The 115,343-nt window shown below is 65.9% G+C and carries 102 protein-coding genes and 1 pseudogene (1 of these 103 running past the window's edge); 28 read left to right on the top strand and 75 right to left on the bottom strand.

What is annotated here, in order from left to right:
• Nucleotides 1-419 carry the 3' portion of an alpha-ketoglutarate-dependent dioxygenase AlkB gene (locus AB0L63_RS15895; protein WP_364500526.1) on the top strand. Its footprint begins 208 nt before the window's first position, so the window shows 419 of its 627 coding nt (coding positions 209-627); the start codon falls outside the window, past its left edge; its stop codon occupies nt 417-419.
• Nucleotides 420-491: 72 nt separating this feature from the next.
• Complete coding sequence (locus tag AB0L63_RS15890) at nt 492-938, top strand: SgcJ/EcaC family oxidoreductase (protein WP_364500524.1); 447 nt, start codon at nt 492-494, stop codon at nt 936-938.
• A 7-nt stretch (nt 939-945) separates the two neighbouring features.
• Here the strand turns inward: AB0L63_RS15890 and AB0L63_RS15885 are convergent, their stop codons facing one another.
• Nucleotides 946-1,167 carry a hypothetical protein gene (locus AB0L63_RS15885; RefSeq protein WP_364500521.1) on the bottom strand — a complete coding sequence of 74 codons (222 nt, stop codon included), beginning with the start codon at nt 1,165-1,167 and terminating at the stop codon, nt 946-948.
• A gap of 218 nt (nt 1,168-1,385) precedes the next feature.
• On the opposite strand from AB0L63_RS15885, the gene AB0L63_RS15880 reads away from it, so the two are divergent.
• A complete protein-coding gene (locus AB0L63_RS15880; RefSeq protein ID WP_364500519.1) occupies nt 1,386-2,114 on the top strand; it encodes an HD domain-containing protein in 729 nt (242 codons plus the stop codon).
• A gap of 49 nt (nt 2,115-2,163) precedes the next feature.
• Here AB0L63_RS15880 and AB0L63_RS15875 read toward each other — a convergent pair whose 3' ends face one another.
• Nucleotides 2,164-2,745: a helix-turn-helix domain-containing protein gene (locus AB0L63_RS15875; RefSeq protein ID WP_364500516.1), complete on the bottom strand. Its 582-nt coding sequence runs from the start codon at nt 2,743-2,745 to the stop codon at nt 2,164-2,166.
• Between the two features lie 85 nt (nt 2,746-2,830).
• Between AB0L63_RS15875 and AB0L63_RS15870 the strand changes: the two genes are divergently transcribed.
• Nucleotides 2,831-3,799 (top strand): zinc-binding dehydrogenase, encoded by a 969-nt coding sequence (locus tag AB0L63_RS15870; RefSeq protein WP_364500513.1) that lies wholly within the window; start codon nt 2,831-2,833, stop codon nt 3,797-3,799.
• A 247-nt stretch (nt 3,800-4,046) separates the two neighbouring features.
• On the opposite strand, the gene AB0L63_RS15865 is transcribed toward AB0L63_RS15870, so the two are convergent.
• The gene (locus AB0L63_RS15865; protein ID WP_364500510.1) at nt 4,047-5,276 is read right to left on the bottom strand and encodes an FAD-dependent oxidoreductase; all 1,230 of its coding nucleotides are present in this window, start codon (nt 5,274-5,276) and stop codon (nt 4,047-4,049) included.
• 164 nt (nt 5,277-5,440) lie between these two features.
• The gene (locus AB0L63_RS15860) at nt 5,441-11,146 is read right to left on the bottom strand and encodes a TIR domain-containing protein (protein WP_364500507.1); all 5,706 of its coding nucleotides are present in this window, start codon (nt 11,144-11,146) and stop codon (nt 5,441-5,443) included.
• Between the two features lie 101 nt (nt 11,147-11,247).
• Between AB0L63_RS15860 and AB0L63_RS15855 the strand changes: the two genes are divergently transcribed.
• A complete protein-coding gene (locus tag AB0L63_RS15855) occupies nt 11,248-12,507 on the top strand; it encodes an SLC13 family permease (RefSeq protein ID WP_364500505.1) in 1,260 nt (419 codons plus the stop codon).
• Nucleotides 12,508-12,528: 21 nt separating this feature from the next.
• Here the strand turns inward: AB0L63_RS15855 and AB0L63_RS15850 are convergent, their stop codons facing one another.
• From AB0L63_RS15850 to AB0L63_RS15820, 7 genes are all read right to left on the bottom strand, one after another.
• Nucleotides 12,529-13,455 carry an inositol monophosphatase gene (locus tag AB0L63_RS15850; RefSeq protein WP_364500502.1) on the bottom strand — a complete coding sequence of 309 codons (927 nt, stop codon included), beginning with the start codon at nt 13,453-13,455 and terminating at the stop codon, nt 12,529-12,531.
• Nucleotides 13,437-14,156 carry a hypothetical protein gene (locus AB0L63_RS15845; RefSeq protein WP_364500499.1) on the bottom strand — a complete coding sequence of 240 codons (720 nt, stop codon included), beginning with the start codon at nt 14,154-14,156 and terminating at the stop codon, nt 13,437-13,439. The genes AB0L63_RS15850 and AB0L63_RS15845 overlap by 19 nt, the downstream gene beginning before the upstream one ends.
• Entirely contained in the window at nt 14,157-15,053 is an 897-nt protein-coding gene (locus tag AB0L63_RS15840) for a hypothetical protein (RefSeq protein ID WP_364500496.1), read from the bottom strand.
• A gap of 633 nt (nt 15,054-15,686) precedes the next feature.
• Nucleotides 15,687-15,953, bottom strand: a complete 267-nt coding sequence (locus AB0L63_RS15835; RefSeq protein WP_364500493.1) for a YciI family protein — start codon at nt 15,951-15,953, stop codon at nt 15,687-15,689.
• Nucleotides 15,950-16,459 carry a transcription antitermination factor NusB gene (nusB, locus tag AB0L63_RS15830; RefSeq protein ID WP_364500491.1) on the bottom strand — a complete coding sequence of 170 codons (510 nt, stop codon included), beginning with the start codon at nt 16,457-16,459 and terminating at the stop codon, nt 15,950-15,952. Before nusB ends, AB0L63_RS15835 begins: the two co-directional genes overlap by 4 nt.
• 110 nt (nt 16,460-16,569) lie before the next feature.
• Complete coding sequence (gene efp / locus AB0L63_RS15825) at nt 16,570-17,133, bottom strand: elongation factor P (RefSeq protein WP_364500488.1); 564 nt, start codon at nt 17,131-17,133, stop codon at nt 16,570-16,572.
• Between the two features lie 43 nt (nt 17,134-17,176).
• A complete protein-coding gene (locus AB0L63_RS15820) occupies nt 17,177-18,304 on the bottom strand; it encodes a Xaa-Pro peptidase family protein (protein ID WP_364500484.1) in 1,128 nt (375 codons plus the stop codon).
• A gap of 153 nt (nt 18,305-18,457) precedes the next feature.
• On the opposite strand from AB0L63_RS15820, the gene AB0L63_RS15815 reads away from it, so the two are divergent.
• The 4 genes and pseudogenes from AB0L63_RS15815 to aroB all read left to right on the top strand — a co-directional run bounded on the left by AB0L63_RS15815 (nt 18,458) and on the right by aroB (nt 22,290).
• A complete protein-coding gene (locus tag AB0L63_RS15815; protein ID WP_364500482.1) occupies nt 18,458-18,913 on the top strand; it encodes an A24 family peptidase in 456 nt (151 codons plus the stop codon).
• A gap of 83 nt (nt 18,914-18,996) precedes the next feature.
• On the top strand, nt 18,997-20,190 hold the full coding sequence (aroC, locus tag AB0L63_RS15810; RefSeq protein WP_364501060.1) for a chorismate synthase: 1,194 nt from the start codon (nt 18,997-18,999) through the stop codon (nt 20,188-20,190).
• Nucleotides 20,187-20,705: pseudogene (locus AB0L63_RS15805) on the top strand (shikimate kinase); the annotation flags it as partial. The gene aroC and the pseudogene AB0L63_RS15805, both read left to right, overlap by 4 nt.
• Before the next feature lie 463 nt (nt 20,706-21,168).
• The gene (gene aroB / locus AB0L63_RS15800; RefSeq protein ID WP_364501057.1) at nt 21,169-22,290 is read left to right on the top strand and encodes a 3-dehydroquinate synthase; all 1,122 of its coding nucleotides are present in this window, start codon (nt 21,169-21,171) and stop codon (nt 22,288-22,290) included.
• 86 nt (nt 22,291-22,376) lie between these two features.
• On the opposite strand, the gene AB0L63_RS15795 is transcribed toward aroB, so the two are convergent.
• The 6 genes from AB0L63_RS15795 to AB0L63_RS15770 form a co-directional block, all read right to left on the bottom strand.
• The gene (locus AB0L63_RS15795; protein ID WP_364501054.1) at nt 22,377-22,859 is read right to left on the bottom strand and encodes a B-4DMT family transporter; all 483 of its coding nucleotides are present in this window, start codon (nt 22,857-22,859) and stop codon (nt 22,377-22,379) included.
• A gap of 46 nt (nt 22,860-22,905) precedes the next feature.
• A complete protein-coding gene (locus AB0L63_RS15790) occupies nt 22,906-23,727 on the bottom strand; it encodes a shikimate dehydrogenase (protein WP_364500479.1) in 822 nt (273 codons plus the stop codon).
• Between the two features lie 4 nt (nt 23,728-23,731).
• A complete protein-coding gene (locus tag AB0L63_RS15785; RefSeq protein ID WP_364500477.1) occupies nt 23,732-25,306 on the bottom strand; it encodes an endolytic transglycosylase MltG in 1,575 nt (524 codons plus the stop codon).
• Complete coding sequence (ruvX, locus tag AB0L63_RS15780; protein WP_364500474.1) at nt 25,303-25,830, bottom strand: Holliday junction resolvase RuvX; 528 nt, start codon at nt 25,828-25,830, stop codon at nt 25,303-25,305. The genes AB0L63_RS15785 and ruvX overlap by 4 nt, the downstream gene beginning before the upstream one ends.
• On the bottom strand, nt 25,830-28,496 hold the full coding sequence (gene alaS / locus AB0L63_RS15775) for an alanine--tRNA ligase (protein ID WP_364500472.1): 2,667 nt from the start codon (nt 28,494-28,496) through the stop codon (nt 25,830-25,832). Before alaS ends, ruvX begins: the two co-directional genes overlap by 1 nt.
• A 545-nt stretch (nt 28,497-29,041) precedes the next feature.
• Nucleotides 29,042-30,418: a replication-associated recombination protein A gene (locus AB0L63_RS15770; protein WP_364501051.1), complete on the bottom strand. Its 1,377-nt coding sequence runs from the start codon at nt 30,416-30,418 to the stop codon at nt 29,042-29,044.
• Nucleotides 30,419-30,567: 149 nt separating this feature from the next.
• Here AB0L63_RS15770 and AB0L63_RS15765 point away from each other — a divergent pair, with 149 nt between their 5' ends.
• Nucleotides 30,568-30,915 (top strand): YciI family protein, encoded by a 348-nt coding sequence (locus tag AB0L63_RS15765; RefSeq protein ID WP_364500469.1) that lies wholly within the window; start codon nt 30,568-30,570, stop codon nt 30,913-30,915.
• Between the two features lie 4 nt (nt 30,916-30,919).
• Nucleotides 30,920-32,173, top strand: a complete 1,254-nt coding sequence (locus AB0L63_RS15760) for a sigma-70 family RNA polymerase sigma factor (RefSeq protein WP_364500466.1) — start codon at nt 30,920-30,922, stop codon at nt 32,171-32,173.
• A gap of 53 nt (nt 32,174-32,226) precedes the next feature.
• Here the strand turns inward: AB0L63_RS15760 and AB0L63_RS15755 are convergent, their stop codons facing one another.
• On the bottom strand, nt 32,227-33,396 hold the full coding sequence (locus AB0L63_RS15755) for a kinase (protein ID WP_364500463.1): 1,170 nt from the start codon (nt 33,394-33,396) through the stop codon (nt 32,227-32,229).
• A gap of 193 nt (nt 33,397-33,589) precedes the next feature.
• Between AB0L63_RS15755 and AB0L63_RS15750 the strand changes: the two genes are divergently transcribed.
• Nucleotides 33,590-34,825: a hypothetical protein gene (locus AB0L63_RS15750; RefSeq protein WP_364500461.1), complete on the top strand. Its 1,236-nt coding sequence runs from the start codon at nt 33,590-33,592 to the stop codon at nt 34,823-34,825.
• A 27-nt stretch (nt 34,826-34,852) separates the two neighbouring features.
• Here AB0L63_RS15750 and AB0L63_RS15745 read toward each other — a convergent pair whose 3' ends face one another.
• Complete coding sequence (locus AB0L63_RS15745; RefSeq protein ID WP_364500459.1) at nt 34,853-35,821, bottom strand: DUF389 domain-containing protein; 969 nt, start codon at nt 35,819-35,821, stop codon at nt 34,853-34,855.
• Nucleotides 35,822-35,886: 65 nt separating this feature from the next.
• Nucleotides 35,887-37,686: an aspartate--tRNA ligase gene (gene aspS, locus AB0L63_RS15740; RefSeq protein ID WP_364501048.1), complete on the bottom strand. Its 1,800-nt coding sequence runs from the start codon at nt 37,684-37,686 to the stop codon at nt 35,887-35,889.
• A gap of 161 nt (nt 37,687-37,847) precedes the next feature.
• Here aspS and AB0L63_RS15735 point away from each other — a divergent pair, with 161 nt between their 5' ends.
• Nucleotides 37,848-38,771, top strand: coding sequence for a neutral zinc metallopeptidase (locus AB0L63_RS15735; protein ID WP_364500456.1), 924 nt, complete (start codon nt 37,848-37,850; stop codon nt 38,769-38,771).
• 146 nt (nt 38,772-38,917) lie between these two features.
• The gene (locus tag AB0L63_RS15730) at nt 38,918-39,439 is read left to right on the top strand and encodes a hypothetical protein (RefSeq protein ID WP_364500453.1); all 522 of its coding nucleotides are present in this window, start codon (nt 38,918-38,920) and stop codon (nt 39,437-39,439) included.
• A 186-nt stretch (nt 39,440-39,625) separates the two neighbouring features.
• Here the strand turns inward: AB0L63_RS15730 and AB0L63_RS15725 are convergent, their stop codons facing one another.
• A complete protein-coding gene (locus tag AB0L63_RS15725; RefSeq protein ID WP_364500450.1) occupies nt 39,626-41,245 on the bottom strand; it encodes a hypothetical protein in 1,620 nt (539 codons plus the stop codon).
• Complete coding sequence (locus tag AB0L63_RS15720) at nt 41,242-41,571, bottom strand: type VII secretion target (protein ID WP_364500448.1); 330 nt, start codon at nt 41,569-41,571, stop codon at nt 41,242-41,244. The genes AB0L63_RS15725 and AB0L63_RS15720 overlap by 4 nt, the downstream gene beginning before the upstream one ends.
• A gap of 247 nt (nt 41,572-41,818) precedes the next feature.
• Here AB0L63_RS15720 and AB0L63_RS15715 point away from each other — a divergent pair, with 247 nt between their 5' ends.
• The 4 genes from AB0L63_RS15715 to AB0L63_RS15700 all read left to right on the top strand — a co-directional run bounded on the left by AB0L63_RS15715 (nt 41,819) and on the right by AB0L63_RS15700 (nt 46,959).
• A complete protein-coding gene (locus AB0L63_RS15715; RefSeq protein WP_364500445.1) occupies nt 41,819-42,823 on the top strand; it encodes an NAD-dependent epimerase/dehydratase family protein in 1,005 nt (334 codons plus the stop codon).
• 31 nt (nt 42,824-42,854) lie between these two features.
• Nucleotides 42,855-43,871 carry an Rv2578c family radical SAM protein gene (locus AB0L63_RS15710; RefSeq protein ID WP_364500442.1) on the top strand — a complete coding sequence of 339 codons (1,017 nt, stop codon included), beginning with the start codon at nt 42,855-42,857 and terminating at the stop codon, nt 43,869-43,871.
• An 83-nt stretch (nt 43,872-43,954) separates the two neighbouring features.
• On the top strand, nt 43,955-45,880 hold the full coding sequence (locus AB0L63_RS15705) for a 2-oxoacid:acceptor oxidoreductase subunit alpha (RefSeq protein WP_364500440.1): 1,926 nt from the start codon (nt 43,955-43,957) through the stop codon (nt 45,878-45,880).
• Complete coding sequence (locus AB0L63_RS15700) at nt 45,880-46,959, top strand: 2-oxoacid:ferredoxin oxidoreductase subunit beta (RefSeq protein ID WP_364500438.1); 1,080 nt, start codon at nt 45,880-45,882, stop codon at nt 46,957-46,959. The genes AB0L63_RS15705 and AB0L63_RS15700 overlap by 1 nt, the downstream gene beginning before the upstream one ends.
• Here the strand turns inward: AB0L63_RS15700 and AB0L63_RS15695 are convergent.
• The 4 genes from AB0L63_RS15695 to hisS form a co-directional block, all read right to left on the bottom strand.
• Nucleotides 46,956-47,354 (bottom strand): MarR family transcriptional regulator, encoded by a 399-nt coding sequence (locus tag AB0L63_RS15695; protein ID WP_364500436.1) that lies wholly within the window; start codon nt 47,352-47,354, stop codon nt 46,956-46,958. The genes AB0L63_RS15700 and AB0L63_RS15695 overlap by 4 nt on opposite strands.
• A gap of 71 nt (nt 47,355-47,425) precedes the next feature.
• A complete protein-coding gene (locus AB0L63_RS15690) occupies nt 47,426-48,433 on the bottom strand; it encodes a malate dehydrogenase (protein ID WP_364500433.1) in 1,008 nt (335 codons plus the stop codon).
• 283 nt (nt 48,434-48,716) lie between these two features.
• On the bottom strand, nt 48,717-49,373 hold the full coding sequence (locus AB0L63_RS15685) for a hypothetical protein (RefSeq protein WP_364500431.1): 657 nt from the start codon (nt 49,371-49,373) through the stop codon (nt 48,717-48,719).
• A 42-nt stretch (nt 49,374-49,415) separates the two neighbouring features.
• Entirely contained in the window at nt 49,416-50,693 is a 1,278-nt protein-coding gene (hisS, locus tag AB0L63_RS15680; protein WP_364500429.1) for a histidine--tRNA ligase, read from the bottom strand.
• 159 nt (nt 50,694-50,852) lie between these two features.
• On the opposite strand from hisS, the gene AB0L63_RS15675 reads away from it, so the two are divergent.
• Together AB0L63_RS15675 and AB0L63_RS15670 are read left to right on the top strand one after the other, a co-directional pair.
• A complete protein-coding gene (locus AB0L63_RS15675; RefSeq protein WP_364500426.1) occupies nt 50,853-51,668 on the top strand; it encodes a peptidylprolyl isomerase in 816 nt (271 codons plus the stop codon).
• A 459-nt stretch (nt 51,669-52,127) separates the two neighbouring features.
• Complete coding sequence (locus AB0L63_RS15670; protein ID WP_364500423.1) at nt 52,128-52,682, top strand: hypothetical protein; 555 nt, start codon at nt 52,128-52,130, stop codon at nt 52,680-52,682.
• Nucleotides 52,683-52,749: 67 nt separating this feature from the next.
• On the opposite strand, the gene AB0L63_RS15665 is transcribed toward AB0L63_RS15670, so the two are convergent.
• From AB0L63_RS15665 to AB0L63_RS15580, 18 genes are all read right to left on the bottom strand, one after another.
• Complete coding sequence (locus tag AB0L63_RS15665; RefSeq protein WP_364500420.1) at nt 52,750-53,136, bottom strand: DUF4913 domain-containing protein; 387 nt, start codon at nt 53,134-53,136, stop codon at nt 52,750-52,752.
• Nucleotides 53,133-54,956 carry a TraM recognition domain-containing protein gene (locus tag AB0L63_RS15660; RefSeq protein ID WP_364500417.1) on the bottom strand — a complete coding sequence of 608 codons (1,824 nt, stop codon included), beginning with the start codon at nt 54,954-54,956 and terminating at the stop codon, nt 53,133-53,135. The genes AB0L63_RS15665 and AB0L63_RS15660 overlap by 4 nt, the downstream gene beginning before the upstream one ends.
• A 46-nt stretch (nt 54,957-55,002) precedes the next feature.
• Complete coding sequence (locus tag AB0L63_RS15655; RefSeq protein WP_364500414.1) at nt 55,003-55,647, bottom strand: hypothetical protein; 645 nt, start codon at nt 55,645-55,647, stop codon at nt 55,003-55,005.
• Nucleotides 55,644-57,326, bottom strand: a complete 1,683-nt coding sequence (locus AB0L63_RS15650) for a peptidoglycan DD-metalloendopeptidase family protein (RefSeq protein ID WP_364500411.1) — start codon at nt 57,324-57,326, stop codon at nt 55,644-55,646. The genes AB0L63_RS15655 and AB0L63_RS15650 overlap by 4 nt, the downstream gene beginning before the upstream one ends.
• 126 nt (nt 57,327-57,452) lie before the next feature.
• A complete protein-coding gene (locus AB0L63_RS15645) occupies nt 57,453-57,761 on the bottom strand; it encodes a transposase (RefSeq protein WP_364500408.1) in 309 nt (102 codons plus the stop codon).
• Between the two features lie 55 nt (nt 57,762-57,816).
• Complete coding sequence (locus AB0L63_RS15640; RefSeq protein WP_364500405.1) at nt 57,817-60,123, bottom strand: hypothetical protein; 2,307 nt, start codon at nt 60,121-60,123, stop codon at nt 57,817-57,819.
• Between the two features lie 7 nt (nt 60,124-60,130).
• Nucleotides 60,131-61,627, bottom strand: a complete 1,497-nt coding sequence (locus AB0L63_RS15635; protein WP_364500402.1) for an SCO6880 family protein — start codon at nt 61,625-61,627, stop codon at nt 60,131-60,133.
• Entirely contained in the window at nt 61,624-63,105 is a 1,482-nt protein-coding gene (locus AB0L63_RS15630; protein WP_364500399.1) for a hypothetical protein, read from the bottom strand. Before AB0L63_RS15630 ends, AB0L63_RS15635 begins: the two co-directional genes overlap by 4 nt.
• Nucleotides 63,099-63,944: a hypothetical protein gene (locus AB0L63_RS15625; protein WP_364500396.1), complete on the bottom strand. Its 846-nt coding sequence runs from the start codon at nt 63,942-63,944 to the stop codon at nt 63,099-63,101. The genes AB0L63_RS15630 and AB0L63_RS15625 overlap by 7 nt, the downstream gene beginning before the upstream one ends.
• On the bottom strand, nt 63,941-64,756 hold the full coding sequence (locus tag AB0L63_RS15620; RefSeq protein WP_364500394.1) for a hypothetical protein: 816 nt from the start codon (nt 64,754-64,756) through the stop codon (nt 63,941-63,943). Before AB0L63_RS15620 ends, AB0L63_RS15625 begins: the two co-directional genes overlap by 4 nt.
• Nucleotides 64,753-65,442: a hypothetical protein gene (locus tag AB0L63_RS15615; protein WP_364500392.1), complete on the bottom strand. Its 690-nt coding sequence runs from the start codon at nt 65,440-65,442 to the stop codon at nt 64,753-64,755. Before AB0L63_RS15615 ends, AB0L63_RS15620 begins: the two co-directional genes overlap by 4 nt.
• A 23-nt stretch (nt 65,443-65,465) precedes the next feature.
• A complete protein-coding gene (locus AB0L63_RS15610; protein ID WP_364501046.1) occupies nt 65,466-65,726 on the bottom strand; it encodes a hypothetical protein in 261 nt (86 codons plus the stop codon).
• A gap of 23 nt (nt 65,727-65,749) precedes the next feature.
• Nucleotides 65,750-66,046 (bottom strand): hypothetical protein, encoded by a 297-nt coding sequence (locus AB0L63_RS15605; protein ID WP_063043704.1) that lies wholly within the window; start codon nt 66,044-66,046, stop codon nt 65,750-65,752.
• Nucleotides 66,047-66,071: 25 nt separating this feature from the next.
• Nucleotides 66,072-66,713, bottom strand: a complete 642-nt coding sequence (locus AB0L63_RS15600; RefSeq protein WP_364500387.1) for a DUF6668 family protein — start codon at nt 66,711-66,713, stop codon at nt 66,072-66,074.
• On the bottom strand, nt 66,710-67,585 hold the full coding sequence (locus tag AB0L63_RS15595; RefSeq protein ID WP_364500384.1) for a hypothetical protein: 876 nt from the start codon (nt 67,583-67,585) through the stop codon (nt 66,710-66,712). The genes AB0L63_RS15600 and AB0L63_RS15595 overlap by 4 nt, the downstream gene beginning before the upstream one ends.
• 20 nt (nt 67,586-67,605) lie before the next feature.
• Nucleotides 67,606-68,538, bottom strand: a complete 933-nt coding sequence (locus tag AB0L63_RS15590) for a hypothetical protein (RefSeq protein ID WP_364500381.1) — start codon at nt 68,536-68,538, stop codon at nt 67,606-67,608.
• 51 nt (nt 68,539-68,589) lie between these two features.
• Nucleotides 68,590-70,188 carry a cutinase family protein gene (locus tag AB0L63_RS15585; RefSeq protein ID WP_364500379.1) on the bottom strand — a complete coding sequence of 533 codons (1,599 nt, stop codon included), beginning with the start codon at nt 70,186-70,188 and terminating at the stop codon, nt 68,590-68,592.
• Between the two features lie 378 nt (nt 70,189-70,566).
• On the bottom strand, nt 70,567-72,972 hold the full coding sequence (locus tag AB0L63_RS15580) for a RelA/SpoT family protein (protein ID WP_364500377.1): 2,406 nt from the start codon (nt 72,970-72,972) through the stop codon (nt 70,567-70,569).
• 225 nt (nt 72,973-73,197) lie between these two features.
• Here AB0L63_RS15580 and AB0L63_RS15575 point away from each other — a divergent pair, with 225 nt between their 5' ends.
• Nucleotides 73,198-73,530, top strand: coding sequence for a YnfA family protein (locus tag AB0L63_RS15575; RefSeq protein ID WP_364500375.1), 333 nt, complete (start codon nt 73,198-73,200; stop codon nt 73,528-73,530).
• Nucleotides 73,531-73,563: 33 nt separating this feature from the next.
• On the opposite strand, the gene AB0L63_RS15570 is transcribed toward AB0L63_RS15575, so the two are convergent.
• The 4 genes from AB0L63_RS15570 to AB0L63_RS15555 all read right to left on the bottom strand — a co-directional run bounded on the left by AB0L63_RS15570 (nt 73,564) and on the right by AB0L63_RS15555 (nt 76,900).
• A complete protein-coding gene (locus tag AB0L63_RS15570) occupies nt 73,564-74,184 on the bottom strand; it encodes an NUDIX hydrolase (protein WP_364501043.1) in 621 nt (206 codons plus the stop codon).
• A 411-nt stretch (nt 74,185-74,595) separates the two neighbouring features.
• Entirely contained in the window at nt 74,596-74,955 is a 360-nt protein-coding gene (locus AB0L63_RS15565) for a DUF4345 domain-containing protein (RefSeq protein WP_364501041.1), read from the bottom strand.
• 110 nt (nt 74,956-75,065) lie between these two features.
• The gene (locus AB0L63_RS15560) at nt 75,066-76,367 is read right to left on the bottom strand and encodes a hypothetical protein (protein ID WP_364500373.1); all 1,302 of its coding nucleotides are present in this window, start codon (nt 76,365-76,367) and stop codon (nt 75,066-75,068) included.
• A gap of 32 nt (nt 76,368-76,399) precedes the next feature.
• On the bottom strand, nt 76,400-76,900 hold the full coding sequence (locus AB0L63_RS15555; RefSeq protein WP_364500370.1) for a helix-turn-helix domain-containing protein: 501 nt from the start codon (nt 76,898-76,900) through the stop codon (nt 76,400-76,402).
• 87 nt (nt 76,901-76,987) lie between these two features.
• Between AB0L63_RS15555 and AB0L63_RS15550 the strand changes: the two genes are divergently transcribed.
• On the top strand, nt 76,988-77,419 hold the full coding sequence (locus tag AB0L63_RS15550) for a nuclear transport factor 2 family protein (RefSeq protein WP_364500367.1): 432 nt from the start codon (nt 76,988-76,990) through the stop codon (nt 77,417-77,419).
• On the opposite strand, the gene AB0L63_RS15545 is transcribed toward AB0L63_RS15550, so the two are convergent.
• The 7 genes from AB0L63_RS15545 to AB0L63_RS15515 form a co-directional block, all read right to left on the bottom strand.
• Entirely contained in the window at nt 77,390-78,970 is a 1,581-nt protein-coding gene (locus AB0L63_RS15545) for an ATP-binding cassette domain-containing protein (protein WP_364500364.1), read from the bottom strand. The two genes, AB0L63_RS15550 and AB0L63_RS15545, sit on opposite strands and share 30 nt — an antisense overlap.
• Before the next feature lie 428 nt (nt 78,971-79,398).
• Nucleotides 79,399-79,971 (bottom strand): adenine phosphoribosyltransferase, encoded by a 573-nt coding sequence (locus AB0L63_RS15540; RefSeq protein WP_364501039.1) that lies wholly within the window; start codon nt 79,969-79,971, stop codon nt 79,399-79,401.
• A gap of 37 nt (nt 79,972-80,008) precedes the next feature.
• Nucleotides 80,009-81,715: an ABC transporter substrate-binding protein gene (locus AB0L63_RS15535; protein WP_364500361.1), complete on the bottom strand. Its 1,707-nt coding sequence runs from the start codon at nt 81,713-81,715 to the stop codon at nt 80,009-80,011.
• A gap of 25 nt (nt 81,716-81,740) precedes the next feature.
• Nucleotides 81,741-82,955, bottom strand: a complete 1,215-nt coding sequence (gene secF / locus AB0L63_RS15530) for a protein translocase subunit SecF (RefSeq protein WP_364500358.1) — start codon at nt 82,953-82,955, stop codon at nt 81,741-81,743.
• On the bottom strand, nt 82,952-84,676 hold the full coding sequence (gene secD, locus AB0L63_RS15525; protein WP_364500356.1) for a protein translocase subunit SecD: 1,725 nt from the start codon (nt 84,674-84,676) through the stop codon (nt 82,952-82,954). The genes secF and secD overlap by 4 nt, the downstream gene beginning before the upstream one ends.
• 146 nt (nt 84,677-84,822) lie before the next feature.
• The gene (gene yajC, locus AB0L63_RS15520; RefSeq protein WP_364500354.1) at nt 84,823-85,170 is read right to left on the bottom strand and encodes a preprotein translocase subunit YajC; all 348 of its coding nucleotides are present in this window, start codon (nt 85,168-85,170) and stop codon (nt 84,823-84,825) included.
• Between the two features lie 180 nt (nt 85,171-85,350).
• Complete coding sequence (locus AB0L63_RS15515; protein WP_364500351.1) at nt 85,351-86,841, bottom strand: NAD(P)/FAD-dependent oxidoreductase; 1,491 nt, start codon at nt 86,839-86,841, stop codon at nt 85,351-85,353.
• Nucleotides 86,842-86,938: 97 nt separating this feature from the next.
• Between AB0L63_RS15515 and AB0L63_RS15510 the strand changes: the two genes are divergently transcribed.
• Nucleotides 86,939-87,589, top strand: coding sequence for a TetR/AcrR family transcriptional regulator (locus tag AB0L63_RS15510; protein WP_364500348.1), 651 nt, complete (start codon nt 86,939-86,941; stop codon nt 87,587-87,589).
• 148 nt (nt 87,590-87,737) lie between these two features.
• On the top strand, nt 87,738-88,313 hold the full coding sequence (locus AB0L63_RS15505; protein WP_364500345.1) for a DivIVA domain-containing protein: 576 nt from the start codon (nt 87,738-87,740) through the stop codon (nt 88,311-88,313).
• A gap of 67 nt (nt 88,314-88,380) precedes the next feature.
• Here AB0L63_RS15505 and ruvB read toward each other — a convergent pair whose 3' ends face one another.
• The 4 genes from ruvB to AB0L63_RS15485 all read right to left on the bottom strand — a co-directional run bounded on the left by ruvB (nt 88,381) and on the right by AB0L63_RS15485 (nt 91,193).
• The gene (gene ruvB, locus AB0L63_RS15500; RefSeq protein WP_364500343.1) at nt 88,381-89,466 is read right to left on the bottom strand and encodes a Holliday junction branch migration DNA helicase RuvB; all 1,086 of its coding nucleotides are present in this window, start codon (nt 89,464-89,466) and stop codon (nt 88,381-88,383) included.
• A 6-nt stretch (nt 89,467-89,472) separates the two neighbouring features.
• Nucleotides 89,473-90,078 carry a Holliday junction branch migration protein RuvA gene (ruvA, locus tag AB0L63_RS15495; RefSeq protein ID WP_364500340.1) on the bottom strand — a complete coding sequence of 202 codons (606 nt, stop codon included), beginning with the start codon at nt 90,076-90,078 and terminating at the stop codon, nt 89,473-89,475.
• Nucleotides 90,056-90,643, bottom strand: a complete 588-nt coding sequence (gene ruvC, locus AB0L63_RS15490) for a crossover junction endodeoxyribonuclease RuvC (protein WP_364500338.1) — start codon at nt 90,641-90,643, stop codon at nt 90,056-90,058. The genes ruvA and ruvC overlap by 23 nt, the downstream gene beginning before the upstream one ends.
• A 268-nt stretch (nt 90,644-90,911) precedes the next feature.
• On the bottom strand, nt 90,912-91,193 hold the full coding sequence (locus AB0L63_RS15485; RefSeq protein ID WP_364500335.1) for a hypothetical protein: 282 nt from the start codon (nt 91,191-91,193) through the stop codon (nt 90,912-90,914).
• A 2-nt stretch (nt 91,194-91,195) separates the two neighbouring features.
• Here AB0L63_RS15485 and AB0L63_RS15480 point away from each other — a divergent pair, with 2 nt between their 5' ends.
• On the top strand, nt 91,196-92,665 hold the full coding sequence (locus AB0L63_RS15480) for an alpha/beta hydrolase-fold protein (RefSeq protein ID WP_364500332.1): 1,470 nt from the start codon (nt 91,196-91,198) through the stop codon (nt 92,663-92,665).
• A gap of 34 nt (nt 92,666-92,699) precedes the next feature.
• On the opposite strand, the gene AB0L63_RS15475 is transcribed toward AB0L63_RS15480, so the two are convergent.
• A complete protein-coding gene (locus tag AB0L63_RS15475; protein WP_364500330.1) occupies nt 92,700-93,695 on the bottom strand; it encodes a helix-turn-helix domain-containing protein in 996 nt (331 codons plus the stop codon).
• A gap of 156 nt (nt 93,696-93,851) precedes the next feature.
• On the opposite strand from AB0L63_RS15475, the gene AB0L63_RS15470 reads away from it, so the two are divergent.
• Complete coding sequence (locus AB0L63_RS15470; protein WP_364500327.1) at nt 93,852-94,058, top strand: DUF5988 family protein; 207 nt, start codon at nt 93,852-93,854, stop codon at nt 94,056-94,058.
• Nucleotides 94,059-94,343: 285 nt separating this feature from the next.
• On the opposite strand, the gene AB0L63_RS15465 is transcribed toward AB0L63_RS15470, so the two are convergent.
• On the bottom strand, nt 94,344-95,099 hold the full coding sequence (locus AB0L63_RS15465; RefSeq protein WP_364500325.1) for a YebC/PmpR family DNA-binding transcriptional regulator: 756 nt from the start codon (nt 95,097-95,099) through the stop codon (nt 94,344-94,346).
• Between the two features lie 113 nt (nt 95,100-95,212).
• Nucleotides 95,213-95,863: a pyridoxal 5'-phosphate synthase glutaminase subunit PdxT gene (pdxT, locus tag AB0L63_RS15460; RefSeq protein ID WP_364500323.1), complete on the bottom strand. Its 651-nt coding sequence runs from the start codon at nt 95,861-95,863 to the stop codon at nt 95,213-95,215.
• Nucleotides 95,864-96,084: 221 nt separating this feature from the next.
• Here pdxT and AB0L63_RS15455 point away from each other — a divergent pair, with 221 nt between their 5' ends.
• Nucleotides 96,085-97,776: an APC family permease gene (locus AB0L63_RS15455; RefSeq protein WP_364501036.1), complete on the top strand. Its 1,692-nt coding sequence runs from the start codon at nt 96,085-96,087 to the stop codon at nt 97,774-97,776.
• Nucleotides 97,777-97,992: 216 nt separating this feature from the next.
• Here AB0L63_RS15455 and AB0L63_RS15450 read toward each other — a convergent pair whose 3' ends face one another.
• Nucleotides 97,993-98,814: an acyl-CoA thioesterase II gene (locus tag AB0L63_RS15450; RefSeq protein ID WP_364500321.1), complete on the bottom strand. Its 822-nt coding sequence runs from the start codon at nt 98,812-98,814 to the stop codon at nt 97,993-97,995.
• Between the two features lie 110 nt (nt 98,815-98,924).
• Between AB0L63_RS15450 and AB0L63_RS15445 the strand changes: the two genes are divergently transcribed.
• Entirely contained in the window at nt 98,925-99,551 is a 627-nt protein-coding gene (locus AB0L63_RS15445) for a hypothetical protein (RefSeq protein ID WP_364500318.1), read from the top strand.
• 267 nt (nt 99,552-99,818) lie between these two features.
• Here AB0L63_RS15445 and AB0L63_RS15440 read toward each other — a convergent pair whose 3' ends face one another.
• The 12 genes from AB0L63_RS15440 to AB0L63_RS15385 all read right to left on the bottom strand — a co-directional run bounded on the left by AB0L63_RS15440 (nt 99,819) and on the right by AB0L63_RS15385 (nt 114,886).
• Nucleotides 99,819-100,313 carry a hypothetical protein gene (locus tag AB0L63_RS15440; protein ID WP_364500316.1) on the bottom strand — a complete coding sequence of 165 codons (495 nt, stop codon included), beginning with the start codon at nt 100,311-100,313 and terminating at the stop codon, nt 99,819-99,821.
• 246 nt (nt 100,314-100,559) lie between these two features.
• Nucleotides 100,560-101,462 (bottom strand): pyridoxal 5'-phosphate synthase lyase subunit PdxS, encoded by a 903-nt coding sequence (gene pdxS, locus AB0L63_RS15435; protein WP_364500313.1) that lies wholly within the window; start codon nt 101,460-101,462, stop codon nt 100,560-100,562.
• 558 nt (nt 101,463-102,020) lie between these two features.
• Nucleotides 102,021-103,064, bottom strand: a complete 1,044-nt coding sequence (locus AB0L63_RS15430; RefSeq protein ID WP_364501033.1) for an NUDIX domain-containing protein — start codon at nt 103,062-103,064, stop codon at nt 102,021-102,023.
• A 67-nt stretch (nt 103,065-103,131) separates the two neighbouring features.
• Nucleotides 103,132-104,256: a glycosyltransferase family 4 protein gene (locus AB0L63_RS15425; RefSeq protein ID WP_364500310.1), complete on the bottom strand. Its 1,125-nt coding sequence runs from the start codon at nt 104,254-104,256 to the stop codon at nt 103,132-103,134.
• Nucleotides 104,253-105,251 carry a phosphatidylinositol mannoside acyltransferase gene (locus tag AB0L63_RS15420; RefSeq protein WP_364500307.1) on the bottom strand — a complete coding sequence of 333 codons (999 nt, stop codon included), beginning with the start codon at nt 105,249-105,251 and terminating at the stop codon, nt 104,253-104,255. The genes AB0L63_RS15425 and AB0L63_RS15420 overlap by 4 nt, the downstream gene beginning before the upstream one ends.
• The gene (pgsA, locus tag AB0L63_RS15415; RefSeq protein WP_364500305.1) at nt 105,248-105,931 is read right to left on the bottom strand and encodes a phosphatidylinositol phosphate synthase; all 684 of its coding nucleotides are present in this window, start codon (nt 105,929-105,931) and stop codon (nt 105,248-105,250) included. The genes AB0L63_RS15420 and pgsA overlap by 4 nt, the downstream gene beginning before the upstream one ends.
• A 1-nt stretch (nt 105,932) precedes the next feature.
• The gene (locus AB0L63_RS15410; protein WP_364500303.1) at nt 105,933-106,523 is read right to left on the bottom strand and encodes an HIT domain-containing protein; all 591 of its coding nucleotides are present in this window, start codon (nt 106,521-106,523) and stop codon (nt 105,933-105,935) included.
• 71 nt (nt 106,524-106,594) lie between these two features.
• Nucleotides 106,595-108,646: a threonine--tRNA ligase gene (gene thrS, locus AB0L63_RS15405; RefSeq protein ID WP_364500300.1), complete on the bottom strand. Its 2,052-nt coding sequence runs from the start codon at nt 108,644-108,646 to the stop codon at nt 106,595-106,597.
• 314 nt (nt 108,647-108,960) lie between these two features.
• Nucleotides 108,961-109,641, bottom strand: coding sequence for a (2Fe-2S)-binding protein (locus AB0L63_RS15400; RefSeq protein ID WP_364500298.1), 681 nt, complete (start codon nt 109,639-109,641; stop codon nt 108,961-108,963).
• Nucleotides 109,608-110,039, bottom strand: coding sequence for a TIGR02611 family protein (locus tag AB0L63_RS15395; RefSeq protein WP_364500295.1), 432 nt, complete (start codon nt 110,037-110,039; stop codon nt 109,608-109,610). The genes AB0L63_RS15400 and AB0L63_RS15395 overlap by 34 nt, the downstream gene beginning before the upstream one ends.
• Nucleotides 110,040-110,115: 76 nt before the next feature.
• Complete coding sequence (locus AB0L63_RS15390; protein ID WP_364500293.1) at nt 110,116-112,371, bottom strand: bifunctional SulP family inorganic anion transporter/carbonic anhydrase; 2,256 nt, start codon at nt 112,369-112,371, stop codon at nt 110,116-110,118.
• A 280-nt stretch (nt 112,372-112,651) separates the two neighbouring features.
• A complete protein-coding gene (locus AB0L63_RS15385) occupies nt 112,652-114,886 on the bottom strand; it encodes a bifunctional SulP family inorganic anion transporter/carbonic anhydrase (protein WP_364500290.1) in 2,235 nt (744 codons plus the stop codon).
• Nucleotides 114,887-115,343 lie beyond the last annotated feature (457 nt).

Below are 115,343 nucleotides of genomic sequence, written 5' to 3'. Positions count from 1 at the left end.
TTGACGTGCCGCGGCTGCTGTGTTTCTACGAGGAGGGCGCGCAGTTGCCGGACCCGGCGCTGGGCGAGGCACGGGAGGCACTGACCGCGCACTATCGCGCGGAACTCGGCGAACCGTTCCGCACGGCCGGGTTGTGCTTCTACCGCGACGGACGCGACAGCGTGGCCTGGCACGGCGATACCTTCGGGCGCGGGGCGACCGATGACACCATGGTCGCCATCATTTCGATCGGTGCGCCGCGCGCACTCCTGCTGCGACCGCGCGGCGGGGGCGCGAGTCTCCGATTTCAGGTCGGACATGGCGATCTGCTGGTCATGGGCGGCTCATGCCAGCGCACCTGGGAACACGCCGTACCGAAGACGCGCAGGCCGACCGGGCCGCGAATCAGCATTCAATTTCGACCGCGGGGCGTGCGCTGATCTCGCGAACGGTTGTGACGGAGCCGACAGCCTGTTGACCTGAACTAAAGTTGAGATAAGAGGCTGATGGCCATGAGCGCAACAACAATTCAGCCCGTGGTCGCCGACACCACTGTCGACCACACCGCGGACATTGCGGCAATCGAGCAGATCATCGCCACTGTCGAAACCGCGTACAACACCAACGACGCCGAACTCATGACCGCCGATTTCACGGCCAACGCGGCGGTGGTCAATGCGGTCGGTGCGCTCATGGTCGGGAAAGACGCACTGCTGGCGGCCAATCGACGGGGCCTGGCGGGATTCTTGAAGGATCAGTATGTCCGCTACGAGGTCGCCGACATCGTATTCCTGCGGCCAGATATCGCGATCGCGCACAAACTCGCCCGGGCGACGACGGCCGAGGGCGAGTTGATCGATATCGATCACGCGATGATCGCGCTGTACGTTCTGGTCAAAGAGAACGGTCGGTGGTGGACTGCGGCGCGGCAGAACACACTGATCCCGCAGGCGAAGTAGCTGCAGTTCAGGGCGTGGCGAGCCGTTCCTCGTGCGTCGGGGAGCGACGACGGCGAACGGTCGCGCCATGCGACCAGATGGCCCACTGAACCTCCTCCGTCGAGGCCTGCCCATCGAATCGGACGAGCACTTCGGCGCGGGCCTGGCGAGCGATGTTCACCTTCCGCCGGTACTGACGGAAGATCTGCACCTCGCCTTTGTGGTCGTCGTCCAGGTACTCGTAGTCCATGCCGTAGTGGGCGTAGTTCCCGAGTGTCGCGAGCGAGGTTCCCCAGGATCGCAGCTAATCGCGCGCACCGAAAATCGTGACCATGCCGCCGATGCGGTCGATCCGTTCCCAACCGGTGGATACCATCGCCGCCGTCGCGCGGCAACGGATTTATTGTCGCGAAGTTGAACAATGGTCCATCTACAGCGGTGCGCGGCGGCCCCCGATAGATTGGCCATATGAGCAACCCTGGGGCGGGGGTTTTGGCCGTGATGCCGCTGCATACGATCAGCGAGGTCTACGGCGAGAGCGGACTGCGCGAACGACTACTGCTGGAAATCGCCGAACTGTCCGACACCGAACGGCTCACCGAGGCATTGGACCTGGCTACCGAACTGCACCGCGACGATCGTTACGGCCGCGAACCGTATCTGAGTCATCTACTGCGCGTTGCGATTCGGATCGTCAGCCACTACGAAGTGCGGGATCCGGATGTCGTCGCGGCCGGGCTGCTGCACGATTCCGTCGAGGACCACCCGGTCGAACTGGCCGGCGCGCGTCCCGGTTCGCCGAACGATGCCGCACTCGCGGAAATCGCGGCACGGTTCGGCGCCAGGGTCGCCGAACTCGTCGCCGCCGTCACCAATCCGGAACCCGATCCGGAGATCGATCGGCACGCACAATATCGCGAACACGTCGCGGCCAATCTCGATCGCGCGCCGTGGGCTCGGATCGTCAAATTCTCCGACTTCACCGATAACGGCGTCGGGATCCTCTACGCCGACGGTCCGGCGATGCGTAAACTCGCCACCAAGTACCGCCCGCTCACCGACATCTACCGCGACCTCGTCACCCGCGCCGACACTCCGCTTGCCGAGCACGTCAAGCGGCGCATCCTGCACCAACTCGACAGCGCCGACCAACGCTTCGACGCCATTCTCGCCAGAGATCAGGCGTCCTTCGAGTGATCTGCTTCAGAGCACGCTGGCACACCACCAGCCAGTACCGCTCAGGTCACTACGGCACGGGCGTGCGCAGCACCGATTGGACGAGTTGCCGGACCGCCGCGAGCAGCCGTTCGATCTCCCCCGCACGCGCGAGTCGCGACACCTGTTCGCCACCCAATGTGCCCAGCAGCAGCCTGCCGACGACCTCGGCATCCAGGTCCGGACGGGCCTCCCGCAGCAGCGCGGTGATGTGCGCGTCCCAGAATTCGTGGATCTCGGCGGCGCGCGGGTGCGGCGGGCCCTGCATGTAGGCGACAGTCACCTCGATGTTGTCTGTCATCATTCGCAGGAAGGCGTCGAAGAAGGCCAGCAATCGCTCCCCCGCCGGCGCCCCAGGGCCCAGCGGCGGCGGACCACTGCGGACCGCATCCATCAATGCGAAGGTGCTCTCGGCGATCATCTCGTGCAGTAGTCCGGCGCGATTGCCGAAGCGATGGAAGATCGTGCCCTTGCCGACACCGGCGGCCGCCGCGACCCGATCCATGGTTAACGCGTCGGCACCGTGTTCGGCAAGCAATGCGGCGGTCGCGGCCAGGATCGCCTCCCGATTACGCGCGGCATCCGCCCGTTCCCTCGGGCGTTCGTCGGTCATTCCACCACCTTTATTGACAACTTGACCGCCGGTCCATATTGTTCGAACAAACATCTGGACCAGCAGTCAAGTTATGGAGCTGACAATGCAAGCAATCGTAATGACGGGTATCGGCGGACCCGAGGTCCTGGTCGCACAGGATGTCGCCGCACCACATCCGGGCCCCGGCGAGCTGGTGATCCGCGCCGAGGCGATTCCGGTGCTGTTCCCGGAAACCAAACTGCGCTCGGGTGAGTTTCCGATGGCTACCGAACCACCGATGGTCTTCGGTTTCCAGGCCGCCGGAGTGGTCGTCGAGATCGGGGACGGGGTCGACACGGTTTTGCTGGGCCGACGAGTCGCGGTGGCCACCATGGGCTTCGGTTCCTACGCCGAATTCGTCTGCGCGCCAGCAGCTTCCGTGACCACGATCCCGGACGCCCTCTCGTCCGTCGACGCGGCCGCTGTCCTGATGGACGGATCGGTGGCACTGCCCCTGCTCGCGACCGCCGCACTCACCGGCTCCGAAACAGTTCTGATCGAAGCCGCCGCGACCGGAGTCGGCAGCGCACTCACCCAACTCGCCAAGGAATTCGGTGCCGCGCGCGTCATCGCGACCGCTGGCGGTTCCGAAAAGTCCTCGCGGGCAAAGGCATTGGGCGCCGATGAGGTGATCGACCACAACGCACCGGACTGGCCCACCCGACTGCGCGAAACCCTCGACGGCACCACGCTCGACGTCGTCTTCGATTCCATCGGCGGCACCACCGCCCGAGACCTGCTGGCAGCCATGACCCCGGTACGCGGCCGGATCCTCAGCTACGGCTGGCTCTCCGGAGCCCCAGCCCAGATCTCCACGACGGACCTGCTCCCCCACGGCCTCACCCTCACCGCCTGCGCCGGACCGGCCTGGCTCGCCGAAGTATCCCGCTCCGGCGCCGCCGCGCTCGACCGAGCCGCCACCGGAACCCTCACTCCCCAAGTCGATTCCGTCCTCCCCCTCGACGCGGCCGCCGAGGCCCACCGGCTTATCGAGCAGCGCTCTCCTATCGGCAAGATCGTGTTGCGCCCCTGACGCCGAGTATCAGCTCAGACCTCGACCGCCCTTCGCTGTTCTGAGCTGCCACCGCCTCGCAGTCAACGCAGGCCGGGTCGTCGTCACCCTCCCCACCGCAGTAGCGCGAAGAGCCGTACACCGTTGCGGGACTCACACCGCTCGGGCATTCGTATCACCGGAACCCCTTGCCGAGTGATGAAACACCATGTGGCCGTCGATGTTTCCCATGGATCATCACGTGCGCTGACTGCATCTAGCGGGCGCGTCAGGAACGGCGGGCGAAAGCTGGGGCGTGTTCGGGGAGTATTCCTCGGGCGATCAGGAATGGCGGCACGGTGCGCACGACAGGGATTCGGCGCAGGATGCGTAGCAGCAAAGGAGTCGTTGCGGCGTTGGCGATATCGATTCGGCCGGATAGGGCGGGGCGGATTACCGTGGCGTGGAGGACGCGTTGCAGGTCCTGGGTGACAACGGTTGGGAGGGTGCGGCGACGCTGCACCCTGGCCAGGTCGCGGGTGGTCAGGGTGCCCGAAGTCAGTAGTGGGGCAAGGATTCTCGCGGTGGCGACGGCGTCCTGGACGGCGAGGTTGATGCCGACGCCGCCGGCGGGGGACATCGCGTGGGCGGCGTCGCCGATACAGAGCAGACCGTCGGTGTACCACTTTGTCAGGCGGTCCAATTTCACATCGAGCAGTTTCACCTCATCCCAGTCCCGGAGCGCACCCTCCCGGTCACGCAGCCACGGTGCGGAATCGGCCATGCTGCGCACGATTTCGGTGACCGGACCGCGGCGGGCCGCTGCATCGCTGCCCTTGGCGATGAGGGTCGCCACCTGCCAGTAGTCACCGCGATCGAACATGACCGCGACGCGGTTGGCGCTGAGCAGTGCGAGCAAACCCGCGGGGTCGACATCGGTGCGCGGCAGCCGGAACCACCACACATCCATCGGTGTCGGCCAACTGCGTGAGCCGAGTCCGACCTCGGCCCGCAGCACCGAGTCACGGCCATCGCAGGCCACCGTCAGGTCGGCGCGGATCTCGCCCGTTTCGCCGTCGCTGGTCCGGTAGGCGACACCGGCGACCCGGCGGTCCTCCCAAATCACCGCTGTCGCTTCGGTGTTCATGCGCAGCCGGAAGCTCGGCTCTCGATCGGCCACCCCGGCCAAGAGGTCCAGCAGATCCCACTGGGGCACCATCGCGATGTATTTATGCGTACCGGGCAGATGTTCCAGGGTGAACACCGTCTGCACCGCCCCCCGGATCGGCAGCAGGACCTGCTGCAGTTTGCGCGAGGGCAGTTTCGCGAATTCCTCACCGAGACCCAGTTCGTCGAGCAGGTCCAGGGTCGTGGGATGCACTGTGTCGCCCCGGAAGTCGCGCAGGAAGTCCTGATGTTTCTCCAAAACGGTGACATCGATGCCGGCGCGGGCCAGCAGCAGCCCCAGCACCATGCCGGCCGGTCCACCACCGACCACCAGACACGTCGTGCTTTCCATTGCCCCGACCTCCCTCCGTGCGCACGCGCCGGACGGACATTCCGCGGGCGCGGATGTAACGCTTCTCTGGGCCGACTTCAATGGTATGCCGCGCAGCCGAGCACCAGGCCCGCAACGTTGCGATGCGATCAGATCAGCGACGCTGAACAAAGAAGGCGCGCAGCTCAGAACGGTGCATCCGCCGCCAACTGACCCACTTCGAGCAGGTAGGGATCGAGTTCGCCGGATTCGAACCGCGAAATGCCGATGACATGCCAGAACTGCCCGGCGATATTGCCCTCGAATTTGTACCGACCATCGGGCGCGAGAGCCGCCCACCCTTCGGGCAGACCGAGCAGGATCGCACGGATCGACGGCGCGTCATCCTCCGGCCGCGACCACAACAGGATGTTGCCGTCATCACCGCCGCTGGCCAGCAGCTTGCCGGATGGGTCGAAGCTCAGCGACCATACCCGGCGCTTGTGCCCCTCGAGCGTATGCAGATGACGCCCCGAGGCCATATCCCACAACCGAACGACCAGATCATCGCCCCCGGTCGCCAAGGTGCCGGTGCACGGGTCGACCGCGGCCGTCCACAGCCTGCCGGTATGCCTGGTCAGCGTATGCAGTGCATCCCCGGATTCGATATCCCAGATGTGGGCAGTGGTATCCCAGGACACGCTGGCTAGGCGGCCCTCGTGAAAGGCGACCGCGTACACCCGGTCGCGATGTCCGTGCAGTGCCCGCAGGAACCGTCCGGAGCGCACATCCCACAACCGCACAATGGAATCGTCGCAGCCGGTGGCCATCAGCGCACCGTCGGCGCTGAATGCGATGGAGCGCACCCGGCCGCGGTGTTCGGCGCAGACGGCATGTAGTGCGCCGGTCGTGCGCACCCAGATGATCACCGTGTCGTCGTCATTGGCAGTGGCCACATAGTCGCCGGTCGGGTCGAAGGCGGCCGCCCAGATCGGTGCGGATTCGATAGTGATGTGGCGTTCGTACAGGTCGGCGTCGAGGTTGAACAGGCTGAGCCGCCCGTCATTGACGACGAGACCGAGCTGATGGCGGCCCAGCATGCTGAATATCGCCGATTCGAAGGTGAGCAGACGGTCTTCGCTGCCGACCAGTCGGCGCACCATCCGTCCGGTCACCGGATCCCACAGTCGAACCACCCCGTCGTTACCCACGGCGGAAAGCAGGGTGCCGTCCGCGTTGAAGCTGACCGTGCGGACCTGGCGGCCGTGGCCGGTGAGCGTGTGTTTGCAGGTGCCGGTTACCGGATCCCAGAGCCGGGTGGTGAATTGGTCGTCGGTGACGGCCAATTGGGTTCCGTCCGGGCGAAAGGCGAACGGCCAGATCGAGCCGGTATGCGCGGTGAGCCGGTGCCGCAACTCCCCGGTCTCGCTATCGCGCAGACAGACCAGTCCGGCGCTATCGCCCGAGGCGAGCAGTTCACCTGACGGATCGAAGGTGAGCCAGTAGATGGCCGCGGCATGTTCGGTGAGCGACTGCCGTTGCGCACCGGTGTCCGCATCCCACAGTCGCAATCCGCCATCGGTGTCCCCGCTCGCCACGATCGGGAGGCTGGGATGGAAGGCCACGGAATAGACCCGCCCGGTGTGTCCAGGCAGATCGCGAACCTTGCGGCAGCTCAACGGATCCCACAGCGCCAGCGTGCCGTCCACGCCACCGACCGCGAGTAGTTCACCGGTCGGATTGAACGCCACCCGGAACACCGATCCCGACGCACCACTGAATTCGCCACTCTCCCTGCCATTTTCGATATCCCACAGCCGTACAGTGCCGTCCCGATACGAGGCTGCGACAAGCCGCCCGCGAATATCCAAGCTGTAGATGAGTTCCCGGCCACCACCACCCGCGGGACGGCATTCGTGCCATAATTCGCCGCTCGGCAATGTCCACAGCCGCAGCACACCGTCGGCATCACCGGTCGCCAGCAGATCACCGGCGGGACTCAGCACCACCGGCCACGGCCAGTTCTTGTGCCCCAACAGGATTCGGCGCAGTTCACCGGTGGCGGCTTCCCAGATGGCCACGGTGCCGTCGCCGGATCCGGTCACCAACACCGTATCGGTGAACGCCACCGCGAAGGCACGGGCACGGTGGGTCTGCAAGGTGCGCAGTGGCCTTCCGGTTTCGGCGTCGCAGATGAGCACACCACCGTCATCACTGCCGATGGCGAGCGTGCCGCCGTCCGGGTTGTAGGCGACCGGCTGCGGCAGCCGGCCGTGTCTGGCGTGGAAGCCGTGCCGGACGCCGATTGCGGCAGGTGCGAATTCGGTCTGCGCCGCGCCCCCGGGCACCAACGCCGCACCGTGCAGATCGGTACCGGTGGGGATGCCGGTGACCTCGATGAGTGCCGCGCGGGACCAGCGGCTGCCGCTCGCCCGCGATCCGGTCAGATCGGTGTGCACCAGTCGGGCGCGAGTCAGATCGGCCTCGCCGAGATCAGCTCCGACCAGACTGGCCTCGTCGAGTCGGGTGCCGACCAACCGCGCACCGTACAGCACGGCACGATCGAGGTTCGTGCCGACCAATCGGGCGCCGCTGAGGTCGGCTCCGGTGAGATCGACATCGCGCAGATCCCGATACGACAGATCCTCCCCCGCCAGGCTCGCACCGCGCAGATCCGCGGTCGGTGCGGTGCGCAGCCGCGTCGCCACCCGAATCGCATTGGTGCGCGACACTTCCTCGGCCGCCTGGTCGGCGAGCACTCCGTCGGCCCAGCTGCGCAGCGCCCGGTTGTCGGCAAGATCGCAAAGGAAGTCGATCGAAAGTTGAGATAGCGGCGATTGGTTCAGTTGGGCGGGTGCGATCGTGCCGACCTCGAACTGTTCGGCAATATGGTTGGCCACCAGCCATTCCATTACCGACGAATGAATGAAGCCGAATAGGTTGTCCTCGGTGCGCACCAGGAGGCTGCCGGAGCCGATGGCATGCGCCGACTGCTGCACCGACATCCGGCTCGATCCGGTCAGCTCGGCCAAACCCGCTGCCACCTCGGTCAATTCGGACAGGCGCAGATATGGCTCGCCGGTTCCCCAGACACGTAGCGCGAATGCCGTGACCCCGAGCCACAATTCGTGCAGGCGCAACCCAGGCAGCGCGCCGGCGACGCCCGCGGTCCGGTCGGCCTCGTAGGTCAGCCAGGACTCCAGGATCTCCCGGTACAGCCCCGCCGGCCCCACCGCCTGTTTGGCGCCCGCCGCGGCCCGTAGCCGCCGCTCGTCCAGATCGGCGATAAAGCCGAGCATCCTGGGATTCTGTGCCAGTCCGAGCAAATCCTCGATACCGGTGATCAAGCCCATTCTGGCGTCCGCGCGGCGGATATCGCCGCCGTAGCGGTTGGTCAGGAAGGCGTGGATCTGCGCCGGCGCGAAATCCTCGATGCCCACGATGCGCCTATCCTGCAGCAGACCGACGCGTTCGCCGAGGGCGGTGAGCACTTGGGCGCGGGATGCGAAGTGCTGGGTGCGGCTGGCCACGATGATCTTGGCCTTGCCGACGGCGGCCTGCAGCAGGGTTTCCAGATGGTCGGCGGCGAACTCGTAGCTGATCCGGGTGACGAGTTCGTCGAAGCCGTCGAACAGCAATACCACCCGGCCCTCGCGCAACATGTAGTGCAGCGCCTTCAGGTCGATCCGATCCTCGCCGTGATTCGCGAGATGCGCGGCGACCAGACCGTCCACCGAATGGGTTTTGTCCAAGGCCCGTAAGTCGATCAGGATCGGAATCAGCGCGGGCATGGTTTCGGTGATGCGGCGAGCCAATTCGCGCAGCGCGAAAGTTTTCCCGCGTCCGAAATCACCGAGTATCAGGATGAATCGGCCGTGGTCGGCCGCGATCACCTTCATCAGTTCGCCTACGAGATCGTCGCGGATCTGCTGGTCGCCGTGTTCGAGGATCCGGAAGCGCTGCGGCACATACAGATCCGGCGGATAGGTGCGATCCGCGCGCAACCGTGCCGCCTGGTGCGCGAGATAGTCGTCCAGATCGAGCAGGCCCTGGAATTCGGTGAAGCTGCGCACCCGCAGACCGTGGCTGGCCGCCTCCTCACGCAGCGAACGTGGCGGCGGCGCACCGCGATACACGAGTTCGGAACCGTACTCCGGATCGTGGCCGAGGAAGTCCTCGACGACCTGCCGGGTCATATCACCGACGTGCACACCGACGCGCCACTGGGCGATGACCTCGTCGTCCTCCCTGGTGATCAGCAAATGTGGCGGCTCAACCTCGACGTGCCGGATCTTCGCACCGGGATAACGGGTTTCGCACACCTCGGCGACACGCTCGAGCAGCCGCCCGTGCGGATCGACCGCCGGAGTTTCGGCGGGCGGTTCCGGGAGCTCTGGCTCGTCCGGTCCGAGTAGTTCGGGCTGTTTGGCCGTCGGCAGCGCCGCGGACACCTTCAGCCAGTCGAATTCGAGTTGCCTGGTGGACTCGCCGCCTCCAGCGAACCGGGCCAGACCTGCGGCAGTGAGCTGGATGATCTCATCGCGCCCCGGTCCGGCCGCAGGCAGCACGGGCAACGTGTCGTCGAGCCGATCCAGATGCGGCCCACCGGGTCCCGGACCGTGCAGCAACAGATTCAACCGGCCGCCGAGCAGCCGGGACAGCGTATCCGCGTCGCGCAGCAGGTCCGGATCATGGGCGGGAGTACCCGCGCCGGGCAGCGGATCATGCCGGACGACACCGAGGCGCAACCAGCCGTTCTCCTCGAACGGGCGCAGCCGCTCGGCGAACCAGGACGCCTGCGGTTCGCCGATCCGGCCGTAATCGTCCTCGGGCAGATGGGTCGCGGCCATGGTCGAATTCAGTCCGGCTACCACCACCCGCAATTCGGGAATCGGGAACAGTGTCCACGGCTGACCGATATCGAAGACGAGGTGATCCAGCCCCTGATACAGCGCACCGAACAGCCGCGCGTACTGCTCGAGCTTCGGGAAGTACGGCGGCTGCGGTTTGCGATCGCGCGCCTCGCAGCTCAGGAAGTACGCGTGACAGGCCGGTTTGGAGACATCGTGATTGCCCGGCACCACAATCAGCCGTTCTGGACCGAAGCCGAGTAGCGTGCGCAATCCACTCAGGAAGGTCAGCGCCTCCTCGACCTCGCGCGGGCGGCCGGACTCGGTCATGTCCCCGGACACCACGATCAAATCCGGTTTGGCCGCACCCTGATTCACCAGATGGGTGACATTGGCGTGGATGCGCGCCTGTAATTCGGCCGCGGTGCTCGGCTCGTCCGGCGCGAGGAGCCCGCGACCGAAGCGCGGACCCGCGACATGCAGTACAGAGACACTGGTACGTGGCTCGTCACGATCGGTGGCCCCCGGAAAGGCAGGGGCCGCAAAAGGTGTGCGGCGCGGCAGCACGAATTCTGGTGTGTCCGAGATGGTTTCGGCGGCGAACCGCTCGAGACCCGCCTGCGGAAAGCCCGGTTCCGACTGCGGCTTCGCCCGCCCCGCGACCAGATGTCCAACCCGCTCCAGCAGGATTCGGCGCGCCTCCTCGGCAGTGGATACCCGCACCAGGTCGAGATAGGTGATGGTGGCGAGTAGCCCCTCGAGCGTGCATTCGGCGATGCGCACTGGCATCAGCTTGCCGGGATCTGTGCGGTAGGCCGCCTGCCATTCCATGGTTCCGTAGTAGGAACCGAGATAATTCTCCGAGAGCACCACCAGCACTACCGCCGAATCGCGCACACCGCGGTCCATGAAATCGATGAAGTTGGTACCGGGCACGAAATCCCAGGCCTGGATGAGGGTGCGGTAACCCACGGTCTCCAACTGCCAGGCCAGCCAGGTCGCCCACCGCTCGTCGGCCGGTGAATAACTGATAAAGAAGTCCCGCCGCCCGCCCGAAGTCACAGCATCAGTATGCCCCGAGGGGGCGCCACGCCAAACGGAGAAAGATCATTATGCGGACCGAATGCGGAAGTGGCCCAGCAGATATGCTGCATGATAGGCATGTGCCCGAGCGACAGGTCGATTCCGCTGCGGAGAACCCGCCGTCGAGTGCCCTGGTGTCCGCGCCGCCGAGATGGGCGCTGAGCATACTGGATTGGGTCCGGCTCGGACTCTTCGCGGCCGGACTGCTGTGTGTGGCGACCGGATTGCTGCCGCGTGCCGAGGCCGCCGACAATATGCGCCGGATCGGTCCGTTGCTGCTGTTCCTGTGCAGTGTGATCATTCTCGCGGAGCTGACGCGGCAGGCGAAGGTGTTCGATGTGATCGCACACCGGCTGGCCATTCTCGGGCGCGGCTACTATCCGGCGTTGTTCCTGCTCTGCGTGCTTTTCGCGGCGGCGACAACGATTCTGCTCAATCTCGATACCACCGCCGTATTGCTCACCCCGGTCATGCTCGCGCTGGCGGTGCCGGCCCGCATTCCGCCACTGCCATTGGCGATGACCACGCTCTGGCTGGCCAATACGGCGAGTCTGCTGCTGCCGGTCTCGAATCTCACCAATCTTCTGGCCGCCGACCGGGTTGCGCTGCGTGCCACGGATTTCGCGGCGCGGATGTGGGCGCCGCAGCTGGTGTCGATCGCGGCGACCATGGTGTGCCTATGGGTCTGGTACTGGCGGCGCGGCCGCCGTGACACCGACCGGTATATACCGCCGGAACCGATTCGCCCGAAGAACGCCAGGGAACGCACGCTGCTCTACACGACGGCCGGCGCGTGTCTGCTGTTCATCGTGGCGATTCCGATCGTGGGTGACCGGATCGGCATTGCCGCAACCCTCGCCGCCGCCATTGCGGTGGCGGCCTTCGCGATCGTCGACCGTTCGTCGCTACGACTTTCTCTGATCCCGTGGCAATTGCTGGTTTTCGTGGTCGGATTGTTCCTGGTGGTACCGACATTGAGCAGGTTCGGACTCCGTGATGTCATGCAAGCGCTGATCGGGCACGAATCCGGCGTTGTCGGTGCGTACCGGGCCGCGGGCGCGGGTGCTGGACTGTCCAATCTGGCCAACAATCTTCCGGCTTACACCGCCGGTGAGGCGGTAGCGCCCGAGGAGAATCGAAATCAGTTGCTGGCCTTGCTCATCGGCACCAACGTAGGGCCGATCGTGACGCCATGGGCATCGCTGGCAACGCTGCTGTGCCTGGAGTTCTGCCGCACCCATAGTGTTCGGGTGCCGATGCCGCGGTTCGTGCTCACCGGACTCGGGCTCGCGGTCGTCGCCACGACCGGTGCCGTAGCTGCGCTGTTGGCGACGGGATAGAACGATCGGCTCAATCGCCCCTCAGCCCGGCAGCCCCGTCACGGTAACCTCGGCGGCGGCCTTCACCAGCAAGGCCAACTCGGGCAGCATTTCGGTGCTGGCGGCAATAAAGTTCACCTCGCCGCCAGGAAGATCGAGGTGGTCGTCGAGCGGTGCACCGTCGAAATCGGTGATATGGATCCCGGATTCGCGGGCCAGCAGGGCGCCCGCGGGCAGGTCGACCAAACCCGCTCGATAACCGACGAATCCGTCGATATCGCCGCGGCTCAGCATGACCCAGCACAGCAGCGGAGACCACAGTCGAATCAGCCGACGGGAACCGGATTCCAGGACTAGGCGCAGGGCGCGGGCCGTGGTGTCGGAGCGGGTCACCGGATAGCCCTGCAGCCAGGCCAGGGTCGGTGCGGATTCGACGCGACGGTGCGGCGGTCGCCAGAGCGGGCCGTCCGGACCCGTTGCGCCGGATCCACGCACGGCGGACCAGGTGCGGTCGGCCAATGGTTCGTGGACCAGGCCGATTATCGGAACTCCGTTGTGGCACAGGGCGATACCAATCGCACACACGGGCAGGCCGATGGCGATGTTATTGGTGCCGTCCAGCGGATCGACGACCCAGCACCAGGAATCGTCGACGCCCTGCAGCCCGGATTCCTCGGCGAGGATGCGATGGCGCGGGAAGGCGCGACGGATATGGCCGACGATGATATGTTCGGCGCGCAGGTCCAGGTCGGTGACCAGATCACCGCTGGCGTCCTTCGTGCGGACGGTGAATGATCCGGCCAGCCCCTCCCGAATCGCCCGCCCCGCCTCGATCGCCGCTTCCCTGGCGACCTCGGCGGCGGTCATCAGCCGGGTGTCCAGCCGGTCGAAGGGGTTGATCGGAGCCGGATCGGCGAGCGCCCGACCATCCGGTGACAGCGCCAGGTTCGCTATGTCGCCTGCTCGCATCGGTCCTCCAGTTGTTCCAGCAGGTTCGGTTCCCGCTGGGGGATGCCAGCCGGCGGGGTGGGTAAACACAGGTGGTCCAGCACGGTCTGTGCGGCACGGCGGGTTTCGGTCGGGGTGCAACCGGTTCGGTGCACCCGGTGGTCGGTCGTGGCGAGCGTGCCGAGGGATCGGTCCGGTCGGCCGCGCCGCACCTCGCCGAGCACCACGGTCGCCGCCTCATCCCGCACATCGGAGAGGTGAAATACCCCGTGCGGCAGGGTATACACCTCACCGGCACGGAAATGCCGAGTGGATCGAGTGCGATAGCGGACCAATCGCTCGGTCGCACGCACCACATCGCCGTCGACGCCACTGTGGATTTCGAAGATGCGATGGGTCGGCCGGTCGCTAGTGCTCTCCACTTCGAGTATCTCGTTGCCGACCTCGCCGTACAACACCACGCTGAGCAGATCCCAGCTGTGCGCGTGCATCGCCGAGGTCGTCGGATACGACCGCAGCCCGTCGGTCCAGACATGCACGCAGACGCCGAGTCCGCCGTCACGCCATGCGGGAAAACACAAGAACCCCAACGGATGCCGGACCGCGCCGACATCGACGCGACCGGCCAGCACCCCGGTCATGAGATCTCGAGTCCAACGTCGCACCGCAGGACCTGCCGCATCGGAGCCGATCAGCTTTCGTAGTCGGGCATAGTCGTTCATTCAGTACGGATTCCTCGGCTGTAGCGCGCGGCGCACGATATCGGCGACGTCGCGATCGGTATAGGAGGCCGGTAGCGCGAGACCGAGCGCATCGAACAGTCCGCGGGTCTGATCAACCGACGGCTCGTCGGCCAGCGGCAACTCCTCGCTTCGGCTGAGCGGCACCTGCCTGGCCTGCTTGAAACTGGCCACCAGCTCCCGGTTGAAGTCCCGGTAGTAGGGCTTGTCCCGCTCGAACATCAGGGCCGGAGTATTCGGATTGTCCTGGGTGACAATGACGCAACTCGACGACAAGTCCCAGCGGAAGGTCGTCATCACCGTCGACAGACCGACATCGATGGTCAGGAAGGTGAAGCGCTGCCGGAACCAGCACGCGGCCAGCACCGTCGCGAAGGACTCCTTGCGAGTGCGTTCGGTGGTCCACATTTCGCCGGTGCGGTCGGCCTCCGGCACCAGCGACGAGCGGAATTGCGCATAGGTCTTGCACAGCTGTTCATTGGTCGGGTCGAGGACCTCGACCTGGACGCGCAGCGGACGCTGGTCGCGGCGGGCGTTTTCGACGCATTCGCGCAGTGTGACGGCCCGCAGATAGGTTCCGGTTCCCCCCTTGAACAGCCACTGTTCGGTGCCGCGCCGCGCGAGCGTATGCGCGTGCCCGATCTCCGGACCGTAGAGCAGCTGCACCGAATTCGAATCCCGAATGGCCTTGGCCGACAGGTGCCGATCACGCAGCAGCGTGGTGGCCAGCAGACCGAGCACCAGCAGGATGACCGCGTTGATCAGATCCGCATCGAAGAAGCCGATATCGATCAACGAGATCACACCGAAGATGGCCGCGAGAACCAAGGCGACGAGACCGTCGATATTGTTCCGCAGCCAGACCAGCACCCGTGCCATATGTTTCGGCCTCCCCTAGGGTTTCTACCCAGGATAGGTGCACTGATGTGGACGCAACGAGCGAACCGTCAAGTCCCACTGGCGGGCCGGTGTGTGGACACGGCGACCAGTCGCGCGGCGAGGATGCGGCGGGCTCGTTCGTCGGGCGTCGATTCGCCCGAACAGCAGCGCGTCCTGAGCCGCGGTGCGTGCTATGGCATCGAGTTCGAAGGCGAGGTCGGCGGGCTCGCTATCGGGAGCGACCTTGCCGAGGTCGATGGCCTAGGCGAGGGTGATTTCGTAGAGCCGCAACCAGTCTCGGCGCGATGTTGCGACAGTGTCGTGCACACGCCTAGCTCACCGCGAGTGACCCAGATCATGCGCCGAACCCTTGACCTCGAGTGCGGTTGAGGAACCAGGATCTAGCCGTGCCCAGGTTCACCGAATGCGGCGCCCACCATCCGTCGGTGCGCACCGCAGGGCCCGGCACACTCGATTCCGCGAGCCGGTCACTGTCGGCAGCTCGCGGTTCGCTCCCGCTGGGCAAGTACACCCACCAGCGGGAGCACGGGTGCCCCTGCTGCCGATCGCGATATGTCCTGAAACGACAACAGCCGCACACCATTTCGCTGTGCGGCTGCTTTCGGTTGTCGGTCAGGCGAAGACCGCGATCTCCCACTCGTACACGATCAGTTCCGAGGAACCGGTGGTATGCACCGGATCGGTGAACACGATTTCCCTTGCGGCTTCGAGACTTTCGGCGTGAATCACATATGCACCGCCGGTGCCGTCGGTGAACCGTCCGCTCTCCACCAACTGCCCGCGCTCGAGCAACTCGTTCAGGAACTGGCGGTGCGGTTCGATCACTGCCGGGTCGAAAGACGGCTTGCGCAACGCCATGACCAGGTACTTGTTGCTCACGCCTGCGACTCAGGACGCGGTGCGCGGGTCGCCGCGGCGGCCGCGCGCACCTGCGGGGCAACCAGCACGACCTGACCGAGCACACCGTTGACGAAGCCGGGCGAATCGTCGGTGGACAGCTCCTTGGCCAACTCCACCGCCTCGTCCACCGCGACGACCGGCGGAACATCGTTGGCGTGGAACAGCTCCCACACCGCGATCCGCAGGATGGCCCGGTCGACGGCGGGCAGCCGGGACAGCTCCCAATCCTTGAGGTAGGACTCGATGGTGCCGTCCACCCGATCCAGATCGTCGGCAACGCCCTCGACCAGAGTGCGGGTGTAGGCGTGCAGCGGGGCGACCGCCTGATCCTGGGTGGCCAGCTCGGCCCGCTCGGTGAGCAGGTCGGCGGCGTCCACGTCGCGGGCCTCGGCCTCGAAGAGCAGATCGACCGCCCGGCGGCGGGCCTTGTGGCGCGCGCCGAGTTTCTTGAACGTGGACTTCTTGTCTACGGGCTGTTCCGCCACAGCAGTCATTATCCCTGTCACTTGTTTGATGGCGGCAGTAGCGGGTCCCACCGTGGTTACGCTCCGCTACCTCCGCCGGGCCCGTCGCTACAGCCGCGAAGGACGGGCGATCAGGCGTTCACGCGGCCTAGGTAGCTGCCGTCGCGCGAATCGATGCGCAGCTTGTCACCGGTGTTGATGAACAGCGGGACCTGCACCTCCGCGCCGGTCTCCAGGGTGGCGGGCTTGGTGCCGCCGGTGGAGCGGTCGCCCTGCAGACCGATATCGGTGTGCTGCACCTCGAGCTCGACAGTGACCGGCAGCTCGACGTAGAGCGGCGCGCCCTCATGCGTGGCGACCTGCACGACCATGTTCTCCAGCAGGAAGCGGGCGCCGGGGCCGATGGTGTCCTCGCCGATGGAGATCTGGTCGAAGGTCTCGCCGTCCATGAAGACGTAATCCGAGCCGTCGTGGTACAGGTAGGTCATATCGCGACGGTCGACCGTGGCGGTCTCCACTTTGACGCCGGCGTTGAAGGTCTTGTCGACGACCTTGCCGGACAGCACGTTCTTCAGCTTGGTCCGCACGAACGCAGGGCCCTTACCCGGCTTGACATGCTGGAATTCGACGATCTGCTGGAGCTGACCGTCGATCTTCAGCACGAGGCCGTTCTTGAAGTCGCTGGTGTCCGCCACTGTTCTCGGATCTCCTAGTTCATGAATGTTCGGCCAACCGGCGTCAGCCGACGACGGTCAGGTCTTTGCTGGTGTTGGTGAGCAGATCCGGGCCCCCCTCGCGCACCACGAGCGTGTCCTCGATCCGGACACCGCCGCGGCCGGGGAAGTACACACCTGGTTCGATGGTCACCGCCACGCCAGACAGAAGTGTACCGGTTCCGGTTTTGGCGATTCCCGGCGCTTCGTGGATCTGCAGTCCGACACCGTGCCCGAGACCGTGCACGAACAGCTTCCCGTGCCCTGCTTCCTCGATCACCGCGCGCGCCGCCGCATCCACGTCCCTGACCTGCGCGCCGGGCTGCAGCGCCGCCCGTCCGGCCCGCTGCGCCGCCTCGACCAGCGCGTACACCTCCCGATGCCAGTCGGATGCGGTACCGAGCACGAAGGTGCGGGTCATATCGGAGTGGTAGCCGCCGACAATGGCGCCGAAGTCGATCTTGACGAAATCGCCGGCGGCCAGGACGGCTTCAGTGGGCCGGTGATGCGGGATGGCGGAGTTCGCACCTGTCGCCACGATGGTCTCGAAGGCGACCGCATCGGCACCGTGTTCGAACATCGCCCACTCGAGATCCCTGGCCACCTGGCGTTCCGTGCGGCCAGGGCGGAGACCGCCGCGTTTCAGCAGGGTCGCCAGCCCGGCGTCCCCCACGGCGCAGGCGGCGCGCAACTGTTCGATCTCGTAAGCGTCCTTGACCATCCGCAGCTGTTCGACCAGCCCCGGAGTGGCGACGAACTCCAAACCGGTCTTCTGCTCGATGAATCCGCGATGCTGGTCGACCGTGACGATGTGGCTCTCGTAGCCGATCCTGCCGAGCTGCCACTCCCCCGCGAGCTCCACGATTCTGCGTGCGGTGGCCCTGGCGATTTCGGCACGCAGATCCGGCACCTGCTCGGCGACCTGGCTCAGATAGCGTCCGTCGGTGCCGATCACGGTGCGCTCCTCGGAATTACGCATATCCCAGGAGTTCACCAGCAGTGCGGCATTGGACCCGGTGAAGCCGGTCAGGTACCTGATGTTCACCAGATCGGTGATCAACAGCACGTCGACCTCGTTCTCCACCAGCAGACTGCGCAGTGCGCCACGGCGTGCCGCGTAGTCGGGCCAAGGGCCCGCGTGATCAGCAGACATGTGTCAAAACTACCGCCGACACCCGTAGATCCCGCATAAAACACCGGTATCGCGGTATTCGAGCGAGGCGATCGATGTTCACATACCGATCGGTTATCCCCAATCCGGAAATAGGGGCTGCTTCCACGACCGGGGCGGACGAGGCTGAAAGCCATGTCCCCCATCGCTTTTGCCCTGCTGGCGCTCTGGTGCTTGGTGCTCACCGCCTGCGATCTCCGGCAGCGCCGACTGCCCAATGCGCTCACCGCCTCCGGCGCGGTGGTCATCTTCGGATATGCGCTGTTCACAACACAATTCACCGCCGCGGTGGTCGGTTCGGTGTGGTTGGCGATGCCATATTTATTGGTGCACTTGATCGCACCCGCCACACTCGGGGCGGGTGATGTGAAGCTGGCCGTCGGACTCGGCGCGGTCACCGCACTGGGCGGTGCGCAGGTCTGGGTAAGAGCGGCGCTCGTCGCACCGATTCTCACCGCGACGTTCGGACTCGCTGTGTTGGCCCACTGGCGGATTCGATCCGGTGCTGATCGTGCCGGACCGCATCCGCTACCCCATGGGCCCGCCATGTGCCTCGCGACGGTGCTGAGCCTGGCGGCGGCGTATGGCTAGCCGATACCGTGGGCGCGGCCGTGCAGATGATCACGGCGGGCCGCGTGCCGGAGCACCCGCGCCGACATGGGAAGATGGACGGCGTGTTGCGCTGGATAACTGCCGGAGAATCCCATGGTCCCGCTCTCGTCACCATCCTCGAGGGGATGGTGGCCGGTGTCGAGGTGACGTCCGACGAGATCTCCGCACAGTTGGCGCGCCGTCGGCTCGGGTACGGGCGCGGCGCCCGGATGAAGTTCGAGGCCGACAAGGTCACCATCATCGGCGGGGTGCGGCACGGGCGCACCATGGGCGGACCGGTCGCCATCGAGATCGCGAACTCCGAATGGTCGAAGTGGACGACGGTCATGGCCGCGGACCCGGTGGACGAGAGCGAACTCGCCGATCTGGCCCGCAACGCACCGCTGACCCGGCCGCGGCCCGGCCATGCCGACTACTCGGGCATGCTCAAGTACAACTTCAACGACGCCCGCAACGTATTGGAGCGGGCCAGCGCCCGCGAGACTGCCGCGCGTGTCGCGGCTGGCACGGTCGCCAGGAACTTCCTGCGGCAGGCATTCGGCGTCGAGGTCGTCTCGCATGTCGTTTCGATCGGCACCGCCGCCAACACCACCGGCATCGTGCCGACCGCCGCCGACCTGGCCGCTATCGATGAGAGCCCGGTGCGTGCCTTCGACAAGGACGCCGAGACCGCGATGATCGCCGAGATCGAGGCCGCCAAGAAGGACGGCGACACCCTCGGCGGTGTGGTCGAGGTGGTCGTGGCGGGGCTACCCGTCGGATTGGGTTCGTTCATCAGTGGCGCAGATCGGCTGGATTCGCGACTCGCAGGCGCGCTCATGGGAATTCAGGCGATCAAGGGCGTCGAGGTCGGCGACGGTTTCGAAACCGCGCGCCGCCGCGGCAGCCAGGCACATGACGAGATGAAGCCGGGACCGGACGGCGTGCTGCGCTCGACCAACCGTGCGGGTGGTCTCGAGGGCGGTATGACCAATGGCGAGCCGCTGCGCGTGCGCGCCGCGATGAAGCCGATCTCGACGGTGCCGCGTGCGCTGGCCACGGTAGATATGACCACCGGCGAGGAGGCCGTCGCCATCCACCAGCGCTCGGATGTCTGTGCCGTACCCGCCGCGGGTGTGGTCGCCGAGACCATGGTCGCGCTGGTCGTCGCGCAGGCCGCGCTGGAGAAGTTCGGCGGCGATTCGCTGGTCGAGACCGTCGACAACATCACGAGCTACGTCAAGCGCGTCGGCACCCGACCACACGTGCCGCAATGATCGTGCAGTCCGATCCGCGCGCACCGCGCGTGGTGCTGGTCGGACCGCCGGGGGCGGGGAAATCGACGATCGGCCGCAAGCTCGCCAAGGAACTCGGGGTCGAGCTCTACGACACCGATGCCGGAATCGAGCGCGAGACCGGGCGCACCATCCCGGAGATCTTCAGCGAGGATGGCGAACCGGAGTTCCGCCGAATCGAGGAGCAGGTGGTGCGCCGCGCCATCCTCGCCGAACGCGGTGTGGTGTCGCTCGGTGGCGGAGCCGTGCTGTCCGAGGACACCAGGGCCCTGCTGCGCAATCGCACCGTGGTGTATCTGGAAATCAGTGTGGCCGAAGGGCTTCGGCGCACCGGCGCGAGTACGCAGCGACCGCTGCTCAACGGTACCGACCCGGGTGCGAAGTATCGCGAGCTCATGCGCAAGCGTCGACCGCTCTACCGAGAGGTCGCCACGGTGCGGGTGCGCACCGACGGCCGCAGTCCGGGCCGCGTCGTACGGATGATCATGGCGAAGCTGGGCATGGAATCGGTGCTGCCGCAAGAAGCGGAGCCCGATTCCAGCGGTGCGCCGGAAGTCGTAGCGTCGAAACCGCAGGGCAGCAGTAGATCCCGAGCCCGGCGCGCTGCCAGGGCCCGTGCGGCGGCCCGGCGCAGGGCCGCCGCCGCGCAGGCGGATAGCGCCGAATCAGCGGCGACCGACCGGATCGAGCCCGCCGGCAAGATCACCGCGGCCAACCGGAGCACGACCGATACCGCGACGGTCGACCGCTCCAAGTCCACCGGCAAAATCGGCAATGGCCCCGCTGGTTCCGAAGTATCCGGTGAGGGGGCAACACCCGGAAGCCGGTCCCGGCGCACCCGGGCCCGTCGCGCCCGCGCGCGAACGCTCAAACAAACAGCACGCACAGAATCGGAGCCGAGTACCCATGAGTGAGCGAAGCGAGCGCCCTATCAGCCCAGCCGACCAGCACCCGACCGGCCTGACCGAGCCGAGTCGCATCGAGGTGCGTACCGCCGATCCGTATCCGGTGATCATCGGCCGCGGCCTGCTCGGTGAGCTCGTCGAGTCGGTCGCCGGCGCCACCACCGGTGTGCGCACTGTCGCGATCTTCCATCAGCCGCCGCTGGCCGAAACCGCCGAGGTGGTGCGCAAGGCGTTGGCCGACAACGGCATCGACGCACACCGCGTCGAAATCCCGGATGCCGAGGCGGGTAAGGATCTGGCCGTGGCCGGCTTCTGTTGGGAGGTGCTCGGCCGCATCGGTCTGACCCGCAATGATGTCGTGGTATCCCTCGGCGGCGGCGCGGCGACCGATCTGGCCGGATTCGTCGCCGCCACGTGGATGCGCGGGGTGCGCATCGTGCATGTGCCAACCACGCTGCTGGCCATGGTCGACGCGGCCGTCGGTGGTAAGACCGGTATCAATACCGAAGCGGGTAAGAATCTCGTCGGCAGCTTCCACGAACCGGCTGCGGTGCTCGTGGATCTGGCAACCCTGGAAACGGTGCCGCGCAACGAGATCGTCGCGGGTATGGCCGAGATCATCAAGGCCGGTTTCATCGCCGACCCGGTGATCCTGGAGTTGGTGGAGCGCGATCCGAAGGCCGCACTCGACCCGACCGGCGATGTTCTGCCCGAACTGATCCGCCGCGCCATCCAGGTCAAGGCCGATGTCGTCGCCGCCGATCTCAAGGAAGCCAGCCTGCGCGAGATCCTCAACTACGGCCACACTCTCGGCCACGCCATCGAGCGGCGCGAGCGCTACCGGTGGCGACACGGTGCGGCCGTCTCGGTCGGTCTGGTCTTCGCCGCCGAACTCGGCCGCCTCGCCGGTCGCCTCGACGACGCCACCGCCGACCGCCATCGCACCGTCCTGACCAGCGTCGGCCTGCCGACCAGCTACGACGCCGACGCCCTCCCCCAACTCCTCGACGCCATGCAGACCGATAAGAAGACCCGCTCCGGCCTGCTGCGCTTCGTGGTCCTCGACGGCCTCGCCAAACCCGGCCGCCTCGAAGGCCCGGACCCCACCCTGTTGGCCGCCGCCTACTCGGCCATCGCCCGCGAGGACAGTCCGAACACCGGCGCGATCCTCCTATAGTCGCGAACAGGACTGCGACCTGTCCGGAAAAGTGCAGGCGACCCTCCAGTCGATGAAGGGTCGCCTGCGGTCGAATTCGTGAGCGGCTACGCGGGAGTCGCAGCGGACCCTGGTGCCTGGGGTGCGGGCCGGTTCGCGGACTTGTTGATCCGGCGGTCGGCGATGATGCGGCCGATGCCGATACCGATCAGGCCCGGAATGAAGACCAGCAGGACGATGAAGGACGCGCCCGCGGTCAGTTCGAAGAGCAAAGCGTTATCGCCGAGATCGAACCGGGGCAGCCAGTCGAGCAGCCACGAGACCGCGCCACTACCCAGGCCCGCGGCAGCTGCGGTCTTCAGCCACAGGATGGTGAGGTCCGAACCGTGCTCCGGATCCGGATGGACCGCACGGTCCTTGCGGCCATCGAGCACGCCCCAGTACACGACGGCCGCGAGCAGCACCACCAGACACAGCGGTCGCATCCAACTGCCCTGGGTCGGCCAGTACACCATCGCGAATCCCAGCGCGGCACGCAGGAAAACGACCAGCGCGCCGAGCACTGTGGCCCGCAACACCCAACCATTCATGGTCAACACGATAGCCTCGAGTCGACCGGATCCAAATGAGAACCGGTTACAGATTTATCGCCGCGGCCATCTCCGCATGCGGCGCCGCGCGGCCGGTGAACTGTTCGACCTGCCCGTAGGCCTGATTCAGTAGCATCTCCAGCCCGCTCACCACGGTGTGCCCCGCCCGCACGACCGCAATGGCCAGCGGCGTCGGCCAGGGATTGTATATCGCGTCGAGTACCACCGGGGCCGTCGCCACTGCCTCGGCGACAACGGCGCCGGCCTCGGCCGGGATCGTGCTGACCACGGCACCGGCATCCGTGCACACCGCGCGCAATACGTCCTTGTCGAAGGCGATCACGGCGGCGGTCATACCGAGCCGCTCCGCGAGATCGACCGCGCCACGCGCCCTTCCGGCATCGCGGGCGACAACGGTTACCGTCTTCGCGCCGAGTTCGGATAACGCGAGCAACGCCGGACGTGCGGTCCCGCCCGCACCGAGTACGACGGCCTTGGTCAGCTCGCCGACACCACCACCGCGCAACGCGCCGAGCACACCGTCGACATCGGTGCAATCGGCACGCCAGCCGCCGACCGTTTCCGAACCGATCCGAACCAGAGTGTTCGCCGAGCCCACCAGCACCGCACGCTCCGTCCGTTCGCTCGCGTATGCCAGCGCGGCCTCTTTACCCGGCATCGTCACCGAAAGCCCGACCCATTCCGGACCGAGCCCATCGACCAGACCGGGCAACTGTTCGGCCGAACATTCGATCCGCTCATAGGTCCAATCGAGGCCGAGCGCACGGTAGGCCGCCAAATGCAGCTGCGGCGAACGCGAATGCGCGATCGGCTTACCGAGCACGGCCGCCTTGCGCGTTTCCGGCATCGCCTCACCGCCCACTGTCGAGAATTCCGCTCTGCCTGGCCTTTTCGATATTGCGCAGATGTTCGTTGTAGCTCTCGGTGAACAAGGTGGTCCCCTGTTTATCGATGGTCACGAAGTACAACCAGGTCCCCGGCTCCGGATTCTCCATCGCGCGCAACGCATTCAATGACGGCGCGGAGATCGGGGTCGCGGGCAGTCCCGGCATGGCGTAGGTATTCCACGGCGTGCGCTTGGTGCGGTCGGTGTCGGTGGTCGCGACCTCGGTGCGGTCCAATGCATAGTTCACCGTCGAGTCGAACTGCAGCGGCAGGCTGTCCGCGAGCCGGTTCACGATCACCCGCGCCACCTTGCCCATATCCTGCGGCAGCGCTTCGCGTTCCACCAGCGAGGCGGCGATCAGAGTCTGGTACGGATTCAGCTTCGTCTCGGCGCCCGACTGCAGCAGACCGGTCGACTCGTAGCCCTGCGCACTCGCGCTGACCAGCTGCTTCAGGATCTGCTCCGGCGTACCACTCGGATCGAAATCCCAAGTGCCCGCGGCGATCAGACCCTCCAGCTGCCGGTTGCGGTCCGGCACGTCACGCACCCGCTGCTCGGCCCAGCTCGGCACGCCGAGGGCGGCCAGATCCGCACCCGCCCCGGCGGCGTCGAGCTGGTCGTAGGTGATGCACTTCTGATTCGTGCCGGTGCCGACGCAGCTGGCGTCGGCGATCTTGCGGTAGATGCCGTCCTTACGCGAGCCGGTATTCACGTCGTGCTGGTCGTGTAGCTGCCGTCCCTCCGAGACGACCAGATTGCCGACCCGCGAACTCTTGCCGAGCAGCGCCGTCACCGCCTGCGTGGACGGGCTGTGGCTCGGGATCGCGTAGTAGCCAGGCTGCACCGAACTCATATTCGAATTGCGCACGGCCGCTTGAAAGAAGGCCTGACTGCTCGCGACGACGCCCTTCTTCTGCATCTCCTCCGCGATCTGGTTCGACGTGTCGCCCGGATGCACCTGCACCACCACCAGCGGTCCGACTGGGCCCGCGAAATCCTCGGGCGCGCCGAACATCTTGACGACTTTCAACCCAGCGAACACCGCGGCGCCGGCGAACAGCGCCACGAACAGCGCACCCATGAGCCACAGATTCCGGCGGCGCTTCTTCCGCTCGGCAGCCTTGCGGGAGGCCGCCCGGGATCGTCGACCGCGACCGGGCGCACTGCGCTGACGCTCCGAGCGGGACTCCGCACGCTCCTCGGTCCGACTTTCGCCGCGCTCGGACCGGCCGCGACCGGACCGCGCGGCCGCGGCATCGGAGCGTCCGTCATCCAGCCCGTCATCGCGGGACCCCCGCCGCTGCGCATCCTCGGCCCGCTGAGGACGCCCGCGTCGCGGTTCCCCACGCTCGGCACGCTGCGGAGCAGCACGCCGCGAACGCCCGGCATCGACCGGCTCATCGTAATCTTCGTCGGTATAGCGCGGGATAACCGTCGTGTCGTCCTCGTATTCCTCCCATGCCTGGTCGTTTCGCCGGTAACGCCGCTCAGCCTCGCGCTGACGGAAACGCTCCTCGGCTTGCGCCCATCGATCCGTCATGCACCGTCTCCGGACTCAGACGCTGCTTCGGCCGACTTCAACACTGCACTCCGTTCGTCCAACCATCCCTGCAGGATCGCTACAGCCGCCGCCTGATCGATCACGTGCCGCTGGCCACGCGCGCGAACTCCACTGTCCCGCAATGCACGTGCAGCTGACACCGTAGTCAAACGTTCGTCGGAAAGTCGGATAGGCACAGGTGCTATGACTGCGCGCAAATGCTCCGCGAACGCCATCGCCGCAGCAGCGGCGGTCCCCTTTTCCCCGCGCAATGTCCGTGGCAGACCGACGATGACCTCGACAGCTTCGTACTCCCGCACAATTTCGGCAATCCTGGCGATATCGCTGGCCGACGCGCGCTGATTCGGCTTCGCGCGCGCCACCGTTTCCACAGGCGTGGCGAGCATGCCGTCCGGGTCGCTGGAGGCGACCCCGATTCGGACGCTGCCGACGTCGATGCCGATCCGCCTGCCGCGGCCGGGATCGGTGACGGGCGAAGGACGATGACTCTCCGGGTCGCCCATCACCCGGCGAGTTCGGCCACCCGGGCACGGACCGCGGCCAGACCGACATCGATACCCGAGGGGTCCGAACCCGCGCCCTGCGCCATCTCCGGCTTGCCGCCGCCGCGACCGGAAATGCTCGGGCCGAAGCTGGCGACCAGATCTCCGGCCTTGAAGCCGAGATCCTGCGCGCTCTTATTGACCGTCACGACGAACGGCACCTTGCCATCGGCATTGCCGAGCAGCACGACGATGGCCGGTTCGGTGCCGAACCGGCCACGGATATCGGTGGCGAGGGTGCGCAGGTCACCCGCGGCGATACCTTCGGGCGCGGCGGCGGCCACCAGCAGCACACTGCCGACCCGCTCAGCCTCGTCGACGAATTTGGCCGCCGAAGCGAGTACCGTGGCGATCTTGGTGCGCTCGAGCTCCTTCTCGGCCACCTTCAGCCGCTCCACGAGCTGCTCGACGCGTGCGGGCACCTCCTCCGAAGGCACCTTCAGCGCGGACGCGACACCGGCAAGCAGCGCACGCTCCTTCGCCAGATACTTATAGGAGTCCAGGCCGACGAAGGCCTCCACGCGCCGCTTACCGGAACCGATCGCCGATTCGCCAAGCACGGTGATCGGGCCGATCTGCGAGGAATGCTGTACGTGCGTACCACCGCACAGCTCCATCGAGAACGGTCCGCCGATCTCCACCACCCGTACCTCGTCGCCGTAGTTCTCGCCGAACAGTGCGAGCGCGCCCATCTGCTTGGCCTTGGGCAGATCGGTGACAAAGGTATTCACCGGGAAGTCCGCGCCGACAGCGTCATTGGAGACGGCCTCGATATCGGCCTTTTGCTGCTCGGTGAGCTGGCCCTGCCAGTTGAAGTCGAAGCGCAGATAGCCGGGCTTGTTCAGTGAACCGGCCTGCACGGCATTCGGGCCGAGTACCTGGCGCAGCGCAGCATGCACCATATGCGTGCCGGAGTGGCCCTGGGTGGCACCGTGGCGCCAGGCCGGATCGGCTTGGGCGAGAACGACATCGCCCTCGGTGATCTGGCCCTGTTCGACCGTGGTCTTGTGCACCCACAGCTTCTTGGCGATCTTCTGCACATCGTTGACCCGCAGCTTGAGGCCCTGCGCCGTAATGGTGCCGCGATCAGCGATCTGACCGCCGGACTCCGCGTACAGCGGACTGCGGTCCAGGATGACCTCGACGTCCTGACCGGCGGCCGCGGCCGGCACCCGGACGCCATCGGCGATCAGCGCGAGGACGTGCGCCTCGGAGGTCAGCTCGTCGAAACCGGTGAATTCCGTTGCACCACGATCGACCAACTCCTTGTAGATGGACAGGTCGGCATGTCCGTGCTTGCGCGCCTGCGCATCCTCCTTGGCCATCTTGCGCTGCTCGGCCATGAGCGAGCGGAAGCCCTCCTCGTCGACCGACAGTCCGGCCTCGGCCGCCATCTCCAGGGTCAGCTCGATCGGGAAGCCATAGGTGTCGTGCAATTTGAAGGCATCCGAACCCGGAATTGTCTTGCCGCCCTTGGCCGCAACCTCGTCGACGGCGTCGGCGAACAACCGGGAGCCGGTATTCAAGGTCTTGAGGAACGCGGTCTCCTCACCCACCGCAACATTCTCGATCCGCGCGAAGTCGGTGGCCAGTTCCGGATACGACGGCGACATCAGCTCGCTGACGACCTTCATGAATTCGCCGATCACCGGCTTATCCGCGCCGAGCAGCCGGGCCGAGCGCACGATCCGGCGCAGCAGGCGGCGCAGCACATAGCCACGGCCCTCATTACCCGGGTTGACGCCGTCGGCGATCAGCATGGCCGAGGTGCGGGCATGGTCGGCGATGACGCGGAAGCGGCGGTCGTCCTCGTGTTCGACACCGTAGGACCGGCCGGTCAACTCCTCGGCCTTATCGATGATCGGGCGGAGCAGGTCGGTCTCGTAGACGTTGTCGACGCCCTGCAGCAGCAGCGCGATGCGCTCGACGCCCATACCGGTATCGATATTCTTCTTGGGCAGCGACCCGATCGGCGGGTAGCCGAGCTTGGGGCTCTGCTCACCGCGGATGTCCTGCATGAAGACCAGATTCCAGATCTCCAGGTAGCGGTCCTCGTCGGCGACCGGACCACCGTCCTTGCCGTATTCGGCGCCGCGGTCGTAGTAGATCTCCGAACACGGGCCGCCCGGGCCGGGCACACCCATATCCCAGTAGTTGTCCTTGCCGTCGCGGAACTGGATCCGCTCCTTCGGAATGCCCGCGACCCGGTGCCAGATCTCGGCGGCCTCTGGATCCGATTCGTAGGCCGTCACCCAGATCCGCTCGGGATCGAAGCCGTAGCCGCCGTCCTCCTGTGATGTGGTGATCAACTCCCAGGCGAGGGTGATGGCATCCTCCTTGAAGTAGTCACCGAAGGAGAAGTTGCCCGCCATCTGGAAGAAGGTGTTGTGCCGGGTGGTGACACCGACCTCTTCGATATCGCCGGTGCGGACGCATTTCTGCACACTGGTCGCGCGTGGGAACGGCGGCGCCTCCTGGCCCAAGAAATACGGCTTGAACTGAACCATGCCCGCGTTGACGAACAGCAGGGTCGGGTCGGCCAGGATCAGCGAGGCACTGGGCACCTCGGTGTGTCCGGCACGGACGAAATGGTCCAGGAATCGCCGTCGGATCTCGTGGGTCTGCACAAATATCCAGCCTACCGGTGTCCCGCATCCCCTTTTTCAGCGACCAGGGTTGTGTCGAACACGCATGAGGCCGTCACCGGACCCAGGGCTCGAGGGCCTCGGCATCCACCGTGAGCCGACTGGGTCCGGCAGCACGACCGTCTTGCCGAATCGGTGCCGGATGGTGCTGGCGGAGACACCATCGTCGGGACGACTGAACACGATGGATTCCCCGCTGTCGCGGTCGATCAGCAGGTAGACCGGGATACCGGCTTCGCGTATGCGCACGGCTTCTCGACACGGTCACGCCGGTCGGTCCCGGAGTCATCGGATGTCACCTCGACGACCATCAGCGCCGGATCTGGATCGACCCAGCATCCCCATCCGCTACCGCTTTCCCCCAGCTTCGCGTACAGAGACTCCAGCGTCGCCGTCTCCCGGAATGCCTGGCGAGTTCTTCGAACTCCGTAAGCAGCATTGGGGTCGATCCGCCATGGCCGTCACCAGGTCCTCCCGTTCTGTTCGGCCGGACGGTCGATACACCGATACCGTCACGATACGTCGAGTTATCGTCCTCGCACGATTCGGCGCAACTTCTCGACACGGCGTTGGATATCGCGTTCGCCGCCGTGGTCGGTCGGCGTGTAGTAGTCGCGGCCGACGATTTCGTCGGGTGGATACTGTTGGGTCAGTACGCCATCCGGGTCGTCGTGCGGGTATTTGTACCCCTTGGCGTTACCGAGCGCGGCGGCTCCCGCATAGTGGCCGTCGCGTAGATGCGCCGGAACCGCACCCGCCTTGCCCGCCGAAATATCGGCGAGCGCGGCGCCGAGTGCAGCCGGTACGGCACCGGATTTGGGGGCCGTGGCCAGGTGAATTGTCGCGTGGGTCAGGGTGAGCTGAGCCTCGGGCATGCCGATCAGCTGCACGACGTGCGCCGCCGCGACCGCGGTCTGCAGCGCCATCGGATCAGCCATGCCGATGTCCTCGCTCGCCGAGATCACCAGGCGGCGGGCAATGAAGCGGGGATCCTCGCCCGCGCTGAGCATGCGGGCCAGATAGTGCAGGGCCGCATCGACATCCGAGCCGCGGATGGATTTGATGAAGGCGCTCACCACGTCGTAGTGCTGGTCACCGGCACGATCGTAGCGGACGGCGGCCTTGTCCACACTGGCTTCGACCAGATCCACATCGACGGTGCCGTCCAACGAGGATTCCGCCGACGCCTCCAGCGCGGTGAGCGCCCGGCGGGCGTCACCACCCGCGATCCGCACGATGTGCTCCAGCGCGGCCTCGGTCACCGTGTACGCGCCGTCGTAACCACGCGGGTCGGTGAGCGCACGATCGAGCACCAGCCGGATATCGGCCGAGGTGAGCGACTGCAATTGCAGCACCAACGAGCGCGACAGCAGCGGCGAGACCACCGAGAACGACGGATTCTCGGTCGTCGCGCCGACCAGCAGCACGATCCGGTTCTCCACTGCGGCCAGCAACGCGTCCTGCTGAGTTTTGGAGAAGCGGTGCACCTCGTCGATGAACAGCACGGTCTGCTCGCCCCCGGTGAGACGGCGGCGGGCCACATCGATGACCGCGCGCACTTCCTTCACACCCGCCGACAAGGCCGACAGCGCCTCGAAGCGACGACCGGTGGCCTGCGAAATCAGCGAGGCCAGCGTGGTCTTACCGGTTCCCGGCGGCCCGTACAACAGCACCGACGCCGCACCCGAACCCTCGATCAGCCGCCGCAACGGCGAGCCGGGGCCGAGCAGATGCTGTTGGCCCACCACCTCGTCCAATGTCGCGGGCCGCAGCCGCACCGCCAGCGGCGCACCGGCATCGCGGCGCACCACACTGTCGATGGAGTGTCCGGTCGGCGCGTTGTCGCCGGGCACGTCGAATAGGCCTTCGCTCACACCGAGCACGTTACCGAGCGGGACCGACAGCTCCGGGATGTGTGTCGACTCGCGAGACTCCACGCGATTCAAGGAGCAGAATTTTCTCGCGACATATTGTCGATTTCCGTCGAGCTCGCTCGTCGGAACGAATACGACGGCCCGATCGGCGGGCCGGCGCAACCCGAAGGAGCGAGAACATGAGCCAGTATCTGGTGCTGATCTACGAGGACGAGAACGCGTACACAACCGCATCGGAGCAGGTCATGGGCGAGGTCTACCAAGCGCACGTGGCTTTCCAGGAGATCGCGGGCGATGCGGTGCTCGGTGGTAGCGCACTCCAGCCGACTTCCACCGCCACCTCCATCCGGCAGACCGACAACGGCGATTTCACCGTGACCGATGCCCCGTTCGCCGAGGCCAAGGAGGCGCTCGGCGGCTACTACCTCATCGAGGCCGCGGATCTGGACGCCGCAATCGCCGTGGCCAAGCAGGTGCCCGCCCGGTTCGGCGGCGTCGAGGTGCGCCCGATCATGACCTTCGACTAGCCCTGTGCCGATCGACACCGAAGCGGCCGCGGCCGTCGACCAGGCGCACCGTCGCGAATGGGCCTTCGTGCTCGCCGCGACGGTGCGGCTCGTCCGCGACTTCGACCTCGCCGAGGAATGCGTCCAGGACGCCTACGCGCGCGCACTCACCGAATGGGCCGCGCACGGCGTTCCCGCCAAACCCGGCGCCTGGCTGACCACCGTCGCCCGACGCCGCGGCCTCGACCTGCTGCGCCGCGACTCCACCATGCAGCGCGCGCTGCCCATGCTGATTACCGATCAAGCCGAGGACACCGCCGATCTCGCACTCGCGGAACTGGATTCGGCCGCCGCCATCCCCGATGACCGGTTGCGCCTGATCAGCACCTGCTGCCATCCGGCCCTGGCGCGCGAGGCTCAGGTCGCGCTGACCCTGCGTCTGGTCTGTGGTGTCACCACCGCCGAGGTCGCCCGCGCCTTCCTCATCAGCGAATCGACCATGGCGGCCCGAATCACGCGCGCCAAGAAGAAGATCGCGGTGGCGCGCATTCCGTATCGGGTGCCGTCGGTGCGCGAACTCCCGCACCGGCTCGATGCCATCTGCGCGGTCATCCATCTGCAGTTCACCACGGGTCACACGGCGCCGTCGGGTGACGCGCTGGTGCGTGCCGATCTGGTCGACCGGGCGCTGCAACTTGCGCGAATGATGCATGCGCTCGTCCCGGGCGACCCTGCTGTCACGGGCCTGTTGGCCCTGATTCTGCTCACCGACGCGCGCCGCGCCGCCCGCGTGGATGCCGAAGGCCGCCTGTGCACCCTCGAACACCAAGACCGCTCCCGCTGGGATCGCGCGGCCATCAGCGAGGGCATCGCCCTGGTGAAAACCGCTCTGCCACATACGGATCGATACACCCTGCAAGCCGCCATCGCCGCCGTCCACGACGAGGCACCGTCCTGGGCGGAAACCGACTGGCGGGAGATCACCGGCCTCTACGTACTGCTACTCCGAATCTGGCCGTCACCGGTCGTGCGCCTCAATCACGCGGTGGCAGTTGGCCTTTCCGGCAACCCGACGCGAGCCCTCGCTCTCCTCGACACCCTCGCCGGCGAACCCTCCCTCGCCACCTACGGCTACTTCGAAGCCGCCCGCGCCGCCTTCCTCACCCAGTTGGGACGCACTACCGAAGCCGCCCGAGCCTACGAATCCGCCCTACTCCTGACCGAAAACGCCATCGAACGAGCCCACCTCGAAGCCCGCCGGTCCGACCTCACGCCCTGACCCCGCCGACAAGCAGTGCGAGGTCTCCTGGCGCGACAGCGAGGAACCGAAACCTATTCCGCCCAGCGCTCTTCGAGCATCGCCGACACATCCTCGGCGAAATCACCGACCGCGTCGTCGCCAGTGCAGCGCGCATCTTCGGCCAGGGCGGCCCAACGGTTGATGAGGGCTTCCGAACGCGGAACGGAGAGGCCGTGTTCGCGGGCGGAGGCGATGCGGGTGTGGTCGGCGGGCAGGAACCAGTAAGTGGTGAGCCAGACCCAAATGAGGCGGGCTTCCAGGATGCGTTCGGCGAGTACGGCGTCGTCGGCCATGGCGGGCCAGACACCGACGACCTCGGCGCGCCATGCCTCGACCATTTGCTGGGCGCGCTCGCGGGACAGTTCGAAGTCGCAGAGGCAGCCCGGGAAGGACACCAGTGCGTAGGCGATGTCGAGGGTGGCGTCGCGGTAGCCGCCCCATTCGTAGTCGAGGAAGCGGGCGCCCTCGTCATTGAGGATCACATTGTCGGGGCACAGGTCCGAGGGACTGAATGCCCGGAAGCGACCCGCGGAGAACAGGCGATTACCTCGCACGATCCGCTCGGCGATCTCACCGGGCACCTCGATGCCGAGTTCACGCTGCAGCATGCCAGGCACTTCGGAGATGGCCGCCTCGGCCTGTTGCGCGATGCCGTCGACCCGGTGCACCACATCCACCCGGCGCAGCAGCGCGACGAAATCCGCCTCGCGCCCGACGGTTGCCGCATGCATCCGGCCGAGCCCCTGGGCGAAGGCCATGAGCGCGTTGCGTGTCGTCGGCTCCGCACGGGATTGCAGCACCTGCGTCAGCCGGGCGTTCTCCCCGAGATCACTCAGGACGAGCAACCGGTCCGGGAGGCTGTGCGCAATCAGATAGGCGCCGGGGCGCTGTTCGCGGCTGAGCGCCGTGGTGAACTGATACGACACGGCCTCGCGCAGAAACGCGGAGTCGATGCTGGCGACGCCGGGCGCCAGACCACCCGTCCTGCGGTCCGCCGCGGATCCGCGAACCTGCTTGACGATGAGCGTCCGTGGCAGGGAGTAGGCGTTTTCTGAAACACGCACGCGTAGGACTGTCGTCCTACCACTACCGCTGAGTTCCATCGGATCGCTCAGCTTTACCGGAGCACCCATTCGCTTTGTGAGCAACTGCTGTGCTGCGGACACGACTTCGGCGGCGCGTTCGGCCAATAGTGCGGTCATCGCTAATCAAGCTACTCGCACCGGGTCACTTCTAGCGAGCGGTTACACAACCTTTCCGTGTCGTTCGGCGTGTCTGCGTCAAGGTCGCGGGACGGGCGCTGCGTGCTTGACACCATTGCGGCTGTCCGGTTGTCTCATCGTCAACTGCCGTGCGCCACACCGCAAACCAGTTGCGTCGAAAGGTCTGCAGACAATGACCGACTCACCGTCGCTCACGCCGAACGAGCCGACCGGCTCGCCCGAACCGAGCGGCGGCGCGCCCGAAGAAGGTGGTGGCGAACAGCTCGCCGCGCGTCCAGGGCAACACGAAAGTGCCGATCCGCAACCGACGGAAGCTGGCACCGGACCCGCGAGGCACGAGATGGCCGGGCCTGCGGGCTACCCGCAGTTCGAGGGTCCCGGCGCGGCGCAATACGGCAGTGAACCGCTGGAGCCGCCGCCACCGGTCGGAGCGCCCGGCCAACCGGGGCAGCCGAGCTACGGTCCATCGGGAACCGGTCCCAGCTCGGTTCAGCCCGTGACGACGCTCCCTGGCGCAATGCCTCCAGCAGCTGCCGCGACGCCTGCCGGTGCGGTCCCGCCGGGCGCAATGCAGCCCGGCTTCGAACCTGCTGACGCAGCAGCACCCGGTCTGGCGAAACCTGGCACCATGCCGCCCGGTGCCGTACCTCTCGGCGCGATGCCGCCTGGCGCTACCCAGCCCGGCACCATGCCGCCTCCCGGCACGATACCGCCCCCCGGCGCCATGCCCCCAGGCTCCCGGCCCGACGCACCGACCTATGGCTACCAATCCGCCCCCGGAACACCGACCACCCTCGATGTCGGCAACGCCCTGAGCTACGGCTGGGAGAAGTTCCGCGCGAATTTCGGCCCCTGGCTGGCGGTTGCCGCGCTCGGCGTGATCATCTATCTCGCCTTCGTGCTCATCGTCCAAGTCGTGCAACCGAATTCGCTGTTCAATCTGTTGCTGATCTTCCTGGCAGTCATGGTCGCGATCTGGCTGCTGCAGGCCGCGATGATCCGCGGCGCCCTCTACGAAACCGACGGCAACAAACCGACTTTCGCTTCCTACTTCAATTTCGTGAATGCGGGCAATGCCCTCTTGACGGCCCTGCTCGCTTTCGTGCTCACCTGGATCGGCGCGGCGCTGTGCTTCGTACCCGGTCTGATCGCCGGATTCCTGTGCATGTTCTCGCTGCATTTCGTTGTCGATCAGGAACAGGGTCCGTTCGCCGCGATCAAATCCAGCGCGACGCTGGTCATCACCAATATCGGGCAGGTGCTGCTACTCGCCCTCGCGGTGCTGGTCATCACCTTTGTCGCCACCCTGCTGTGCGGCTTCGGACTGCTCGTCGCCGGACCGGTGTGCACGATCGCGGTGACCTACGCCTACCGGGCACTCACCGGCGGCACCGTGTCCGTTTCCTAGCATCCGGCCTCACAACAGAATTGGTGGTCACTTCGAGGCCAGTGACCGCATCCACCACCACTGCCTGAAACGTGCGATGGGTCCGCCCTCACTGCCCGCGGGCGGGCGCAGCGCCAGCACGAGTACCCCGGCCGTGACGATGCCCGCGAGGTTCACTGCAAGCTGCCCCACCGACATGAACGCGATATGCCACTGGCCCAAAGTTGCCGCGATCACCGCGAATCCGGCCGCGGGCACAGTCGTCACCGAAATGAACACCCCGACCAGCGCCGCCGATTTCGCGGTCACCAGCGCGAGCATGCCCGCTGCACCCGCCAGCAGTGCGACTACCAGTGAAAACGGCCCGACCTCATAGATGAAGTCGACGTTCTGGACGGCTTCCACACCGGTCAGGGTGATCCAGCCGAACTGCTCCCACAGCAAGGTCGCCAACAGTGTGATGACCATCGCCACCGGAAATGCCACCAGCAGCACGACCGCCGACTTGCGGGCGAGTCGGAAATCGCGTCGCCACAGCCCCGCCGAAAAGGCTGCCAGCGGCCCGAATTCCGGCCCGACCACCATGGCGCCGACAATCGTCACCGATGAGTCGGTGGCCACGCCGACGGCCGCGAGCAGGCAGGCGATGGTGAGGAAGGCGACGAAGCTCAGGGTGAGCTCGGACTCCTCATGCGTCTGCGCGAGCAGTTCCTCCCACACGACCGCGTCGGTCGGATCGCCGGGCGCCTCCTCGATCGCCCGCTCGCCCGCATCGGAGATAACCGTCTCGACAGGTACGAGCGTGATACCGCCGGTGTGTTTGATGCCGAGCGAGGTCAGATCGGCGAGCACATCGTTGGCGGCTTCACGCGCGATATCGGCCTGGATCAGATCACCGACGGGTTCGACGGCAACACCCCGCGCCAATGTCACATGCGTGACGCCCGGGTCGGCACTCAGCACCGCCATCACCTTCTCGGTGACTTCGGGCGGGCTGATCATGCGTAAGTGCAGCACTGGAACCTCTCGTGGTCAGCATCGACGAAACTGACCAGAAAGTACCGTTCCAGCGCCGGCCCGCGCTATTCCGAAGGGCGACCCGCGCCGCCCTCGTCCTTCTTCTTCTCGGGCTTGAAGTCCAGCCCGGCTTCCTTGCGTTGCTGCGCGGTGATCGGCGCTGGCGCATCGGTCAGCGGATCCACACCGCCACCCGTCTTCGGGAAGGCGATGACCTCACGGATTGAATCCATTCCGGCCAGCAGCGCGGTGATCCGGTCCCAGCCGAAGGCGATACCGCCATGCGGCGGGGCGCCGTAGGAGAACGCGTCGAGCAGGAAGCCGAACTTCTCCTGTGCCTCGTCGTGCCCGATGCCCATCACATTGAAGACGCGCTCCTGCACATCGCGGCGATGGATACGAATACTGCCGCCGCCGATCTCATTTCCGTTGCAGACGATGTCGTACGCGTAGGCCAGGGCCGAGCCCGGGTCGGTGTCGAAGGTGTCCAGCGACTCCGGCTTGGGCGAGGTGAACGCATGGTGCACTGCGGTCCATGCCGAATGACCAAGTGCCACCTCGCCACTCGCGGTGGCCTCGGCGGCGGGTTCGAACATCGGTGCATCCACGATCCACACGAACGCCCACGTGTTCTCGTCGATCAGACCGCATTTGCGTGCGATCTCGCCACGCGCCGCACCGAGCAGCGCGCGCTGCGCCTTGGCCGGGCCCGCGGCGAAGAACACGCAGTCACCCGGCACCGCACCGACGTGCTTTGCCAGGCCCTCGCGCTCGGATTCGCTGAGGTTTTTGGCGACCGGACCGCCGAGCGTGCCGTCCTCCTGCACCAGCACGTACGCCAGCCCCTTGGCACCGCGCTGTTTGGCCCACTCCTGCCAGGCGTCGAGCTGACGCCGCGGCTGGCTCGCACCGCCCGGCATCACAACCGCACCCACGTACTCCGCCTGGAACACCCGGAACGGGGTCTCCGTGAAATACTCGGTGCATTCGGTGATTTCTACGCCGAACCGCAGGTCCGGCTTGTCGCTACCGTAGCGGCGCATCGCCTCGGCATAGGTCATGTGCGGAATCGGGAACGGGATCTCATAGCCGACCAACTTCCACAGCGCATCCAGGATCTCCTCGGCGACCAGGATCACGTCCTCCTGGCGCACGAAGCTCATCTCGAGGTCGAGCTGGGTGAACTCTGGCTGGCGGTCGGCGCGGAAGTCCTCGTCGCGGTAGCAGCGCGCGATCTGGTAGTACCGCTCGATACCGGCGACCATCAGCAGCTGCTTGAACAGCTGCGGACTCTGCGGCAATGCGTAGAAGCTGCCCGGCTGCAGGCGCGCGGGCACCAAGAAGTCGCGGGCGCCCTCGGGCGTCGAGCGGGTCATCGTCGGGGTCTCGACCTCGACGAATTCATGACCGGCCAGCACCGCGCGGGCGGCGGCGTTGACCTTCGAGCGCAGCCGGATGGCCTTACCCGGCGCCTCGCGGCGCAGGTCGAGGTAGCGGTACTTGAGACGGGCCTCGTCACCGGGCTGATCGTCGAGCTGGAACGGCAGCGGCGCACTCTCGTTGAGCACCTCGAGTTCGGTGACGTTGACCTCGATCGAACCGGTCGGCAGCTCCGGGTTCTCGTTGCCATCGGGCCGCCGCTCGACCAGCCCGGTGACCTGCACACAGAATTCGGCGCGCAACTTGTGCGCCTGCGCCGCGGGCTCGCCCTCGCGGAACACCGCCTGCGCCACACCCGACGCATCGCGCAGATCGATGAAGATCACGCCACCGTGGTCACGACGCCGGGCCACCCAGCCGGTGAGGGTGACAGTCTGACCGGCGTGCTCGCTTCGCAGCGAACCAGCCAAGTGGGTGCGCAGCACGGGATTCCTTTCGACGAATGTGACACCGGCAGGGCGATCCGGTGCGGTTGCCATCGTAGTGAGGCACATATCCCGAGAGGAAACCGATATCGCCGCCCCGCATGCGAAGCTGTATCGGCAGGGTATGACCGAGGTATTCGGCACACGAGAAAGCGAAGCAGATGACCTTCAACGAAGGCCTCCAGATCGACCCGGATCGGGCTTCTTCGGGCGGTGGACCCGGGTTCGGCGGCAAACTCGCCCTTGGCGGTGGTGCCGGCGGTCTCATCCTGCTGGTACTCGGCCTGTTGCTCGGTGGGGATCCCGGGTCGTTGCTCGGACAGTTGAACGGCAGCGAGAACAGCGCTGCGCAGCCCGGCACCGCGGGCACGCCCACGCACTGCAAGACCGGTGCGGACGCCAATAAGTACGTCGATTGCCGGGTCGTGCTCACCGCACAGAGCCTCGACGCGGTGTGGGCGGCGCAACTGCCCCAGCAGACCGGCAAGAAGTACTCGAAGCCGAAGCTGGTGCTGTTCTCCGGCGCCGTCTCGACCGGATGCGGCAATGCGACCAGCGCGGTCGGCCCGTTCTACTGCCCCACCGACCGGACCGCCTACTTCGACACCGCCTTCTTCCAGGAACTGGTCGACCGCTTCGGTTCCAGTGGCGGCCCGCTCGCCCAGGAGTATGTGGTGGCACACGAGGTCGGTCACCACATCCAGAATCTGCTCGGCGATATCGGCCGGGCGCAACGGGATCCGCGAGGACCTGAATCCGGTGCGGTGCGCACCGAACTCCAGGCCGACTGCTACGCGGGCATCTGGGCCCATTTCGCCGACAAGCAGCCCGCCCCCGGCACCGACCAGCCTTTTCTGAAATCTCTGTCCGACAACGATATTCGCGATGCCCTCTCCGCCGCCTCCGCTGTCGGCGACGACCGAATCCAGCGTGCCGCCCAGGGTCGCGTCAACCCGGAGGCCTGGACCCACGGCTCCTCGAACCAACGCCAGAAATGGTTCCTCACCGGCTACAGGACCGGCCAGGTCCAAGCATGCGACACGTACTCGGCCGCCGACCTGAACAACCCATCGGCCTTGCGCTGATCACCAACGGATGATCAACAGCTCGGCGTCAGGAATTCGAGCGACACGACGGCGCGCGGTACGGGTACGGACCCGCGCGCTGGGATGATCGATGGCCTCGGTCATCGAGACCAATTGGACTGTGGCACAGCGTAGATAGGGATTTCATGCGGATAACAAAGTCGGTACTGCTGGTTCTCGTCGTCGCACTCGCGGGTGGCTGGGGTGTCGCCTCGGCCCAACCGGCCGCCGACACACCACAACCGCCCGCCACCGCGCTGCTCACACTCACCACCATCCCGAGCGGCTGGTCCGAGCGAGTGGACCTGCGTCCGCTCCTGCAGATCTACGCCGACGGCCGCGCGGTCCAACAACCCGACGCCGCATCCACCACCCGCGCCGCCGAAGTCCCACCGCAGCGACTCACCGGCACCATCCCCATCGACGTTCTGAATGCTGCACTGGCGGAAACCAAAGCACTCGCCGCCCTCGACCTCGGCATGCCCAGCGCCACCGACCAGGGCACCCAGATCATCGATCTCATGCCCACCCCGCCCGACCAAGACGTCCATCTGCTCATGTACGCACCCGACGCGACCGAGAACCTCACCCCTGATCAACAATCGAACCGAAAACGCTTCACCGACCTCTACCGCAAACTCATCGACGCCTTCACCAAAGACCACTGAGCCGATCCCGCAGCCAACGCCCTCCCATTCGCGTGGGGCGCGGCATTGCAGCAGCCCGACAAACTGCTGCGCCACAGGAATTCGGCGATCGCAACACATAGGTCACGCAGCCGTCCACCACAACCCGAGATCGCCAGTGCCCCCGCAAGAAAAACCGAGCGGGGGCACTGGCGAACTGCTTTCGGACTAGAACTGGTCCTGTTCGTAGTCCGAACTGACCAATTCATCAGGATGGGTCGCGCCGATGACGTCCGGAGTGGATTCACCGAGGGGGCCGGTGAGGTCATCGTTGCCGGTACGGCTCTGGTACGGCTCCACATTGCGCGAGTGCTCGTCGTCATTGGCGCCGCGTTGGCCGGTGGCACCGGGGCTGCCGCCCATGAAGGAGTTCCCCGAGCTCGCCGCGCTGGTCGACGTGCCCGTGCCCAAGGATGTGCCGGACAGGCCCGAGACCCGGCTGATGGGCGGCGCGACCGTGCTGCTGCCCGGCGTGCCGGTCATCTTCTGTGTCGACGGCGAGCCCGATGTGCTCGGCGAACCGGCATGGCTTCCGATGCCGGTGATGCCCGGGGTGCCCGTTGTGGTGTGGCCCGTATTGATCGATGCCGCCGACGTGGACGTGCTCGGCGAGCCGGAGGAGGTACTGGATCCGTCCAACAGGCCGGCGGCATTGGTCGACGCATTCTGCGCGACCTCCTGCGCCTGCGACATGATCGGCTCACCGAGATTCTGCATGGCCGCCTGCGCGACCTCCTGCGGCGAGGGAAGACCACTGGTCCCGAGCAGCTGGTTCACCATACCGGTCAGCTCGGCCGTCTTCCCGGCCAGATCACCGCGGGTCGTATTGGCTACCGAGACCGCCGACCCGAGATGTTCGGTCGCCGTCGCGATGAGCGCGACCTGACCGGGCGGCGTCAGCGCCACCGGCACGAGTGCGGTTGCCTGCGTGGCGAATTCGCTCGCGATCCCGAGCAACTGCGCATTGCCCTGCTGCACCACAGCCGCGGCCCGCTGAGTGAGTTCGGAGATATCGATACCGCGCTGACTGGTGTCCTGCCCCTGGATCTGCGCGGTCTGGCTCGCGGCCTGCGCCTCGCGAGACGACTGGCCCTGCCAGACCTGCTCAACGGTCTGCAGACCGCCCTTACCGACCGATACCGCGGCCTCGATGATCTTGGAGGACTGGCTGAGAATCGCGGTTGGATCGAAGGCGCCGATGACACCGGTGCCGAAGCTGTTGAGCAGCTCGAGGATCGGCTGGAACAGCGTATCGATGCCGGGAATCCCGGGAATCGACAGCCCCTGCATCAGCGCCGCGACCGGATCAGACGGAATATTCGTCACGGCCGCGGCCGCGCCCTGGTTGCTCGCTCCGCCTAGCGCACCGCTCACCGCACTGTGTGCCTGCTGCGCCACGCCCTGCGCCGCCTGAACGACCGGCGCCGCCGCATGGCTGATCGCGGTCTGCGCATCGGTGAGTGCCTGCGACACATCGGGCGAGACCGCGCCGGAGAGAATCGCGCTCGCGTCCGGGGTCGAATTGCCGTTGAGCCCCGACAGCCCTCCAGGCATGGTTCCCAGCTGCGGCGATTCCTCGGTGATCTTGCGCGCGAGCACGAATTCGGGCGCCTCGATCGGCGGCAGATCCGCGGGCAACTGCGGCAGCGACAGATCGCTCAATCCCTGCGACACGTTCTGCAGTGCATCAACCGCGGTGTTCTGCGTCGCGGTCATGGCCAATTCCATGGCAACGCTCTGCTGGTCGGGTGCGATCACGCCGGTCGAGGCCGAATCCATCGGCTTCATGCCCCACCTCCGACCTCGGTGGCGATAGCGCTCAGCGCGCTCGCGTTGCCGGAGTCGGTGGTGTCGAACGCGGCGGCCGCGGTGAATGCGGACTTCGACAGCTTGTCATACTTGGCCGATAGCTCATTGATGTCCTTGGCCTGCAACACCTGCGCCGCGGCGAACGCCAACAGATAGTCGCCGCCGATCAAGCCGAAAACCGGCGTGAGCGCGGCAACGTTCTGTACGGCATCGAAATTCGCCGCGCCCGCGATCTCGCTGGCGACCCCGGCATTGGTCGTCGCGAACACTCGGACCGCATCGGTCTCCACCGAGAGATCAGCCATCGAGTTGCACCCCCCAAATCGTCGTGAACTGCAGTTCAGTGTTCATAGCGTCGATCAACATCTACTCCCTGCCCGCCCCGGCAGCTCGGCTGCGGTCGGGCCCCTGCGCAGTCGCGAATCGGTTCCGGCGCCACTGCGGTTGCGCCCAATATAGCGGACCCCACCGGCAAGTTTCGAGCCAAGCAGTGCCACCGGAAAGGAACTGGAACATGTTGCAAATTAGAACAAGTTCTATATTCTCGATCGCATGAAGGTCGCAGTGACCGGCGCAGCCGGCTACCTTGGCACAAATCTGCTCAGCCTGCTGGTCGAACAAGGACACGAGGTCACCGCAATCGATCGCGTGATTCCGGAGCAGCGAGCGGACCCGAACGTCAGCTGGGTCTCCGGCAACGTGCTCGACCCCGAATCCATGCGCACCGCGCTTGCCGGCGCGGAGATCATCTATCACCTGGTTGCCGTGATCACCCTGGCCGAGCAGCACGACCTCGCATGGCGAGTCAACACCGAGGGCGTGCGGGTCGTCGCCGAGGCGGCGCTGGCCCTCGGCGTGCGCCGCATGGTGCACGCCAGCTCTATCCACGCCTTCAACCAGTACACCTGCGGCGGCCGCATCGATGAGACCTCGGTGCGCTCGACCGATCCCAGCCTGCCCGTCTACGACCGCTCCAAATGGGCGGGCGAGGTCGAACTGCGCAAGGTGATCGAACAGGGCCTGGACGCGGTGATCTGCAATCCCACCGGCGTCTTCGGCCCGCTCGACTACAGCACCCCACTGTCCAGGATCAATCGCACCCTCAAGGACGCGGCCCGCGGCCGGGTGCCCGCGATGATCGGCGGCGGCTTCGATCTGGTCGACGTGCGCGACGTCGCGAAGGGCCTGATCCTGGCCGGGGAGCGCGGCCGGACCGGCGAGAACTATTTGCTCGGCGGTTCGATGATCTCGATGCTCGACCTGTGTCGCACCGCGGCCGAATGCGGCGGCAAGAAGGGGCCGAAGTTCTCGATCTCCCCCAAGGTCGTCAACGGTCTGATTCCGGTGCTCGAACCGATCGGCAAAATGTTCAAGACCGATATCGTGTCGAAGGCCGCACTCGGCGCGCTGGTCTCGGCTCCGATCGTCGATCACGGCAAGGCGGAGCGCGAAATCGGGTATCAGCCACGGCCCATCGAGACGACAGTGCGCGATCTGGTCACCTTCTTCACCGATCCGAAGCAGCTCAACTCACCCGACACTCGACAGATTGCTTGACACCTCTTAGAACACATGTTCGACTGAAGGGGTGCGGTGGCAAACCCAAACCCTGGATGCCGACGACGGCGCCCTGCCCGGTCTCGACCGGGCAGGCTTCATACGCACTGTGCAGACCCCCGAATTCGAGGGCATCACATTCCACGAGGTGCTGTGCAAGAGCGCGCTGAACAAGATGCCGGAGGCGTCGAACCTGCCGTTCCATTGGACGATCAATCCGATGCGCGGCTGTTCACACGCCTGCCGCTACTGTTTCGCGCGACCCACCCACGAGTATCTGGATCTGGATGCGGGCCGGGATTTCGATTCGCAGATCGTGGTGAAGACCAATATCGCCGCGGTGCTGCGCAAACAACTCAGCCGGCGGTCCTGGCATCACGAACCCGTCGCGCTGGGCACCAATACCGATCCGTATCAACGGGCCGAGGGGCGATATCGGTTGATGCCCGGCATCATTCGCGCGCTGACCGATTCCGGCACGCCGTTCTCCATTCTCACCAAGGGCACCCTGCTGCGGCGGGATCTGCCGCTGCTCACCGCCGCGGCCAACCAGGTCCGGGTCAGCATCGCCGTCTCCATCGCGATCCTGGATATGGATCTGCACCGCAGCCTGGAAACGGGTACTCCGTCACCCAAGGCGCGGTTGGAGCTGGTGCGGGCGCTGACCGACGCCGGATTCGAGGTGAACGTCATGGTCGCGCCGGTGATTCCGTATCTCACCGACAGCCGCGCCCATCTCGACGCACTCTTCACCGTGATCGCCGAGGCCGGGGCGATATCGGTGGTCGCCTTCCCGATGCATCTGCGCGGCGCCACCCGTGGCTGGTTCCTGAGTTGGCTGGCCGAGGCGCATCCCGCACTGGTGCGCCGCTACCGCCAGCTCTATGGCCGCGGCGCCTATGTGACACCGGAATATGCGTCCTGGCTACGCGAGCGAGTGCAGCCACTGCTCCAGCGGCACGGCCTCACCCGCGAGCACACCCCGGAGCCCGAGCCCCGACTCTCCACACCGCAGCCGAACGACACGCAGCTGGCGCTGTTCGGGTAGAGCATTTCACAAGCAATTCCCGCACGCGGCGGAGTAGGTTGGCCAATGGCACCTCCCATCGGACGAGGAAGTGAAGCAGGCATATGGTTTCCGACCAAAGTGATGTCGGCGCAGCGAAATTGGAAAAGGTCGTAATTCGGTTCGCCGGTGACTCCGGTGACGGAATGCAGCTCACCGGTGATCGCTTCACGCACGAAGCGGCCGCATTCGGCAACGACCTCGCCACCCAGCCCAACTTCCCGGCCGAGATCCGGGCGCCGCAGGGGACACTTCCCGGCGTCTCGTCCTTCCAGATCCAGATCGCCGACTACGACATCTTGACCGCGGGCGACCAACCGGACGTGCTGGTCGCGATGAACCCGGCCGCGCTCAAGTCCAACCTGGAGGATCTGCCGCGCGGCGCCACCCTCATCGTGAACACCGACGAGTTCACCAAACGCAATCTGAGCAAGGTCGGCTACACCACCGATCCGCTCGACGACGACACGCTGAGCGATTTCGTGGTCCACCGCGTGCCGATGACCTCACTCACCCTCGGCGCGACCGAACCCACCGGCGTCGGCAAGAAAGACGGTCAGCGCGCGAAGAATATGTTCGCGCTCGGGCTGCTGTCCTGGATGTACGGACGTCCGATCGGCGGCACCGAACACTTCCTACGCGAGAAGTTCGCCGCGAAACCCGATATCGCCGAGGCGAATCTGCTCGCCTTCCGCGCGGGCTGGAACTACGGCGAGACCACCGAGAGCTTCGCAACCACCTTCGAGGTGGCCCCGGCCAAGCTGCCCCCGGGCACCTACCGCCAGATCACCGGTAATACCGCGCTCGCCTACGGCCTCGTCACCGCGGGGCAATTGTCCGGATTGCCGGTATTCCTCGGCACGTACCCGATCACACCCGCCTCCGACATCCTGCACGAACTCAGCAAGCACAAGAACTTCGGCGTCACCACCTTCCAGGCCGAGGACGAGATCGCGGGCATCGGCGCCGCCCTCGGCGCTTCGCTCGGCGGCGCGCTCGGCGTCACCAGTACATCCGGCCCCGGACTGGCGCTCAAGAGCGAAACCATCGGGCTCGCGGTGATGACGGAACTGCCGTTGGTGATCGTCGACGTGCAACGCGGCGGTCCGTCGACCGGACTGCCGACCAAGACCGAACAGGCCGACCTGCTACAAGCGCTCTACGGCCGCAATGGGGAATCGCCGGTCGCCGTACTCGCGCCGCGCTCCCCCGCCGACTGCTTCGCCACCGCGGTGGAAGCGGCCCGCATCGCGCTCACCTACCGCACGCCGGTGCTGTTGCTCTCCGACGGCTCGATCGCCAATGGCTCTGAGCCATGGTCGATTCCGCGTGTCGCCGACTTGGAGCCGATCGATCCGCGCTTCGAACCCGAGGCCGAGGAAGGCACGCCGTTCCAGCCCTACTCGCGTGATCCCGACACACTCGCCAGACCGCTCGCGGTGCCCGGCACCGCCGGTCGCGCGCATCGGATCGGCGGACTGGAGAAGGCCGACGGTAGCGGCAATATCTCCTATGAGCCAGGCAATCACGAACTGATGGTGCGGCTGCGGCAGGCCAAGATCGATGGCATCACCGTCCCCGACCTCGAGATCGACGACCCGGAGGGGCGGGCCGAACTGCTGCTGATCGGCTGGGGCAGTTCCTTCGGGCCGATCGGCGAGGCCTGCCGCCGCGCCCGCCGTCGCGGTGTCCCGGTCGCGCAGGCGCATCTGCGCCATCTGAATCCCTTGCCCGCCAACATCGGTGCCGTGCTGCGTAGCTATCGGACGGTGGTCGCGCCGGAAATGAACGGCGGCCAGCTGGCCATGCTGCTGCGCGCGAAGTATCTGGTGGATGTGCAACCGTGGACGAAGATCGCGGGCACGGCATTCTCCGCACAGGAACTCGTCGGCGTGATCGATGCGGCACTCGACGGGTCGATCGAGGATATGGAACACGATAAGGCCTTCGCGGCACGGGCGCGGGCCACGTACTCGGCTGGGGGTAACTGATGACCATGGTCGAAACCTCGCTCGTCGGAACCGATCTGGGTCTCACCGGCCTTTCCGGAGTGCCGTCCGCAGACGGACCGCAGAAGGTCAAGGACTTCACCTCCGATCAGGAGGTGCGCTGGTGCCCCGGCTGCGGTGACTACGTGATCCTGGCGACCGTACGCGGCTTCCTCGCCGAACTCGGATTGCGCAGGGAGAACCTGATGTTCGTCTCCGGGATCGGCTGCTCGAGCCGGTTCCCGTACTACCTCGAGGCCTACGGCATCCACTCCATCCACGGCCGCGCGCCCGCCATCGCGACCGGGCTCGCGGTGACCCGGCCGGATCTGTCGGTGTGGGTGGTGACCGGTGACGGTGACGCGCTGTCGATCGGCGGCAACCACCTGATCCATGCCCTGCGCCGCAATGTGAATATGACGATCCTGCTGTTCAACAATCGGATCTACGGACTCACCAAGGGGCAATACTCCCCCACCTCGGAAGAGGGCAAGATCACCAAGTCGACGCCGATGGGCTCGGTCGACCACCCGTTCAATACACTCTCGGTCGCGCTCGGCGCCGAAGCCAGCTTCGCGGCGCGCGCATTGGATTCCGATCGTGCTGGGCTCACCGAGGTGCTGCGTGCCGCCGCCGAACACCGCGGGACCTCGTTCGTGGAGATCCTGCAGGACTGCCCGATCTTCAATGACGGCTCCTTCGACGTGCTGCGCAAGGGCGATGTCGAATCCCGCCTCATTCCGCTGCATCACGGTCAACCGATCCGTTTCGGCGCCGATGGCGAATTCGCCGTGGTGCGTTCCGGTTTCGGGCTCGCGGTGGTACGCACCGACGACGTCGAAGAGTCCGAGATCATCGTGCACGACGCCTACACCGACAATCCGGAGTACGCCTACGCGCTCTCGCGCCTGTCCGACCAGGACCTCGGCCACGTGGTCACCGGTATCTTCCGCGATGTCACCAGGCCCACCTATGACGATGCGGTCCGCACCCAAACCGCCATGGCGCGCGAACGCAAACCGGTACACGAGGATTCGCTGCAATCCCTGCTCAACGGTTCAGAAACCTGGACCATCATCTAGACAGACCCATCCGATCGGCGAGCGGGCCGAGAATGCGATGTCGGTCGGCGCGCCCGGTCCGCGGTGGTCTCGGCGTCGACCGCATCGGCGACGTCGAGGCATTTGCGCAGTAGTACGCGGCCGTGCGAGTTCAGGTTCTGACGGTGGCGATCCTCCGGCGCCCGCAGCCGTTCGATGGCGCCGAGGGATTCCAGGTGGTCAGCCAGCGCGACGACCAGGCTCGGCGCTACTCGCAGTATCTGCGCCATCTCCGCCTGCGATGGCGGGCCGTTGGCCGCCAACACATTCAACATCCCGGCATGTTTCGGCTCGAGCCCTGACCCGACACATCGGCACTTAAGCGGTCGGTCAGGAACGCACCCAGCAATCCGAGCCAGGAGGAATTCGCTCGCCACCGCGGTCAGCCGGCCCTCGGTAGCAGCGAATCCGCGACGACCGCCGCCTGAGCTGCGACTTCGGACAGGTATCAGATGTTCTTGGCGAATCCGAGGTCGATGACGGTGTCGCGTTCCTGTTCGAGTTCCGCCACGCTGGCGTCGATGCGAGCGCGGGAGAATTCGTCGATTTCCAGGCCCTGGACGATCGAGTATTCGTCACCTGCGCAGGTGACGGGGAACGAGGCGATAAGGCCTTCAGGAATGCCGTACGAGCCGTCGGAGGGGACCGCCATGGAGGTCCAGTCGTCGGCGCGGGTGCCGAGTGACCAGTCGTGGATGTGGTCGATGGCGGCGCTGGCCGCGCTGGCGGCCGAGGATGCGCCGCGGGCCTGGATGATGGCGGTGCCGCGCTGTTGGACGGTGGGGATGAACTCTTCCCGTACCCAGTCCTGGTCCACGAGGTCGAGGGCGGGGCGGCCCGCGATGGTGGCGTGGGTGATGTCCGGATACTGGGTCGCGGAGTGATTGCCCCAGATGGCGACGCGGGCGATATCGGCGGCGGGCGCACCGGTCTTCTTGGCCAGTTGCGCGATGGCGCGGTTGTGGTCGAGGCGGGTCATCGCGGTGAAGCGCGCGGCCGGGACGTCCGGGGCATTGCTCATGGCGATGAAGGCGTTGGTGTTGGCCGGATTGCCGACCACGAGCACCTTGACGTCGTCGGCGGCGCTGGCGTTGATCGCTTGGCCCTGTTCGGTGAAGATCGGGCCGTTGGCGGCCAGCAGGTCCGAGCGCTCCATCCCCGCGGTGCGCGGCCGGGCACCGACCAGCAACGCGACATTCGCGCCCGCGAACCCGACCCATGGATCGTCGCTGATATCGATCGACTCGAGCAGCGGGAACGCACCATCCTCGAGTTCCATCGCCACCCCCTCCAGCGACGCTACCGCCGCCGGGATTTCCAGCAACCGCAGCCGTACCGGCGTCTCGGACCCGAGCAGCGCCCCGGATGCGATCCGGAACAGCAGACCGTAGGCGATCTGCCCCGCGCCGCCGGTCACGGCGACGGTCACGGGCGCGGTCCGAGCAGCGGTGCTCACGAGAAACTCCTTGCGATAGGCGGACACTCGATCCCACCCTAACGACTCTCACGGGCCCGGAACCGCAGTGGTGAGCTACGCGACAATCCCCACGCCGCACCCATCCAACCGGTCCAGCTAACGACAAGCGCCCCCGCACCCCTTCTCGACGCTCTATAGCGGCACCCATAACGGGTGCGAATCCTGACAGGAAGTGCGTCTGTTCAGCGCGGCACGCAACCATGCGTCGAATGCAATCGCGCAAGGCACGCCGATTCGCGTGTCGCGCAACTCGACTCGTGTATCAGCACAGCCCCGCGACCTCTTGATCGGTCAGGACGATCGGCGAAACGTAATCCTTCGCCCTCGCCAGCCGAACAGCACGGTACAGCGGCCGTTCTTCCAGCCCGGCATCCCGTGCCTCGGCCCGCAGCTGATGGACAAGCATGGTCGAAACCGCAACGGCCGCAGCGAGTTCGCTCGCGGCCAGTGCGTCGGCCAGCTTGCGGAGGCCGAGCAGGTGGAGTTCGCGGCCGCTGCCGGCATCGGTGTACATCGCGAGCGGGACGACCTGGGAATCGGCGCCTGCGGTCACCCGCAGGACGATCCGGCTCAAACGGGCCGGAAAAATGAGGATTTCGACGCCGTTGGCGGCGGCGATATCGACCTGACGCTCACCGATCACCCGCCGCGCGTGAATCGTGGTACCGGCCAACCACATCCGCCGTCGGCGCAACGCGATGGCGTAGGCGACGGTGGGTGCACCGACGACGAGACCGATCGAGATCGCGACCGACCACGGCACCAGCAGCGCCGCGAGCAATGCCGCGCCGATGCCCACCCCTACCGCGGCGAGAGCGAGTCGCCGCAGCATGGGTGCGTAGGTTTCGGGCGCGACGAGATCGAGCCCGACCGTCGGAACCGGATGGGCTGCGCCGGGATTCGTGGGTTCTACAGGCACGGCTGCTCATTCGTCGCGATGCGGGTGTACCCCGGCACCGTACTACCCGCCCGGACGCAACGCGGCGACGACGGCGGCCACCGTCTCGTCCAGTGGGATCTGCCGCTGTTCACCGGTGGCCATATCCTTCAGGCCGATGGTGTTCTCGGCCAAGTCACGGTCACCGAGGACCAGGGTGAATTTCGCACCGGACTTATCCGCGGCCTTCAGCGACCCTTTGACGCCGCGGCCACCGTAGGCCAGATCGACCCGGATACCCGCCGCCCGCAACTGCGCCGCGAGCACGACCAACCGCTGCTTGGCGGCATCACCGAGTGACACACCGTAGACCTCACACCGCGCCGGATCGCCCGCCGACTTGCCCTCGGCCTCCAGCGCCAGAATGGTGCGGTCCACACCGAGCCCGAATCCGATGCCGGACAACGGTTGTCCGCCCAATTCGGCCATCAGCCCGTCGTAACGTCCGCCGCCGCCGATACCCGACTGCGCCCCGAGCCCATCGTGTACGAATTCGAAGGTCGTCTTCGTGTAGTAGTCCAGGCCACGCACCATCCGCGGGTTCACGACGTAGGGCACGCCGAGCGCGTCGAGATACCCGAGCACCTGCTCGAAGTGCGTCTTCGCCGACTCCGACAGGTGATCGATCATCAACGGTGCGTTCGCGGTCATCTCGCGCACCTCGGGCCGCTTGTCGTCGAGCACCCGCAGCGGATTCAGCTGCGCGCGCCGCTTGGTCTCCTCGTCCAGCGGCAGCCCGAACAGGAACTCCTGCAGCAATTCGCGATATTGCGGACGACAGGTCTCGTCACCGAGGGAGGTGATCTCCAGCCGGAAACCATCGAGCCCGAGTCCGCGATATCCGGCGTCGGCGATCGCGATCACCTCGGCATCCAGTGCCGGATCATCGATACCGATCGCCTCGACACCAACCTGCTGCAGCTGCCGGTACCGACCGGCCTGCGGACGCTCATAACGGAAGAACGGCCCCGAGTACAGCAGCTTCACCGGCAACTGCCCCCGGTCGAGCCCGTGTTCGATGACCGCACGCATAACGCCCGCGGTACCCTCCGGCCGCAGCGTGACACTGCGCTCGCCGCGGTCGGCGAAGGTGTACATCTCCTTGGTCACCACATCGGTGGACTCACCGACGCCTCGCGCGAACAAGGCGGTGTCCTCGAAGATCGGCAGCTCCACATGCCCATACCCGGCGAATCGGGCGGCGCGGATCAAGCCGTCACGTACCGCGACGAACTCGGCCGAACCGGGTGGCACGTAATCCGGAACCCCCTTCGGGGCGGAGAAGCTGCTGGTCTTGGTCACGATGGTCCAGTTTCCACCACTACGGCCCGTCAAGTCCAACCGGTTTGCCGCCAGCCGCCTGTACAGCGTCACGACTGGTCGAAATGGCCTGCTGAGCAGTCTCAGGAATAGATGGCACAATCCTGTGCCGTACGTAACGGATACGGGAGGAACGTGGTAGTGCCGAGCAACGAACAGCGACGGGCCGCGGCGAAACGCAAGCTGGAACGCCAGCTGGCCAACCGGGCCGACCGAGCCCGCAAGCGGAAGCGACTCACGATCGCCGGATCGGCGCTCGGCGTGGTGATCGTGGCGGCGGCCGCCGTCGGCGTCTACTTCCTGACCAAGAGTGACGAGAAGCCGGCAGCCATCAGCTGCGACTACCGCGACAGTCAGAAGCCCGCCGATAAGCAGGTGAAGAAGCCGCGCACCAGCGGCATCGAGAACACCGGCGACAATGCGAGTCTCAGCGTCAGCATGGAGACCACCCAGGGCCCCATCGGCCTGACCCTGGACAACGCCAAGGCGCCGTGCACCGTGAACAGCTTCGCCAGCCTCGCCGGTCAGGGCTACTTCGACAACACCACCTGCCACCGCATGACCGCGGACGAGGGCCTGAAGGTTTTGCAGTGTGGTGACCCGACCGGCACCGGCACCGGTGGCCCCGGCTATCAGTTCGACAACGAGTACCCGACCAACCGCTACAACCCCGCCGACCCCGCATTGCAGAAGCCAATGGACTACAAGCGCGGCACGCTCGCCATGGCCAACGCGGGACCGGATCCCATCGACGGTGGTGGCACCAACGGCAGTCAGTTCTTCATCGTCTACGGCGATTCGCAACTGCCGCCGAACTACACCATCTTCGGCACCGTCGATCCGGACAGCATGGGCACGCTGGACAAGATCGCCGCGGGCGGTCAGGACAACTCCAACGGCCAGGGCGACGGCAAGCCCAATCTCCCGGTGACCATCCAGTCGGTCCGCATCGACTGAGCCGACCCTTTCGAGCGACCTGCAGGCAATCGCTACGACACGCCCGATCCGGATGCTCGGTTCGTTCGGGCCCGCCGCACACGGTGGGCAGCGCGCCCGAACTGCATCCGCGAACAAGCCAGGGTAGGCGACCCTCATCATTCGGTAAGGGTGCGCTATGACCGGAGATCCTCCGAAGCATTCCCCTACCCGCCGGAATTGTGCGTTATATGCTCTCGAGCGGCACGCCCGTACGGTTGTTGCCGAGCTTTCTCAGGTAATCTCGAATGAAGGAGAACGCGTAGCGTAGTCATCCCCTGGCTGGACGATCCCCCAACAGGGAATGCGACGCGACGAGTCCTCTGGGTGTCCACGTTTGCAGGCGGGGCACCGGCGCGGCGGACTACAGTTCGACGTGGCGGCGTCCGTGACGAAGCACCACAACATCCATAGTGATCACTGCAGCATCGGGGAGCAGCCATGTCCGAGGAATTGGACGACATCGGCCGGGAAACCGCGGCCATGATGAAGACTATGTTGCAAATTGCGACCCTGGTCGCACTGCGGACCCGGGAGCGTGGTCAGAAAGAAGCCGAAGCCCGCGTCAAGGTCACCGAGGCCCGCATCAAAGAGGCCCGGGAACTTCAGATCCGTGAGGCCCGTGACGCCAAGGCGAAGGACCCACGCAATCTCGAACTTGCCCGGATGGTCGAGAAATCGGTTCCGGCCAATGGGATTTCACTGGAGAAGGATCGATTCTCCGCGCAGGCCGAGGCCAGCCGAATGGCAGCGACGACCTCCGCCCAGTCCAAACCGCTCATCCGCTACGACTCCCAGGAGCGTAGGCATGCGATCGCGACACATCTCGCCCGGATCGGCATCGCACCGGAGCTGGCGGCGGTGCGGATGCTCATCGAAGTAGGCCAGGGGCAACCGCCGGAAGAAGCGGTACGCATTCGCGACGAAGCCGCCCGCGCGGCCTCCGCACGAGGTCGGGAACAGGAAGCACGCGGTTTGGAACGCGTTCGACAGTAGCTGGATCCCGAGCAGTAAACCGAAAACGCCCGCTGAAGCAGCGGGCGTTTCGACGTTTTCGGGCTCCTCAGATGCGGAAGTCACCGATGGTCGGATCGCCGAAGAGCCCCTGGGTGGGGGACTTCAGCGGCAGCGGGCTCAGCATGTCCTTGTGTCCGTTGCGGACACTGCAGTACTTGAACGGTCCGCGTGGATCGAAGAGTTTGGTCATATGCGGATCCGCGTGGTCGAGGAACCAGACGCTCAATCCGGTGCTCGGCTCGAGTCGGTAGTGCTCCCATGCGCGCCATAGCGCATCTAGTCGTGCCACCGCCTCGGCATGTTTCCACCACTCCGGGCACCATACCGTTTCACTGATATCGGTGACCTGACGCCGGTACACCACACTGAGGTAGTTCTCGACGAACTCCACCACATTGGTGTAGATCAGTGGCTCTTGCTGCTGTTCGGTCACAGCGGCCGGACCTCCTCGATTTGACCGTCTTCGGGTGGCGGAGCAGGCTTGGTCAGGTTGGGCGAGCCGAACAGGTCGGCAATCTCGGTCTTACGCCCCGGAAGATGGTGCGAGATCGACTTCTTCACGTCGTCAGCGTAGTCGCCCTCCCACCAGGGCACGGTACGCACGAGCACCGCGGGCTGGCCGGAGGTGAAGACGATCGCGCGGCCCTGTGGCAGTGTCGCCAGCGCATTCACGGTGAACGTTTTGGACGAGCCGAGCGAGCGCGAATAACTCTTGCCGCCTTTGGATTCCGAGACCGACGACGAAATCGAGTCGTATTCGCCGATCGCCTCGGAGCGGTCGCGCAGGAAGTTCATATCGTCGACGCCCGGACCGAGCACCTTGATATTGGCCGCCGACCACAGCGCCAGCATGCCGTCATCACCCCAGCAGCGTGCACCCTGGGCCCAGGACTGCAGCACCGTCATCACCACGATGCCGCGCGAACCGAAGTGACTGTACTGCTTGGGCAAATCCTTCCAGCGCACCACATTCGCCGCCTCGTCCAGGACCGCGAGCATCGGGATCGGCAGCCGTCCGCCCGGCGAATGCGTGGCCTTGCGCATGGCCACATCGACCACAGCCTCGGTGAGGGCACTGACCAGCGGCGCCGCCGAACCACGGCCCTCCAGCGAGAGGCTGTAGAGAGTGCCGTTGTTCTCGATGAATTCGAGTTCGTCGAACTGCATGCGGTTCTCGCCCGGCAGGATCCACGGGTGCACATTCGACAACTGCAGGCAGCGGATCATTTTCTTCGCAGTGCCGAAAATGCCGCTCTTGGTGCGCGGATCGGCGTTGTACTGCATCGCGAGGCCCGAGGCGGTGTAGTGCTTGCTCGCATTGCGCAACAGCTCGATGGGCTCGGAGTCATTGGGGTTGGTCACCCAGTCCCAGACCTGGACGATCGGGCGACCACCGAGGGCCGCGGCGAGGAACAGCCCGGCGAGGAGGTCCTCGGCTTCGGGATCGAAGAACATATCGCTCTTGGCATCGGAACCGTTGTCGGCGTCGGCGAAGTGTCCAGCCAGCCGTGCGGCCCGCATCTCCGCACCGTCGTGGTGGGCGTCCACCCAAGCCAGTGGATCCCAAAACCAGGTGGGCTCCTCCCCTGCGACACCCTGCGGATCGAAGACGAAGGTGCGACTTCCTTTGGCCTCGCGCACATCTCGGGTCGCATCGACCACATCACGCTTATTCGAGGTGGACAGCACCGGGCCGATCGCGGTCAGGATGGCCGGGATCACTCGGGAGGTCGATTTGCCCTGTCGTGGACCCCAGATGTCCAGGTGCAGATCCTCATACGAGCCGTAAAGCATCACTCCGTCGGCGACGCCGATGCCGATCGGCACACCCGGACTGTCGTTGTAGCCGAGCCGGACGCCGAGCATTTCGGCCTTCGACCGCACCCCGGCCTCGGTCAGCGATTTGATGGCGCCGCCGCTACCCATCACATCGGCCTTGTCGTCCACGGCGAGCCGCCCGACGGACCGAAGTGTGGCGAGCCGCTTGCGCACCACCACATAGGCCACAATCGCCGCGATCACGAGCAACACGATCACCGTGGAAGCGCGCGGCCAGTGCAATTTGCCCTTGACCAGATCGGCGACGATCGCGATCGGATTGATCGGAACGTCCTGCGGGGTGACAGCCATCGCGTTGCCGATATGCAGGGCGATCCACAGGGTTCCGAGAGTCGCGAAACCGGCATAGATCATATAGAGGGTGATATCGGGTCCGACCACGGCCGGATCCTGCACCTTCTTCTTTTTCGCCATGTCTGCCTCCTGTTAGGACCTAGCTATGCGGTTGTCGCTGGTGGGTTCAGCGGAACGCATCGAGCCGCCAACCTTCCGATGTGCGCACCACAGTCGCGATGACCGTCGCGGGCGGCAGGGATTCCTTGCGCCCGTTCGGGTAGACGACCGTTTGCTCGATCCCGATCTTGAACTGTTGGATATTCGGATCGGCGCTCGCGGGCGGGCGCTCCCCCGAAGCGAAGACGAAAGCCTCGATATGTGCCTGCGCCTTGGCCCAGTCCGCCCACTGCAGTGTCGCTTTCGGTGTCTCGATCCCGGTCGGCGTGCTGTCCAGCATGCGGATCAGGCTGGGGCCCAACCATTTCCGCGCACGCGACAGCGAGGCACCTGGAACCTCGGTGGCGGGCTGCCAGGAGTAGATCTCCTTCAGCGCGGCCACCGCGACGCCGTCGGGCGTCACCGGATCGGGTGCGGGCACACCCTCCAGCAATCGGGTCGTGGACGTGGACGGCTGCGGCGCACCGGAACCCGACTCCCGATTCGAGCTGGCGCACCCCGCACCCAACATCGCAACGCTCACCATCAGCATCACCACCAGGTTCGCGCGTGCATTGTTACTCAAGGCTAGCTGCCGGGACCGGTACTTGTGTGGTCCAATCGCCGCACCTGCTCTGGCGTATTCGCCCGCCGCGGAATCGGTTGTCGTCACAGCACCCTCCTTCCGCGGCCGTCACCCGGAACAGCGACCTCGGTCACGCCACTGGAATGCCCGTATGTGGCGGGCACAGACTGGATCATTCGGCCGTTGCCGGAATAGATGCCGACCACGGCGGGGCCGCGCGGGCCGAATGAGCTGAACACCAGATCACCGGGTTGCAGCTTGCTCAGCGAGACTTCGACGCCCGCCTCCCACTGCTGTTCTGTGGTGCGCGGCAGTGTCACCGTCCCCGACGACGCCGCGAACACCGCCGCCGACGTGAGGCCGGGACCGTCCATACCGCCGCCGCTCGGGCCCTGCGGGCCGCCGCCACCCCAGACATACGGGGTGCCGAGCCATTGCTGAGCCGCCTGGACGACCTGAATACCGCCCGCACCCTCCTGCGGGGTGAAGCGGCCATTGGAACCCTGCGCACGGTATTGCGGTTCCATCGCAAGGATATTCGCGACGTACGGCTGGGTTTCGGCATAGTGCGCGGCCACCTGGTTCGGCATACCACCGGAGGCGAGTACCGCGCCCTCACCGGCGTTGTAGGCGGCCAGGGTCAGCGCGACGACATCGCCTTGCACGCGCCCCTCGGACTCCCACGCCATGATCTTGTGCGCGAGCGCGCACATATAGCGACCCTGACCGATGATCGCGTCGCCGTCGTCCCATACGCTCGCGACGCCATTGCCGTCGGCATCGATGACGTAGGGCTGACCGTCATCGGGATTGATACTGGCCGCGGTACCGGGCAGGAACTGTGCCAGACCCTGCGCACCGGCGGGCGAGGCGGCTCCGCGCCGGAATCCGGACTCCTGCCTCCCCTGTGCGGCCAGCAGCGACGGGGTGATCTGCGTACAGATGGAACCCGCTCGGCGGTACCAGATTTCGAGTTCTTGCGGCACCTTACCCGCGGCCAGCGCACCGCCCGCGGTACCGAAGCCGCGATTGCAGCGCGGATCGGTCGAGAAGGCCTGCGCGCCACCGACATCCGGTGTCGGCGCGCCGTCGAGCCAGGGCACCGGATCGATTTGCCGACCGCCGGTGAAGCGTCCGCCAGGCACGATTTCGAAATGCAGGTGCGGGCCACTGGATTCGCCCGCCGAGCCGACCTGCGCGATGGGCTGCCCGGCGACGAGGGTATCGCCGACGCGCACGTGCACGCCGCTGTCCCACATATGGCCGTACACCGCTGAATAGGCGCGGCCGTTGGTATCGACGGAATCGACGACGATCCAGTTGCCGAAACCCGAAGCGGGACCGGCGGCCACGACCCGTCCGTCGGAGACCGAGTAGATGGTGGTGCCGTCAGAGGCGGCGAAGTCGACGCCCTTATGCGTGCCGCCACGCGCACCGAATACATCCGACACGGTGAAGGTACCAGCGGCCAGCGGCAGCGTCCGGCGGATCGGGCCGACGCCCGCGGCTAGCGACGGCGCACCGGTGGCGGTCGAATGGGCTTGGGTGGCAGTCGGATTGCCGGTCGTACTCGCGGGCGCCGGCGTACCGGTGACCCGTGAACCACCGGACGCATAACCACCGAGCGGCGCGAGCACACTCGACGATACGAGCACCGAGGTGCCCTCGCAGGCGTCGTCCACAGCAGGCATCACGATGACGACCACCAGGGTCATCAGCCCGAGCACGCTCGCCAGCGCCAGATAGAGGATGGTCCGCCCGGTCACCGGATCCCCGGCAACGCCGAACAACCGCGGGGCGAACCCAGGAGGTTCACGACTCCGCCTCGCTGACGCTCAACTCCGCCATACCCCTCAGCGGGCTGCGCCTATCGTTCACTCTCCGACGCACGCTCATGATCGCCGCCGAGATTCGTTGAGGGTGTCGGCCAGGGTGCGGTTCATCTCCGCGGCGGCGGCCAGTTGTTGTTGTAGCAGTGCGACTTTGCGGCGCAGCGCCGTCGCGTCCAAGCGCTCCAGACTCGGTCCCTCGGCGGCGCGGACCCAATTGCGCACCGAGTTGGTATGCACGCCGATCTGCTCGGCGACCAGCCGGCATGCCTCCGATTCGCTGCGTAGTTTGCCGGTAAGTGCGATGACTTGCTCGACCGCGGCTTTGCGTACTTCCGGCGACACTCTCCGATAGGACCGGTGCGGCATCATACGCCCCACCTCCCACGGCCGTCCGCCAGTCTCGATAACAGTGCGAGCAGCCCGCTCATGCGGCACTCCCACTGGGGGAATCGCCACCACGCGAAGTCGACTCGGTGAACTCGGAGAAGCGTTGGTTGGTCTCGTGGATCCCACTCTCCTTCTCGGACAGGGTGAATTCCATATGGAACGGGATACCGGGACGGCGATCCTCACCGATCTTCAGTAGGAATTTGCCGGTACCCGGCGGCGACGGGCGCAGCTGACCGGGTTTGAGCGCCTCGCCCGTCAACGCCTGCGGTGCGGACCATCCGGTCACCATCTCCCCCTCGGCGGACGTGAACGGAACCACGCTGTCCAGGCGCTTGATCTCCTCGCCGGGCAGCGCGCCGAATATCTTGGCGCGCGCGCGTTCGAGAAAGCCGAGCGCCTTCGCGATGGCGGCTTCCGATCCCAGTGCTTGCAGGTCCTTGATGGTGTGGCTGATCATGATCAGCGCGGTAGCGATGCTGCGCTGCAGACGAGTCAGCTCATCGACCCGGTCGACCATGAAGTCGCCGAGGCCGAGCACCTGCCACAGCTCGTCCATCACCACCTGGAAATAGCGCTGCTGGCCGAGTTTCGCATCGGCGAGCACATGCGCGGCCTCCACCGACGCAAAGCCATCGGCCCAGCAGGCCAGCATCACGGCGGCCTTGAGCTTCTTATCGCCGGTGGGGATATGGGATACGTCGATGCAGACCGCGACCGCGCTGGTATCGATCGGAACGCTGGTCTGCCCGTTGAAGATCGCGCCGAACGGGCCCTGGGTCAAGGCGCGCAGCGAGCGGCGTAGACCCTTGATGGCCACCTGGTAATCGTTCGGATCATCGGCGCCGGCGTCGAGTTGCAATTCGTCACCGCCGGCGACGATTACCTCGAGCAGGTTCTCCATGATGGGCGGTTGATCGGGTGTGTAGCCGCTGCCCGGCCGATAGAGGATGCGCAGCGCGGTGGAGATCAGCGTCTCCTCGTAATCGCGCACCCGGGCACCACGGACCAGTTCGACCAGGCCGGCGATGAGCGTGACCTGGCGGGCGCGCATATCCTGCAGCACCTGAAGTTGCAGCGCCGGAAACTCGTCCAGCAACGGCACGACCGAACCGAGCACACCGGCGGCGAGCGGGTTGAGCTTGCCGTGCCCGTAACCGAGGTCGATCACCTGGCCACCGACCAGTTCGACCAATTTGCGATAGTCCGGTTTCACGTCGGCCAGGATCAGCGGCGTGATGCCCTGTGCGATACCGCCGAGCACGATCCGGCGCACCAGCGAGGACTTACCGAAACCGTTGAGCCCCAACACGAAAAGGCTGGGCGCGGTGATGAAGCTGCCGCGCAGGAACCAGTTCATCGGGTCGAAGCAGACCGGGGCGCCGGTATGCAGATGCGAACCGAGCGGGGTACCGATCAAGGGCGCACCCGCGCCGACCGACCACGGCCACAGACCGGCCACCTGGGCGGTGGTGGCCCGGTATTCGACCGGGCGGCCGACGACATTCATCCGGCCGCCGCCGGGACCCATGTAGCCGCGATCGGTGAGTTGCGCTGTGCTGCGGTCGAATCCGTCCTCGAAGACCTGTTCGGCGCGGGCCGCGTAGTTGCGTCGGCGGATATCGTCGGTGCGGATCCGGAAGGTCGCGAAGGCCGCCCGCAGGCCGGTGCCCTCCCGGCTGATCTGCTCGAGTTTGGCCCTGGTCGCATCGTCGAGCAGCGGTGGGCCGGACTGTTTGCGCTTGTCCGACCTGGCCTTCGCGCGACGGGCGGCCTTGTCCATCTGCGGGGTGCCCATGGCACGGTCGGCGGTGTAGTCGATCTTGGCCGCGCGCTGTGCCTCGCGACTCGCTCGCGAGCCGTTGCGTTCCGGTCGTGCCACGCGTTCCCCCCGTGCCGGTCGTTGCGGTGCGCCATCTCGTGGGCGAGCGGTCCTGGTGCCGTCTGGACGTCCACGTTCGGCCGAAGTCCGTTCACCCCAGCCGTTTTCCAAGCTGGTGCGGCCGCGATCCGGATGCGGCCGATCGGCACGGCCACCGTCCGCGGCTGCGGCACCAGGGCGCGCCCGTCGATCGGCCGCATTGCGCGACGGTCGCCGCTCCCGATCGGACGTTTCGCCGATGCCGGTCCGCTCGCCGCCGCTCACCCGCGCCGGGCCCCGCGCGGACCGCCGATCCCGGTCGGGCATCTCCTCGATGCCCGACCGCTCGCCCCGGCGGCCCTCGGAGAGCCGCTGAGTCCGCTCGTCCGTGGGCCGCGCCCAAGCCGCGTCCTCGGGACGCCGCCTGCGGCGCACCGGCATTTCGTCCCGTTCGCGCACGGGTGGCTCGTACTCGCCTGCCATGTATTGCTCACCCCGCCAAGGCTTTCGGAATTGTCGCGTGTTCCGGCAGAATCACCCCACAACCGAGCGAGGCCGCGAAGGCCGCCGCCTGGTAGCGGTAGCACCGCCGGATCTTCAACCGCGCCTGTGTGGACAGGTCGCGGGTAATGGCTTCGATACGCGGCAGATCACCGCGCAGGGGCTCGGTGATGGTCACCAGCGCCCCGAAGCGGGTCACACCGTGACCCCGGGCTTGTTCTTCTCGGGCCTGCTGGGTGGCACCCACCCGCAGGGTCGCGGCCGCCGAGACGACACCGCGTTCGCTCTGCTGGGCCACCAACGCGTTCTTGAAATCGTCGTCGACGATTTCGGCAGCGTCGGCGGCCGAATGCGGTCGGTACACGATGGCGATGCGCTTACGCGGCACTTCGGGATTCGGCGCGAGCAGCCGCTGCAGCACCCGCTCGTCCACCGCGCCCTCGGGTGCGGCATCCATCTCCCAGGTGACCGAGCGGCCACCGTCGTGCACCAGGTGATCCCACTTCTCGTCGTGCGAAACCGGTCCGGCATCGGCCCAATCCAGCCCGTGCCCTTCGGGTTCGCCCGCGGCGACCTCGAGATCGGCCTGCGCGGCCGGATCGTAGCTGCGCCGGATGAACGAGATGACCTCGTCGGCCGACATCGGTTGGGCGCGCACGCCCGCCTCGGCCAGCGCGGCACAGATACCGGGAAGCCTGCGTCCGATCTCGACGGCTTCCTCGGCCGGATTCTTGCGACGCTCCGCGGTAGTCGCCTTGAAGGTGATCGCGACGCGCGGCAGCAGCTGCACCCGCTCCTGCGGTAGCTCGGTGGCGAGTTCGTACATCACCTGCTGCGCCAGCTCCGGCGCCTCCGGGCGGGTAATGGTGGCGACCTCGGTCAGCAGTCGGTTACCGGTCTCGGGCACGGTATCGATCACCGGGACGACGGCGACGATGTCACTGGTCTGGCCGACCGAGGCGAGGAAGGTGCCCCAGGCCGAGACCCAGCGATCGATGACCGGCTGGTCCACCGCCTCGTGCCCCTGTGGCCAGGCCCGCAGAACCACTGTGTACTGGGCGAATTGCGGCAAGTGGATCATGCCGAAGCTGTAGCCACCCGCATCGATGCCCTCGTAGAGCTTGGAGGGCGCGAGCAGACCAGGTAGCCGCGTGACACCGCCCGGAATCCGCGAGAACCGGCCACCGCGATACACATGCTCGCCGCGATTGCGTGAGCGCATCCAGTTGAACATCATCAATCCGTTCTCGTATCCGGAGCGGCCCCCCGTCCGCCACACCAGTGGAACCATCACGACAACGCCGGTGCCGCCCACGATCAGACCCCACTTGAAACCGCCGACCATGGCGCAGATCAGGGCCGTGATCACGACGACGAAGCCGATGACGGTCTCTTCCCAGCGCAGACCGAAAAGGCCTGCGCTGCGCGGCTTTTGCCAGAGCCCGTAGGCGCGGCGCTCGTAGGGATCGCTCGTCGTCATCGTCATCGCGGAATGGTGCTCCTCCCGAGGTCGGGCGAACGGTTCGCCCAGCGGTCGCCCGCCACATCGCCCATGGCTTCATCGGCGCGGCTCAGCGGCGCGGTCGCCGCGCGGGCCACGCCGAGCGCACCCGCCGCCCGCGACGCACCGGACGGTACTCCCGCCCCTCCCTGTGGGACGGAGGCGCGCGGAGGCGCACCCGACGGCGCTCCGCCACCACCGCCACCGCGTGGCGGGGCCGGACGCGGTGCGCCACCGCCACCGCTCGGACCGCCCGCGCCGCCCGGTGGGCGCGGACCGGTGGAGGTGCCACCGACGTAACCCGCCGTCCCCGGCGCGGCGCCCTTGACCGAGACGGCCTTGGTACCCATCGCACCCAAAGCGCCCACCGCGAGCAAGGTTCCACCGGTCGCGGTGAGACCGGAACCACCGCTGCCCACGATCGCGACCGCGGGCGTGACCAAGCGCATCAGCGCGGGCAGTACGAACGCGACACTACACAGCAGCACGATCGCGACCAGCATCCGTTGTGCCTGTTCGCCTTCGGGCAGTCCGCCGGTAGTGGTGAGCGAATCCACATGGCCCGCGGTGGTGAACGCGATCATGTAGACGATGGCGGCCACCGGCTTCCAGAGCATGAACGCGATGATCCAGCCGATCAGCTTCTGATACGACTGCTTGCCGACATTCATCCCGGATGCGGCCGCCGCCAACGGCAGCACACCGGCCGCGATGATCAGCAGACCCTGACGCACAATGGCGAGCACGATCTGCGCCAGCGCACCGAGCAGGCCGACGATCGCGATGATCAGCACCAGACCCGGCGAAAAAGCCTGCAGCTTACTGGTTTTCACCATCAGCTCGGCCAGGTCCTTGGCATTGCCATTGGTCGAGTCGTTGATGATCCACTCGGAGAAGCGATCCGAGGCCTGGGTGCCCGCGACGATGACCGCGCCGAGCATCCAGGAGCTGAAAACCACCCGCGTGAACATGCGGAACGATTCGGCCGCCTCGTTCATAGCGGCGCCGCGTCTGGCCTCGGCCAATCTCGCGCCGGACAATATCACCGAGGCTATGAGCAGCAATATCTGCGCCTGATAGGTGTAGTCGTTGATCTTGACGAACAATGAGCCCGAATCGCTGGCCGCCTCGTTGGGGACCTTCATCCAGAAGGTCAGCGCGAGGATGATGGCCTCACCGAGGCCGTTCATCAACGAATCGACGACCTTGCCGAAGGTCGATTCCCAGGCCTTGTCCTTGATCGCGTTCGCGACGCCGCCCGGGTGCGAGGCGGCATTGCCCGCCTTGCATACCGCCGAAGCAGCATCACCAAGGGATACGCCCGGCAGCCCGACGTTGTCGAGAGTGTCGTGCAGTTCGTTGCACGTATTGTCGAAACCGTATGTCTGGCCGTAGGCCACTGTCGGCGTCGCGATCATCACCGTGAAGATGACCGCGAAAATCGTGACTACACGCCTCACCATTGTGTCCACCCCTCGATGCTTCGCAAGGAATCGATCTGGACTTGCTGTTGTCCGCTCACCGCCGTGAGCTTCCAATCGCCATCGCGCCATATGACTGCCAGGCGCATGCCGACCCATGTTGGTTGGCCATCAGCTGTTTCTCGGGCCTTTCTCGCAAACTGGATGATCGCGGAATCTTCGGTATAGCTCTCGATTCGGAATGCATCCGAAGCGAACAGCAAGGGCCTCAATTTGTCCGGCAGTCGATCCGAGACCTTGCCCTCGGCCACGAGTCGGTCGTAGTCGGCCAGGTATTGCGGGGTGACCGCGACCAGCCGCAGCAGCAGGTCGCGGTCACGGGGGTTGGCATTGGTGCGCCAGTAGATCTGTTCGGCCGCCAGGGCCGCGCCCTGGGGTGTATGCGCGAATCCGACGGCGGCTTTGCCATCGATGCGCGCCGGGCCGTCGGAGGTGGAAAACCGCACCACAGGCCCGCCGAATATCCGCTGCCACACGCCTTGGCCGCTGGCGGGCTGCGGCGCCGCGGACTGCCAGGTCGGCGCGTCCTGCCGCTGCTGCAGCGTCGGATTCTGTTCCAGCGCAATACCGGTGCCGTTATCGGGCACATCCAATCGGCGGCCGAACATATCGGCTTCCGGGTTGCCGAAACCCGACGCTGCAGTGCCGGGCACATTCTCCGAACTCGTACCCGCCTTCGACACGTCGCCGCCAATGGCGTTGTCCCGCATGGCAATCACGGTCACCAGAACCGCGATGACCAGCGCGAGCAACGCGCCGACGCATAGCATGGCAATCGGCGAACGGTTGCGTGCCGGACCGGATCCGGTGCCAGTAGTCACCATTTGGTCCATCCGTTCAGCGACTCGACATATGCGGTCTGCGAGTTGTTGGAGGTGGCAGGTTTGAGCCGCCAGTCCCCCGCATCCCAGATCATCACCAAGCGCAGGGCCGCCCACAGCTGCTTGCCGTCGACCACCGGACCTCGGGTGGCCAGCTGGATGATCGCCAAATCGTCGGCATAGTTCTCGACTTTGAACGCATCCGAGGCGACGAAATACTTGGTCACCTTCTCCGGCTGCTGTTCCGGGAGTTTGTCCTGGGACAGGGCCTTGTCGTAGGCGGCGATCTGCTGGGCCGAGACGCGGACCTGGCGGACATAGAGGTCGCGGTCGGCGGGGCGCGCGTTGAGGCGGTAGGTGATCTGGGCTGCCGCGAGCACTGCGCCCTGCGGGGTGTGCGAATACCCGACGGCCAGACCGTCTTCGAGGCGGGTCGGTCCGTCGGAGGTGGAGAACGGGACCGAGGCGCCGTAGACCCGCTGCCAGCCGTGTGGCGCGGTGGTGCCCTCGGGGGCCGCGGTCAGCCAGTCCCCGTCCGACGGTCTGCGCTGTTTGGTCGGATCCTGTGGAAGCGGTTGTCCGGCAGAGTTTTTCGGAATATCGACGCGCCTGCCGAGAATATCCACGTCGGGGGCCGCAAAGCCCTCACCGCCGGAACTCGCTGCGACAGCGGCCTTGTTGCCACCCGAACCCGAGTCGTCCCGGCTCACGTATACGAAGATGCCGACGATCACGATGAGTACCAGTACGGCAGCGGACGCTATGACACCGAAGGAGACGCGATCGCGCGCGTACGACTCCTTCTCACTCACTTCGGTGCCTCCAATGTCACTATGTCCGTGGGTAATTCATCGACCGCCTCGATGGGCCGGGCAGTCGAGTCGGGATCCGGCAGTCGCAATCTCCAATCGTTGCCGAACCATTCGACCGTGGTGTGGTTCACCGCCGTCGAGTTGTCCGAATATGCGGTATAGACGTCGACGGCGGAGGTTGCATCGGTGTAGCCGGTGATCTTGTACCCGAGCACTCTCGGCGCATACTCGGGCGCGGCCGGACCGGTGATCGAGAGCTGGACCCGGTTGACCGCCCATTCGTCTCTGGCCTTGTTCGGCACCACCCCTTGACGCACGACATCCGCCCATTGACTGTCGGCGGCCACCGACAATCGCACCGTGTGCACGATCGCCGCCAGCGCCGCGCCGATCGGCGAATGCTCGAAACCCGTTGCGGCACCGTCGGATATCCGCTTCGGCCCCTGGTCAGCAGTCGGCAGTGCCACCCCCTGGAACGGCTGCCACCGCACATGCGTCGGCGCGGCCGTCGGGTCCGGGCCGGAATCGCGGTCACCGCCGCCGCACCCGACCGCGGCCAGCAGCAGGGCTGTACCGAACGCTCCAGCGGCGGGCGTGCGGATGCCGCGCAGCCGCGCGCCGAGTTGTTCCCGCGGCTCTGCAGTTTCGCGCGACCTACAAGCAGTCGCCAGCGATGTGGAAATCATCTCAGGCCCGTCCCCATACCGGTTCACGTCGGCAGGAACGCCAACGCGATCCCCGAGGCCGTGCTCGCCACCGCTGCCCCGAGCAGACTCATCAACACGCCGTGCGAGGCGTCGTTCATCGCCAGGTCGCTCCGGAACGCGATCCACAAGCGGCCGGCGGAGACGATCATCCACGCCAGGCACACCAGCAGTACGAACCAGAGCAGCCAGTTCAGCAGCTGCATCAGCGGTTGCAGCACTTCGGCGGGCATCTGCTTGTAGGCAAGCAGTTCCACCGCCGACATTCGCACGGTAGCCATCGTGTACATCAGGTTCCGATGACGGCGTTCATGATGGTGCCCGCGCTCGTCGCGACGACGCCGCCGATCATGGCTCCGGCCACCATCTTCGGCGATTCGAGCCCACCACCGGTCCACTTCTCCCACGCGAACTTGCCACCCGCGTAGGTGATTCCGCAGATACCGGAAAGCAGCACGAACCAGGTCAGGTAGCGGACCAGCTGCAGGATCTTCTCCGAGCCGGGAGGCGCCTCCGGTGTCGGGTTACCGACCTGAGCCAGCACAGTGCCGTACGTGTCATGTACGGCAAGGAGAATCATGCTCATCGGCTGCCTTTCTTGGTAGTGGTGGTCAACGGTGGCCCTCCTCGAAAGATGCGCTGCTGTCCAGGTTTTCGCGCACGACTGCAACAATATCGGCCCCGAGCTCCCGGATCTCGAGCGGAACTTCGTCGAGCGGGTCGATCCTTTTCTTCTTCTGCGGTATCTCGTCGCCCGGGTTCCAGATCGGCAGGCTCTCCGGTTCGACGAGGGTCCATTCCTCGTACCACGGGACCTGCCAGACCTGCCCGGCCAGGGAGCCGACCACATCGCGATAGCGGCGGATTTCGGCGGGCATGCGGCCGGGGCGGGCCGCGACAGTGATCAGTCCGAGGATTTCACTGGAACCGGCGAAACCCGAATGATGTTGGCGCAGAAGGTCATGTGCGCGGGTGAGTCCGGCGATGGTCTCTCGTGCCACCAGGACGACGAAGGGCGATTCGTGATCGAAGACGCCGGGCCAGCGGCGGCCCGCATCCGCCGCGGGCGCGAGCACACGTGCGAGAGTACTGGCTCCGGCACCGCCATGTACGCCGAGCAGCCACCACAGCGGCGCCCGGCCGACGCCGGGTACGGGACGGTCCCAGATGGGCGCGCGACGAGACTCCGGTGGGGCGACCACACCGGCCTGGGCGGCTTCGGACTGACGACGAAGTTTCATGGCGGCCGTCATGATGCCACTCCGGCGAGCAGCCGCCCATAAGCCCGGCGCGTCTCCGGAGCCAGCGATGCGTGGCGAATGAGTTCACCGCGCGCAAGATGCGGATCGTAGGGAATCTCCATGATGTCGCGGACCCAGCCGGAAAGGTGCTCGCGCAAATGGTCGGCAACATGTGCGTCCACACCGGGAAGTTGGTGTGAGACAACAATTGTGGTATCGCCGACGATGCCGCCGCCCTGTCCATCGGCCGAGTCGCCGAACTGGTCGTCGAGCCATTCCAGGGTCACCCGCAGCCGATTCGCGGCATCGGCCCGCGCGGGAATGGCAAGTACCAGAGCGATATCCGAGTCATCCAGCAGAGGCCGCAGCTGCCGTCCGGCAATCGGGTTTCCGCCATCGTAGACAGCGGTGTATCCGGCGTCATAGATCGCACGCGCGACTGTGAGATATGTGGCACGCCGTCGCAGCGGCGCGGCGTCGCGCCACAGCAGTCCGATGCCCGAACTCGCCTGCGACAGACACTCCTTCAATGGCGCCGGTTCATCGTTACCGCGCCCGTACAACCACGATTGCAGGCTGATCGGATGCAGGTGCTCATCGGCCCCGCGCAACGCCAGATCGCTGCCCGCCACCGTGGCGTCCACTGCCACCGCCGAAGTGCCCGTCATGCCGAGTTCACCGGCCAAGCCCAATGCCGTGGTCGTAGTTCCCGCACCACCACAGCCACCGACCACCAGAATCGAACGCTGCGTTGTTTCCGCGGATTCACTTGCACCGCCCTTACGCCGCAGACGCACCACCGGAGCCTTCGAAGGCGTGTGCCGGTCCGACGGATCACCCTCATCGGGCGTCTCATCGAGCCAGCGGCTCCAGTCGTCTCCCATCGCTATCAGCTCTCCCTACTTCATCCGGCCGCGATGCTCGCAATGAGCGTGCGGCCGTCGACCACCGCCGTGGTGACGGTCTGCATGTTGTACGTGGCGGGCGCGCCGCCGGGGCGGTACTCGGTGACCTCGACCGAATACCGGTTGTCGGTAACCGTCTGGATCCGCACGCAATGCGTGGTGCCCAGCGGAATGGTGTCGATGCCGTGCTGAATCACCGTGGCCGACGAGATATTCGAATCCGGTGCGACCACCGCCCGGACCTGCTCGGCGGAGCGTTCCACGTAGTAGGCGTATTGGAACGCCAGGATCGCGGCCGGTCCGGAGTCGGTGCCACCGGGTTCGGCACTGCGCACGATGCGGTCACCACGTTCGGTCGGGCAATCGGCGATGCCACGGGATTGGACACTGCCCGCGGTGAATCGCATCGACGGCACGACCGGAGCGGCGGCGCGATCGCCGGACGAGCGCAGCAGGAACAGCGCGCCCGCGGCGGCCGCGACCAACAGCAGTACGGCCACGACGAGCACCGCGATCACCCGGGCCCGACGCGCGGCCGGATGATCGCGCGCCTCTTGGCGCAGCGCGCGCGTCGCGCGTGCCGACCGTTCGCGCGGTCCCTTGTCGTGGTCGTCCTCCGGCCACGGGAACTGGACAAGTTCACCATCACGCGGACCGGGATACTCGTCGTCGGGGCCGGGGGCACGTCCGGCCACCCAATCCGACCACCCACCGGTGAATTCGCTGCGATGGGAGGCCAGATCGGCAGGCACCTCGTTACGCGTACGCATGTCGTCGGGACCCTCTTCGCGAATGTAGTGCGGATACCGGGGCGCGCCGTCCTCGTCACCGGGTTCCCGCAATCCGGCCTCGTCGTGATGCGGAGTCGCCACTCCTGTCTCCGGCTCCAGTGCGCCGTACCAGCGCGACAGCTGTTTGTACGACTTCAACATTCCCCCATTCCCGCAGCGCGAGGCACGTACATCATCGGACCCTCTCTGCGATCAGTTCGTGGAGAACGGGTAGGTGTTGTTCAGGGTGCCGGGTACCACGGTGGGCGGAGTCGACGTCGCGCCGCCGGATGAGGTGCCATCGGCTCCTGTCCCGAACGGGAATTGTCCCGTACCGGACGAATTCGGCGTAGTCGACGCGCCGGAACTCTCTCCGAGGAATCCGGTGGTCGATTTCGTGCTGCCACCGATAGGCACAGCTCGGCTGCCGAATTCATCGGCCAGATCGTGTGCCACCGCGGCGAACCAGTCGGCGACGAATCGAGTGGGTGCGTCACCGGTTGCAGTGACCGCCACCGTGCTGTAGGCGCCGTGGCGCTGCACGGTATCCCAATACCGCACCCAGGTCATCACATTGAACAGTTCGCTGTTATCGGTGATGTTCTGTACAACCGCGTCGAAGGCCTGGGTGACCAGTCGGGCACCGGTCGTCGGCGGCACCAGCTGCGGAATCGCGCCCAGCAATTTCGTGCCGAACAACAAGATTCCGGAGACCGGATCGGCCAGCCCCGCGGTGGCGAGTTGGCTGATATCGGCCGAATTGATCACCGACTTGACCACCGCAACGACCGCGTTCAATCCGATCATGCCGACCTTCAGCATCGCCTGTAGTGCCGCGGGAATATTCAGCGGCGTACGCGGATCGGCGGCATCGGCCAGGCGCTGTGAAATCGACTTCTTCGGCGAAATCGACAAACTCGCGAGTGAGTTGCCCTGAACGTCCTCGTCGACGACTGTGGTCGCGGTCTTGATGGATGTGTACGCCAACGCCTGGGATATCGACACCAGTGACGCGATCGGATCGCCGCCACTCAGCTTGGACTGGCCCGCGATGGACGCCACCGCCTCGAGGATCGGCGCACCCTCGGGTGCATCGCACGCGAGATCGCCCGCGGCACAGAAACTCGCGACCCGCCCGGTCAGCGCGGCGAAATCGGGGGCCTTGTCGCGTTCCGGTCCGATACCGCCGCCGCTCGGGGGCTCCTGCGGCAGTGCCACGACCGATGCGATCCGATCCCCCGACGTGCCGGGCGCGGCGTCCGGGGTTGCCTTGCCCGGCGAACCGGGAAAGAGCGGCGCACCGGGTTTGCGGGTCGGATCGGCGAACAATGCGACCGCGGCGACCTTGTGGGGTGGGATCACACCGTGGCCCTGACCGACCTCCTGGGCGAACATCGAGGCCACATGCGCGCCTTGCGAATAGCCCACGATCGCGAAGCGGGTCTCGGTGCAGCGGGCGGCGATATCCTGGGCCATCGAGCGCAGCCGGAACAGTCCGCCGGTCACCGACTCCGCATACGACGCGGCACCACCGGCGGTCGCGCCGCCGAAGCCGGATTCGTATGGGACATAGGCACGCTCGACCAGACCGGGATCGGCCTTCGCCAGCATCGGCATGAAGACCGTGGATAGCATGCCGGTATCGGTGGTCGGCGCGGCGTCCGGTGACGATTCGCCGGTGCCCTGAATTCCCAAGGCGTACAGTGCCGGACAGGTTCGGATCGCGATGTTCGTCTTCGGCCCTGCGGAATCGGACGGTTCCGCTGCGGCGGTGCCTGTGATCGCCACAGCAGCGGCGAACGCAGTCAGCATTCCCGAGATCCGTGCCGTGTAGCTCACCATAGCGATCCGCAATCAATTCGTGTTGCCGCAGCTAACCTAACGCCATGAAACGCACTAAACCGTAACAGATTCCAACTCTTACTGCGGCTTCGACGAATAGTTTGCGCGAACCGCCGAGTGGCGCATGGCAGTTCACGGCGTGCCATCCTGGATAACCCGACAAGTTTCCGACGCCGAAGATCGCCCGCAATCCATCGGCGATCTTCGGCGATTCGAATCATCAACCTGGACTTCGCATTCCGGCGAACCCCTGATCCACGCGAGCACGCGACCGCACCAGCAAGCGGCCTACCGGCGTGCGCCGATGCCTCGGACGCCGAGTACGTCCAGTGCGGTTGACGGAGCGATCTAGGTGGCCGAGGTCACCCGATAGACGTCGTAGACGCCCTCCACATTGCGCACCACGTTCAGCAGGTGGCCGAGATGTTTCGGATCGCCCATCTCGAAGGTGAACTTGCTGATCGCGACACGGTCACCGTGCGTGGCAACCGAGGCGGACAGGATATTCACCTTCTCATCGGCGAGCACCTTGGTCACATCCGAGAGCAGCCGGGTGCGGTCGAGCGCCTCGATCTGAATGGCGACCAGGAAGACCGAGGAAGGCGACGGCGCCCACTCCACATCGATGATGCGCTCGGCCTGTTCGCGCAGCGAACCGGCATTGGTGCAGTCGGTGCGGTGCACACTGACCGCGCCGCCGCGGGTCACGAAGCCCATGATCTCGTCACCGGGGACGGGAGTGCAGCACTTGGCGAGTTTGGCCACCGTGCCCGACGCGCCGGGGATCAGCACTCCCGCGTCACCGGTCACGCGCTGCCGGCTCGGCGTCGTCGACGGGGTAGAGCGCTCGGCGAGCTCGTTCTCCACATCACCGATGCCACCGAGCTGCGCCATCAACCGCTGCACGACGTGGTGCGCGGACACCTGATGCTCGCCGACAGCGGTGTAGAGCGTGGAGATATCGGTGTAGTGCAGTTCGTGCGCGACGGCGGTCATCGCGTCCACGCTCATCAGCCGCTGCAGCGGCAGCCCGACGCGCCGGACCTCCTTGGAGATCTGCTCCTTACCGCTTTCCAGTGCCTCTTCGCGGCGTTCCTTGGCGAACCACTGCCGGATCTTGGCCTTGGCACGCGGCGAGACCACGAAGTTCTGCCAGTCGCGACTGGGTCCGGCGTTCTGCGCCTTCGAAGTGAATACCTCGACGACCTCACCATTTTCGAGCTGACGTTCCAGGGCGACCAGCCGGCCGTTGACCCGCGCGCCGATGCAGCGGTGCCCGACCTCGGTGTGCACGGCGTACGCGAAATCGACCGGAGTCGACTTCTGCGGCAACGTGATCACATCACCCTTCGGAGTGAACACGAAAATCTCCGGTGACTTCAGGTCGAAGCGCAACGACTCCAGGAATTCGGCCGGGTCGGCCGCCTCCCGCTGCCAGTCGAGCAGCTGACGCATCCACGCCATATCGTCGACTTCGGTGGAGTCGTTGGAATGCTTGCCGCGGGTCTCCTTGTAGCGCCAGTGCGCGGCGATGCCGAATTCGGCGGTGCGGTGCATGTCCTGGGTGCGGATCTGCACCTCCAGCGGCTTACCGTCGGGGCCGACGACCGTGGTGTGCAGCGACTGGTAGACACCATAGCGCGGCTGGGCGATGTAGTCCTTGAACCGGCCCGCCATCGGCTGCCACAGCGAATGCACCACGCCGACCGCGGCATAGCAGTCCCGCACCTCGTCGCACAGGATGCGGATGCCGACCAGGTCGTGGATATCGTCGAAGTCCTTACCCTTGACGATCATCTTCTGGTAGATCGACCAGTAGTGCTTCGGGCGACCCTCGACGATCGCGTTGATCCGCGACGCCGCAAGCGTATTCACGATCTCCGCCCGCACCCGCGCCAGATACGTATCGCGCGATGGCGCGCGGTCTGCGACCAGGCGCACGATCTCGTCGTACTTCTTCGGGTGCAGGATCGCGAACGCGAGGTCCTCGAGCTCCCATTTGACCGTGGCCATACCGAGGCGATGCGCTAGCGGCGCGATCACCTCGAGGGTTTCCTTGGCTTTCTTCGCCTGCTTCTCCGGCGGCAGGAAGCGCATGGTGCGCATGTTGTGCAGGCGGTCGGCCACCTTGATCACCAGCACACGCGGGTCGCGCGCCATGGCGATGATCATCTTGCGGATGGTCTCGGCCTCCGCGGCGGCACCCAGGTTGACCTTGTCGAGTTTCGTGACGCCGTCGACCAGATGCGCGACCTCGGCGCCGAAGTCCTGGGTCAGCTGCTCGAGCGAATAGCCGGTGTCCTCCACGGTGTCGTGCAGCAGCGCCGCGACCAGTGTGGTGGTGTCCATGCCGAGTTCGGCGAGGATATTGGCCACCGCGAGCGGGTGGGTGATGTAGGGGTCACCGGACTTGCGGAACTGGTGGGCGTGGCGCTCGTCCGCGACGTCGAAGGCGCGCTGCAGCAGCGTGAGATTCGCCTTCGGATACAGCTCGCGGTGCACGCTGGCCAGTGGTTCGAGCACCGGTTTGACCGCAGCGATACCACGCTGGCCGGTCATGCGCCGGGCCAAGCGGGCGCGTACCCGTCGCGAGGCGGAGGTCGGGACCGCGGCCGCGGTGCCTGGCTGACGCACCGGTGTCCTATTGCCGCTCACCTGCGGTTTCGGCGTCGTCACATCCGGGGTGGTCGCACCGTTGGTCTGCGGGGCGCCTGCCGATTGCTCGACATTCGCCTCGCCCAGATGCTGAGTCATGCCACCACCTCTCCACGCCGCGATCGGACCACAGTAGCCGACCGCTGCAACCGCCCAGACCACAACTTTAGTCCGAGCGCAGGTCACCTGCCCGATGCGAGGTTGCCGAGTCGGAAATGCCCCGGTGACGCGGATGAATTGCGGCGCTCGGATCGTCTGCGGCGATAACGAACAGGTATAGAGCGCCGAGAGTCGCACCGCGGACCTCGCGGTACGTTCTACCGCATGACGATCACCCGGTCGCTGCTGCTGTTCGCCCTTGCCGCACTCGCCGAAATCGGCGGTGCCTGGCTGGTCTGGCAGGGCTGGCGAGAACATCGCGGGCTGCTCTGGATCGCGGCTGGCGTACTCGCACTCGGCGCCTACGGCTTCGTCGCCACCTTCCAACCCGACCCGAACTTCGGCCGCATCCTGGCCGCCTACGGTGGCGTCTTCGTGGCGGGCTCCCTCGCCTGGGGCATGATCGTCGACAAATTCCACCCCGACCGCTGGGATTACCTCGGCGCGACCCTCTGCCTGCTCGGCGTTGCCGTCATCATGTACGCTCCACGCGACTGAACAACGGAAAGCATTGGCGCGGTGCGCTATTCGTCAGGGGGCGAAGGCCCAGACAGCGGCGGGGCGGCCGGTGGCTTTGACGCGGCGGCGTTCGGTGGTGCGTTCCAGACCAGGGATGGCCGCCAGGGTACGGTTCAGGTTCGCCGGGTCGGGGCGGGAGCCGAGGACGGAGGAGCTGAGTTCCACCGCGCGGGTCGCCGGGAATTCGTCGCCGGTCAGTGCTCTGGTGAAGGCCATATCCTTCCAGAGCAAACGGGCCAGCAGCCCACGCGCGGCAGCGACGATTCGATTGTGGTCGAAGGCCAATGGGGGCATCGCATCGAACGGAACCCATCGTGCGGCCCCTTCGTGCGGCCCGACCACCGCCCACATGGCAATGGACAGCGTCGGCCCGCGCGGGTCGCGATTCGGTTCGTCGAAGGTCACCAACTGCCCGACCGCCCCGATCGCCGCCTCCGGCACGCCCAATTTGGTGTGCACCGCTCGCCGCGCCGCCGCGGCCAACCGCTCCCCCCGCCCGAGCAGCACCCCCGGTAGCGCCAACTGCCCGGTAAAAGGCTCCAGCTCCCGTGGTGCGATACCCATGGTCACCCCGGCATCGTCGGCCCAGAACCGCAATGCCACCACATCGACCGAAACCACGGATTGCTCCACGCCACCCGATCCTGCCGCACCCCGGTCTGCTCGCACCAACTGACGCGCCGTCGAGCCACCATATCCCATTGCGCAACCGTGCCAGGCGGTAGCGACATCTCGGGCCGGGGTGCGGTGGCACCGGTTCGGGCCGTTGACGGTCAGCACTATCGGGGCACCGAGTTGGTGCAGCCACGGCACCGGGTCGGCTGACACGGCTGTCAGGATCGGGCCGGCAGTGAGGTCCCGTTGCTGGTCGATCTTGCCAACGGTCTGGTCACTGGCTATTGACCTCCTCCGCCACAGCTGAACCAGGGATTCCCGGCCCGTGACGCATGTTCATCTGGCAGTCCCGGTTCTTGGTTGGCGCTACACGGACCGGGTAACGGGTCCAGCCAGCCGCGATGTCGTGGACGCGACGCGACGATCGGCTCAGCAGGCCGACACCAGAGCCGCGCAGGCGACCATCTCGAGAATGCAGTAGAACCAGTTGGGGTAGAAGGCGATTCGGTCATCGAGGACCGCGGATACGATGCGACCGAACGCCATGCCACCCAGTGCGATACCGATGGTGACCATGATTCCGGTGCGCAGGGCTCCGTCGTGGGTTGCCGCGACCGCCAGCATCGCCGCCATCGCGAGACCGAATCCACCATAGACGGCACGGATCTCGTAACGCGCCACGGTTTGCTCGAGGCGAATGCCGAAGGGGCGGGTCAGCGCTGCGGGGGCCGCGAGGGCATACATCCCCATCGCGAAGAAGAACACACCGACAACGGTATCGACCACAATAGCCAAGGGAACCTCCTGTTCGAGTCAGAGGGCCAGCTTGCTCGACCTGAGCGTGCACCCGCTTCCACAAACGTGCGGTCGGTCTCTGTTGTCGTGCAGCGAGCGCCAGGCTACTGCTCGATGAGTCGACGACAGCCGTCCCGCCCGCCGGGCAGACCCACCGCATCGAGCCAGCGTTCGAGTTGGCCGAGCTGCCAGAGATCATCGATCTCCACCAGTACCGCGAGGAACGACAACTGCGCGACGGACAGCTCCGATCCAATACTGTTCGGATCGGGAAAGGCCCTGCGCAGGAAGGAAATACAGTCATCGTGCACGGTGCTCGGATTCGCGGCCCATGCCGCTTCGATCGCGGCGGGCAGCAGCGTCTCGAAATCGTCGACGCGGCTGACGAGTTCGCGAATGACATCGTGGCGCAGCCAGCCGTCCTGTCCGGGCAGGTGGCGATCGAACCACCGGTCGATGACCGCCGGATGCTCCAGCGCGGCCAGCAGCTCATCGGTCGCGCACTTCTCGCCGGCGAATGCGGGCGCGAGCGCGGCACAGGTGCGCACGCCGGGATGCGCATCGGCCAGCAGTTGCTCCGGCCGGCCGCCGTTGAGGCCGGATATCCGTGCGGCAGTGGCTCGTTCGACCGGATCCGACATGGTCGGCGCGATCTCATCCAGCCGCCGCAGCAGCGCGACCCGCTTCTCGGCATAGGCCGGATGCGCGGTGAGTTCGATCAGCGCCCGCAGCGCGGCCATGCGCACCGTCACATCCGGATCGTCGACCAGGGGCTCGACCGCATCGATCATGCCGGGAATGACGGCGCGACAGGCGATCTCGTCCCTGGCCCGCATCGCGGCGCGGAATACATGGTCATCGATGGCGGCGAGCAAGCCTGGTGGGGTCGGAACATGTTCCACCAAAAGGGCATTCGCCGGATCAGGCCCCAACTCGAGTAGCCCGGCACGCCGATTCGCCTTGACGCGCTGCAGATCCTCCTCGGTGCGGCCGGACGGATAGGCCTCGGCATAAAGTTGCTCATCGGAGATTCCCGAACAACACCCCTGCGCGAAGACCTCGAAGTAGTCCAGTAGCGCGATACGCAACGGTAGCGGGCCCGGATCCCACGGCAGGATGTCCGCTACCTTCATCTCGGTATGTGGATGCGCCAGCAGTTCCGCCACGATCGCGACGAACGGCGCAGTCGCGGAGTACACACTACCCTGATGTAGTAGCGCGGCATCGAGATAGCCGACCGCGTCGACACAGGCCTCGGCATCGCCGTCGATCAGCGCCCGCAGGTGCGCCGGAGCATCCACCGCCGGGCCATAAGCATGTTCCAGCTCGGCCCAATCGATATCGGCTATCGCCCGTAACACCGGATCCATCGGATTGATGATGCTGCAGCCGAGCACGTCGATCAACTCGAGCGAAACACTTGCGTTATCGGGAAGACCTACGGCGCCGGTTCCAGATGATCACCGATCAGCATGGTTCCCGGCCCGCGCCGCGCACCGGGACCGTGACGCCAGTACACATTGTCGGCAGTGAGCGGCGCACCGCAGTCACGGCAGACCACCACCCCGGACGTCGGATGTCCGCAATCGCGATGTACGACCAGCGCGGGCGGGCCCGCCGGCCCGGCAAGCCATTTATCGCCCCATGAGATCAGCATGGTGAGCACCGGATACAGATCGCGCCCCTGCTCGGTGAGCACATATTCGTGGCGCATCGGATTCGTCTGATATGCCCTGGCCTCGACGATCCCGTACTGCCGCAACGCCTCCAAGCGCGCGGTCAGAACATTCGAGGCGATGCCCAGATCGCGGCGGATGTCCTCGAACCGGTTCACCCCGACGAAAAGGTCGCGCAGGATGAGCGGTGTCCACCGCTCCCCGACCACGTCGAGCGTTCGCGCGATCGAGCACACAATGTCGGACATGGCAGCTTTGGGCACCCGCCCATTGTAGTCCATTGCTTTTTGCAAGTGACTTGGCTATGTTGCGAAGCATCGAAAGACCGAGTGCGAGGAGTGATGGAGACAATGTCGGATGCTGTCACGCGGTTTCGTGCGGCGACGGAGGCCAGCGATTTCGATGCGCTGATGACGACCCTCGCACCCGATGCCGCGCTGACCTCGCCACTCTCCGGCAGATTGGTCTTCCGCGGTCACCACGATCTGCGCATCCTGCTGACCGCGGCGTACGGCAGCCTCGGTCAGCTGCGCTGGACTGAGCAGATCGGCGACGGCGCGCGCCGTGTTCTGCTCGCCGCGGCAGCCGTCGGACCGTTCCGGATGACCGAGGCAATGATCCTCGAATTGGCCGACGACGGCCGCATTCACCGACTCGAACCGCACCTGCGGCCCTGGCTCCCACTGACCTTGCTTGCGGTGCGGCTGGGACCGCGCCTACTTCGTCATCCGGGCCTCATGCGCCGCGCGCTATCACGCGTCGACCAGCCCGTCGCCGATTAGTTCGAGACGTCTGGTCACCCCGATATCGTCGAGAAAACGAGGGTCGTGGCTGACGACGATCAGTGCGCCCTCGTAGTTGGCCAGAGCCTGGGTGAGATGGTCGAGGCTGGGCAGGTCGAGATTATTGGTGGGCTCGTCGAGCAGGAGCAGCCTCGGGGCCGGATCGGCGAGCAGGAGCATGGCCAGAGCCGCGCGGAGGCGTTCACCGCCGGACAGGGCCGACGCCGCGACGTCGGCGTCGGTGCCGCGGAACAGGAAGCGAGCCAGTTGAGCTCGGATCTGTTCGGCCGCCGCGTGCGGTGCGGTCGCGGCGACATTGTCGAAGACCGTGCGCTGCTCGTCGAAGATGTCCAGGCGCTGCGGCAGCATCCGCCACGGCACCTGCGGCGGTTCGGCGGCAATGCGTTGCAGCAGTGTGGTTTTGCCAGCGCCGTTGCGGCCGGTCAGTGCGACCCGCTCCGGACCCGAGACCCGCAATGTCACCGTCGGACCGCAAGCCAGTTCCACCTCTTCGATATCGATGACGCCCTGGCCCGGATACAGCCGCGTGTCCGGCAGGTCGATCCGGATCTGCCGGTCGTCGCGCAACAGATCCTCGGCCTGCTGCAGCTGTTCCTTCGCAGTGTCCAGCTTTTCGATGTGGCTATTGCGCAGCTTGCCCGCCGACACCTGCGCGGCCCGCTTGCGCTCGCCCATGACGATCTTCGGCTCGCGTTTGTTCTCGAACATCTTCTGCCCGTAACGCGCTCGGCGATCGAGTTTGATCCGGGTCTCGACCAGTTCGCGTGCCTGTTTGCGAACGTCACTGCGGGCGTCCCGGATCGCGGCGCGCGCCACCTCCTGTTCCGCCTCGATGATCCGCTCGTATTCGCTGAAATTGCCGCCGAACAAACGCAATTCACCCTGACGCAGTTCGGCGATAGTGGACATGCGCTCCAGCAGCTCGCGGTCGTGGCTGACCGTGACAACGGTGCCGGAGAACTGGCCGAGGACCTCGTAGAGGCGTTGGCGGGCAACGTGATCCAGGTTGTTTGTCGGCTCGTCGAGCAGCAGCACGTCCGGTTCGCGCAGCAGCTCGGCGACCAGGCCGAGCAGCACCGTCTCGCCGCCGGAGAGGGTTTCGAGGCGACGGTCCAGCCGTTCGGTCGAGTCGGCGAGGTAGTGCAGCCCGAGTCGCCCGAGCAGCGCGATGGCACTCTCCTCGACGTCCCACTTCGTGCCGACGAGATCGAAGTCGGACTCGTCGCCGAGGCCGGATTCGATGCGGTGCAATGCCTTTCGCGTTTCCGCGATGCCCAGCACGGCATCGACGCGCTGACCGTCGCCGAGGCCGAGGTCCTGACGCAGATATCCCAGCCGTCCGGTGACCGTGATCGAACCGCGCGCCGGTGTCAGCTCACCCGCGATCAGCCGCAGCAGGGTGGACTTGCCCGCGCCGTTGCCGCCGACCAGGCCGAGGTGGCCGGGTCCGAGCACCGCGTCCAGACCGTCGAAGACGGGGGTGCCATCGGGCCAGGAGAAAGTGAGATCGGAAAGAGACAGATTGGTCATGTGAACTCCAGAGGTTGCGCGGGAACGCGGCGCACAGGATGCGGGCCGCCCGAGTGGCTACCTCATGAGAGCAACGACATGACTCCGATCAACGGGGATAAGACCTGTCTAGATTAAACACATCCGCGGATGCTGCGCCAGTGATATTTCGATCACACGCCATGTCCGCAGCGCCGCGCGCTCCCGGAAACCCCGGTAGTCCGAGGAGACCGAGTAACCCACCTCGACCACCCGGTCCGCAATCCCCGAGCCACCACCGGATCGAATGTTCCTGTGCAAGGGCAGGTTCGGCGATCTGTGACGAATATGCTTCATAGACAACACTGTCGCGTCGTCATACCAAGCCCGAATCCGGCGCATCGACCCGGAAACACCCAGCCCGCGATACTCGCCGCTCGGACCGAGCCAGCAAACCGCAGCCGAGTGACCTAGATTCGTACCACCGCGGTCAACGGGTAATCGCCTTGGCGGTCCCGTCCGTTGAGGAATCCCAACTCCAGAACCACTGCGGCTGCGACGATTTCGGCTCCAGCGGCCTGGAACAGGTCCGCGGCGGCGGCCAACGTACCGCCTGTCGCCAAAACATCGTCGAGCAGCAGAACGCGCCGCCCCTTCAGCTCGACACCGTCGGCCGGAATCTCGAGCGATGCGATGCCGTACTCGAGGCTGTACTCCTGCGAGATGACCGGCGGCGGCAACTTCCCAGCCTTGCGCACCGCGATGACACCGGTTCCCAGTGTCGCGGCAACGCCGGCCCCGATGATGAATCCGCGAGCGTCGACACCCGCGACCAGGTCGGCATCGGGCGCGCACGCCGCGAGGCAATCGATAACGGCCCGGAAACCCTCTGGATCGGCAAAGACCGGCGTAAGATCGGCGAAGCGAATGCCGGGAGATGGGAAATCGTCACGCCAGCGGGTCAGGCGCTCGACCAGTTCGGCCGCCTTACCTGTCCGCTCGGCTAGAGCGTCGTCCGATTCCACCGCCGCATGCTTGCTCATCGACACCTCTCCATGTTTACTCACCCACCAACACCTGTCACCGCTTCAACACCCAGCGGTCCATGTTCCAGCCGGTGCCCGCCTGGGTGGGCCCGGCTATGCCGTTCTGCATACCGTTCCCGAACGCGATGGTGCGGGGTGTGACGAACAACGGAATGCTCGGCATCTCCGCCCACAGCAGGTTCTCGGCATCGGTGCGCAGATTCAGCGTTGTGGTCGAGTTGTCGTCGCCCGCAAGCTGATCGGTGATCGAATCGTAGCGGCCGTTACCGAAATGACCGAAATTGAGCCCGCTACCGGTGCGCAACGCACTGGTAGCGGCCACTCCGGTCTGGGATCCGGCCGGACCCGGCGCCGATGCCGTGCTGCCGAGAACAGCGTCAACTTTGCCCTCGGTGAGCTGGGACGGCGTGAAATCGGCGGATCCGGCATCCACCACATTGATACCGGCCGGTTTGCATGCGTCCGCGATCATCTGCACGGTCTGCGTGCGCCGATCGTCCGGCTGTACATATCCGATCCGAATGATCGGCTTCGCCGCACCGGCGGCCGCGGCCGCCGCGGTCGCATCACCGCCCCGATACTTGTCGGACGCGCCGATCACGTTCGAGTAGTACAGCGAATCCTGCTGTGTGATACGAGAATTCAGCACCGCGGTGCCGAGTCCGGTCTTCGGTGCGTCCTTGGCCTTGCCGAGCTTGTCGAACAAGTCCTGTCGCGGCACACAGAAGGCGAAGCCGCGCCGCGCGTCCGCCGAAGCGAAGACGCCCGAGGTACCCAGGACCAACTGCTCGGCGCCGCGCCCCGGCACGGTTCGCACCGAAAACCCGCCCAGATTGATGTCTTTCACCGATCCGGCGCCGATATCGATGACCCCGACGGCATTGTCGCCGACCTTCGCCTTCAGATCGGCGGTCTTCGGATACACCACGATCCGCCCGGTCTCGGGCTTATTGCCCCACCAGCGTTCGTTGGCGACCAGCACCAGACCGTCCTTGGCGGAGTAGGAATCAATCCGATACGGCCCCGACGACGGGAACCGCGAAAGATCCACCTTGTCCGCGCCGATCGTCCACCCGTTGTTCCAGAAGTCGGCGATCCGCTGCAGTGACGCCTGATCACCGGACTGCACGGCCGTCACCACATTTGGCACATTCGCCACCCGAGCCGCCACATGCGCGGGCATCAACTCACCCGCGGTGAACAGGTTGCGCCACGGCAGGTAGTGGTGGTCGGCACGGAACACGACGGTGGCGTCCTTGGATCCGGGCTGACAGTCCACCCGCTCGATATCGGCGTATCCGGCGGTGCTCGCGGCATCGAACAGCGGAACCTGACCGCGGTCGCCGGGTTTGGTGTAGCGGCCACTGCGCGCGGCCCAGGCGAGCACCAGATCGTCACATGACGTCGGCACCCCGTCGGAGTACACCCCGTCCGCATTGAGCCGGTACTGCACCGTCTGCGCATCACCCGGCACCTCTTTCGCGGTGCCGACATCGGTGTCCGCCACCTGCTGACCGTCCGGTCCCGTGTAGAAGAACCCGGTCAACACCCGCGCGAACACCGCATCCGAGCCGCTGCTCGCACCGAGCGTGGTACCGCCGTTGTAGCTGGCGATCACCGCGTCAACGGCATAGCCGATGGAGGGCACTTGGTTCTGGCTGGAGCACCCGACCGCCACCGTGGCAGCCACGGTACCCGCAGCCACTGCTCCGATCAGACGTGCCGCTAGCGACTGCTTCATATATGCAAACCCCTGCCGTCAGCTGTCAGTGCCTGCGCTTGTTCCGCTTTCCGCTCGGCCGGGCGCCCGGACGCGGAGTCTGGCCCAGTTCTTGTGCGAAGCCCGGCTCCCGCACGGGACGCGCACCCAGCTCCCGGCCGGTCGCCGCGAACGCGCGTCGCTCCGCCTCGTCGCCAGCACGCGCCGACGCCAGTCCGGCCCGCTTGTTGAGCACCTTCTTGGTGTGCGCCGCGACCGGACCCCACCGCTCCTTGATCGACACCAGCAGCGGCACCGCGAAGAAAATCGACGAGTACGCGCCGACGATCATGCCGACCAGCTGCACCAGCGCCAGATCCTTCAGCGTGCCGACGCCGAGCAGCCACACCGCGATCACCAGCATGCCGACAATCGGCAGGATACCGATAACCGTGGTGTTGATCGAACGCATCAAGGTTTGGTTCGCCGCGAGATTCGCCTGTTCGGCATAGGTGCGCCGGCTCGTATTGACCACACCGCGGGTGTTCTCCTCGACCTTGTCGAAGACGACGACATTGTCGTAGAGCACGTAACCGAGGATGGTCAACAGACCGATCACCGCGGCGGGTGTCACCTCGAAGCCGACCAGCGAGTAGATGCCCGCCGTGATGATCATGTTGAAGAACAGCGACGCGATCGCCGCGATCGACATATCGCGTTCGAAGCGGATCGCGATATAGACCATGGTGAGCGCGATGAATACGATCAGCGCGATCACCGCCTTCTTGGTGATCTGGCTGCCCCAGGTCTCGCTGATCTCGGTGATGCTGATCGCATTGCGCGAGACGTTGCCGTCCTTATCCTTCGGTTGGAAGGCGTTGAACAGCGCGGTCTGCACCGCGTCGGTTTGAGCGGCACTCAGCGTATCCGAACGGACCTGGATGGTCTCCGCCGAACCGGATCCGACCTTCTGCACCGTCACCGGGGCGTGGCCGATGGTCTGGGAGTAGATGTCCTCGACCTTCTGCGTGGTGGCTGTCCCCGCCGCGGGCAACTGGATGCGCGATCCGCCCGCGAAGTCGATGCCCAGGGTGAATCCGCGTAATCCGATGCTCAGCAACGAGATCAATACGAAAGCAGCGGTCAACGCGTAGTAGAAACGCCGCCGGCTGACGATCTTGAATCCGCCGGTACCGGTGTAAAGACGCTCGAAGACGCTGTGCTTGGGCGCCTCGTAATCGTTCACCTCGTCGGTGAAGGGCTCCAGGGTCGAGTTCGTCATCGTGCCGTCTCCTTAACCAGCGCCTCGCCGGCCCTACGCTCCCTGGCCACTACTTGAATCGCACCGAGCCCGTTGACCGACGGTTTCGCCCAGAACGACGAACGCGAGGCCAACATCATCAGTGGCGCGGTCACCAGGTAGAGCACGATCACGTCGAGGACGGTGGTGATACCGAGGGTGAACGCGAAGCCCTTCACCTGACCGGCGGCCAGGATGTAGAGCACCACTGACGCGATGAGGCTGACGGTCTTACCGGAGAGGTTGGTGCGCTGGGCCCGCTGCCAACCGCGCGGCACCGCCGAACGGAAGCTGCGACCCTCGCGCATTTCATCCTTGATACGTTCGAAGAACACCACGAAGGAGTCGGCGGTCAGACCGATACCGATGATCAGACCGGCGATACCGGCCAGGTCGAGCGTGAATCCGATCCACCGGCCGAGCAGCACGATGATGCCGTATACCGCCACACCCGAGGCGATCAGCGAGAATCCGGCGAGGAAGCCGAGCATCCGGTAGTAGAGCAGGCAGTACAGCAGCACCACCGCGAGACCGATCGCACCCGCGAGCAGACCCGCGCGCAGCGAGGACAGACCAAGCGTCGCCGAGACCGTCTCGGCCTCGGAGGTCTGGAACGACAGCGGCAGCGAACCGTACTTCAAGGTGTTCGCGAGTTCCTTGGCGCTGGCCGCGGTGAAACTACCCGAGATGGTGGTGCGACCGCCCTGCTGCGGACCCGACTGCACGACCGGCGCGCTGACCACCTTCGAGTCGAGCACGAATGCGACCCGCTTGTTGATGTACTCACCGGTCAGCGAGGCCCACGCATCGCTACCGCCGGATTTGAATTCGAGGTTCACCTCGTGGCGCGCCTGCTGCTGGTTGAGTCCGGAGGTGGCGTTCTTGATCTCCTGGCCGTCGATGCGGCTCTTGTCCAGCAGGAAGATTTCCTTGCCGTCGGTGGAGCAGGTGACCAGCGGCAAATTCGGATCGTCGTTACCGGTGAGCGGGTCGGACTTATTGCAGTCCAGCGCGGCCATCGCGGCCTGCTGCACCGTCTGATCGGTGCTCTGCCTGGTCGCCTTGGCGTCCGCGATCTCCTTCTTCGCCTGTTCCTGCGGCGTCAGCCCGCCGGGCGGGGCCGGCGGCGGGGTCGGGGCCTGCGCGGGGAAGACGCGCGGCTGTGGAGCCGACTCCGGCTCGGTGGTCGGCGCCGCCTCGGTGGTGGGCGCGGGCTGGGTCGGCACGGTGCCGTCCGGATTGAGCTGGATGGCGTCCGGAACCGTACCCGACGGCGCCATCCCCTCGGTACCCGACGTTTGCGCCGACGCCTTACCGCCGACCGCGGGCACTGCCGACAGCACCGGACGGATGTAGAGCTTGGCGGTCGTCGCCAGCGCCTTGGCCTGGCCACCGTCGTCACCCGGCACCGTGATCACCAGGTTGTCGCCATCGATGACGACCTCGGAACCCGAGACACCAAGGCCATTGACCCGGTTCTCGATGATTGTCTGCGCCCGGCGCAGGCTGTCCTGGCTGGGTTTGCTGCCGTCGGGGGTGCGGGCGGTCAATGTGACGCGGGTGCCACCCTGCAGGTCGATGCCGAGCTTGGGGGTCGAGGAATGGTCACCGGCGAAGAACACCAGCGCATAGATCACGGCCAGCAGCACGGCGTAGACGCCGAGCAACCGGAGCGGATGCGCCGATCCCTGGGAAGGTGGCACAGTTGGTCATCTCCTAGGCGGAAGTCGAGGATGGAACAGGCTGGGCGCGACCGGGCACCCGGACGGATAGCCCGCGGCGATCTGCGCACACGGGCTGGCCCTTTCGAGCAGCCTGCAAGCAATCGCTACGGTAGCCAGTGAACCGGTCAGTCCTTGGTCAGCCGGGTTTCGGTCTGCTCCGCGGACTCCTCGACGGGACCGGCCTCGGCCTCGTCGCTCACGGTCTCATCCGTGGTCTCGTCCTCGGTGCGCACATCACGGATGGCCTGCCGCAACCAGGTGGTGATGACGTCCTCGGCGATCTCGAGATCGACCGTGGTGTCGTCGAGATCGACCACGGTGCCGTACAGACCCGACGTGGTGGTGACCTGATCGCCGACCTTCAGGTTGTCCTGCATGGTCGTGACCTTCTCGGCCTCGCGCTTCTGGCGACGTACACCGAGGAACATGGGCACGAGCAGGGCTACCAGTAGGAGCGGAAACAGAAGTTCCATCGTCGAAGTCAGTCCCTAGTCTGTGGGTGGTAGTGGGCTATTACCCCAACAGTCTGCCAGCTCATGTCGGCACCACCACACCGGCACACCCTTGACGTACCGGAATGCGGATCTCCAGCGATCCAGGACAGCACGCGCCCGGCGACCGAGCGACGGTCGCTGGGCACGCAATGGGGCGTCCTAGGCGATCTTGCCGTACGTGTAGTCGTCGAGCGGGAAGCTGACCGCCTCGCGGTGCGCATTGACGGTGCTGGTGGGGCGTAGTAGCGCGGCCTCGCCGTGCTGGTTGAAATAGTAGCTGCGCGCGGTCGCGCAGTCGCCGCCGTAGAACACCGAGGAACCCAACTTCTCGGTGACGCGGTCCAGGAACCGGGTATTGGCCTGCTCGGTCACCTCGAAGGTGGTCTCGCCGCGCCGGAACATTTCACCGAGCAGCCTGCCCATATGCTTCATCTGGGCCTCGATGGTGGTGAAGTAGGACAGGCCGCTGTAGGAGTACGGGCTGTTGAGGCTGAAGAAGTTCGGGAACTTCGGCACGGTGATGCCCTCATAGGCCTGGAAACGATTGTCACGCCAGAACTTTCCGAGATCGACACCGTTGCGGCCGACGATCTCGATGGCTGGAAAGTTCACATCCCAGAGGTTGAAGCCGGTGGCCAGGATCAGGGTATCGATCTCGGTCTTGTGCCCGTCGGCGGTGACGATGCCGTCGGCCTCGATGTGATCGATCGAATTGGTCTCCAACCGGACATTCGGCTGGTTGAACGTCTTGAAGTACTGGTTGGAGAAGGTGGGGCGCTTGCAGCCGAAGTCGTAGTGCGGGGTGAGCTGCTTGCGAATCTGCTTATCGCGCACCTGCGCCCGCAGATGCGCCTTGGCGAGGATGCCCACGGCCATATTCAGCGGCTTGGCCTGATCGAAGTGCAGTACGCCGATCACCATGAGCGCCTCCAGCAGACTGGTGCTGACCAGCCGCGCGGCCTTCTGGGTCACGGGTACCCGCGCGAACAGCTGCTGCACCGGCGCGGGAATCGTGGTGTCGATCTTCGGCACCACCCAGATCGGGGTGCGCTGGAAGACCGTGAGTTCCTTGGTCTTCTTGGCGGCTTCGGGTACCAGCTGCACGGCCGTGGCGCCGGTGCCGATGATGGCGGCCCTGCGGCCGGTCAGGTCGAAATCGTCCTCCCACGCGGTGGTGTGGATAATCTTGCCCGCGAAGGAATCGATGCCGGGAAACGGCGGCGTGTAGGGCTGGGACAGGAACCCGGTGGCGGTGAGTAGGTAACGGCCGGTGAGGGTTTCACCGCCGGCGACGGAGACGACCCAGTGCTGTTGCTCCTCGTCCCAGCGGGCGCCGTCCACCACGGTGCCGAAACGCATCCGGCGGCGCAGGCCGTACTTGTCGGCGACGTGGGCGGCGTACTTCTCGAGCTCCTTGCCCGGTGCGAACAGGCGCGTCCAATACGGGTTGGGCTCGAAGGAATACGAGTAGGTCACCGAGGCGATATCGACCGCGAGACCCGGGTAATGATTGACATGCCAGGTGCCGCCGAGGTCGTCCTCGCGCTCCAGAATGACGAAATTGCTCAGACCCAGCCGGTCGAGCTCGATGCCCGCCCCCATGCCGCCGAATCCCGCACCGACCACGACCGCGTCGTATCGAGGCGCCACGTCGAACCTCCCGCTTGAACATTCTATCGGGAATGTAGGAACCATCCCTCGCGGAATGACACATCATTCCGTTTGTGAACACCGTATCATCGGAGACGTGACGAAGCCATCCACGCGTACGCCCCGCCCAGTGGCCGGAAATGCGATCCAGCGACGCAAGGCCGAACTGCGGCAGGAAATCATCGATACCGCCTTCGTGTGCTTCGCCGAGAAGGGCTATCACGCCACCGGCATCGCCGATATCGCCAATGAATTGGGCATCGGCCACGGCACCTTCTACCGGTACTTCAGCAATAAGCGCGAGATCATCGACGTGGTCATCGACGATCTCGCCACCAGGATCGTCGAGGCGCTCGGCACCGATAACGCGCCCGAGGCCGCCACCTCCCTCGACGAATATCGCGCCCAGATCGATCGCATCGGCACGGCGCTCACCCGGATTCTCGTGGACGATCGCCGGGTCGCCCAACTGCTGCTGTTCCACGCCACCGGCATCGATGACGAACTCACCGCCCGGCTCTACGGCCTACTCGATATGGCCGACGCCCTCACCGCGGGCTATCTGTCACACGGCGTCGAACTCGGCTATCTGCGTGCGGATCTCGATACCAGGTACACCGCCAAGGCGGTGACCGGCATGCTGCTCGCTGGCATCGTGCACGGGCTGCGCAATCCGGACGAGGCCGCGGTGCGGGAGTTGAACGAGGCGATCCGGCGGCTGCTCATCGATGGTGTGCGCAAGGACTGAATTCCGGTAAATCTCCATGACCACATGGGCCGATTCCAGCTAGGTGGGTTCCGGATCGAGCGGCCAACAAGGGCAACACGTGTTCTGCAGAGACCGGCTAGCTCGAAAAAACCGCATTCGCCGCGAGCAGGGCAGCGACCCTGGAACAATGTCACAGGTGACCCCCGACGACGTGAGCCGAATCCACTTCGCCACCATGCCACCCATGGGGCACGGCGGCTACCACGCTGATGAGGTCGACGCGTTCGTGGAACTGGTCTCGGCGACCTTGGCCGGCCAGGGCGTGCTGACCGCCGACGATATCCGGCACGTCGCCTTCGACGCACCGTGCTTCGGCGGCCGCGGCTATCAGGCCGACCAGGTCGATGAATTCCTGGACCAGGTCCGCATCGAACTGGAGTACCGGCAGCGTGGCGCCCGCCCGGTCCCCGCCGCTGGCAATGGTTCCGGTGCCGCCGCGCTGCTCACCCCCAACGATGTGCATCGCATGCAGTTCACCCAGGCCGCGGTCGGCCGCCGCGGCTACGACATCGAGGAAGTAGACGCCTTCCTGGACCTTGTCGCCGCCACCGTCGCACACGGCGGGCCCGGCAGCCTGACCTTTTCCGACGTCCGCGCCGTCCGCTTCTCCGAGGCCCGCCTGGGTACTCCCGGCTACACCCGCGACGAGGTCGACGCCTTCCGGGATCTGGTCGTCACCGCCCTCGAAAACAACCACCGCTAGCCACTGCCCGAGGCGCGCCCCGGATCAAAGCCAACTGGAATCCATGGCGGTATCGCCCGAGGCCCGATCAGTCGAACAGGTCGAGAGTCGGGTGCGGTTCGCGGCCGCGGACTTCGATGGAGCCGAAGACGAGATCGGGGGGCGGCACGAGGCCGAGATGTTCCCAGGCCGCCGCGGTCGCGACGCGTCCGCGCGGGGTGCGGGCGACCATGCCCGCGCGGACAAGGAACGGCTCACACACCTCTTCGACGGTCGCGGCCTCCTCCCCCACGGCGACCGCGAGGGTCGAAACACCAACAGGCCCACCGCCGAAGCTGCGGACCAGCGAGCCGAGAACGGCGCGGTCGAGGCGGTCCAGGCCGAGCACATCCACATCGTAGACCTCGAGTGCGGCCTGGGCGATGGGACGGGTGATCAGGCCGTCGGCACGAACCTCGGCATAGTCACGGACGCGACGCAGCAGGCGGTTGGCGATACGTGGGGTGCCGCGGGAACGGCCAGCGATCTCGGCGGCAGCGTCGCGGTCGATGGCGACGCCGAGGATGTGGGCCGAACGCTGCAGAATACGCAGGAGTTCTTCGGGGTCGTAGAAATCCATATGGCCGGTGAAGCCGAAGCGATCGCGCAGCGGTCCGGTGAGCGCACCGGACCGGGTGGTCGCGCCGACCAGGGTGAACGGCGCGATATCGAGCGGAATCGAGGTCGCCCCAGGGCCTTTCCCGACGACCACGTCGACGCGGAAATCCTCCATGGCGAGGTAGAGCATCTCCTCGGCCGGGCGGGCGATCCGGTGGATCTCATCGATGAACAGCACATCACCCTCGACCAGATTGCTCAGCATCGCGGCGAGATCGCCCGCGCGTTCCAGCGCGGGGCCGGACGTAATGCGCAGTGCCGTACCGAGTTCGGCGGCGATGATCATCGCCATGCTGGTCTTGCCGAGCCCGGGTGGACCGGACAGCAGCACATGGTCCGGGGTGCCGCCGCGCTGTTTGGCACCGCGCAGCACCAGCGCGAGCTGTTCGCGGACGCGCGGCTGGCCGATGAAATCGTCCAGGGACTTCGGGCGCAGACTGGCCTCGATATCACCGTCGGATTTGAGATAGCTTGCGCTGACCTGGGATTCGGCGTCTGATTCGGGATCGTGATCCATGACGTGCTACCGGTTCTTCCCCAGCGAACCGAGTGCGGCCCGCAGCGCGATCGAGGTATCGGCTGCTGGATTCTCGGCGAGTACCGCATCGACCGCGGGCTCGGCCTGTTTGACCGGGAAGCCGAGTCCGACCAGCGCCTCGACAACCTGCTCGCGCACCGGCGTGAGCACGGGCGACGGTGTGCTGCCGGGCGGACCCGCCTGCACCGGAACGAGATTCACCTTGTCGCGCAACTCGACAACCATGCGCTCGGCACCGCGCTTACCGATGCCGGGCACCCGGGTCAGCGCCGCGACATTGCCTTCCGCCAGCGCCTTGCGCAATGCCTCGGGCTCGAGCACCGCGAGCACCGCCATGGCCAGCCTGGGGCCGACGCCGGAGACGGTCTGCAAAAGGCCGAACAGATCACGTGATTCGGTATCGGCGAAGCCGAACAGTGTCATCGAATCCTCGCGCACGATCATCGCCGTGAACAGCCGGGATTCCTCGCCGCGGGTCAGTGTGGACAGCGTCGCCGGGGTGACATTGAGCCGGTAGCCCACGCCCGCCGCCTCGATCACCACATGATCGAGCGCGATCTCGAGCAGCTCACCGCGTACCGACGCGATCACCGCGCACCACCTTCCGTTGTTCGGCAAGCCGCTGTGTATACCGCCGCTGCGCCTCGGCGGCCCGCGCCTCGGCCTCGGCCATCCGGGCCATCAGCGGCGCCCGCCAACAATGACAGATCGCCAGGGCCAGCGCATCGGCCGCATCCGCCGGTTTCGGCGCGACTTGGAGGCCGAGGATACGCGTCACCATCGCGGTCACCTGAGCCTTGTCCGCGCTACCGTTGCCGGTGACGGCGGCCTTCACCTCGCTCGGGGTGTGGAAGGCCACCGGTATTCCCCGCCGGGCGGCCGCCAGTGCGATCACTCCGCCCGCCTGTGCGGTACCCATCGCGGTACGCACATTGTGCTGTGCGAATACCCGCTCGATCGCGACCGCGTCGGGTCTATGCGTATCCATCCAGCGTTCGGCGACGTCGGCGACGCCCATCAGCCGATACGCCAGGTCCATATCCGCGGGGGTGCGCACCACATCGACGTCGAGCGCCGTCACCTTCCGCCCCAGTCCGCCCTCGACGATGCCGAGGCCGCACCGGGTGAGTCCCGGGTCGACGCCCATCACCCGCACACGATCCCCTCTCGCGAAAGCACGAACAACTGTTCGAGAGTCTAGTGGACGCGGCGCACACCCGGCACCAACGACACAGTACCCGTCCGGGATTCGGCTGGTCGCGAGCCAGTCGAACGTGTGGCAGCAGCTCACATACACATCGCTGCCGGAGTCCGAATCCACGACGATCACCTGCCGTCCTGCAGGATTCGGCAGGTCACCGTGCTGCCGCTGGATCCGCTGACGCTGGCCGACACCCGGCCGGTGCGGACGAATCCGGTCAGGGTCACGGCTCGGTCCACGGCAGCGGCGAATCGTTGGCCTTGGCGGTGTTGAAATCGCCACTGCTGTAAGAGATATCGGCGGTGCCGGAGCCGGTGACCTCGTAGGTGATCGAGTCCTTCTTCGATTCCTTGTCGATCCATAGGCGGATCCGAAGACCGCGACGCAGCCGCCGACGGTGCGCACGATCGCCAGGAAGACGCTGCCGAGCACCCCGGCCACGCCCACCCAGGTTTACTGGAGCGAATTCACAGGCTTTCTCAAGGAACGGTACCGACAATGCCATAGGTGCCCGTAGTCCGTGCCCCGCTCGCCGCGCCAGCGACCCCCGTGACACCGCCGCCACCACCGAAGCTGCCTTCGGCGAATCTGAATCCGAACTACCAGAACGGCTTTCATCACGGCGTATCGCTGCTGCACGGCTGGCTGCCGGTCACCGTGGAATTGGTCGCGGTGGCGGCATTCATCCTGGCGATCGGCTGGCGGACCCGACGCTGGCGGCTGGTGCTGCTGCCGGTCTGCGTGGTGCTCGGTGCGGCAGGTGCGGTGGCCGCATGGGCATATGTGAACGATCAGGGATTGGCCTCGGATCCAGCGCCGGTCGAATTATGGGCCTGCGTCGGCATCGCGGTGGCGGCGATCGCGGTCGCCGCGCTCGGCTGGCGCAGTACCAGGTGGTGGCGACGCGGTGTCTCGGTGCTCGCCATACCGCTGGCACTGTTGAGCACCGGCATCGTGCTCAACCAGTGGGTGGGCTACTACCCCACCGTGCAGTCCGCATGGAATGCGCTCACCGCGGGTCCGCTGCCGAATCAGACCGATATCGATGCGCTGCTGGGTCTGCGCAATACCGATGTCAGCGCCGGCAAGATCGTGCCGGTGCTAATTCCGGACGCAGGCAGCGGTTTTCCGCATCGAACCGAATACGTGTACCTGCCGCCGGCCTGGTTCGCCGGTCCGACGCCGCCGACGCTGCCGGTCGTCATGATGATCGGCGGCGAATTCAATACCCCCGCCGACTGGATCCGCAGCGGTCAGATCATGCCCGAGGTGGACAAGTTCACCGCCGCCAACGGCGGCCGCGCGCCGATCCTCGTGTTCGTCGACTCCAGCGGCAGCTTCAACAATGACACCGAGTGTGTGAACGGTCCACGCGGCGATGCCGCCGACCATCTGACCCGAGATGTGCCCGCCTACCTCCGATCTCGGTTCGGCGCCTCGGCCGATCCGGCGAACTGGGCGGTGGTCGGCTGGTCCATGGGCGGCACCTGTGCGGTCGATCTAGCGGTAATGCACCCCGAATTGGTGCGCACCTTCGTCGATATCGCGGGCGATCTGGGCCCGGCCTCGGGCAATAAGGAACAAACGATCCGAAGGCTTTTCGGCGGCGACGCCGACCGCTGGGCCGCCTTCGATCCGCTCACCGTCATGGCCGAACACGGCCCCTACACCGGCATGGCGGGTCTGTTCGATGATCTCACCCCACTCAAATCCGGTCCGGGATCCCATGGCGCACATCAGCAGGCCGCAGCCGCCGATGACGACACCGTCGGCATGGGCGGCCACGACGGAGTTTTCGACACCGGTGAGGTCGGGGCCGCCGAAAAGCTCTGCGACGCAGGCCACGAGGTCGGCATCGATTGCACCATCCACACCACCCAGGGCGGCCACACGTGGCAATTCGCCTCGGCCGCGTTCACCTCGTCGTTCCCTTGGATCGTCGCCCGCGTCGGTGTGCCGGTGCCCGACGCGACCTGAACCCGATTGCGGGGTCGATGAATCGAGCTTCGGCTCAGTCCAGCACTTCGGTCCGTACGACCGACTCCACGCGGAAGGTTCGGCGATAGACCAGCGGTGCGACGCCGATGGAATCGTGCAGGTGTTGGCGTAGTGAGCTGCCGGTGGCGAAGCCGACCTCGCCAGCAATGCGGTCCACGGTCAAATCGGTCGATTCGAGGAGTTGGCGGGCACGCAAGACGCGCTGTTGGATGAGCCAGCGCCCCGGGCTCATGCCGACCTCGTTACGGAAGCGACGGGCGAAGGTGCGCTTGCTCATTCGAGCTCGGACGGCGAGATCATCAATGGTCAAAGGCAATTGGAGATTCTCGACAGCCCAGTGCCTGGCAGCCGCGGTGCCCGCCGACGTCGAGGGCGGCACCGGCTGTTCGATGTATTGGGCCTGGCCGCCATCCCGCCACGGCGGCACGACGCAGCGGCGCGCCACCGTATTGGCGACCGCGCTGCCGTGGTCGCGGCGCACCAGGTGCAGACACAGATCTATGCCCGCCGCAGCGCCGGCCGAGGTGAGCACGTCATCGTCGTCGACGTAGAGGACATCGGTATTCAGTCGCACCCGCGGAAACGTGCGCCGGAACAGCTCCGCCACATTCCAGTGCGTCGTGGCGGGACGACCATCGAGCAATCCGGCGGCGGCGGTTACGAATGCGCCGGTACAGATCGACACGATGCGGGTGCCCGGTCGGATGCGCGCGAATGCCGCGGCCAGCGGGGGCGGCAGCGTGCCACCGAGCGTCATATCGATATCGCAGGCTGGAATGACCACGGTGTCGGCGGTCGCCAACGCACGGCTGTCGTGCTGGACGGCGATGGCGAAATCGGACCGGCTCGGCACCGGTGCGCCATCGATGGAGCAGGTGCTCACCTCGTACAGTTCCGCGGCCATGTCGAAGACCCGACTCGGAATGCCGAGCTCGAAGGGATACACCCCGTCCAATGCGAGCACGACCACCCGATGTCGCGCCGACCGCCCATCCGAGGTAGCAACCATGGCACGAACATATCGAATATTGGCAATCGTGCCATCTCCGCTGCCGGACACCTCGGCCATCGCCTTGGCCCGCCGCGCCGGAATCCCCCGTAGGGCAGCACAAGTTTTCGGCCACGTTTGTGGCGTGCATCACATCCGAGACCTACCATCCGAAGCATGAGCAATGTTGCGAAGGCTGTCCTGGAAGGTGGGCCGAAAGACTTGCCCGCACGCATCGTTCCGATCACCCCGCCCGGCGTCGAGCTCAAGGTCGAATTCCGCGGCGGATATGAGCACTTCAAGGTCACCAACCGGGAGGCCGATACGCCCGAGGGGCGGCTGCGGGTCTACGAGTGGTCCGATCGGACACGAATCGCGGAGTAACCAGCTCGCATCCAGGCCGAAACGCACTCGGGGCGGTCCGCATGTCCGCGAACCGCCCCGAGGCGAAGAACGATGATGTGCCGTGTCAGTCCTGCTCGAACGGGCATCAACCTCGCCGGAGATGTCGACCGTCGGACGCAGTGACGTTCTGCACGTCATCCAGTCCGATACATCGATATCCCGTGTCAGTCCTGCTCGAACGGGCATCAACCTCGCCGGAGATGTCGACCGTCGGACGCAGTGACGTTCTGCACGTCATCCGGTCCGATACATCGATATCCCGTGTCAGTCCTGTTCGAGCTGGGCGCCGACCTCGTCGGAGATGTCGACATTGGTGTAGACGTTCTGCACGTCGTCGCTGTCCTCGAGCGCGTCGACCAACTTGAACACCTTGCGCGCGCCGTCTATGTCCACGGCCACCGATACCGACGGCTGGAAGCCGGATTCAGCGGAGTCGTAATCGATTCCGGCGTCCTGCAGCGCCTTGCGCACCGGGATCAGATCAGACGGCTCGCTGATGATCTCGAAGGAATCACCGAGGTCGTTGACCTCCTCCGCGCCCGCGTCGAGCACGGCCAGCAGCACATCGTCCTCGGACAGCCCATTCTTCTCCAGGGTCACGATGCCCTTGCGGTGGAACAGGTAGGAAACCGAGCCCGGGTCGGCCATGTTGCCGCCATTGCGGGTCATCGCCACGCGTACTTCACCGGCGGCGCGGTTACGGTTGTCGGTGAGGCATTCGATCAGCACCGCGACACCATTGGGGCCGTAGCCCTCGTACATGATGGTCTGCCAGTCGGCGCCGCCGGCCTCTTCACCGCCGCCGCGCTTGCGGGCACGCTCGATGTTGTCGTTCGGAACCGACGACTTCTTCGCCTTCTGGATGGCGTCGTACAGCGTCGGATTGCCCGCTGGGTCACTGCCACCAGTGCGGGCCGCCACCTCGATGTTCTTGATCAACTTGGCGAAGAGCTTGCCGCGCTTCGCGTCGATCCCCGCCTTCTTGTGCTTGGTGGTGGCCCATTTGGAGTGGCCGCTCATTCCCTACTTCCTCCAGTCGACAGCACTTCTGATCGTGCGCACGATACCCGCACCGGCCGGGTAGACAGCTCTGCCAGCCTACTCGTCTGGTTATGGCGAATTTCCGAGGGCGACTACTGGGCGTCGCGAACCAGATCGACGAACAGCCGGTGCACCCGCAGATCGCCGGTGACCTCCGGATGGAACGACGTCGCGACCACCCGGCCCTGCCGCACCGCGACAATGCGTCCGGCGGCCGGTCCACTCGGGACCGTCGCCAGCACCTCGACACCCGCGCCGACCCGCTCCACCCACGGCGCCCGGATGAATACCGCGCGCACCGGGCCATCGGTCAGGCCGGCGAACTCCAGATCGGTCTCGAACGAGTCGACCTGACGGCCGAAAGCGTTGCGCCGCACCGTCATATCGATACCAGACAGATGTTGGGCATCGGGGCGGGTGTCGAGTACCTCGGCAGCGAGCAGGATCATCCCGGCGCAGGATCCGAAGGCGGGCATACCTTCCCGCAGCCGCGCGCGCACCGGTTCGAGAAGTTCGAAGACCTCCAGCAGCTTGCTGATCGCGGTCGATTCACCGCCCGGCAGCACCAGCGCATCCACCGACGCGAGCTCGGATGCACGACGCACCAACACCGGTTGCGCACCGCATTCCGCGAGTGCCGCGACGTGTTCGCGCACATCACCCTGCAGCGCCAGCACGCCGATGGTGGGCTGGTCGGGACTCTGCTGCGCGCCCGTTGCGGGCGCGGCGACCGATGCATTCACGCCATGAGCTTACGAGGCGCGGTGTCGTGCCCCTGCTCACGGTAGCCGTCAACGTTGTGTCAAGACCGGGTTCATATGCGCGAAAGCGGTCGACACTCACACATGTGATTACCGTTTTGCCACACAAGGCGCCCACGCCACGTGCGGAAGCGAATACTGTCTCGACCACGCACCAGGGGTTGACCGTTTCGACCGGCCTGGCGGGGCTCTCCCTCGATGCCATGGCATCGGTCTCCTACGGTCCGGAAGCCATCGTGCTGGTGCTGGCCACCGCAGGCGGCGTCGGACTCGGCATGACACTGCCGGTGACCCTCGCGATCGCCGCCCTGCTCGCCGTACTGGTCGCGTCCTACCGGCAGGTGATCGCGGCCTTTCCCGACGGCGGTGGTGCCTACGCGGTGGCGAAACGGCATCTCGGCCACCGTGCCAGCCTGGTCGCCGCGGCCTCGCTGATCGTCGACTACATCCTCAATGTCGCGGTCTCGATCGCGGCCGGTGTTGCCGCCCTGACCTCGGCATTCCCGGCGCTGCACGGGTATAGGGTGTGGATCTGCCTCGCGATACTGACCGGTGTCACCGCGCTCAATCTGCGCGGCATCCGAGAAAGCGCGCGCGCCTTCATGCTGCCGACGATCGTCTTCGTCGCCGGCATCTTCGCAGTCATTATCGGCGGGCTGATGCGCTCCGAACCGGCCGCGATCACCACCGGGACCGGGGCAGTCGGCGATATCCACACCGTCGGAGTGTTGTTGCTGCTCAAGGCATTCTCCAGCGGGTGCGCGGCGCTGACCGGTGTCGAGGCGATCGCCAATGCGGTGCCGAGCTTCGCCGTGCCGAAGGTGAAACGCGCGCAGCGTGCGGAGGTGGCGCTCGGCGCACTGCTCGGCATCATGTTGATCGGGCTCGCGGTGCTCATCCAGAAATTCGCATTGCGCCCGATCGAAGGAACGACCGTACTCTCCCAGGTCACCGAGGCGGCGCTCGGGCACGGAATCGGCTACTACATTGTGCAATTCGCGACGGTCGTGCTGCTGGCGCTGGCCGCCAACACTTCCTATGGCGGATTGCCGACGCTCACCCGAATCCTCGCCGACGACAACTGCCTGCCGCACCGATTCTCGGTCACCTCGCCACGTCAGGTGTACCGCTACGGCGTGCTCACCCTGGGCGTGACTGCCGGAGTGCTGTTGATCGCGGCGCGCGGCAATATGAACGCGCTCGTTCCCTTGTTCGCGATCGGCGTCTTCGTCGGATTCACCATCGCGCAGACCGGTATGGTCCAGCACTGGCGGCAGACCAGGACCGCGGGCTGGCACTGGCGGATCGCACTCAACGGCTTCGGCGCACTGCTCACCTGTGTCGCCGCGATCGTCACCACCGCGATGAAATTCACCGACGGCGCGTGGTTGATCGTGCTGGTGCTGCCCGCACTGGTGCTCGGTATGGAGCGAATTCGCGGTGCCTACACCAGAATCGGTGGCTGCCGCGGCAACGGTGCCATCCCGGGCCAGCCGCAGGCCACCGGCACGGCGATCGTGGTACCGATCTCCGAGGTCTCCGAACTCAGCCGCGAGGCGCTCTCGGCCGCTATGTCGATCGGCAAAGACATTGTCGCCGTGCATGTTTGCCTACCCGGCGAATCGGTGCGGGCATTCACCAATGCCTGGGAGGCCTGGCATCCCGAGGTCCGGCTGGTCCTGCTGGAGGACTGCGATGCCACCGTCGGCGGACCCGTCGCCCGCTATGTCCGCGAGAACTTCCCCGGACGGCGCAAGGTCGTCGTCATCGCTGAGATCGATCCGCCGAGCGGCTGGGACCGAGTGCTGCCCAGCCACCGCAGCGATGAACTCGAACGCGAACTTCGTCGGATAACCGACACGGTGGTCTGCCACCTGCGCGTGCAGGTGGTCTGAGCCCGACGAGGCTCAACCGGCCGCGGTGGTGCGCTGCGGCCACACTCACGCCACCGCGGTCGAGCCCGGGTCAGCTGGTGAATGTGCCGATTCCTCATTCTTGACGCGTTGAAACCCTCGCCCCCCTGGTCGGCGACCGCGCGGCGGTCCACGAGCCACCCGAACGAATACCGGCCGCTCAAAATTCCCATCACTGGGAACAGTACGCGTTCGCCCTTACTCCCCGCGCGGTGTGCGAATCAAGCCCTCCTGCACAACCGCCGCGACCAACTCACCCGCGCGGTTGAAGATCTTGCCGCCGGTCAGCGCGCGACCGAAGCCCGCGGACGGGGAGGACTGGTCGTAGAGCAGCCAGTCGTCGGCTCGGAACGGGCGCAGGAACCACATGGCGTGATCGAGTGAGGCATTCTGGGTCGGCTCGTCGGGGTGGGTCACCTTCGAGGAACCGAGCAGGGTCATATCGCTCATGTAGGCGAGGGTGCAGACGTGCACCACCGGTGCGTCGGGCAGCGGATGCCGGTAACGGAACCACACCTGCTGCGGGGAGACCACGCCGTCGCGGCGGGTCACTACATCCTGCGGCACGGTGCGGATATCCCAGTGCTCCCATTCACGCATTGCCCACAGTCGCTCAGGGCTGAGGGTGACGCTGGCATCGGGCAGCTCATCCGGACCCTGCACCGACGGCATTTCGTCCTGATGTTCCGGCCCCGAGTCGCCGACATGGAACGACGCCGACATGGTGAAGATCGCGGCGCCGTCCTGCACGCCGGTGACCCGCCGAGTACAGAAGGACCGGCCGTCGCGGATCCGCTCGACAAGGTACACCGTCCGCTCTGCCGGATTTCCGGGCCGCAGGAAGTACCCGTGCAGTGAATGCACCTGGAACCGGGGCTCCACCGTCCGCACCGCCGACACCAGCGCCTGGCCGGCAACCTGTCCGCCGAACGTGCGCTCGAGCTGGGTCTTGGTGGACGCGCCACGGAAGATGTCCCGCTCGAGCCGCTCGATCTCCAGCGCCTCTTCGATTGTCGCCATGACGGCGAGATTATCCCGAGCGCCCACGCGGCCTGTCGGTGACCTCTCGGCAATGGCCGCATCCGCCGCCCAGAACGGGGTTCGACAGCATCGTTTGGTGGAATGGATCGGTGCCGCATTTCGATCCGATCACCCGGGACGGCCTCGTCGAACTCATCACCGATCGCATCCGCGAACTCGGCGGGCGGGTGCTGATCGCCATCGACGGAGCCGACGCGGCCGAACCCGTGACTGCCGCGGACCACATCTCCACCGCACTGCGCGACACCGGCCGCGCCGCCGAGGTCGTCTCGCTGCATGACTACATCCGCCCCGCCTCGCTCCGTATGGAATTCGGCCGCACCGACGAAATGTCTTATCGCACCGCCTGGTTCGACTATGCGGCACTGGACCGCGAAGTCATCCGGGCGCTGCGTGACGACGCCCGCTGGCTCGCCGCGCTCTGGGACGAGGATCGCGACCGCTCGGCACGGTCCCCCATCCGCACCGCCGCCCCTGGCACTGTCCTGCTCATCGCGGGTCCCATGCTTTTGGGTCGAGGTCTCGACTTCGATCTGAGCGTCCATCTCGACATGTCCGAACCCGCGCTGTACCGCCGTACCCCACCCGTCGACCGGTGGACCATCCCCGCCCTCCTCCGCCACGACCGCGACAACCCCAGCGCCCCAACCTTTTTCATCCGCTGGGACCACCCCGATCGTCCGGCACTCCGAATAGACGACATTGCTCGTCGGTAGACATCTTCATCTTCACCCGAGAAAGTCGACTTTCCCCTCCTCTGCAATCTTTTTGGGAGACAGACATTTCCGCACCCTCGACCGCGAATTCGCATACATATTTAAATGCGCATATCCCAGTATCGACATGCGTTTGTACCATCAGAAGCCCTTCTCGGGATCCGCCACGGAAGCCCGTGATGGAAAACGCGATGAGGCGGCGAGCACAGTGCTCGCCGCCTCGAATCACCCACTCCCCCGGCCGAACCGACTGCGGCCGGATCAGGACTAGCCGCAGGCCGTCGACTGCTGACCGAGGTTGGTCAACATGGTGCAGGCCCAACTCTTTTCGACCTTCCACTTGCCGTCCTCGGCGACGAAGGGCACATCGACGATGTTCTCCTGGCCGTTGATGGTGAAATTCGCCTTGGCATTGAGTGCGTCACCGAAGGCATTGACCTCGGTGACCTCGGCCTTGGCGCCGGCCTGCTGGTATGCCTGCGCCAGGCGGTTCGGCAGTTCCGGATCCGCCTGCGCACCCTGTACCAGATCCAACTTCTCCGAACTCGGCACCGACGGGTCCAGCGCACGGAGCAGCTGGGCGTTGAGGTCGGCAACGCTCGGGGTCGGCGGGATGTTCGCAGTCGACTTCGTCACGCTGGTCGAGGTCTTGGTCGGCGTGGTCGCGGTTGTCGAGTCATCGCTGCCACACGCCGACAGGCTGAGCGCGGCCACGGCGGCCAGACCCGCGATCGCGATGCGTCCGGTCTTACGAAGCTTCAACTGGTCATCCTTTGCTGTTCGGATAGGTCCGTGAGCCCGACGGTGCCGCACCAACCAGGCGCACGGCCGCCGATATGCACTGAATTCCGAAGCTAGCCACCAACTCTGTGGCGGGCATAAGACAACAGTGAGGGCCGCGACAGTTTCTGCCCCACCCACCATCGCCCAAGACGAGCAACGCCCGCGGCGGTGGATCACACAATCCCGGTGCCGCGGGCGTCGATTCGGTTCGGCGCTAGCGCAGAATCACCAACCGCGCTCGGCCAGCCGATGATCGACCGGCAGTTCCTCGACATTGATGCCGACCATGGCCTCGCCCAGACCGCGCGAAACCTTGGCGAGCACATCCGGGTCGTCGTGGAAGGTGGTCGCCTTGACGATAGCGGCGGCGCGCTCGGCCGGGTTGCCGGACTTGAAGATGCCTGAGCCGACGAACACACCCTCGGCGCCGAGCTGCATCATCATCGCCGCATCGGCGGGGGTGGCGATACCGCCCGCGGTGAACAGCACGACGGGCAGCTTGCCGGTCTGCGCGACCTCACGCACCAGGTCGTACGGTGCCTGCAATTCCTTGGCGGCAACGAACAGTTCGTCCTCGGGCAGTGCGGACAGCTTGCGGATCTCGGCGCGGATCTTGCGCATGTGGGTGGTGGCATTGGAGACGTCACCGGTACCCGCCTCACCCTTGGAGCGGATCATGGCCGCCCCCTCGGTGATCCGACGCAGCGCCTCACCGAGATTGGTCGCGCCACAGACGAACGGCACGGTGAAGTTCCACTTGTCGATGTGGTTGGCGTAGTCGGCGGGGGTCAGCACCTCGGATTCGTCGATGTAGTCGACGCCGAGGCTCTGCAGGATCTGCGCCTCGACAAAGTGGCCGATGCGCGCCTTGGCCATGACCGGGATCGAGACGGCGGAAATGATGCCGTCGATCATGTCCGGGTCGCTCATCCGGGAGACGCCGCCCTGTGCGCGGATATCGGCCGGCACACGCTCCAGCGCCATCACAGCGACCGCACCGGCGTCCTCGGCGATCTTGGCCTGCTCGGGGGTGACGACATCCATGATCACCCCGCCCTTGAGCATCTCGGCCATCCCGCGCTTCACGCGGGCGGTGCCGATGGTGTTGGTGGTCTCGGGCGTGGTCACGGCAAACTCCTGAGTCATGTGCGCCAATCGGGTCGCTTGAAACTAACGTCACCGATTCTAGGCGGGCCGCTCGAGCCACTTGATAGCCAGTTGGACAGCACTGGCCTTGCCCCGACCAGCGGGTCTGCGTTCGACCCGCGACCACTGGACCGGTCACGAGGCGGATCCGTCGGGCCGGCGCAAGTCCGGCGCCGCCCCGACGAACACCCGGTCGGGAACTACAGCGGGCTGACTACCAGCAACTGAGCCCAGTACTGCGCGGCGTCGGGACCCAATAACGGCAACAGGAAATCGAACAACAGGTAGGACATGTACTGCTTACCTTCCACACGCCAATGGACTATCTCTGTAGTGGAAGTACCACCAGAACTCCCCGGCAGCGCTCCCCCACCAGCACTACCCAGGCGGCGGCAATCCAGTCGCGACGCTATCACGATCGTGAAACACATCACAGTCGAAAGATTCAGGAGCGCATGCTGATCGGGGGCGATCGGCCTGAGCGTCGATTCAGCGGAAGCCGCGCAATCGAGAAAGAAGTGCGCGTTCAGGCAATTCCGCCTACCGAATGGACCGCACCTCGGGATCGGAATCGCCCGACGCGGCCGCTGCGGCTTCCGGAAGCAACTGATCGAGGTGGTAGGGGTAGACCGTCTCGCCGGTGTGGTCGAGCGCGACGATATCCGAGCCGGTGCACCACTTGTTGTCGGTGATGCTGCGGCGCTCGACCGCGGTCAGATCGGCCGGCTTGGGGTCGAAGGCCGGGACGCGCAGTGTGAAGAACAGCTCCTCCGCGCGGATGAGTTCACCGTCGAACGGGAATACCGCGACCCGCCGCCAGATCGGACCGCGCAGGCCGGCCGGATCCGCGGTGTATCCCGTCTCCTCCCACAGCTCCCGCACCGCGGCACTGCGCAGAGTCTCCCCCGGTTCCACGCCGCCGCCGATGGTGAACCAGAAGGAGACATCGGGAGTCTTGGGATCGTTGCCGCGCATGAGCAGTACGCGGTCCTGTTCGTCGAGCAGCACCACGCGCGCCGAGGTGCGGACCGTGTCGACGACCAGACCGGTCGAGGCGGCGGGGGTGGCGCGTTCACTGATTTCGAAATACGTCGGCAGCGGTGCGGTACCACCCAGGTGCAGGATGCGGACCGGGCGGCGGGTGCGCAGAGCGAGGGTATCGCGCACCGCGTCGTTGTGGAAGCGGCGCGCGATCAGCACCCGGGCTTCGGCATCGGCGAGTTCGGCGACCTGCTGTGGCCGCAATTGGGCGATATCGATCGCGGAAAGCGCTGCGGAGAGCTGATTTTCGATGGTTTCACGGTCGGCGCGGCCCGCCCGCTCGGCCCGATCGGCGAGTGTGGTCAGCCGTTTGGCCTGCTCCACCAGCGCGGAATCGGCGGTCGGGCCCGCCATGGCCACGGCAATCGACCTGGCCACCACCGCCCTTCGCGCCAAGGCGCCGTCCAGGGCCTGCCAGGACTGATCCGACCGCACATGCAGCCGGTCGAGCCGGTTCGCCGTCGAGGCCGCCCAGAGACCGATCGCGACGACCACCGCCGCGATGAGCGCGAGTACGAGAACCGTTGTGGCGGAGAACGTAATCATCCAGCAGCCTGCACCATGCTATCGCCGATATCGTGACGCGTTCCGCGCATCACCCACCCCTTGATCATCCGGCGGCCCGCACGCGCGTCTCCCCCACCGTGACGGTTTCGTAGACCCGCAGGATCTGTTCGGCGACCACCGGCCAGTCGTACTCGCCGACCACTTGATTGGCGGTGTGGATCTGGGCCTCGCGGCGAACATCATCGGTCAGCAGGGTGTCCAACGCGGCGGCGAGTCGAACCGAATCCCCTACCGGAACGAGCGTTCCCGCCGTGCCGTCGCGCAATACCCGACGGAAGGCGTCCAATTCGCTTGCCACCACTGCGGTCCCGGCCGCCATCGCCTCGATCAGAATGATGCCGAAGCTCTCACCACCGAGATTCGGTGCGACATACACATCCGCGCTGCGCATCGCCGAGGCCTTCTCCGCGTCCGACACCTGGCCGAGGAAGCACAGATGCCGGGCGAGCGACCCGGCCTCGCGGCGCAGTCGATCCTCGTCACCCCGCCCGACTATGAGGATCTCGACATCCGGATGTCGGCGCACCAATTCGGGCAGCGCGCCGAGCAGGACCTCCATCCCCTTGCGTGGTTCGTCGTAGCGACCGAGGAACAGCACCGTCCCACCCGCACGGGGATAGCCGGGCAGCATCGGGGCCCGCGCGAAGGCTGCCACATCGACACCGTTGGGGATCTCCACCGCATCCGAGCCGAGCGCCTCCACCTGCCAGCGTCGCGCCAGCTCGGAGACCGCGATGCGCCCACTGATCTTCTCGTGATAGGGCCGCAGCACACCCTGAAAGGTGCTCAGCACCAACGATTTCGTGGTCGAGGTATGGAAGGTGGCCACGATCGGTCCCTCGGCGATCTTCAGCGCGAGCATGGACAGACTCGGCGCGTTCGGCTCGTGAATGTGCAGCACATCGAAGTCGTTGCCGTCGATCCAGCGCCGGATCCTGGTGTAGGCCATGGGGCCGAAGGACAACCGGGCCACTGAACCGTTGTACGGAATCGCCACCGCGCGACCGGCCGACACCACGAAGTCCGGCAGCGGAGTGTCCTCCGATGCGGGCGCGAGCACGCTCACCTTGTGACCGCGCTCGATGAATACCCGCGCCAATTCCACGACATGGGCCTGCACACCGCCGGGGACATCGAACGAATAGGGGCAGACCATGCCGATTTTCATGGCGTCTTCTCCCCATTGGCGCTTTCCATCCCGGCCTGCGCCGCGGCGATCCTGGCTCGCCGCTGCGCCGAAAGGTCCTGCTCCCATTGTGGCTGCAACATATGCCAATCGGCCGGATGCTCGGCGATATTGGCCGCGAACCGGTCGGCCAGCGCCTGGGTGGTCGCCGCGACACCGCCCGAAACATCCAGCGGCGCTTCGGTCTTCATCCCCCAACCTTCGCGACCATCGGCATCGACGGTGAACCAGACGTGCACCGGGATCAGCGCGGCGCCGGTCTCGATGGCCAGCTTCGCCGCGCCCGCCGGCAGCCAGGTGCGCTCGCCGTACATCGTCACCGGGACACCCTTGCCGGTCAGGTCCCGCTCGCCCATCAGGCATACGACATTGTTCGCGCGCAGGCGCGCGGCCAGCGCGGTGAACGGCGGCTGCTCACCACCGGTCAGCGGGAAAACCTCGAAACCCAGGCTCGTACGGTAGGCGACGAATCGCTCGAACAACGACTCCGGCTTCAGCCGCTCCGCGACGGTCGTGAGGGTGCCATTGTGGTTGACCAGCCAGACCCCGGCCGCATCCCAGTTCCCGGAGTGCGGCAGCGCGAGCACCACACCGCGCCCCCGCGCCAGTGCGGCATCCAGATGCTCCACGCCGGCCACGGGTGAACCGGTCAGCGCCGAGTGATCCATCGTCGGTAGTCGGAACGCTTCGCGCCAGTAACGGGCATAGGACCGCATGCTCGCGCGGATCAGTTCGTCGGGCACCTCTGCCGGAGTCACGCCGAGCACGCGAGCGAGATTGCGCCGCAACTGATTCGGTTCACCACCGGCCCGGAAGGCGCGATTCGCCTTGTCCGCGACCCGATTGCCGCCCCAATCGAATGCCCGCCGCGCCGTCGCGTCCGGCAGCGCGCGCACCAACCGCCAACCCGCCGCAAAGGCCCAATCCGTCAGTCCGGACTTGATCCGCGAGCCGACGCTTTCGGACTGGGAACTCACGAGGGTAACTCCGTCGCGTCCGCCGGATTCTGCGGCGGCGCGGGCGGAATCACATCCCGCGCCCCCGGGGAGTTCCGGACCGCCAACACTCGCTGGAACACCGTGATAATGCTCAACACCGCCAGAATCCACATCGCCACATGCACGGCCCAGGTCAGCCATTCGATCCCCCAATACCCGCCGATACCGGTGAGTCCGGCACCGACCAACACGATGATCAGCCGATCCGGCCGCTCGATGAGTCCACCGTCCGCGGAGAGGCCACTCGCCTCGGCGCGCGCCTTCGCATACGAAATCACCTGGGAGGTAACCAGAACCACCAACGTTGCCGCGAACAGCGGCTTACTGTTCTCGTGATACACCGCCCACCAGGCCAACCCGGCGAAAATAGCGCCGTCGGCGAGGCGGTCACAGGTGGCATCCAGTACCGCACCGTATTTCGTGCCGCCGCCACGCGCCCGTGCCATGGCTCCATCGAGCATGTCGAACATGACGAACAGCCAGATCACCATGGTTCCCCAGAACAGATGTCCGGTCGGGAACAGGGTGACCGCGGCCGTGATCGAGGCGACAGTGCCGATCACCGTCATCGCATCGGGGGTGAGCCCGGTACTGACAAGCGCTCTGCCCAACGGCGCAGTCGCTTTGGAGAACGTCTCGCGGCCGAAGAAGCTGAGCACCCTACTCGACTTCCTTCCACGCCGCCGAAAGCAGCGCCCGAGTTTCCCGCAACAATTGCGGCATGACCTTCACACCGCCGACGACGGTGATGAAGTTGGCATCCCCGCCCCAGCGCGGCACGATGTGCTGATGCAGATGGTCAGCGAGCGAACCACCGGCCACTCCACCGAGATTCAGGCCGACATTGAAACCGTGCGGCCGCGAGACCTGCTTCATCACCCGGATTGCCTGCTGGGTGAAAGCCATCAGCTCGGCGCTTTCCTCCAGCGTGAGATCCTCGAGGTTGGCCACCTTGCGGTAGGGCACCACCATCATGTGTCCGGGGTTGTACGGATATAGGTTGAGCACGGCGTAGACGTGCTCGCCGCGCGCGATGACCAGACCGTCCTCGTCCGACATCTTCGGGATATCGGTGAACGGATGGCCCGTCGCATCTTTCGGACTGGCGGCCTCGGCGATATAGGACATCCGGTACGGAGTCCACAACCGCTGCAACCGATCCGGCTCACCGGCCCCGGTATCCACAATGCTCCCCTGCTCGTCCGAGTCCGCGTTCACATCCGCGAACCCGGGCGCGGTCCACTCACTCATGCTCTGTCCATTCTGGTATGAGCGGGGCCCCTCCGTGGTTACGCAAGCTTCCTCCTCCGGGCCCTGACCGGTCATACCGTGCCCTTCACCACAAAACCCTCGGCGGTCGGCGAGGCGTTCTCCCGGTTGGCGATCCATTCCACGATCGTGGCCACCGCGGCGGCGACCGGCACACCATTGACCTGAGTGCCGTCGCGGAAGCGGAAGCTGACCGCGCCCGCGTTCACATCGCGCTCGCCGGCCAGCAGCATGAACGGGATCTTCTGTGCGGTGTTGTTGAAGATCTTCTTCTGCATCCGGTCGTCGCTGCGATCGACCTGCGCGCGAACGCCCGCGTCCTGCAACTGTTCGATGACCGAATCCAGATGCGGTGCAAAGGTTTCCGCGACCGGGATGCCGACGACCTGGACCGGCGACAGCCAGGCCGGGAAAGCGCCCGCGTAATGCTCGGTGAGCACGCCGAAGAAGCGTTCGATGGATCCGAACAGAGCGCGGTGGATCATGACCGGCCGCTGCTTGGTGCCGTCGGAGGCGGTGTATTCCAGATTGAAGCGCTCGGGCAGGTTGAAGTCGAGCTGGATGGTCGACATCTGCCAGGTGCGACCCAGCGCATCCTTGGCCTGCACGGAGATCTTCGGACCGTAGAAGGCAGCGCCTCCCGGATCCGGGACCAGCTCCAGTCCGGAGGCCGCGGCCACCTTGGCGAGGGTTTCGGTGGCCTCGTCCCAGGTCTCCTCGGAGCCGACGAACTTCTTCGGATCCTTGGTGGACAGCTCGAGGTAGAAGTCGTCGAGGCCGTAATCGGCGAGCAGGCCGAGCACGAATTGCAGCGTGCTGGTCAACTCGGCGTGCATCTGCTCCTTGGTGCAGTAGATGTGTGCATCGTCCTGGGTCATACCGCGCACCCGGGTCAGGCCGTGCACGACACCGGACTTCTCGTAGCGGTAGACCGAACCGAATTCGAACATCCGCAGCGGCAGTTCCCGATAGGACCGGCCGCGCGAGCGGAAGATCAGGTTGTGCATAGGGCAGTTCATCGGCTTGACGTAGTAGTCCTGGCCGGGCTTGCGAACGGTGCCGTCCTCGTTCAGCTCGGCGTCCAGGTGCATGGCCGGGAACATGCCGTCCCGGTACCAGTCCAGGTGACCGGAGACCTCGAACAGGTGCCCCTTGGTGATGTGCGGCGTATTGACGAACTCATAGCCCGCGGCGACGTGGCGGCGGCGCGAGTACTCCTCGAGCTCCTTGCGGATGATGCCGCCCTTGGGGTGGAACACCGGCAGACCGGAGCCGAGTTCGTCCGGGAAGCTGAACAGATCCAGTTCCAAACCGAGTTTGCGGTGGTCGCGGCGCTCGGCTTCTTCGAGCAGGTGCAGATGCTCGTCGAGGGCCTCCTGCGATTCCCAGGCGGTGCCGTAGATGCGCTGCAGATCCTCGCGGTTCTGGTCGCCGCGCCAGTAGGCGGCGGAACTGCGGGTCAGCTTGAAGGCGGGGATGAACTTGGTGGTCGGAATGTGCGGGCCGCGACACAGATCGCCCCAGACCTTTTCGCCGGTGCGCGGGTCCAGGTTGTCATAGATGGTCAGCTCTTTACCGCCGACCTCCATGACCTCCGGATCGTCGATACCGGACTTATCGCTGATCAGCTCGAGTTTGAACGGCTCCTTGGCCAGTTCGACCCGCGCGTCCTCGACCTCGACCACCCGGCGCGAAAACCGCTGCGCGCCTTTGACGATCTTCTTCATCCGGGATTCCAGCTTGGCCAGATCCTCGGGGGTGAACGGCCGGTCGACCCGGAAGTCGTAGTAGAAGCCGTCCTTGATGGGCGGGCCGATGCCGAGCTTGGCCTCCGGGAACTCCTGCTGCACGGCCTGGGCCAGCACATGCGCGGCCGAATGCCGGATAACGCTGCGGCCGTCCTCGGTATTGGCGGCGACCGGCTCTACCTCGACATCGGTGTCCGGGGTCCAGGACAGATCCTTGAGCCCCTCGGCATCGCGCACGACGACGATGGTGTCCGGCCCCTTCGTCGGCAGCCCCGCCTCGCGCACCGCGGCACCCGCCGTCGTCCCGGCCGGCACCCGAACGAGGGCGACAGGGCTGATAGGTGCTGAGGTGGTCACGGCGAGAGACTCCTTGGCGTTCGCTGGCGGGCGTGTTCCCGCGCTGGTGCGGGCGGTTGCCCACGGGTCATCGTCGGAGGCGAATTTGCTCCGGCGCGACCATGCTATCGGCACCCTGGCGGCCCCGCGTCGATGGACTCGGATCGCCGCGTCGCGGGTCGGCCGGTGCCGATGGACGTGACCCGAACGTGACATCCAGCAATCGGTTCGCCTCACGCGACCGCATTTTTGCCACATTCCCGCGAAAGTGCACGCTCAGACCTGGCGCGAACCGTGGCGCACCCGGCGTGAACACCGAATGACCTTGCGGGCGATCAGCTTTCGGCCGCGAGCCGAGCCAGGAGTGTCTTGCGTTCGGCGGCCGGCCGCTTCGGGCAGCTGGTGCACATTTCGCAGCCGGGCACGTCGAAGACCAGGCAGCACGAAATCCGGCGGACAAAGGTCCGCCCATCGACGTCCACGAACCGCGGTACCGGCAGCTTCCCGCCGACCTCGGTCGCGAGCCGCGCCCCGGCCTCGGGATTTCCGACATCGAGGGCCCGGTTCCCGATGGCGTCGGCGGCAATCGCCCAGAGTGACGGCACGCCCGCACCGGAGACGGCCGCCACGGGACCGATCACGGCGGCCAGGGTCTCCCGCAGTGCTTTCGCGCAGGCGTTGCCGAGCGCGGCGTCGGACTCACCCGGCGCGGCGTCGAGACCGTGCCCTTTGGGGTGGATGTGGACTCGTTCTATGCCGCCGTCCGGACGGACCGCACAGTCGAGGCGGTCCAGGTACGGCTCCGGCGCGGGTTCGTCGCTCGCGTAGGCGCGCGCCAGCTGTTCGACCAGTGCCGACGCAACCATGCACCACCAGAGCGTGCCGGAGACCCGGGGTTCGGTGGTGCCCCAAGCGCGGCCCATTTCCGCGATGCGCGCCGACAGCCAGTCCGATTCGGTCAAGGTGCGGCCAGGGACCATATTCACCACTTCAGGGGACTGTGCAACCACTGCCATTCGACTCCGATCCAGCCGCCGACCAACCCGATTGTTCCCAATATCCATAGTGTCGTGAGGACCAGTGCGAAGGTAGCCACCGCCGCGGACACCCGCATGGCCGGGCCTCGTGCCGAGTACCACGCCATACCCCGCCGATACTTGTCACGCAGCCAGTAGAGCGTCCGGCGCGCCCAGGCGAATTCGGTGGCGAGAATGCCGAGTCCGGCGAATACGGTCGCCCAGCCGGGTCCGGGATACGGAATCGATACGATTCCGATGACCAGCACCGCAACCCCGACCACCGCGACCCCGATCCGGTAAGCGAGGTTGAGCGTAGGCCGCGCGACCAGTCGGGCGCGGACAGCGCGCCAACCGGTGCGCGTGGGCGCGGGTTCGGACTCCAACTCGACACTCATCACCACCAGCGTACGAGCGCGATCGACCGGAACGGACCCGCCCGAGCGAGGTCGGGCGAATCCGGTGTCATTCGGCTCAGACGAGTTCCGACGCAGTGCGCGCACCGGTGTCGTCGATATGGGCAAGCCCGTCCACGGTCACCTCGATCACGCGCGCGCTGGCGATATCGAAGAACAGCCCCGATACCGTCACGTCACGCTCGGCCATCGCCGCACGTACCACGGGATGCCGGTGCAGCGTTTCCACCTGCACGGCCACATTGACCATGCTCAGCTGGTCGGCCGCACCGAATCCGGCGGCCGCGGCCGCCAGCGCCACCGGGTGCCCGGCCTGGAATCGCTCCAGGCTCGGCTGCGCATGCATGAGCCATGGCCCGATCCCCGGCCCGCCATCGGTGCCGGAATACAGCGCCTTCATCGCACCGCAGGACGAATGCCCGCACACCACGATGGACCGCACATTCAACTCGTTGAGCGCGAAGACCAGCGCGGCCTCCACCGACGCATCGCCGCTGTCGGGCACCAGATTGCCGACATTGCGCACCGTGAACATGTCGCCGGGACCGCTGTTGGTGATGATGTTCGGAACCACTCGGGAGTCGACGCAGGTCAGGAAGAAGGTGTCGGGATCCTGACGGTCACGCAGTTCGTCCAGATGCGGCCGCACGACATGGGCGTGGCTGCGGTGGTAAGCGGCGACACCCGAGGTCACCCGGTCGGCATTCTCGTCGTCGCCCCGCCACGGGCCGAGGATCTCGTCGAGCATCGTGCGGCCGAACCCGCGGGCCGGCGGTCCCGCGGTGGCGTGCGCCATTCGCGCACTACCGATTTCCACGAAATCCACTGTGCCGCCGCCACTTTCCTGCTGACGCACCCAGTCCTCGATAGCTTCGAAAGCGGCATGATCGAGGAAGTCGACCGTCATCTCGACGGTAACATCCACGCCCGCCGGCACTTTCGCGAATTCCGCGGACAGCTTCGGCAGCGCGAGGAACGTGCAGGAACCGTCGATGGTCAGCAGCCAGCGCTGCGAACCGGGAATCTGCTCGGCCGCCACGGCAACTCGCACGACACGCCACAGCAGCAGCCCGAAAGCCAGTCCCAGACCGATGATTACACCTTCCAGCAGATTCAGGAAGACCACGCCGACGACGGTGACGGCGTAGATGATCAGATCTCCGGTGTGCCAGGCCATCTTGATGTGCGCCAGCTTGACCAATTGGATACCGATGACGATCAACAGACCCGCGAGCGCGGACTTCGGAATCTGCTCTACCACCCCGGCCAACGCGACCGAGAACACCAGAATCCAGCAGCCGTGCAGCACCGCCGAAGCGCGGCTGTGCGCACCCGCCTGCACGTTGGTCGCACTGCGCACGATCACGCCGGTAACCGGCAGACCACCCAGTAGACCGGAGAGCACATTAGCCGAGCCCTGACCGATCAGCTCACGGTCGAAATTGGTGCGCTTACCGGTGTGCATCTTGTCCACGGCCACCGCCGACAGCAGGCTCTCGACACTGGCGATGAGCGCGACGGTCAGGATCATCAATGCCACTGCGGACCAGTTGCCACTGGGGAGCTGCGGCAGTCCGATCGCGTCGAACAGCGAGCCGTTCAACACGATTCGCTCGGCCTCGAACGGCGGCACAAGTGACAACACCGTGCCGACCAGGACCGCGACCAGCGGACCCGGCACCACCCGCACCTTGGCGGGCACCCTGCGCCAGCCGAGCATGATCACGATGACAACCGCGCCGATGATCGCGTCATCGCCGTCCAGCGACAACAACTGCGACGGCAACAAGGTGATGTTGTTCCAGGCGGAGCTGCGCGAGGACCCACCCAGTAAGACGTGAACCTGTTGCAGCGCAATGGTTATACCGATGCCGGCGAGCATCGCGTGCACCACCACCGGCGCAACGGCCAACGCCGCCCGCGCAATCCGGCTGAGCCCGAACAGAATTTGCAGCACACCCGCCGCGACGACAATGAATGTTGTTGTCCGCCAACCGAATTGGTTGATGGATTCAGCGACGACGACGGTCAGACCCGCCGCGGGCCCGCTGACCTGCAGCGGTGAACCGCCGAGCGTGCCCGCGACGATGCCACCGATGACGGCGGCGATGAGTCCGGCGGCGACGGGCGCGCCGGAAGCGACGGCGATGCCGAGGGACAGCGGCAACGCGACCAGGAAAACCACGATAGAGGACGGCAGATCGTGGCGCAGGATCGATGACAAACGATCAGACAGAGGTTCGGAACTGCGATGGCTCTTGCCCTGTTCAGCGGGCGGAATCGGGGGTACGGCTACAGCGCTATCAATAGCCATTGACTTCTCCTTCGCCGACTCGGCGCGAACGCCGAGGTCGGTTGACGATCAAAATGTCCAGCAGGGCATAGAACGCGAACCGGCATCTCGCGGTGAAGCAGGTCCCGACACAGCGATGGGTCGAGATGTAAAGCATGTTAAGGCTATTGGTAAAGACTTAGCAAAGCCTGAGAAGTTGCCCGAAGGTGCGCCGAATCCGTACCTCCAATCGATGTGAAATGCAACATATCGGAGCCGAGTTCGCCTGTCGGGCCGAATCATTCGGCCCGACAGCCCGCGACTAGACGGGCTCGGCGGTGACGCCGCGCACCTCGGCCAGTTCATCGAATGCTTCGACCGTCAGCTCGTCGTCGAACTCGGCAATGCCGTCCATGGCGACCTCGATGACCCGGGCGGTCGCGAGATCGAAGAACAGTCCGGACACCGCAACGCCACGCTCCTCCATTCCACGCCGGACCACGGGGTGGGCATGCAGCCGTTCCAGTTGCAGTGCCACATTCACCATGCCGAGCTGGTCGACCGGTCCGAATCCGGCGAATGCCGCGGCATCGGCCACCGGATGTCCGAGCCGGAACCGGTCCAGGCTGGGCCGCGCGTAGGCGAGCCAGTCGCCCAGCCCCGGCCCGGCGCGCACCTCCCGATGCAGTGCCTCCATCGCCCCGCAACCGGAGTGCCCGCAGATCACCACGGCACGCACGTCGAGCTTCTCCAGCGCATAGACCAGCGCGGCCTCCACCGAGACATCGCTACCGCCGACCGGAACCAGATTGCCCACGTTGCGGATGGTGAACAGATCCCCCGGCCCGCTATTGGTGATGACGTTCGGCACGATGCGGGCATCGGCGCAGGTCAGGAAGAACGTGTCGGCGTCGGGCCGGTTGCGCAATCCATGCAGATGGGGACGCATCAGATGCGCGTGGCCGCGGTGATAGGCGGAGATACCCGCGGCGATCGGATCCGCCCGATTACCCGTCCGCCGCCACGGCCCGATGACCTCATCGATGACCTGACGCGAGCGCCCGCGCTCCGGCGGGCCCGCCACCGCGGTCGCCATCCGCGTGCTACCGATCTCGACGAAATCGACTGTGCCACCGGCGGCCTCACGCACACCGGCCCAGTCGGTGATCAGCTCGCAGAAGGCGTGGTCGAGGAAGTCGACCGTCATCTCGATGGTCACATCCACGTCGGCGGGAACCTTCGCCAGTTCCGCGGTCAGCTTGGGCAGCGCGAGGAAGGTGCAGGTGCCGTCGATGGTGACCAGCCAGCAGCGGGCGGCGGCTACCGGTTCGGCGTGGATGGCCACCCGGACCACCCGCCACAGCAGCAGGCCGAAAGCAAGTCCGAGACCGATCACCATGCCTTGCAACAGGTTCAGGAACACCACACCCAGCGCCGTGACCACATAGACGAACAGATCGCCGGTGCGCCGAGCCAACCGGATATGGGCCAGCTGCACCAGTTGCACGCCGATGATGATGAGCAAGCCGGCGAGCGCCGCCTTGGGAATCTGCTGCACCAGCCCGGCCAGCGCGACCGCGAACAGCAGGAACCATACGCCGTGCAGCATGGTCGCGACCCTGGTTCGCGCCCCCGCATGAGCATTGGTGATGCTGCGAACGAGCACGGCCGCGATCGGCAGACCACCGAGCAGACCCGACACCACATTGGCCGAGCCCTGCCCGATCAGCTCGCGATCGAAATCGGTTCGATGGTCGGTCCGCGACTTGTCCACCGCGACAGCGGAAAGCAGGCTCTCCACGCTGGCGATCAGTGCGACCGTCACCATGGCCATCGCCACCGCGAACCAACTGCCGGACGGGATCGCGGGCAAACCGATGGAATCGAGCAGCGACCCGTTCAGCACGACACGCTCGACATGAGTCGGCAGTACCAGCGACAGGATCGTGGCGACCACCACCGCGACCAGCGCCCCGGGCAGGACACGGATCGAGCGTGGCAGGAACCTCCAGCCGATCAGGATAACGATCACCACCAGACCGACGAACAGATCGCCGCGATGCACCGACATCAACTGATGGGGCAACTGGGTGAGGCTGGCGTATGACGAAATCAGCGAGTTGCCGCCGAGCAGAATATGGACCTGTTGCAGCGCGATGATGACGCCGATACCGGCGAGCATCGCATGGACCACCACCGGCGCGATGGCGAGCGCGCCGCGCGCAACGCGACTGAGCCCGAACAGAATCTGTAATAGACCCGCCCCGATGGTGATGAAACAGGTAGCGGCCCAACCGAATTGGCGCACGCTCTCGGCGACGACGACGGTGAGGCTCGCCGTCGGACCGCTGACCTGCACGGCCGAGCCACCTAGTAGGCCGGCGACGACACCGCCGACGACGGCGGCGATGAGTCCGGCGGCGACCGGTGCGCCGGAGGCGACCGCGATGCCGAGCGAAAGTGGTAGTGCCACAAGAAAAACCACGACCGAGGCGGGTAGGTCATGGCGGACGATTGCGGCGAGAGTCCGTGGCGCGTGATCGGTGTCGTTGGACATTATTCCCCTTCGCCGAATCGGCGTGGAGCCGATCGGTTCATCGGTCGAACAAGTAACTGGCATCGAAAGCGAGCGGCGGGGCGAAGCTTTGTCGAGAACGCGGTGCTACGTGTGCTCTGCGTGAAGCGGCTTCGCGGGACCCGACCCCATGATGCGAAGACCAGGCGTAATAGTAAAGAGTTAGCAAAGCGCATGGAAGGTTTCGATGCAAATGTGGTCAACTATTATCAAAATGTGACCCAAGTCATAGTGCGGCGAAGCCCGTTCCGCCAGGCCTGGGCGCTCCACACCTGACCCGGTGACGAACTTCGAGAGCACTTCACCGACTTCAACGCCGACTACGCACGCCGACTCGGAACTAGCTAGCACGACAGTTGTATTTCGTTGTTTCATAATCGCTTTGGTCGATAGCGGAGTTGTCGGGCGTGGTGTTGGTGGTGGCGGCGCCAGTGGCAGG

Origin of the sequence: Nocardia sp. NPDC051990 (assembly GCF_040680755.1) — a bacterium.
Lineage (GTDB): Bacteria > Actinomycetota > Actinomycetes > Mycobacteriales > Mycobacteriaceae > Nocardia.
This window is presented reverse-complemented; position numbering and strand designations above follow the sequence as displayed.

Excerpts from the sequence above, each read along its gene's own strand:
- AB0L63_RS15890 (WP_364500524.1), top strand. The coding sequence starts at position 492 with ATGAGCGCAACAACAATTCAGCCCGTGGTCGCCGACACCACTGTCGAC.
- AB0L63_RS15885 (WP_364500521.1), bottom strand. The coding sequence starts at position 1,167 with ATGGACTACGAGTACCTGGACGACGACCACAAAGGCGAGGTGCAGATC.
- AB0L63_RS15880 (WP_364500519.1), top strand. The coding sequence starts at position 1,386 with ATGAGCAACCCTGGGGCGGGGGTTTTGGCCGTGATGCCGCTGCATACG.
- AB0L63_RS15875 (WP_364500516.1), bottom strand. The coding sequence starts at position 2,745 with ATGACCGACGAACGCCCGAGGGAACGGGCGGATGCCGCGCGTAATCGG.
- AB0L63_RS15870 (WP_364500513.1), top strand. The coding sequence starts at position 2,831 with ATGCAAGCAATCGTAATGACGGGTATCGGCGGACCCGAGGTCCTGGTC.
- AB0L63_RS15865 (WP_364500510.1), bottom strand. The coding sequence starts at position 5,276 with ATGGAAAGCACGACGTGTCTGGTGGTCGGTGGTGGACCGGCCGGCATG.
- AB0L63_RS15850 (WP_364500502.1), bottom strand. The coding sequence starts at position 13,455 with ATGCGAGCAGGCGACATAGCGAACCTGGCGCTGTCACCGGATGGTCGG.
- AB0L63_RS15845 (WP_364500499.1), bottom strand. The coding sequence starts at position 14,156 with ATGAACGACTATGCCCGACTACGAAAGCTGATCGGCTCCGATGCGGCA.
- AB0L63_RS15840 (WP_364500496.1), bottom strand. The coding sequence starts at position 15,053 with ATGGCACGGGTGCTGGTCTGGCTGCGGAACAATATCGACGGTCTCGTC.
- AB0L63_RS15820 (WP_364500484.1), bottom strand. The coding sequence starts at position 18,304 with ATGTCTGCTGATCACGCGGGCCCTTGGCCCGACTACGCGGCACGCCGT.
- AB0L63_RS15815 (WP_364500482.1), top strand. The coding sequence starts at position 18,458 with ATGTCCCCCATCGCTTTTGCCCTGCTGGCGCTCTGGTGCTTGGTGCTC.
- AB0L63_RS15795 (WP_364501054.1), bottom strand. The coding sequence starts at position 22,859 with ATGAATGGTTGGGTGTTGCGGGCCACAGTGCTCGGCGCGCTGGTCGTT.
- AB0L63_RS15790 (WP_364500479.1), bottom strand. The coding sequence starts at position 23,727 with ATGCCGGAAACGCGCAAGGCGGCCGTGCTCGGTAAGCCGATCGCGCAT.
- AB0L63_RS15785 (WP_364500477.1), bottom strand. The coding sequence starts at position 25,306 with ATGACGGATCGATGGGCGCAAGCCGAGGAGCGTTTCCGTCAGCGCGAG.
- ruvX (WP_364500474.1), bottom strand. The coding sequence starts at position 25,830 with ATGGGCGACCCGGAGAGTCATCGTCCTTCGCCCGTCACCGATCCCGGC.
- AB0L63_RS15765 (WP_364500469.1), top strand. The coding sequence starts at position 30,568 with ATGAGCCAGTATCTGGTGCTGATCTACGAGGACGAGAACGCGTACACA.
- AB0L63_RS15755 (WP_364500463.1), bottom strand. The coding sequence starts at position 33,396 with ATGACCGCACTATTGGCCGAACGCGCCGCCGAAGTCGTGTCCGCAGCA.
- AB0L63_RS15750 (WP_364500461.1), top strand. The coding sequence starts at position 33,590 with ATGACCGACTCACCGTCGCTCACGCCGAACGAGCCGACCGGCTCGCCC.
- AB0L63_RS15735 (WP_364500456.1), top strand. The coding sequence starts at position 37,848 with ATGACCTTCAACGAAGGCCTCCAGATCGACCCGGATCGGGCTTCTTCG.
- AB0L63_RS15730 (WP_364500453.1), top strand. The coding sequence starts at position 38,918 with ATGCGGATAACAAAGTCGGTACTGCTGGTTCTCGTCGTCGCACTCGCG.
- AB0L63_RS15725 (WP_364500450.1), bottom strand. The coding sequence starts at position 41,245 with ATGAAGCCGATGGATTCGGCCTCGACCGGCGTGATCGCACCCGACCAG.
- AB0L63_RS15720 (WP_364500448.1), bottom strand. The coding sequence starts at position 41,571 with ATGGCTGATCTCTCGGTGGAGACCGATGCGGTCCGAGTGTTCGCGACG.
- AB0L63_RS15715 (WP_364500445.1), top strand. The coding sequence starts at position 41,819 with ATGAAGGTCGCAGTGACCGGCGCAGCCGGCTACCTTGGCACAAATCTG.
- AB0L63_RS15705 (WP_364500440.1), top strand. The coding sequence starts at position 43,955 with ATGGTTTCCGACCAAAGTGATGTCGGCGCAGCGAAATTGGAAAAGGTC.
- AB0L63_RS15700 (WP_364500438.1), top strand. The coding sequence starts at position 45,880 with ATGACCATGGTCGAAACCTCGCTCGTCGGAACCGATCTGGGTCTCACC.
- AB0L63_RS15670 (WP_364500423.1), top strand. The coding sequence starts at position 52,128 with ATGTCCGAGGAATTGGACGACATCGGCCGGGAAACCGCGGCCATGATG.
- AB0L63_RS15660 (WP_364500417.1), bottom strand. The coding sequence starts at position 54,956 with ATGGCGAAAAAGAAGAAGGTGCAGGATCCGGCCGTGGTCGGACCCGAT.
- AB0L63_RS15645 (WP_364500408.1), bottom strand. The coding sequence starts at position 57,761 with ATGATGCCGCACCGGTCCTATCGGAGAGTGTCGCCGGAAGTACGCAAA.
- AB0L63_RS15640 (WP_364500405.1), bottom strand. The coding sequence starts at position 60,123 with ATGGCAGGCGAGTACGAGCCACCCGTGCGCGAACGGGACGAAATGCCG.
- AB0L63_RS15635 (WP_364500402.1), bottom strand. The coding sequence starts at position 61,627 with ATGACGATGACGACGAGCGATCCCTACGAGCGCCGCGCCTACGGGCTC.
- AB0L63_RS15630 (WP_364500399.1), bottom strand. The coding sequence starts at position 63,105 with ATGGTGAGGCGTGTAGTCACGATTTTCGCGGTCATCTTCACGGTGATG.
- AB0L63_RS15615 (WP_364500392.1), bottom strand. The coding sequence starts at position 65,442 with ATGATTTCCACATCGCTGGCGACTGCTTGTAGGTCGCGCGAAACTGCA.
- AB0L63_RS15610 (WP_364501046.1), bottom strand. The coding sequence starts at position 65,726 with ATGTCGGCGGTGGAACTGCTTGCCTACAAGCAGATGCCCGCCGAAGTG.
- AB0L63_RS15605 (WP_063043704.1), bottom strand. The coding sequence starts at position 66,046 with ATGAGCATGATTCTCCTTGCCGTACATGACACGTACGGCACTGTGCTG.
- AB0L63_RS15600 (WP_364500387.1), bottom strand. The coding sequence starts at position 66,713 with ATGACGGCCGCCATGAAACTTCGTCGTCAGTCCGAAGCCGCCCAGGCC.
- AB0L63_RS15595 (WP_364500384.1), bottom strand. The coding sequence starts at position 67,585 with ATGGGAGACGACTGGAGCCGCTGGCTCGATGAGACGCCCGATGAGGGT.
- AB0L63_RS15590 (WP_364500381.1), bottom strand. The coding sequence starts at position 68,538 with ATGTTGAAGTCGTACAAACAGCTGTCGCGCTGGTACGGCGCACTGGAG.
- AB0L63_RS15585 (WP_364500379.1), bottom strand. The coding sequence starts at position 70,188 with ATGCTGACTGCGTTCGCCGCTGCTGTGGCGATCACAGGCACCGCCGCA.
- AB0L63_RS15580 (WP_364500377.1), bottom strand. The coding sequence starts at position 72,972 with ATGACTCAGCATCTGGGCGAGGCGAATGTCGAGCAATCGGCAGGCGCC.
- AB0L63_RS15575 (WP_364500375.1), top strand. The coding sequence starts at position 73,198 with ATGACGATCACCCGGTCGCTGCTGCTGTTCGCCCTTGCCGCACTCGCC.
- AB0L63_RS15550 (WP_364500367.1), top strand. The coding sequence starts at position 76,988 with ATGTCGGATGCTGTCACGCGGTTTCGTGCGGCGACGGAGGCCAGCGAT.
- AB0L63_RS15545 (WP_364500364.1), bottom strand. The coding sequence starts at position 78,970 with ATGACCAATCTGTCTCTTTCCGATCTCACTTTCTCCTGGCCCGATGGC.
- AB0L63_RS15540 (WP_364501039.1), bottom strand. The coding sequence starts at position 79,971 with ATGAGCAAGCATGCGGCGGTGGAATCGGACGACGCTCTAGCCGAGCGG.
- AB0L63_RS15535 (WP_364500361.1), bottom strand. The coding sequence starts at position 81,715 with ATGAAGCAGTCGCTAGCGGCACGTCTGATCGGAGCAGTGGCTGCGGGT.
- secF (WP_364500358.1), bottom strand. The coding sequence starts at position 82,955 with ATGACGAACTCGACCCTGGAGCCCTTCACCGACGAGGTGAACGATTAC.
- yajC (WP_364500354.1), bottom strand. The coding sequence starts at position 85,170 with ATGGAACTTCTGTTTCCGCTCCTACTGGTAGCCCTGCTCGTGCCCATG.
- AB0L63_RS15505 (WP_364500345.1), top strand. The coding sequence starts at position 87,738 with ATGTCACAGGTGACCCCCGACGACGTGAGCCGAATCCACTTCGCCACC.
- ruvB (WP_364500343.1), bottom strand. The coding sequence starts at position 89,466 with ATGGATCACGATCCCGAATCAGACGCCGAATCCCAGGTCAGCGCAAGC.
- AB0L63_RS15485 (WP_364500335.1), bottom strand. The coding sequence starts at position 91,193 with ATGGCATTGTCGGTACCGTTCCTTGAGAAAGCCTGTGAATTCGCTCCA.
- AB0L63_RS15475 (WP_364500330.1), bottom strand. The coding sequence starts at position 93,695 with ATGGTTGCTACCTCGGATGGGCGGTCGGCGCGACATCGGGTGGTCGTG.
- AB0L63_RS15470 (WP_364500327.1), top strand. The coding sequence starts at position 93,852 with ATGAGCAATGTTGCGAAGGCTGTCCTGGAAGGTGGGCCGAAAGACTTG.
- AB0L63_RS15465 (WP_364500325.1), bottom strand. The coding sequence starts at position 95,099 with ATGAGCGGCCACTCCAAATGGGCCACCACCAAGCACAAGAAGGCGGGG.
- AB0L63_RS15455 (WP_364501036.1), top strand. The coding sequence starts at position 96,085 with ATGGCATCGGTCTCCTACGGTCCGGAAGCCATCGTGCTGGTGCTGGCC.
- AB0L63_RS15450 (WP_364500321.1), bottom strand. The coding sequence starts at position 98,814 with ATGGCGACAATCGAAGAGGCGCTGGAGATCGAGCGGCTCGAGCGGGAC.
- AB0L63_RS15425 (WP_364500310.1), bottom strand. The coding sequence starts at position 104,256 with ATGAAAATCGGCATGGTCTGCCCCTATTCGTTCGATGTCCCCGGCGGT.
- AB0L63_RS15410 (WP_364500303.1), bottom strand. The coding sequence starts at position 106,523 with ATGAGTGAGTGGACCGCGCCCGGGTTCGCGGATGTGAACGCGGACTCG.
- AB0L63_RS15400 (WP_364500298.1), bottom strand. The coding sequence starts at position 109,641 with ATGGCAGTGGTTGCACAGTCCCCTGAAGTGGTGAATATGGTCCCTGGC.
- AB0L63_RS15395 (WP_364500295.1), bottom strand. The coding sequence starts at position 110,039 with ATGAGTGTCGAGTTGGAGTCCGAACCCGCGCCCACGCGCACCGGTTGG.
- AB0L63_RS15390 (WP_364500293.1), bottom strand. The coding sequence starts at position 112,371 with ATGGCTATTGATAGCGCTGTAGCCGTACCCCCGATTCCGCCCGCTGAA.
- AB0L63_RS15385 (WP_364500290.1), bottom strand. The coding sequence starts at position 114,886 with ATGTCCAACGACACCGATCACGCGCCACGGACTCTCGCCGCAATCGTC.